At 68.4% G+C, this 110139-nt stretch carries 112 protein-coding genes, 1 tRNA gene and 2 pseudogenes (1 of these 115 running past the window's edge); 62 read left to right on the top strand and 53 right to left on the bottom strand.

Going from position 1 to position 110139, the window contains the following annotated elements:
- The first annotated feature begins 29 nt into the window (after positions 1–29).
- Positions 30–578: a peptidylprolyl isomerase gene (locus AC5Y4Z_RS14815; protein ID WP_499965137.1), complete on the top strand. Its 549-nt coding sequence runs from the start codon at positions 30–32 to the stop codon at positions 576–578.
- Between the two features lie 12 nt (positions 579–590).
- Here AC5Y4Z_RS14815 and AC5Y4Z_RS14820 read toward each other — a convergent pair whose 3' ends face one another.
- On the bottom strand, positions 591–1016 hold the full coding sequence (locus tag AC5Y4Z_RS14820) for a PH domain-containing protein (protein WP_499965139.1): 426 nt from the start codon (positions 1014–1016) through the stop codon (positions 591–593).
- A gap of 155 nt (positions 1017–1171) precedes the next feature.
- Positions 1172–1453 carry a cell division protein CrgA gene (crgA, locus tag AC5Y4Z_RS14825; protein WP_066917062.1) on the bottom strand — a complete coding sequence of 94 codons (282 nt, stop codon included), beginning with the start codon at positions 1451–1453 and terminating at the stop codon, positions 1172–1174.
- Positions 1454–1551: 98 nt separating this feature from the next.
- Between crgA and AC5Y4Z_RS14830 the strand changes: the two genes are divergently transcribed.
- Both AC5Y4Z_RS14830 and AC5Y4Z_RS14835 read left to right on the top strand, forming a co-directional pair.
- Positions 1552–2295 (top strand): DUF881 domain-containing protein, encoded by a 744-nt coding sequence (locus AC5Y4Z_RS14830; protein ID WP_499965141.1) that lies wholly within the window; start codon positions 1552–1554, stop codon positions 2293–2295.
- Between the two features lie 41 nt (positions 2296–2336).
- Entirely contained in the window at positions 2337–3035 is a 699-nt protein-coding gene (locus AC5Y4Z_RS14835; RefSeq protein ID WP_499965142.1) for an aminodeoxychorismate/anthranilate synthase component II, read from the top strand.
- Here the strand turns inward: AC5Y4Z_RS14835 and pknB are convergent.
- The 7 genes from pknB to AC5Y4Z_RS14870 all read right to left on the bottom strand — a co-directional run bounded on the left by pknB (position 3013) and on the right by AC5Y4Z_RS14870 (position 12858).
- Positions 3013–4890: a Stk1 family PASTA domain-containing Ser/Thr kinase gene (gene pknB, locus AC5Y4Z_RS14840; RefSeq protein ID WP_499965144.1), complete on the bottom strand. Its 1878-nt coding sequence runs from the start codon at positions 4888–4890 to the stop codon at positions 3013–3015. The two genes, AC5Y4Z_RS14835 and pknB, sit on opposite strands and share 23 nt — an antisense overlap.
- Positions 4887–6209 carry a serine/threonine-protein kinase gene (locus tag AC5Y4Z_RS14845; RefSeq protein WP_499965146.1) on the bottom strand — a complete coding sequence of 441 codons (1323 nt, stop codon included), beginning with the start codon at positions 6207–6209 and terminating at the stop codon, positions 4887–4889. Before AC5Y4Z_RS14845 ends, pknB begins: the two co-directional genes overlap by 4 nt.
- A complete protein-coding gene (gene pbpA, locus AC5Y4Z_RS14850; RefSeq protein ID WP_499965148.1) occupies positions 6206–7684 on the bottom strand; it encodes a D,D-transpeptidase PbpA in 1479 nt (492 codons plus the stop codon). The genes AC5Y4Z_RS14845 and pbpA overlap by 4 nt, the downstream gene beginning before the upstream one ends.
- A complete protein-coding gene (locus AC5Y4Z_RS14855) occupies positions 7681–9090 on the bottom strand; it encodes an FtsW/RodA/SpoVE family cell cycle protein (protein ID WP_499965150.1) in 1410 nt (469 codons plus the stop codon). Before AC5Y4Z_RS14855 ends, pbpA begins: the two co-directional genes overlap by 4 nt.
- Entirely contained in the window at positions 9087–10553 is a 1467-nt protein-coding gene (locus tag AC5Y4Z_RS14860) for a PP2C family protein-serine/threonine phosphatase (RefSeq protein ID WP_499965152.1), read from the bottom strand. Before AC5Y4Z_RS14860 ends, AC5Y4Z_RS14855 begins: the two co-directional genes overlap by 4 nt.
- The gene (locus AC5Y4Z_RS14865; RefSeq protein WP_499965154.1) at positions 10550–11017 is read right to left on the bottom strand and encodes an FHA domain-containing protein FhaB/FipA; all 468 of its coding nucleotides are present in this window, start codon (positions 11015–11017) and stop codon (positions 10550–10552) included. The genes AC5Y4Z_RS14860 and AC5Y4Z_RS14865 overlap by 4 nt, the downstream gene beginning before the upstream one ends.
- A gap of 128 nt (positions 11018–11145) precedes the next feature.
- On the bottom strand, positions 11146–12858 hold the full coding sequence (locus tag AC5Y4Z_RS14870; protein ID WP_499965156.1) for an FHA domain-containing protein: 1713 nt from the start codon (positions 12856–12858) through the stop codon (positions 11146–11148).
- 232 nt (positions 12859–13090) lie between these two features.
- Here AC5Y4Z_RS14870 and AC5Y4Z_RS14875 point away from each other — a divergent pair.
- The 3 genes from AC5Y4Z_RS14875 (at position 13091) to AC5Y4Z_RS14885 (ending at position 13975) form a co-directional block, all read left to right on the top strand.
- Positions 13091–13173: transfer RNA gene (locus tag AC5Y4Z_RS14875), tRNA-Leu, on the top strand.
- 221 nt (positions 13174–13394) lie between these two features.
- Positions 13395–13595 (top strand): CopG family transcriptional regulator, encoded by a 201-nt coding sequence (locus AC5Y4Z_RS14880; RefSeq protein ID WP_499965158.1) that lies wholly within the window; start codon positions 13395–13397, stop codon positions 13593–13595.
- On the top strand, positions 13592–13975 hold the full coding sequence (locus AC5Y4Z_RS14885; RefSeq protein WP_499965160.1) for a type II toxin-antitoxin system death-on-curing family toxin: 384 nt from the start codon (positions 13592–13594) through the stop codon (positions 13973–13975). The genes AC5Y4Z_RS14880 and AC5Y4Z_RS14885 overlap by 4 nt, the downstream gene beginning before the upstream one ends.
- An 86-nt stretch (positions 13976–14061) precedes the next feature.
- Here the strand turns inward: AC5Y4Z_RS14885 and AC5Y4Z_RS14890 are convergent, their stop codons facing one another.
- The gene (locus AC5Y4Z_RS14890) at positions 14062–14394 is read right to left on the bottom strand and encodes a VOC family protein (protein WP_499965503.1); all 333 of its coding nucleotides are present in this window, start codon (positions 14392–14394) and stop codon (positions 14062–14064) included.
- A gap of 59 nt (positions 14395–14453) precedes the next feature.
- Here AC5Y4Z_RS14890 and AC5Y4Z_RS14895 point away from each other — a divergent pair, with 59 nt between their 5' ends.
- The 3 genes and pseudogenes from AC5Y4Z_RS14895 (at position 14454) to AC5Y4Z_RS14905 (ending at position 17091) form a co-directional block, all read left to right on the top strand.
- Entirely contained in the window at positions 14454–14720 is a 267-nt protein-coding gene (locus tag AC5Y4Z_RS14895) for a YdeI/OmpD-associated family protein (RefSeq protein ID WP_499965162.1), read from the top strand.
- 81 nt (positions 14721–14801) lie between these two features.
- Positions 14802–16662: pseudogene (locus tag AC5Y4Z_RS14900) on the top strand (putative alpha/beta hydrolase).
- 3 nt (positions 16663–16665) lie between these two features.
- Complete coding sequence (locus AC5Y4Z_RS14905) at positions 16666–17091, top strand: hypothetical protein (RefSeq protein WP_499965164.1); 426 nt, start codon at positions 16666–16668, stop codon at positions 17089–17091.
- 50 nt (positions 17092–17141) lie between these two features.
- Here the strand turns inward: AC5Y4Z_RS14905 and AC5Y4Z_RS14910 are convergent, their stop codons facing one another.
- The 4 genes from AC5Y4Z_RS14910 to AC5Y4Z_RS14925 all read right to left on the bottom strand — a co-directional run bounded on the left by AC5Y4Z_RS14910 (position 17142) and on the right by AC5Y4Z_RS14925 (position 20332).
- Positions 17142–17471: a GNAT family N-acetyltransferase gene (locus AC5Y4Z_RS14910; RefSeq protein WP_499965166.1), complete on the bottom strand. Its 330-nt coding sequence runs from the start codon at positions 17469–17471 to the stop codon at positions 17142–17144.
- A 20-nt stretch (positions 17472–17491) separates the two neighbouring features.
- Entirely contained in the window at positions 17492–18436 is a 945-nt protein-coding gene (locus AC5Y4Z_RS14915) for a pirin family protein (protein WP_499965168.1), read from the bottom strand.
- A 12-nt stretch (positions 18437–18448) separates the two neighbouring features.
- Complete coding sequence (locus AC5Y4Z_RS14920; RefSeq protein WP_499965171.1) at positions 18449–19831, bottom strand: acyl-CoA dehydrogenase family protein; 1383 nt, start codon at positions 19829–19831, stop codon at positions 18449–18451.
- A gap of 84 nt (positions 19832–19915) precedes the next feature.
- Positions 19916–20332: a WhiB family transcriptional regulator gene (locus AC5Y4Z_RS14925; protein ID WP_499965173.1), complete on the bottom strand. Its 417-nt coding sequence runs from the start codon at positions 20330–20332 to the stop codon at positions 19916–19918.
- A gap of 143 nt (positions 20333–20475) precedes the next feature.
- On the opposite strand from AC5Y4Z_RS14925, the gene AC5Y4Z_RS14930 reads away from it, so the two are divergent.
- The 6 genes from AC5Y4Z_RS14930 (at position 20476) to AC5Y4Z_RS14955 (ending at position 24660) form a co-directional block, all read left to right on the top strand.
- Entirely contained in the window at positions 20476–21273 is a 798-nt protein-coding gene (locus AC5Y4Z_RS14930) for a helix-turn-helix domain-containing protein (protein WP_499965175.1), read from the top strand.
- Positions 21270–22091 (top strand): C40 family peptidase, encoded by an 822-nt coding sequence (locus tag AC5Y4Z_RS14935; protein ID WP_499965178.1) that lies wholly within the window; start codon positions 21270–21272, stop codon positions 22089–22091. Before AC5Y4Z_RS14930 ends, AC5Y4Z_RS14935 begins: the two co-directional genes overlap by 4 nt.
- A gap of 48 nt (positions 22092–22139) precedes the next feature.
- Positions 22140–22502, top strand: a complete 363-nt coding sequence (locus AC5Y4Z_RS14940; RefSeq protein WP_499965181.1) for a DUF4226 domain-containing protein — start codon at positions 22140–22142, stop codon at positions 22500–22502.
- 91 nt (positions 22503–22593) lie between these two features.
- Positions 22594–23973: a DUF4226 domain-containing protein gene (locus tag AC5Y4Z_RS14945; protein ID WP_499965183.1), complete on the top strand. Its 1380-nt coding sequence runs from the start codon at positions 22594–22596 to the stop codon at positions 23971–23973.
- 61 nt (positions 23974–24034) lie between these two features.
- Complete coding sequence (locus AC5Y4Z_RS14950; protein ID WP_499965185.1) at positions 24035–24352, top strand: ESX-1 secretion-associated protein; 318 nt, start codon at positions 24035–24037, stop codon at positions 24350–24352.
- Positions 24349–24660 carry a DUF2694 family protein gene (locus tag AC5Y4Z_RS14955; protein WP_499965187.1) on the top strand — a complete coding sequence of 104 codons (312 nt, stop codon included), beginning with the start codon at positions 24349–24351 and terminating at the stop codon, positions 24658–24660. The genes AC5Y4Z_RS14950 and AC5Y4Z_RS14955 overlap by 4 nt, the downstream gene beginning before the upstream one ends.
- Positions 24661–24669: 9 nt before the next feature.
- Here the strand turns inward: AC5Y4Z_RS14955 and AC5Y4Z_RS14960 are convergent, their stop codons facing one another.
- Positions 24670–24813, bottom strand: a complete 144-nt coding sequence (locus AC5Y4Z_RS14960) for a hypothetical protein (protein WP_499965189.1) — start codon at positions 24811–24813, stop codon at positions 24670–24672.
- Positions 24814–25138: 325 nt separating this feature from the next.
- On the opposite strand from AC5Y4Z_RS14960, the gene AC5Y4Z_RS14965 reads away from it, so the two are divergent.
- Complete coding sequence (locus AC5Y4Z_RS14965) at positions 25139–26176, top strand: DUF5631 domain-containing protein (protein WP_499965191.1); 1038 nt, start codon at positions 25139–25141, stop codon at positions 26174–26176.
- 110 nt (positions 26177–26286) lie between these two features.
- Here the strand turns inward: AC5Y4Z_RS14965 and AC5Y4Z_RS14970 are convergent, their stop codons facing one another.
- Complete coding sequence (locus AC5Y4Z_RS14970) at positions 26287–27042, bottom strand: TIGR03084 family metal-binding protein (protein ID WP_499965504.1); 756 nt, start codon at positions 27040–27042, stop codon at positions 26287–26289.
- A 36-nt stretch (positions 27043–27078) separates the two neighbouring features.
- Positions 27079–28365 carry an MFS transporter gene (locus tag AC5Y4Z_RS14975; protein ID WP_499965193.1) on the bottom strand — a complete coding sequence of 429 codons (1287 nt, stop codon included), beginning with the start codon at positions 28363–28365 and terminating at the stop codon, positions 27079–27081.
- Positions 28366–28504: 139 nt separating this feature from the next.
- On the opposite strand from AC5Y4Z_RS14975, the gene AC5Y4Z_RS14980 reads away from it, so the two are divergent.
- Positions 28505–29113, top strand: a complete 609-nt coding sequence (locus tag AC5Y4Z_RS14980; protein ID WP_499965505.1) for a YqgE/AlgH family protein — start codon at positions 28505–28507, stop codon at positions 29111–29113.
- Positions 29114–29164: 51 nt separating this feature from the next.
- Here AC5Y4Z_RS14980 and AC5Y4Z_RS14985 read toward each other — a convergent pair whose 3' ends face one another.
- Together AC5Y4Z_RS14985 and AC5Y4Z_RS14990 are read right to left on the bottom strand one after the other, a co-directional pair.
- Positions 29165–29506 (bottom strand): hypothetical protein, encoded by a 342-nt coding sequence (locus AC5Y4Z_RS14985; protein WP_499965195.1) that lies wholly within the window; start codon positions 29504–29506, stop codon positions 29165–29167.
- Between the two features lie 65 nt (positions 29507–29571).
- Positions 29572–30744 (bottom strand): LpqN/LpqT family lipoprotein, encoded by a 1173-nt coding sequence (locus AC5Y4Z_RS14990; protein WP_499965197.1) that lies wholly within the window; start codon positions 30742–30744, stop codon positions 29572–29574.
- 183 nt (positions 30745–30927) lie between these two features.
- On the opposite strand from AC5Y4Z_RS14990, the gene leuS reads away from it, so the two are divergent.
- Entirely contained in the window at positions 30928–33834 is a 2907-nt protein-coding gene (gene leuS / locus AC5Y4Z_RS14995; RefSeq protein ID WP_499965199.1) for a leucine--tRNA ligase, read from the top strand.
- Here the strand turns inward: leuS and AC5Y4Z_RS15000 are convergent.
- From AC5Y4Z_RS15000 to AC5Y4Z_RS15030, 7 genes are all read right to left on the bottom strand, one after another.
- Entirely contained in the window at positions 33818–34513 is a 696-nt protein-coding gene (locus AC5Y4Z_RS15000; protein WP_499965201.1) for an SDR family oxidoreductase, read from the bottom strand. The genes leuS and AC5Y4Z_RS15000 overlap by 17 nt on opposite strands.
- Positions 34514–34570: 57 nt before the next feature.
- A complete protein-coding gene (locus AC5Y4Z_RS15005; RefSeq protein WP_499965203.1) occupies positions 34571–35068 on the bottom strand; it encodes a MarR family winged helix-turn-helix transcriptional regulator in 498 nt (165 codons plus the stop codon).
- 78 nt (positions 35069–35146) lie between these two features.
- Complete coding sequence (locus AC5Y4Z_RS15010) at positions 35147–35893, bottom strand: amino acid ABC transporter ATP-binding protein (RefSeq protein WP_499965205.1); 747 nt, start codon at positions 35891–35893, stop codon at positions 35147–35149.
- Positions 35890–37707 carry an ABC transporter substrate-binding protein/permease gene (locus AC5Y4Z_RS15015; protein ID WP_499965207.1) on the bottom strand — a complete coding sequence of 606 codons (1818 nt, stop codon included), beginning with the start codon at positions 37705–37707 and terminating at the stop codon, positions 35890–35892. Before AC5Y4Z_RS15015 ends, AC5Y4Z_RS15010 begins: the two co-directional genes overlap by 4 nt.
- 49 nt (positions 37708–37756) lie before the next feature.
- Complete coding sequence (locus AC5Y4Z_RS15020; RefSeq protein WP_499965209.1) at positions 37757–38497, bottom strand: GntR family transcriptional regulator; 741 nt, start codon at positions 38495–38497, stop codon at positions 37757–37759.
- Between the two features lie 125 nt (positions 38498–38622).
- Positions 38623–39402 (bottom strand): LLM class F420-dependent oxidoreductase, encoded by a 780-nt coding sequence (locus tag AC5Y4Z_RS15025; protein ID WP_499965211.1) that lies wholly within the window; start codon positions 39400–39402, stop codon positions 38623–38625.
- Between the two features lie 19 nt (positions 39403–39421).
- A complete protein-coding gene (locus AC5Y4Z_RS15030; RefSeq protein ID WP_499965506.1) occupies positions 39422–40612 on the bottom strand; it encodes an NADH:flavin oxidoreductase in 1191 nt (396 codons plus the stop codon).
- 34 nt (positions 40613–40646) lie between these two features.
- Between AC5Y4Z_RS15030 and AC5Y4Z_RS15035 the strand changes: the two genes are divergently transcribed.
- A complete protein-coding gene (locus tag AC5Y4Z_RS15035) occupies positions 40647–41660 on the top strand; it encodes an NAD-dependent epimerase/dehydratase family protein (RefSeq protein WP_499965213.1) in 1014 nt (337 codons plus the stop codon).
- Here AC5Y4Z_RS15035 and AC5Y4Z_RS15040 read toward each other — a convergent pair.
- The 9 genes from AC5Y4Z_RS15040 to AC5Y4Z_RS15080 form a co-directional block, all read right to left on the bottom strand.
- Positions 41601–42197, bottom strand: a complete 597-nt coding sequence (locus AC5Y4Z_RS15040; RefSeq protein WP_499965215.1) for a TetR/AcrR family transcriptional regulator — start codon at positions 42195–42197, stop codon at positions 41601–41603. The two genes, AC5Y4Z_RS15035 and AC5Y4Z_RS15040, sit on opposite strands and share 60 nt — an antisense overlap.
- Positions 42198–42203: 6 nt before the next feature.
- A complete protein-coding gene (locus AC5Y4Z_RS15045) occupies positions 42204–43118 on the bottom strand; it encodes an Rv0045c family esterase (RefSeq protein ID WP_499965217.1) in 915 nt (304 codons plus the stop codon).
- A 22-nt stretch (positions 43119–43140) separates the two neighbouring features.
- Positions 43141–44349 (bottom strand): DUF1214 domain-containing protein, encoded by a 1209-nt coding sequence (locus tag AC5Y4Z_RS15050; RefSeq protein WP_499965507.1) that lies wholly within the window; start codon positions 44347–44349, stop codon positions 43141–43143.
- A 2-nt stretch (positions 44350–44351) separates the two neighbouring features.
- Positions 44352–45152, bottom strand: a complete 801-nt coding sequence (locus AC5Y4Z_RS15055; RefSeq protein WP_499965219.1) for a sugar phosphate isomerase/epimerase family protein — start codon at positions 45150–45152, stop codon at positions 44352–44354.
- Between the two features lies 1 nt (position 45153).
- Complete coding sequence (locus AC5Y4Z_RS15060; protein WP_499965221.1) at positions 45154–46323, bottom strand: sulfotransferase family protein; 1170 nt, start codon at positions 46321–46323, stop codon at positions 45154–45156.
- Positions 46320–47447, bottom strand: coding sequence for an LLM class flavin-dependent oxidoreductase (locus AC5Y4Z_RS15065; RefSeq protein ID WP_499965223.1), 1128 nt, complete (start codon positions 47445–47447; stop codon positions 46320–46322). The genes AC5Y4Z_RS15060 and AC5Y4Z_RS15065 overlap by 4 nt, the downstream gene beginning before the upstream one ends.
- Before the next feature lie 102 nt (positions 47448–47549).
- Positions 47550–48656 carry an inositol-3-phosphate synthase gene (locus AC5Y4Z_RS15070; RefSeq protein WP_499965225.1) on the bottom strand — a complete coding sequence of 369 codons (1107 nt, stop codon included), beginning with the start codon at positions 48654–48656 and terminating at the stop codon, positions 47550–47552.
- 55 nt (positions 48657–48711) lie between these two features.
- Complete coding sequence (locus AC5Y4Z_RS15075; protein ID WP_067878114.1) at positions 48712–49254, bottom strand: PadR family transcriptional regulator; 543 nt, start codon at positions 49252–49254, stop codon at positions 48712–48714.
- A 166-nt stretch (positions 49255–49420) separates the two neighbouring features.
- Positions 49421–50299, bottom strand: coding sequence for a DUF1707 SHOCT-like domain-containing protein (locus AC5Y4Z_RS15080; protein WP_499965227.1), 879 nt, complete (start codon positions 50297–50299; stop codon positions 49421–49423).
- A 76-nt stretch (positions 50300–50375) separates the two neighbouring features.
- Here AC5Y4Z_RS15080 and AC5Y4Z_RS15085 point away from each other — a divergent pair, with 76 nt between their 5' ends.
- The 18 genes and pseudogenes from AC5Y4Z_RS15085 to AC5Y4Z_RS15170 all read left to right on the top strand — a co-directional run bounded on the left by AC5Y4Z_RS15085 (position 50376) and on the right by AC5Y4Z_RS15170 (position 70116).
- Positions 50376–50813: a DUF5318 family protein gene (locus AC5Y4Z_RS15085; RefSeq protein ID WP_499965229.1), complete on the top strand. Its 438-nt coding sequence runs from the start codon at positions 50376–50378 to the stop codon at positions 50811–50813.
- Entirely contained in the window at positions 50806–53418 is a 2613-nt protein-coding gene (locus tag AC5Y4Z_RS15090) for a transglycosylase domain-containing protein (RefSeq protein ID WP_499965231.1), read from the top strand. The genes AC5Y4Z_RS15085 and AC5Y4Z_RS15090 overlap by 8 nt, the downstream gene beginning before the upstream one ends.
- Before the next feature lie 17 nt (positions 53419–53435).
- A pseudogene (locus tag AC5Y4Z_RS15095) lies at positions 53436–55062 on the top strand (glycosyltransferase family 87 protein); the annotation flags it as partial.
- On the top strand, positions 55019–55660 hold the full coding sequence (locus tag AC5Y4Z_RS15100; protein WP_499965233.1) for a DJ-1/PfpI family protein: 642 nt from the start codon (positions 55019–55021) through the stop codon (positions 55658–55660). The pseudogene AC5Y4Z_RS15095 and the gene AC5Y4Z_RS15100, both read left to right, overlap by 44 nt.
- Positions 55661–55781: 121 nt before the next feature.
- Positions 55782–56072: a 30S ribosomal protein S6 gene (gene rpsF / locus AC5Y4Z_RS15105; RefSeq protein WP_068089121.1), complete on the top strand. Its 291-nt coding sequence runs from the start codon at positions 55782–55784 to the stop codon at positions 56070–56072.
- 98 nt (positions 56073–56170) lie between these two features.
- Complete coding sequence (locus tag AC5Y4Z_RS15110; protein WP_499965235.1) at positions 56171–56695, top strand: single-stranded DNA-binding protein; 525 nt, start codon at positions 56171–56173, stop codon at positions 56693–56695.
- Positions 56696–56736: 41 nt separating this feature from the next.
- Positions 56737–56991: a 30S ribosomal protein S18 gene (rpsR, locus tag AC5Y4Z_RS15115; protein WP_068236173.1), complete on the top strand. Its 255-nt coding sequence runs from the start codon at positions 56737–56739 to the stop codon at positions 56989–56991.
- A 32-nt stretch (positions 56992–57023) separates the two neighbouring features.
- Positions 57024–57482: a 50S ribosomal protein L9 gene (gene rplI, locus AC5Y4Z_RS15120; protein WP_499965237.1), complete on the top strand. Its 459-nt coding sequence runs from the start codon at positions 57024–57026 to the stop codon at positions 57480–57482.
- Between the two features lie 538 nt (positions 57483–58020).
- Positions 58021–61101: a replicative DNA helicase gene (locus AC5Y4Z_RS15125; RefSeq protein WP_499965239.1), complete on the top strand. Its 3081-nt coding sequence runs from the start codon at positions 58021–58023 to the stop codon at positions 61099–61101.
- Between the two features lie 443 nt (positions 61102–61544).
- Positions 61545–61709, top strand: coding sequence for a hypothetical protein (locus AC5Y4Z_RS15130; RefSeq protein ID WP_499965241.1), 165 nt, complete (start codon positions 61545–61547; stop codon positions 61707–61709).
- A 238-nt stretch (positions 61710–61947) separates the two neighbouring features.
- Positions 61948–63786, top strand: a complete 1839-nt coding sequence (locus tag AC5Y4Z_RS15135; protein ID WP_499965243.1) for a hypothetical protein — start codon at positions 61948–61950, stop codon at positions 63784–63786.
- A 339-nt stretch (positions 63787–64125) separates the two neighbouring features.
- The gene (locus AC5Y4Z_RS15140; RefSeq protein WP_499965245.1) at positions 64126–65004 is read left to right on the top strand and encodes a hypothetical protein; all 879 of its coding nucleotides are present in this window, start codon (positions 64126–64128) and stop codon (positions 65002–65004) included.
- A complete protein-coding gene (locus AC5Y4Z_RS15145) occupies positions 65001–65138 on the top strand; it encodes a hypothetical protein (protein ID WP_499965247.1) in 138 nt (45 codons plus the stop codon). Before AC5Y4Z_RS15140 ends, AC5Y4Z_RS15145 begins: the two co-directional genes overlap by 4 nt.
- Before the next feature lie 9 nt (positions 65139–65147).
- Positions 65148–65447 (top strand): GNAT family N-acetyltransferase, encoded by a 300-nt coding sequence (locus AC5Y4Z_RS15150; protein ID WP_499965248.1) that lies wholly within the window; start codon positions 65148–65150, stop codon positions 65445–65447.
- A 696-nt stretch (positions 65448–66143) separates the two neighbouring features.
- Positions 66144–66401, top strand: coding sequence for a hypothetical protein (locus AC5Y4Z_RS15155; protein WP_499965250.1), 258 nt, complete (start codon positions 66144–66146; stop codon positions 66399–66401).
- 60 nt (positions 66402–66461) lie between these two features.
- Positions 66462–67694: an acyl-CoA dehydrogenase family protein gene (locus AC5Y4Z_RS15160; protein WP_499965252.1), complete on the top strand. Its 1233-nt coding sequence runs from the start codon at positions 66462–66464 to the stop codon at positions 67692–67694.
- A complete protein-coding gene (locus AC5Y4Z_RS15165; RefSeq protein ID WP_499965254.1) occupies positions 67695–68819 on the top strand; it encodes an acyl-CoA dehydrogenase family protein in 1125 nt (374 codons plus the stop codon). It begins immediately after the preceding gene.
- Positions 68820–68832: 13 nt separating this feature from the next.
- The gene (locus AC5Y4Z_RS15170) at positions 68833–70116 is read left to right on the top strand and encodes an acyl-CoA dehydrogenase family protein (protein ID WP_499965256.1); all 1284 of its coding nucleotides are present in this window, start codon (positions 68833–68835) and stop codon (positions 70114–70116) included.
- 319 nt (positions 70117–70435) lie between these two features.
- Here the strand turns inward: AC5Y4Z_RS15170 and AC5Y4Z_RS15175 are convergent, their stop codons facing one another.
- Positions 70436–71353: an IclR family transcriptional regulator gene (locus AC5Y4Z_RS15175; RefSeq protein ID WP_499965258.1), complete on the bottom strand. Its 918-nt coding sequence runs from the start codon at positions 71351–71353 to the stop codon at positions 70436–70438.
- A 44-nt stretch (positions 71354–71397) separates the two neighbouring features.
- On the opposite strand from AC5Y4Z_RS15175, the gene AC5Y4Z_RS15180 reads away from it, so the two are divergent.
- Positions 71398–72666 carry a phytanoyl-CoA dioxygenase family protein gene (locus tag AC5Y4Z_RS15180; protein ID WP_499965260.1) on the top strand — a complete coding sequence of 423 codons (1269 nt, stop codon included), beginning with the start codon at positions 71398–71400 and terminating at the stop codon, positions 72664–72666.
- Positions 72667–72727: 61 nt separating this feature from the next.
- Entirely contained in the window at positions 72728–72958 is a 231-nt protein-coding gene (locus tag AC5Y4Z_RS15185; protein WP_499965521.1) for a hypothetical protein, read from the top strand.
- A gap of 17 nt (positions 72959–72975) precedes the next feature.
- Here the strand turns inward: AC5Y4Z_RS15185 and AC5Y4Z_RS15190 are convergent, their stop codons facing one another.
- The 3 genes from AC5Y4Z_RS15190 to AC5Y4Z_RS15200 form a co-directional block, all read right to left on the bottom strand.
- Positions 72976–74004, bottom strand: a complete 1029-nt coding sequence (locus AC5Y4Z_RS15190) for a fused (3R)-hydroxyacyl-ACP dehydratase subunits HadA/HadB (protein WP_499965262.1) — start codon at positions 74002–74004, stop codon at positions 72976–72978.
- Positions 74005–74066: 62 nt separating this feature from the next.
- A complete protein-coding gene (locus AC5Y4Z_RS15195) occupies positions 74067–75509 on the bottom strand; it encodes a phospholipase D-like domain-containing protein (RefSeq protein ID WP_499965263.1) in 1443 nt (480 codons plus the stop codon).
- Between the two features lie 20 nt (positions 75510–75529).
- Positions 75530–75697 (bottom strand): hypothetical protein, encoded by a 168-nt coding sequence (locus AC5Y4Z_RS15200; protein ID WP_499965265.1) that lies wholly within the window; start codon positions 75695–75697, stop codon positions 75530–75532.
- Positions 75698–76339: 642 nt separating this feature from the next.
- Here AC5Y4Z_RS15200 and AC5Y4Z_RS15205 point away from each other — a divergent pair.
- Positions 76340–77410, top strand: coding sequence for a GGDEF domain-containing protein (locus tag AC5Y4Z_RS15205; protein WP_499965267.1), 1071 nt, complete (start codon positions 76340–76342; stop codon positions 77408–77410).
- Between the two features lie 3 nt (positions 77411–77413).
- Here AC5Y4Z_RS15205 and AC5Y4Z_RS15210 read toward each other — a convergent pair whose 3' ends face one another.
- Entirely contained in the window at positions 77414–78271 is an 858-nt protein-coding gene (locus AC5Y4Z_RS15210) for an LLM class F420-dependent oxidoreductase (protein WP_499965269.1), read from the bottom strand.
- 219 nt (positions 78272–78490) lie between these two features.
- Here AC5Y4Z_RS15210 and AC5Y4Z_RS15215 point away from each other — a divergent pair, with 219 nt between their 5' ends.
- From AC5Y4Z_RS15215 to AC5Y4Z_RS15240, 6 genes are all read left to right on the top strand, one after another.
- Complete coding sequence (locus AC5Y4Z_RS15215; RefSeq protein ID WP_499965271.1) at positions 78491–79462, top strand: metal-dependent hydrolase; 972 nt, start codon at positions 78491–78493, stop codon at positions 79460–79462.
- Positions 79459–79647 (top strand): ferredoxin, encoded by a 189-nt coding sequence (locus tag AC5Y4Z_RS15220; RefSeq protein ID WP_499965273.1) that lies wholly within the window; start codon positions 79459–79461, stop codon positions 79645–79647. The genes AC5Y4Z_RS15215 and AC5Y4Z_RS15220 overlap by 4 nt, the downstream gene beginning before the upstream one ends.
- 3 nt (positions 79648–79650) lie before the next feature.
- The gene (locus AC5Y4Z_RS15225) at positions 79651–80865 is read left to right on the top strand and encodes an NAD(P)/FAD-dependent oxidoreductase (protein WP_499965275.1); all 1215 of its coding nucleotides are present in this window, start codon (positions 79651–79653) and stop codon (positions 80863–80865) included.
- 47 nt (positions 80866–80912) lie between these two features.
- Positions 80913–81869 carry a 2-hydroxyacid dehydrogenase gene (locus tag AC5Y4Z_RS15230; RefSeq protein WP_499965277.1) on the top strand — a complete coding sequence of 319 codons (957 nt, stop codon included), beginning with the start codon at positions 80913–80915 and terminating at the stop codon, positions 81867–81869.
- A 100-nt stretch (positions 81870–81969) separates the two neighbouring features.
- On the top strand, positions 81970–82392 hold the full coding sequence (locus tag AC5Y4Z_RS15235; protein ID WP_499965279.1) for a nitroreductase family deazaflavin-dependent oxidoreductase: 423 nt from the start codon (positions 81970–81972) through the stop codon (positions 82390–82392).
- A 169-nt stretch (positions 82393–82561) separates the two neighbouring features.
- Positions 82562–83011, top strand: a complete 450-nt coding sequence (locus tag AC5Y4Z_RS15240; protein ID WP_499965281.1) for an ATP-binding protein — start codon at positions 82562–82564, stop codon at positions 83009–83011.
- A gap of 15 nt (positions 83012–83026) precedes the next feature.
- Here AC5Y4Z_RS15240 and AC5Y4Z_RS15245 read toward each other — a convergent pair whose 3' ends face one another.
- Positions 83027–84385: a WS/DGAT/MGAT family O-acyltransferase gene (locus tag AC5Y4Z_RS15245; RefSeq protein ID WP_499965283.1), complete on the bottom strand. Its 1359-nt coding sequence runs from the start codon at positions 84383–84385 to the stop codon at positions 83027–83029.
- A gap of 221 nt (positions 84386–84606) precedes the next feature.
- Here AC5Y4Z_RS15245 and AC5Y4Z_RS15250 point away from each other — a divergent pair, with 221 nt between their 5' ends.
- Both AC5Y4Z_RS15250 and AC5Y4Z_RS15255 read left to right on the top strand, forming a co-directional pair.
- The gene (locus tag AC5Y4Z_RS15250; RefSeq protein ID WP_499965285.1) at positions 84607–85503 is read left to right on the top strand and encodes a cyclopropane mycolic acid synthase family methyltransferase; all 897 of its coding nucleotides are present in this window, start codon (positions 84607–84609) and stop codon (positions 85501–85503) included.
- A 124-nt stretch (positions 85504–85627) separates the two neighbouring features.
- Positions 85628–86134 carry a hypothetical protein gene (locus AC5Y4Z_RS15255; protein ID WP_499965287.1) on the top strand — a complete coding sequence of 169 codons (507 nt, stop codon included), beginning with the start codon at positions 85628–85630 and terminating at the stop codon, positions 86132–86134.
- On the opposite strand, the gene AC5Y4Z_RS15260 is transcribed toward AC5Y4Z_RS15255, so the two are convergent.
- From AC5Y4Z_RS15260 to AC5Y4Z_RS15280, 5 genes are all read right to left on the bottom strand, one after another.
- Positions 86131–87024 carry an SCO6745 family protein gene (locus AC5Y4Z_RS15260; RefSeq protein WP_499965289.1) on the bottom strand — a complete coding sequence of 298 codons (894 nt, stop codon included), beginning with the start codon at positions 87022–87024 and terminating at the stop codon, positions 86131–86133. The two genes, AC5Y4Z_RS15255 and AC5Y4Z_RS15260, sit on opposite strands and share 4 nt — an antisense overlap.
- Positions 87025–87036: 12 nt before the next feature.
- Entirely contained in the window at positions 87037–87612 is a 576-nt protein-coding gene (locus tag AC5Y4Z_RS15265) for a hemerythrin domain-containing protein (RefSeq protein WP_499965291.1), read from the bottom strand.
- Positions 87613–87617: 5 nt separating this feature from the next.
- Entirely contained in the window at positions 87618–87872 is a 255-nt protein-coding gene (locus tag AC5Y4Z_RS15270) for a hypothetical protein (protein WP_499965293.1), read from the bottom strand.
- Positions 87873–87977: 105 nt separating this feature from the next.
- Positions 87978–88196 (bottom strand): acyl carrier protein, encoded by a 219-nt coding sequence (locus AC5Y4Z_RS15275; protein WP_499965295.1) that lies wholly within the window; start codon positions 88194–88196, stop codon positions 87978–87980.
- Positions 88197–88259: 63 nt separating this feature from the next.
- On the bottom strand, positions 88260–88826 hold the full coding sequence (locus tag AC5Y4Z_RS15280) for a PadR family transcriptional regulator (RefSeq protein ID WP_499965296.1): 567 nt from the start codon (positions 88824–88826) through the stop codon (positions 88260–88262).
- 183 nt (positions 88827–89009) lie between these two features.
- Here AC5Y4Z_RS15280 and AC5Y4Z_RS15285 point away from each other — a divergent pair, with 183 nt between their 5' ends.
- From AC5Y4Z_RS15285 to AC5Y4Z_RS15320, 8 genes are all read left to right on the top strand, one after another.
- Positions 89010–89378 (top strand): nuclear transport factor 2 family protein, encoded by a 369-nt coding sequence (locus tag AC5Y4Z_RS15285; RefSeq protein ID WP_499965508.1) that lies wholly within the window; start codon positions 89010–89012, stop codon positions 89376–89378.
- A 1-nt stretch (position 89379) separates the two neighbouring features.
- A complete protein-coding gene (locus tag AC5Y4Z_RS15290) occupies positions 89380–90417 on the top strand; it encodes an LLM class F420-dependent oxidoreductase (protein ID WP_499965297.1) in 1038 nt (345 codons plus the stop codon).
- 82 nt (positions 90418–90499) lie between these two features.
- Positions 90500–90781: a hypothetical protein gene (locus AC5Y4Z_RS15295; RefSeq protein ID WP_499965298.1), complete on the top strand. Its 282-nt coding sequence runs from the start codon at positions 90500–90502 to the stop codon at positions 90779–90781.
- Between the two features lie 231 nt (positions 90782–91012).
- Positions 91013–91882 carry an ABC transporter permease gene (locus AC5Y4Z_RS15300; RefSeq protein WP_499965299.1) on the top strand — a complete coding sequence of 290 codons (870 nt, stop codon included), beginning with the start codon at positions 91013–91015 and terminating at the stop codon, positions 91880–91882.
- Positions 91879–92706, top strand: coding sequence for an ABC transporter ATP-binding protein (locus tag AC5Y4Z_RS15305; protein WP_499965300.1), 828 nt, complete (start codon positions 91879–91881; stop codon positions 92704–92706). The genes AC5Y4Z_RS15300 and AC5Y4Z_RS15305 overlap by 4 nt, the downstream gene beginning before the upstream one ends.
- The gene (locus AC5Y4Z_RS15310) at positions 92703–93527 is read left to right on the top strand and encodes an ABC transporter permease (RefSeq protein ID WP_499965301.1); all 825 of its coding nucleotides are present in this window, start codon (positions 92703–92705) and stop codon (positions 93525–93527) included. Before AC5Y4Z_RS15305 ends, AC5Y4Z_RS15310 begins: the two co-directional genes overlap by 4 nt.
- Entirely contained in the window at positions 93524–94312 is a 789-nt protein-coding gene (locus AC5Y4Z_RS15315; RefSeq protein ID WP_499965302.1) for an ABC transporter ATP-binding protein, read from the top strand. The genes AC5Y4Z_RS15310 and AC5Y4Z_RS15315 overlap by 4 nt, the downstream gene beginning before the upstream one ends.
- Positions 94313–94328: 16 nt before the next feature.
- The gene (locus AC5Y4Z_RS15320; RefSeq protein ID WP_499965303.1) at positions 94329–95444 is read left to right on the top strand and encodes an ABC transporter substrate-binding protein; all 1116 of its coding nucleotides are present in this window, start codon (positions 94329–94331) and stop codon (positions 95442–95444) included.
- A 13-nt stretch (positions 95445–95457) separates the two neighbouring features.
- Here AC5Y4Z_RS15320 and AC5Y4Z_RS15325 read toward each other — a convergent pair whose 3' ends face one another.
- Genes AC5Y4Z_RS15325 through AC5Y4Z_RS15340 form a run of 4 tightly spaced genes read right to left on the bottom strand, consistent with a single transcriptional unit; the run spans position 95458 to position 99514 of the window.
- The gene (locus AC5Y4Z_RS15325) at positions 95458–96411 is read right to left on the bottom strand and encodes an NAD(P)/FAD-dependent oxidoreductase (protein WP_499965304.1); all 954 of its coding nucleotides are present in this window, start codon (positions 96409–96411) and stop codon (positions 95458–95460) included.
- A complete protein-coding gene (locus AC5Y4Z_RS15330; protein WP_499965305.1) occupies positions 96411–97628 on the bottom strand; it encodes a GNAT family N-acetyltransferase in 1218 nt (405 codons plus the stop codon). Before AC5Y4Z_RS15330 ends, AC5Y4Z_RS15325 begins: the two co-directional genes overlap by 1 nt.
- 35 nt (positions 97629–97663) lie before the next feature.
- A complete protein-coding gene (locus AC5Y4Z_RS15335) occupies positions 97664–98875 on the bottom strand; it encodes an acyl-CoA dehydrogenase family protein (protein ID WP_499965306.1) in 1212 nt (403 codons plus the stop codon).
- Positions 98876–98902: 27 nt separating this feature from the next.
- Positions 98903–99514, bottom strand: a complete 612-nt coding sequence (locus AC5Y4Z_RS15340) for a TetR/AcrR family transcriptional regulator (protein ID WP_499965307.1) — start codon at positions 99512–99514, stop codon at positions 98903–98905.
- A gap of 273 nt (positions 99515–99787) precedes the next feature.
- On the opposite strand from AC5Y4Z_RS15340, the gene AC5Y4Z_RS15345 reads away from it, so the two are divergent.
- The gene (locus tag AC5Y4Z_RS15345) at positions 99788–101122 is read left to right on the top strand and encodes a sensor histidine kinase (protein WP_499965509.1); all 1335 of its coding nucleotides are present in this window, start codon (positions 99788–99790) and stop codon (positions 101120–101122) included.
- A gap of 284 nt (positions 101123–101406) precedes the next feature.
- Here the strand turns inward: AC5Y4Z_RS15345 and AC5Y4Z_RS15350 are convergent, their stop codons facing one another.
- On the bottom strand, positions 101407–104259 hold the full coding sequence (locus tag AC5Y4Z_RS15350; protein WP_499965308.1) for an MMPL/RND family transporter: 2853 nt from the start codon (positions 104257–104259) through the stop codon (positions 101407–101409).
- Positions 104252–104632, bottom strand: a complete 381-nt coding sequence (locus AC5Y4Z_RS15355; protein ID WP_499965309.1) for a hypothetical protein — start codon at positions 104630–104632, stop codon at positions 104252–104254. The genes AC5Y4Z_RS15350 and AC5Y4Z_RS15355 overlap by 8 nt, the downstream gene beginning before the upstream one ends.
- A gap of 133 nt (positions 104633–104765) precedes the next feature.
- On the opposite strand from AC5Y4Z_RS15355, the gene AC5Y4Z_RS15360 reads away from it, so the two are divergent.
- Positions 104766–105983 (top strand): sensor histidine kinase, encoded by a 1218-nt coding sequence (locus tag AC5Y4Z_RS15360; RefSeq protein ID WP_499965310.1) that lies wholly within the window; start codon positions 104766–104768, stop codon positions 105981–105983.
- Positions 105980–106645 carry a response regulator transcription factor gene (locus AC5Y4Z_RS15365; protein ID WP_499965510.1) on the top strand — a complete coding sequence of 222 codons (666 nt, stop codon included), beginning with the start codon at positions 105980–105982 and terminating at the stop codon, positions 106643–106645. The genes AC5Y4Z_RS15360 and AC5Y4Z_RS15365 overlap by 4 nt, the downstream gene beginning before the upstream one ends.
- 3 nt (positions 106646–106648) lie before the next feature.
- On the opposite strand, the gene AC5Y4Z_RS15370 is transcribed toward AC5Y4Z_RS15365, so the two are convergent.
- The gene (locus AC5Y4Z_RS15370) at positions 106649–108100 is read right to left on the bottom strand and encodes an aldehyde dehydrogenase (RefSeq protein ID WP_499965311.1); all 1452 of its coding nucleotides are present in this window, start codon (positions 108098–108100) and stop codon (positions 106649–106651) included.
- Positions 108101–108171: 71 nt separating this feature from the next.
- Between AC5Y4Z_RS15370 and AC5Y4Z_RS15375 the strand changes: the two genes are divergently transcribed.
- The 3 genes in view from AC5Y4Z_RS15375 to AC5Y4Z_RS15385 are tightly spaced (at most 2 nt apart) and all read left to right on the top strand, a layout consistent with a single transcriptional unit that may run on beyond the window.
- Positions 108172–109437 carry an aromatic ring-hydroxylating oxygenase subunit alpha gene (locus AC5Y4Z_RS15375; RefSeq protein WP_499965312.1) on the top strand — a complete coding sequence of 422 codons (1266 nt, stop codon included), beginning with the start codon at positions 108172–108174 and terminating at the stop codon, positions 109435–109437.
- Between the two features lie 2 nt (positions 109438–109439).
- A complete protein-coding gene (locus AC5Y4Z_RS15380; RefSeq protein WP_499965313.1) occupies positions 109440–109769 on the top strand; it encodes a hypothetical protein in 330 nt (109 codons plus the stop codon).
- Positions 109766–110139, top strand: partial view of a metal-dependent hydrolase family protein gene (locus tag AC5Y4Z_RS15385; RefSeq protein ID WP_499965314.1) — the start only. 880 nt of this gene lie beyond the right edge of the window; 374 of the gene's 1254 nt are visible here — the first part of the coding sequence; it begins with the start codon at positions 109766–109768; its stop codon lies off the right edge, out of view. Before AC5Y4Z_RS15380 ends, AC5Y4Z_RS15385 begins: the two co-directional genes overlap by 4 nt.

Consider the following 110139-nt stretch of genomic DNA (forward strand, 5'->3'; position numbering starts at 1 on the left):
GGTACCGAGTGCGGGCATGCCCGCGCGTGATGGCAGACTCTAAGCCCGTGACTAACAGCCCCATTCAGACCGCCACCGCAACGCTGCACACCAACCGCGGAGACATCAAGGTTGCCCTCTTCGGAAACCACGCGCCTAAGACCGTCGCCAACTTCGTCGGCCTCGCGCAGGGCACCAAGGAGTACTCGACGCAGAACGCCTCGGGCGGCCCGTCGGGCCCGTTCTACGACGGCGCCGTCTTCCACCGGGTGATCAGGGGCTTCATGATCCAGGGCGGCGACCCGACCGGCACGGGTCGCGGCGGTCCGGGGTACAAGTTCGCCGACGAGTTCCACCCCGAGCTGCAATTCGACAAGCCCTACCTGCTGGCGATGGCCAACGCCGGTCCGGGCACCAACGGGTCGCAGTTCTTCATCACCGTGGCCGACACGCCCCACTTGAACCGGCGCCACACGATCTTCGGTGAGGTGACCGACGCCGACTCGCAGAAGGTCGTCGACGCGATCGCGACGACCGCGACCGACGGCAACGACCGCCCCACCGAGCCGGTCGTCATCGAGTCGATCACGATCTCCTAGAGCGACTTCCGGTCAGCGGGGCTTACCGCCCGCGTAGCCGGCGGCCGTGAGCGCGTCGAGCACCGTCAAAGGGTCCGCCCCGAGGTCCCAACGCGAGAAGACCACCAGCCCACCGTCGACCGATTCGACCTCGAGCAGCCGCATCGTGCGCCCGTGGCGACGGAACTCGGTGATCCGGATGATCTTGATGCCGGAATGCTGCAATACCTGCGTTTTGAACCAGCCGCGCAGCACCAGCCCACCGGGGGTAATTGCCAGTCGGGGGCGCGCGCGCCACGTCATGCCCGCAAACAAGATCAGACCCGCCGCGGCAATGCCCCCCAAAATGCGGGCCGGCGCGTCTGTGACTACGGTCACACTAGCGGTAGCCATCAAAATGCCCGCGACGCCGCAACCAGCGATTCCCGCCGCGGGCGGCGCCCAATGTGTTTGCTGCATGGGCCGGCTAGCCCCTCCCACCACTGCCTATGCGGTTATCCACAAGCGCTATCAACAGTGGGGATAAATCACACGCGTGTGATTGGTTGACCGCAACGTTGCTGAGCCAGTTACAGAGGGACCCCAAGATGAATTCATTACCTCGGCGACCCGGCTCAGTGCCAGCGCATCGTGAGCAACAACCCGGTGATCATGAAGGCGAACGCGATGGCGTAGTTCCACGGGCCGAGTTGGGCCATCCAGTTCAGGGCCGCCGGCGCCTGGCTTCCGACCGCGGCCAATTGGAACACCATCAACCAGACCAGCCCGATCAGCATGAGGCCGACGAACAAACAGACGAACCAGACGCTGGACGGCCCGACCTTCACTTTCACCGGCGTGCGGCTGACCGCGCTGACGGTGAAGTCGTTCTTCTTCCGGACCTTGGATTTGGGCACGATTACCTCGGGGGTGCGACGATAACGGTGGCGGCTGCACGTAAAGCTCGCTACGAGACTAACCCACCTGCAACGCTGAGCAGGAAACGGAGAGTTCGATGACGGACACGCGCCGCTCCCCCTGGCGCTTCGGTGTCCCGTTGGTGTGCTTGTTGGCCGGGTTGCTGCTCGCGGCCACGCACGGGGTGTCCGGTGGCGCCGAGATCCGCCGCAGCGACGCGCCGCGCCTGGTCGATTTGGTCCGTGAGGCGCAGTCGTCGGTCAATCGCCTCCGCGCCGAACGCGACGAGCTGGCCAAGAAGATCGATGCGTCGCACGGCCGGTCCTCGGACGCCGCGCTGGCGGCGATGCTGCGACGCTCCGCCGAGTTGTCAGCCGAGGCGGGCATGGGCCCGGTCCACGGCCCGGGCCTGGTGGTCACCCTCCAGGACGCGCAGCGCGACGCCAACGGCCGCTTCCCCCGCGACGCGTCGCCCGACGATCTGGTGGTGCACCAGCAGGACATCCAGGCCGTCCTCAACGCGCTGTGGAGCGCGGGCGCCGAGGCGATCCAGATGCAGGACCAGCGGATCATCGCGACCTCGGTGCCGCGCTGCGTGGGCAACACGCTGCTGCTCAACGGGCGTACCTACAGCCCGCCCTACACGATCACCGCGATCGGCGACGCGGCGGCCATGCAGGCCGCGCTGGCCGCCGCTCCCCTGGTCGTCCTCTACAAGCAGTACGTGGTGCGGTTCGGCCTGGGCTATCACGAAGAGGTCAAACCCGACGTGCAGGTCGTCGGCCATTCCGAACCCGCCCGGACGCATTTCGCGCAGCCCGCGGGCCCGGTGGGGTACTGAGCGGCGCATCGGTGCCCGGGCGGGGCCGGTACCCTGACACGATGCGGATCCTGGTTGTCGACAACTACGACAGCTTCGTGTTCAACCTCGTGCAGTACCTCGGGCAGCTCGGCGTCGAGGCCGACGTCTGGCGCAACGACGACACCCGCCTGTCCGGTTCACCCGACGACCATGCCGCCGTCGCCGCGCAGTTCGACGGCGTCCTGCTCAGCCCGGGGCCGGGCACCCCGGAGCGCGCGGGCGCGTCGATCGGGCTGGTGCGTGCCTGCGCCGAGCAGCGCACCCCGCTGCTCGGGGTCTGCTTGGGGCACCAGGCCATCGGCGTGGCGTTCGGCGCCACGGTGGACCGCGCACCCGAGTTGCTGCACGGCAAGACCAGCAGTGTCTTCCACACCAATACCGGTGTGCTGCAGGGGCTTCCGGACCCGTTCACCGCGACGCGCTACCACTCGCTGACGATCCTGCCGGAGTCGCTGCCGGCGGCGCTGGAGGTCACGGCGCGCACCCGCAGCGGCGTGATCATGGGCGTGCGGCACACCGAGTTGCCGATCCACGGCGTGCAGTTCCATCCGGAGTCGATCCTGACCGAGGGCGGGCACCGGATGCTGGCCAACTGGCTCGCCCACTGCGGCTGGACGCGCGACGACACCCTGGTGCGCCGCCTGGAGAACGAGGTCCGCGCCGCGGTCCGACCGCATTTCCCGGAGGACGCGACGGCTACTGGCCGAACCTCAGCGTGATGATGCCGTCGCGGTTGCAGCCGGCACCGGCCGGCGGGTTCTGATAGACCACCCGGTGGGACTGGGAGCCGCCGGCGTCGACGTCGGCGCCCTTGTCCAGAACGCCGGTCCAGCCCAGCGCGCGTAGCCGCGGCTCGGCGTCCGTCCAGAACATGCCCGACAGGTCGGGCATCGTGAACTGGTTGCCCTTGGACACCTGGATCTCGATCACCGAGTCCACCGGAACCGTCTGCCCCTTGGGCGGATTGGTGCCGATCACCTCGCCGGCCGGCCTGGAGCTGTCGACCTGTGTCTGGCTGAATTTCGTGAACCCGTAGACGGTCAGGTTCTTTTGTGCGACGTCGACGGTCTGACCGGCGACGTCGGGAACCTGTTTGGTCTCCGGCCCGGAGCCGACGATGACGGTGATCACGTTCGTGATGGCCGACGTCTGGTTGGCCGGCGGGTTGGTCCCGATCACCTTGCCCAGCAACTCCGGGGCCGACGGCGAGTTCGCCGTCTTGAACTTGCTGAAGCCCGCAGCCTTGAGCTTGTTGACCGCGTCGGTGTAGCTGAGCGAGGAGACGTCGGGCACCTCCCGCTGTTCCGGACCGGTGGAGACGTTGATCGTGATCTCGTCGCCGGCGCTCACCGACGCGTTGGCTCCCGGATCGGTGCTGATGACGTGGTCCGGGGGCACCGTCGAGTCCGGCTTCTGCAGCGTGCGCGTCTTGAACCCGTGATTTTGCAGGGTGGCGATCGCGTCGGCGGACACCTGGCCGCGCATGTCGGGCACCTGGACATCGCGGGTGCTGCCGCCGAAGGTGTTGAAGGCGATCACGACCACGATCGTCAGCACCGCCAGCACCGCGACCGCCACAACCCAGCGGCCGATGGACCCGCCGGGCCGATCGCTGTCGGCGTCGTCGAAATTCTGCCGGGGCAGCGGGTCGGTGCGCGGCCCGTGGCTGGGCGCGTTGGACGACAGGTACGAGCTGCGCTCGGCGTCGGTGAGCACCTTGGGCGCCTCGGGCGCCTCGCCGTTGTGCACCCGCACCAGGTCGGCCCGCATTTCGGCTGCGGTCTGATAGCGGTTGTCCGGGTTCTTGGCCAGCGCCTTGAGGACGACGGCGTCCAGGTCGGCGGAGATGCCCTCGTGCCGCTTCGACGGCGGCACCGGATCCTCGCGGACGTGCTGGTAGGCGACCGCGACGGGCGAGTCACCGGTGAAAGGCGGTTCGCCGGTGAGGATTTCGTAGAGGACACAGCCCAACGAGTAGACATCGGACCGGGCGTCGACGGAATCGCCCCGGGCCTGTTCGGGGGACAGGTACTGGGCGGTCCCGATCACCGCCGCAGTCTGCGTGACGCTGTTGCCGCTGTCGGCGATCGCGCGGGCTATGCCAAAGTCCATCACCTTGACCGCGTTGGTGGTGCTGATCATGATGTTGGCCGGCTTGACGTCGCGGTGGATGATGCCGTTTTGGTGGCTGAAGTTCAGCGCCTGGCAGGCGTCGGCGATGATCTCGATGGCCCGCCGGGGCGGGAGCGGGCCGTCGGTGTGCACGATGTCGCGCAGGGTGACGCCGTCGACGTACTCCATGACGATGTAGGGCAGCGGCCCGGTCGGCGTCTCCGCCTCGCCGGTGTCGTACACCGCGACGATCGACGGGTGGTTGAGCGCCGCGGCGTTTTGGGCCTCGCGCCGGAAGCGCAGATAAAAGCTGGGATCGCGGGCCAGGTCGGCGCGCAGCACCTTCACCGCGACGTCGCGGTGCAAACGGACGTCGCGGGCCAGATGAACTTCGGACATGCCCCCGAAACCGAGGATCTCGCCGAGCTCATAGCGGTCGGACAGGTGCTGCGGGGTTGTCATCGCGGTGTCTCATCGCGGGCCGGCGATGCGCCGGGCCCGAGGGGGGCGGCCCAGCCGTGTCCATGCGGCCTGCTCTGAAGTCCAGCATTACCTATGCCGCCGCGATCCGTCCAATCCAGGCGCAGGCGCGGCCCGGCCCCGCCCGGGGTCTTGCTCGCCGGTCCCGGCGCGGTCGCCGGCGGGGGTCCGGTGTCGGTGACCATCGGCGGCTGCTGCTGGTTGTCCCCGCGGGAATTGATGACGATGATGACCGCGATCAAGATCGCCAGCGCCCCCAGCACCCCCGCGGCCCACAGCAGCGCACGCTGGCCCGACGAGAACGTGCGCCGGGCCGGCGGACGCGAACGCCCGGTGGACGGCCCGGATCGGCGGACGGCCGGGCTGCGGGCCGGCCCGACGGCGGTCGCCCGGGCATGCGGACTCGACGGGATGGCCGCCGGCGAGGCGCGGCCGGGGGGCGGCGACTGGCTCGGCCGCGGCGGTCGGCGCCCGGCCCGCACCGCGGCGACGGCGTCGGCGAACGGCCCCCCGCTGCGGTAGCGCATCTGAGGGTTCTTGACGAGGGTGATCTCGATGAGTTCCCGCACGTTGGGCGGCAACTCGGCGGGCAACGGCGGCGGGGGCTCCTTGATGTGTTTCATCGCCACCGTCAACGCGCCGTCGCCGGTGAACGGCCGCTTGCCCGAAACCACTTCGTAGCCAACGACTCCCAGCGAATAGACGTCACTGGCCGGGGTCGCGTCGTGGCCCAGCGCCTGTTCGGGGGCGATGTATTGGGCGGTGCCCATCACCATCCCGGTCTGCGTCACCGGCGCCGCGTCGACGGCCTTGGCGATGCCGAAGTCGGTGATCTTCACCTGGCCGGTCGGGGTGATCAGGATGTTGCCGGGTTTGACGTCGCGGTGGACCAGGCCGGCGGCGTGCGCGACCTGAAGGGCGCGGCCGGTCTGCTCGAGCATGTCCAGCGCGTGCCGCAGCGACAGCCGCCCGGTGCGCTTGAGCACCGAGTTCAGCGGTTCGCCGTTGACCAGCTCCATCACCAGGTAGGCGGTGCGCCCCTCGCCGTCGAGCTGGCTTTCGCCGTAGTCGTGGACGGCGGCGATCCCCGGGTGGTTGAGCATCGCGGTCGTGCGCGCCTCGGCGCGGAACCGTTCGATGAACTCGGGATCCTGGGAGAACTCCTGCTTGAGCACCTTGACCGCGACGCGCCGGCCCAGCCGGCTGTCCACGGCCTCCCAGACCTGGCCCATGCCACCGGTGGCGATCAGGCGCTGCAGGCGGTACCGGCCTGACAGCGTCACCCCAACTCGCGGGCTCATGGTCCTCCCTGTAGCGCGGCCTCGATCACCGCCCGCCCGATCGGCGCGGCGAGCGCGCCGCCGGTCGCGGACAGCTCGTTGGCGCCGTTCTCCACCAGCACCGCCACGGCAACCTTCGGCGTTTGCGCCGGCGCGAACGCGATGTACCAGGCGTGCGGCGGAGTATGGCGTGGGTCGGTGCCATGCTCTGCGGTACCCGTCTTGGATGCAATCTGCACGCCGGGAATCGCCCCTTTCTGCTGTGCGACCTTCTCGGCGCCGACCATCAGCTCTGTTAGCTTAGCGGCGACCTGCGGCGACACCGCGCGGCGCTGTTGGTAGGGCGCCGTGGTGCTGATGTTGGACAGGTCGGGCCCCTTGAGGCTCTCGATCAGGTAGGGCTGCATCGTCACCCCGGCGTTCGCGATGGTCGCGGCGATCTCGGCGTTTTCCAGCGGGGTCAGCGCCACGTCCTTTTGGCCGATGCTCGACATCCCCAGCGCGGCGGCGTCCGGGATGACCCCGACGGTGGACTCGGCGACCTGCAGCGGTATGACGCTGGGCGTGCTGTCCAGACCGAACGAGCGCGCCATGCTGCGCAGTGCGTCGGCCCCGGTCAGCAGCCCCAGCTGAACGAACGCCGTGTTACACGATTGGGCGAACGCCTGGCTGAGCGACACCGTGGGCTCGTTGCCGCACGGCGCGCCGCCGTAGTTCTCCAGGGTGGCGGTGCTGTTCGGCAGCGGGATGGTGGCGGCCGCGGTCAGCTGCTCGGTTTCGGTCGCGCCGGCCTGCAGCGCCGCCGCCGTGGTGATCACCTTGAACGTCGAACCGGGTGGATAGGTCTCGGAGATGGCCCGGTTGGTCAGCGGATTGTTGGGGTCGTCGCGCAGTTCCTGCCACGCTCGCGCCTGCACCTCGGGATCATGCGACGCCAGCAGGTTGGGGTCGTAGGACGGCGACGACACCATGGCCAGAATCTTGCCGGTGGACGGCTCCAGCGCGACCACGGCGCCCTTGCACGGCGGGCCGCCGCAGCCCTGCTGCATCGCATCCCACGCCGCCTGCTGAACCCTGGGAACCAGCGTGGTGTCGACGTTGCCGCCGCGCGGGTCGCGGCCGGTGAAAAAGTCGGCGAGCCGGCGCCCGAACAGCCGCTCGTCGGACCCGTTCAGCAGTGGGTCCTCGGTGCGCTCGAGGCCCGTGCTCGAGTAGCGCAGCGAGTAGAAGCCGGTGACCGGGGCGTACACCGCGGGGTTGGGATAGACGCGCAGGAACCTGAACCGGCTGTCGGTGGCCACCGAGTAGGCCAGCAGCTGACCGCCGGCGATGATCTGGCCGCGCTGGCGCGAGTACTCGTCGAGCAGGACCCGCTGGTTGCGCGGGTCGGCCCGCAGCCCCTCGGCGGCGAAGACCTGGGTCATCGTCGCGTTGAGCAACAGCAGCACCACCAACGCCATCACGGTCACCGAGATCCGGCGGAGAGAGGCGTTCATACCCGCTCAATCACCTCGGTGCCGGCCGCCGCGATCGGCGACGTGTTGCGCGCCCGGGTGCGCAGGGGCCGCCGGGCGCTGTGCGAGATCCGCGCGAGGATGGCCAGCAGGATGTAGTTGGCCAGCAGCGACGACCCGCCGTAGGACATCCACGGGGTGGTCAGCCCGGTCAGCGGGATCACGCGCGTCACGCCGCCGACGACGATGAACAACTGGATGGCCAGCGTCGACGCCAGGCCCGCGGCCAGCAGCTTGCCGAAGCTTTCGCGGGTCGCGATCGCCGTGCGCAGGCCCCGGACGATGACGATCGTGTACAGCATCAGCAGCGCGGCCAACCCCACCAGGCCCAGCTCTTCCCCGAACGCGGCGATGATGAAGTCGGTCGACGCCGCCGGCACGGTGTCGGGCTGGCCGTTGCCCAGGCCGGTGCCGAAGATGCCGCCGGTCGCGAAGCTGAACATCGACTGCACCAGCTGATAACCGTTGCCGTCGGGATCGGAGAACGGGTCCCACCACATCTGCACCCGCACCCGGACGTGGTCGAACAGGAAATACGCGGCGGCGCTCGCCGCGGCGAACAGCACCAGCCCGATGACGACCCAGCTGAAGCGCTGGGTGGCCAGATAGACCACCACCAGGAACGACGCGTAGAGCAACAGCGATGTGCCGAGGTCCTTTTCGAACACCATCACGCCCACCGAAATCACCCACGCGGCCAGCAGCGGCGCGAGGTCTCGGGGACGGGGCAGCGTCATGCCCATGACGTGCTTGCCGACGCTGGTGAACAGCCTGCGTTTGGCGATCAGTACCGCCGAGAAAAAGATCAGCAGCAGGATCTTGGAGAACTCGGCCGGCTGAATTGAGAAGCCCGGCAACCGAATCCAGATCTTGGCGCCGTTCTGCTCGGACAGCGACGCGGGCAGCAGCGCGGGAATCGCCAAAAAAATCAGACCCGCGATGCCGCAGATGTAGCCGTAGCGCGCGAGTTGGCGGTGGTCCTTCAAAAAGGTGACCACCAACGCGAAGGCGGCCACCCCGACCACGGTCCACAGCAGCTGCTGGGTCGCGCTGGGGTGACGACGGCCGCCCAGCTCGTTGTTGACGAGGTCGAGCCGGTGGATCATCACCAGGCCAAGTCCGTTGAGCAGGGCCACAATTGGCAGCAGCAGCGGGTCGGTGTAGGGCGCGAAGCGCCGGACGGCCAAGTGTGCGCTGCCGAACATGGCCGTGAAGATGAGCCCGTAGGTGACCAGGTTCCAGCGCAGATCACGGTCCTGGTTGGCCTGGACGATGAGCAATGCGGCGACGGTGATCAGCGCGGCGAAGCCCAACAACAACAGTTCGGCATTGCGCCGAGTGGGCAGCGGCGGAGTAACCGCCACCGGCGGCTGGACTTGTGTGGTCATGCCACCGCCCGGCAGTCGATGCCCGGCTTAGGTGGGGGTGGCGGGAGTGCAGTCAGCGTCTGGGTGGGGGTGGGCGACGTCGTCGCGGGCGCTGCTGGGGTGGTGCTGCTGGGTGCGGTGGTGCCGCTGGAAGGGGTAGTAGTTGTCGGGGGCGCCGGGGTCGTCGGCGGGGCGGGCGGAGAGGTGGCACGTGGCGGCGGGCACGGTGGCAGAAGGGAATTGGCCGACAACTCGCGCAACTGCGCGATGGCGTTGTCCAGGGTTCCGGCCGGAAGCCCGGCCTGGACCTGGGCGCGTTCGGGCGGGCGCAGGTCCTGCAGTTGCATCAGGTGGCAGTCGAGATGGCCGCCGGTCTGGCTGGAGCCGATCAGGGACAGCTCGTTGCGGGCGTTCAGGCAGCCGATCAGGTACGGCTCGTGCAGGGACATGCCCAGCAGTGACCCTTGAATCCCGCGCAGGATCGACACCATGCCGTTGTATTCGGCGACGTAGTAGTTGCTCCGGATGATCGCCCGGCCGATGCCCAGGCCCGCGAGCACCAGCAGCACCACCAGCGTGCCGACGATCGCCATCCGCCGTCGCGGCCAGCGGGTGCGTTTGGGCGGTTCCTCTTGCGGCGGAACGCGTTTGGCCACCTCGTCGCGGGGCCGGATCGCCGAAGCGCGGCCGGCGGAGGTGTTGGGCAGAGTCAGCTGGTCGTCCTCACCGGACACCGCACCGGCCAGGATCGGCTGCGTCTGGCCGTAGTCGTAGTCGACGACGTCGGCTACCACGACGGTGACGTTGTCGGGACCGCCGCCGCGCAGCGCCAATTCGATGAGCCGGTAAGCGCTCTCGGCCACGTCGGGGATCTGCAGCGCCTCGAGGATGGTCTCGTCGCTGACCGGGTCGGACAACCCGTCGGAGCACAGCAGGTAGCGGTCGCCGGCGCGCGCTTCGCGCATGGTCAGGGTGGGCTCGACCTCGTGGCCCGTCAACGCGCGCATGATCAGCGACCGCTGCGGGTGGCTGTGCGCCTCCTCGCGGGTGATCCGTCCCTCGTCGACCAGGGTTTGGACGAACGTGTCGTCTTTGGTGATCTGGGACAGTTCGCCGTCGCGCAGCATGTAGCCGCGGGAGTCGCCGATGTGCACCAACCCAATCCGGTTGCCGTCGAACAGGATTGCGGTCAGCGTGGTGCCCATGCCCTCGAGGTCGGGCTCCATCTCGACCTGCGCGGCGATGGCTGCGTTGCCGGCGCGCACCGCCGAGTCGAGCTTGGCGAGCAGGTCGCCGCCGGGTTCGTCGTCGTCGAGGTGGGCCAGCGCGGCGATCACCAACTGGGACGCCACCTCGCCGGCGGCGTGGCCGCCCATGCCGTCGGCCAGGGCCAGCAGTCGCGCCCCGGCGTACACGGAGTCTTCGTTGTTGGTGCGTACCAGGCCGCGATCGCTTCGGGCGGCATAGCGCAGGACAAGGCTCACGGGCGCAACTCAATCGACGTTTTGCCGATACGAACCGGCGTGCCAAGGGGAACCCTTACCGCAGTCGTCACCTTCGCCCTGTCAAGGTAAGTGCCGTTGGTCGATCCTAGATCCTCGACATACCATTCCGAGCCGCGCTGGGACAGCCGCGCGTGCCGTGTCGAGGCGTAGTCGTCGGTGAGCACCAGGGTCGAGTCGTCAGCGCGTCCGATCAACACGGGCTGCCCGCTGAGCGTGATGCGCGCACCTGTCAGCGCCCCTTCGGTCACCACGAGATAGCGCGCGGCATGGCGACGCTGGCGCGACGGCAACAGAGTGCCGCGCAAGGCCAGCCCGCGGCGCACCATGACCGCCCCGGTGGGGGCATAGATGTCGGTGCGCAAGATCCGCAACACCGACCAGATGAACACCCACAACAACATCAAAAACCCGGCACGCGTCAGCTGCAGTACCAGTCCCTGCATCTGGCGTCCTTTCCGTCCTGGCGCCGCGCCCCTCGTCGCGCCGGTGACACCGAGCACATCAGCAACGTCACGATACTTGGACGGTCGTCGACGCGGGGCGAAGCACGGCAGCTTTGAGCCCGCTGCGTCTAGTGAATGCGAACGATGATCTCCGAGTGGCCCAAGCGGATCACGTCGCCGTCGGCCAACTGCCACTCCTGTACCGGTGAGTTATTGACGGTGGTGCCATTGGTGGAATTCAGGTCGGACAGCAGCGCGACCTGTCCGTCCCAGCGGATCTCCAGGTGACGCCGCGAGACGCCGGTGTCGGGCAACCGGAATTGGGCGTCCTGCCCGCGTCCGATGATGTTCGAGCCGTCGCGCAACTGGTAGGTCCGGCCGCTGCCGTCGTCGAGCTGCAGCGTCACGGTAGTTCCGGCGGCCCCGTAGCCGCCCTGACCGTAACCGCCGTAGCCCCCGGCCTGCTGGCCGTAGTCGCCCGAACCGTAGTCGGCGGGCTGGCCGTACTCGGGGGACTGGCCGTAGTCGTACTCGCGGTGGGCGGTTTCGCCGTATCCCCCGCCCTGCGGGGCGTACCCGCCGCCGGGGACGCTTTCGGCGTACTGGGTGTAGTCGCCCTGGCCGTACTCCTGCTGGCCGTATCCCCCGCCCTGCTGGTAGCCCTGGTCGTACCCGCCGCCCTGGTCGGGGTATGCCGGCCGCTGCTGCTCGGGCGCGCCCTGCGGGGGCGCGTAGGCACCCTCGTCCTGACGAGCCGGGCCGCGGCCGTATTCCCCGTATCCGCCGTAGGCCTGCTGGGTGGCGCCGGGCTGGCCGCCGCCGGGCGGACCGTAGCCGCCGCCCTGGCGGTACCCCTGGTCTCCGGGGCCGCCAGGCCCATAGCCCTGGCCGCCGTAGCCGCCAGGACGCTGCTCGTAGGACGGCGGATAGCCACCACCCTGCTGCTGGTCGGGGTAGCCGCCCTGCTGCTGGTCGGGGTAGCCGCGGCCCTGCTCCGGGTAGCCGTGCTGCTGGTACCCCCGCTGGTCCGGGTAGCCGCCCTGCTCGGGGTAGCCGCCCCGCTGGCCTTGGTAGCCGCCCTGGTCTTGGTAGCCGCCGCCCTGGGCTTGGTAGCCGCCCTGGTCTTGGTAGCCGCCCTGGTCTTGGTAGCCGCCTTGTTCGGGGTAGCCGCCCTGCTCGGGATGACGGGGTGGCGGGTAGCCGCCCTGCGGCGGGTAGCCGCCCTGCTCGGGCGGATAGCCGCCTCGGGGATCCGGTCCGCCCTGCGGATCCGCGCCGCGCTGATCGTCCTGGGGGCGCCCGTAGCGGTCGTCGTAGTACTCGTCGCCGGGCCGGCCCTGCCCCTGACCCCCGTGGTAGCTCGAATTGTCAGTCATTGGTGCTACTCCTCGTTCTGCGCCGAACGCATCATTTGATTGTGGCCGGAGGGCATGGTTGACGGTCGGGCGGGGTTCGACATCGGGGTTGACAGCACCGCGGGCACGGTACTGACCGGTATGCAAGCTCGACGACTGCTCGAACCGGACGACCACATCACCATACGTTTGCCACCCCTGTTCATAGATATAGTCGGCCACGTACCTGGCGAAGCCGCTGGGCGTGAGATCCGTATCGGCTCCCACCTTCGCAAAGTCGTGCATACCGAGGGTAATGATGTATTCGTTAGGGGCCAAAAGCCGATTTCCCTGAAGCGTGCGGACGCCATCGTCGGCTTCCCGCCGCAAAAGCGTTTCAACCTCTTGCGGGACGATCGATCCGCCGAACACCCTGGCGAATGCGTTGTCCACGGTCGCCTCGAGTCTGCGCTCGATGCGCTGAACGAGCCCCTTTTGGCTACTCATCTTTCAGCGCTGGCCCGCAGCTGTCGTGGTCTGCCGCGGGCGCGAGGCAAACGAACCGCCCGCGTGTTCTCTCACCCCAGCATGGTATCGGGACACGGCGACGCTGCGGCACCGTGGAAATTCTGAGAATCGCGTCGGCGCAGTTCACGGGGCCGGCGACGGCCGCGCAAGCCCGCCGACTCGATTGGGGCGCAGGGCCATTAGAGTGGTATGGTCCATCGGTTGTTTTTCCGGGCGAGTGGCGGAATGGCAGACGCGCTGGCTTCAGGTGCCAGTGTCCTTCGGGACGTGGGGGTTCAAGTCCCCCTTCGCCCACTAGTAAGCGCAGGTCAGGGAGTGTTTTCGCGACGTCGATGACGGACTGCGCCCACATCCCGTCGGCAATGCTCTACAAACGACGCATTTTGTCGGCGAGGGACGCTTCGGTTGCGCTGCAACATCTTTCGGGCAAACATGTCGAAGCCCATCCGTTCGCGGGCATGCCGGCGTGCCGATGTAGCACGGTATCGTCCGGTATCACTTGATACCATCGTCATATGGCGATGACATTGCGTCTGACCGAAGATCAGACCGCACGGCTTCGCGACGCTGCTGCGCGTGAGGGCTTGTCGATGCAGGCTGTTGCTCTTAAGGCCGTCGATCAGTACCTCGAAAACCGCGAGACGCGCCGTGCCGCTCTGCTGGCTCAGATCGTTGAGGAGGATGCCGGACTGCTGCGGCGGCTCGCTGACGCGTGAGCACCGAGTATCTCGACCTCGATGACCTGCTGGCCTCCGCTGACGCCTATCTTGGGCGCCCACCACAGGTTCGCGACTTCGGGCTGCTCGAATCTGCTCTCGCTAGACCGCGTGCCTCGGTGTTTGGACAGGACGCCTATCCGACGATCCACGAGAAGGCCGCGGCGCTATTGGAATCGTTGGTCAAAAACCATGCGCTCATCGACGGCAACAAGCGGCTCGGCTGGGTCGCCATGCGCCTGTTCTACGGCTACAACGGCTACACCATTTCGGCGCCGGAGGATGAGAAGTTCGATCTGGTGATCGCCGTAGCCACCGGCGAGCTGGACACGGTGGGCAAGGTCGCCCACCGATTGGTCGCGATCGCTGAGTCAGCGTAGTCGTGCCGACCTAACCGCGGCGTCCCGCGGCGCAGCGACATGGTTGCGGCCACAACGCTTCCCGACGATGTTCTAGTCCCAGCGTTTCAGCGGGTGAGGGGGCTGTAGAAGACCAGCCCGTTGCCCTTGTTGTCGTAGACGACGGCGCGTCGCTCGTGGGCGTCGTCGTAGGGGCCCTTGACGATGCCGCCGCCACTGGCTTCGATCGCCTTCGCCGAGGCGTCGACGTCGGCGGTCCTAATCCCGACGACGACCTGCCCGGGTATCGGGTGGTCGACCGCGGTCGCCAGCGCGAGGGTGACCGCGCCGCCGTCGAGGGCGGCGAAGTGGGCCCCGTCGCGGAACTTCAGCGGCATTCCGAGGGTCTCGCTGTAGAACCGGATCGACTCGTCCAGGTCGTCGGTCGACAAGACGATCATCCGCACTTCGTCGTCGCTCAATGCTGCCTCCCGAGGCTCGATCGCCTTACCCTAGCCCGGTGAGCAGCAACCGAGTCCCTGGCGGAGTGGTGCATAAGTTGCCGTCAGACCTGCGCGAGGCGTTGACCGCGAACTCCACCGCGCTGGCCGCATGGCAGGACATAACGCCGTTGGCGCGCAACGAATTCATCTGCTGGGTCGAAGACGCCAAGCAAGAGGTGACCCGACAGCGCCGCATCCGGCGAACCCAGGAGGAGCTGGAGGAAGGCAAACGCCGGCCCTGCTGCTGGCCGGGGTGCAAGCACCGGGAGCGGACCGGCCGGTAGGCGATCGCGATGAATTGACCGATGCGCCTGAATTAGTACCGTAACGACCATGCTCGGGCCTGCGTAGCCGGGGACGGTCTCATGGGACTCCCCTATATCGATGTGCACGCTCTGATCGCCGCGGCCGGCGGCGATCCCTGGGCTATCAACGCAAGCCTTCAGTCGGGTAGCCCGTCGCAGATCGCCAACCTGGCCGAGGCCTTTCATCGCGCGGGCCGATGCACCGCGGAGGCCGACAGCGCGTTCCAACAAGCCCGTGCCCGCTTCGAGGCCGCGTGGAACCACGAGGACGGCGGACACCCGATCAACGACTCCGACGAAGTGCAGCGGGTGACGAAATCCCTGGGGGCGCAGTCGTTGCAGCTTCCCAGGATCGGTGCGGACCTGGAGAACATCGCCGCAGCGCTGGCCGACGCGCGAAAAGCGGCGGCCGCACGGATCGCAACCCTAGATTCTCAGTTGAAGACCATCTCGGACCTGGTCGCCGAGGCCGCCGCGATGTTGAACGATAAAAGCTTCAGCGCGGCCGACAGGCAAGCGCTGCATGCCTTTATCGACACGTGCGAGGGCGACGCGCTGCGGGACACCAAGGCCGCCCTGGCCGATCTGCTGTCGATTCGCAACGGCTACTCCGACGGACTTCAGAAAGCGCTTAACAACCTCCACGCCGAGGGCTACGACGGCGTTGCCCTGCACGGCATCGACAGCGACGGCGTGCCCGCACCGTCTGCGGCTCAACAGGATGCGATGGCAGACATCCGCCAAGTCACCAATCAGGCCGTGGTGGACCAAATGGCCAAGGTGCGCGCCGCGCAACAGGCGCTCGACAAGGCGATGGCCGACCTCTATGTCCACGGCCCGGGCTCACCCGAAGGCGACGCCGCCAGCGCCAGACTGCCCAAGCTCAAAGCCGATCTCGCGCATGCGCTCGACGACCTGGGCAAGATTCCCGACTACAACGGCATCGACCCCGCGTCGGTGAGCATCACCCCCGACGGCCATTTCATGTTCACCTACAACGTCAACGGCCAACCCGTCCAAGTTGTCGGCCAACTCAAAAACGGCACGGGCGAGTTCTTCGACCAGGCCACCGGCACGTCCTACACCTTCAACGGCGGCAAGTTGACCGGCATGCGGACACCGGATCCCGGCCAAGTGCAAGCGACCCCCGAACCGCTGTGGAGCGCGATCACCCTGGCGGTCGGTGGTCCTGAACTGAAGGCCGGCGGTGAGGCGGCATGGCGAAGGCTTGAAGACGCTCTTCAGCCGGCAAGCGTTGGAGGGCTTGACATCCGAAAATGTTTTGGCACGGGGGCTCAGCGGAGCCGAGTTACGCGAGGAAATCGCCAAAGCGACGCTGCCGCCCCGTGGCGAACCCGGCATCGGCGGTGACCCTGTGCCCGGAACCCATCCCCTTGAGCCGCCGCCGGTCGAGCACGCGCCGCCGGTTGCGCACGGCGACGTACCGGCTGAGCATCCACCGGCCGGGCCTCACGTACCGGTGGTCCGCGATAGCCCGGTGCCCGCTGTGATTGATCCAGCCCATCCGGAATTCCACCTTGACGACCCGCTCAGCTACCTCACGCCCGACTTACGCGCGCTGTCCGAGCAGCATCTCACCGGAAGCGGCGAAACCGTCCTTGGACCCTATAAAAACCCAGACGGCGGCCCCTCGTACATCGAGCTTGCTCAACAGCGCGGCGCAAGCTACTTCGATATCGGGGAAGCTTGGAACTCGTCTACACCGATTGAGCGGCTCGCCGCCAATCAGCATCTGCTCGACGTGGCTATCATGAACCGCGACAAGATTACTCTATCGGTGCCGGTTTACCGGGTGGACCCAGATTCATACGCGGGTGCGGAACTTCGATATTTAGAAATGCACGGATATCGGTTAGCAGGAGACAATACCCTGCTGCCGCCAGCCGAGGGAGCGCGATAAGTAATGCAGACATTGCTCGAATTCTTCTTACGTTACTTCGATTTTCTGTACTTGGACCCGAAGTATCGAATTACCGATTCGACGACTTCTGGGAACCCATCGATCAACGCCTCGCTGCGCTTGGCCGGGCCGGTTATCAGTTGGGATCTCTCTAACGACCGTGGCCAGGTCCGTTTTGTTATCGCCCCAACTGAATTGGCGGGCGTCGCCGATAACTGGTTTCGGGTACCACTTATTCGACAGTATCTAGATGGCTACGATGAGATGAACTCTGCATCCCCAGAGGAAACCGTAACATGGGTCCGCAATAATTTAGCACGGGTTGAACACCTCTTTAGCGACGAGGAAGCAGACCGCTCATGTCAGGAACTCCTCAACCTCGCGAAATCGCTTGCGGTCAAGTACTTTGGTGCGCCCGAGAAAGAGTAGAAACGCGCTGCTCGGTCGTCGGCCCTAGCTCAGGCTCGAACTCTCTCCCATCATGACCGCAGCCAGCGCGAAATCTCGGGCGTCACCGGATCGGTGATGTCGTCGAACTCGGGGTGCTTCTTGAGCACGGTGACCACCATCGAGCACACGGGAACGACGCGCTTGCCATCGTCGCGAGCTCCGTTGAGCGCCTCCTCGACGAGGATGGTCGCCAGGCCGCGTCCGCCGTAGGCCGGGTCGATCTCGGTGTGGTGGAAGACCCGCTGGTTGTCGCGGTCGGCGAAGTCGGCGAGGCCGACGGTCTTGCCCTCGACGGCAATGGTGTACCGACCCTCCTCCTTGGTGACGACGGCTTCTGCTCCGGTCTTGTCGGTTGTCATTTCCGCTCTCCTTCTTGGTTCTATCGAGGCCGCAGCCGGGTGGTCGGCAGCGGCGGGGCCGGCAGTCGGGCGACCCGGCCGCGGTAGCCCGTGACCGCACCGAAGCGGTCGTCGGCGTCCTCCCACAGTCTGCGGTAGCCGACGATGTCGTCATGACTTCGCCCGACGAAGTTCCACCACATCACCAGTTCTTCGCCGAACGGGGTCCCGCCCAGTAGCAGCACCCGCGCCGGACCGTCACCGAGGTTGCGCAAGTGCAACGCCGAGTGGCTCGGACCTTGGTAGCCGAGGTCACCGACCGCCAGGCTAGTCTCGCCCACCGCGACGGGCCCGGCGTCGCAGAGCACACCGTGCTCGAAGGCGGGGTCGACGTCGATGTCCAGCGCGGCGTTGGGTTCCACGTCGATCTGCGCGCCGAGCAGCGGCGTGAATGTGTGCACCGGCGAACGGCTGCCGCCCAGCTCGCCGAGAAACACGCGCGCTGTGGCGCCCGGAAGCGGTGTCGGCACGGGCGCGTGGTGGGCGAAGTCGCGGCCGGTGTGGCGGTCGGCATCCGGTAACGCGACCCACAGCTGAACCCCATGCAGGACGTCGTTCGATCCCACCGACACCTCGGAGTGGCAGATGCCGGCGCCCGCCGTCATGAGGTTCAGCTCGCCCGGCCGGACCACGGCGTGGACGCTGGCGCTGTCGCGGTGCTCCACTCCCCCGCTGAACAACCAACTGGCGGTTTGCAATCCGGTGTGGGGATGGGGCGGCACGTCCATGCGGGCGCGCACGGGACCGTAATGGTCGATGAAACACCACGCACCCACCAGCGAGCGTTGGCGTTGTGGAAGCGTGCGCCGCACCCGGATCCCCCGGGGGCCGCCCAACGGAACTTCCCGCGGATGCAACAGCTCGGTGCCCGCAACCCGTGAAGCGCTGCAGGCGACTTCGGCCGGGGCCGCTTCGAGGTTGCTCATCGTCCGACCCGCTCACCTGCCCGGCGGCCGGAGCACCTTCATGGCCAGTTTCATGACCGGTTCGGGGACGCGGTCCTGCATCGACAGCGCGGTGTCGGCGACGCGGGAGCGCAGCGGGGTGCCGCGGCCGAAAAGCCGGTTCAACGGTCCCCCGGTCGGCTCGATCACCACGTGCAGCGGCGGTGTGCCCACGGCGGCGCCCAGCGCGTTGGAGATGACCATCCGCTGAATCTCGCTGGTGCCCTCGAAGATGGTGTACAGCTTGGCATCCCGATACCACTTCTCCACCGGGTGGTCGGTGATGTAGCCCCAGCCGCCCATGGTCTGGATGGCGCGTTCGGTGGCCTTCACCGCGACCTCGCTGGCGGCGAGTTTCGACATCGAGCCCTCGCCGCGTTCGAAGGGCACGTTGTTAGCGGCCATCCATGAGGCGCGCCAGGTCAGCAGCCGGGCGGCGTCGATCTGGGTGGCCAGCTCCGCCAGGGGGAACGCGATGCCCTGGTTGTCGATGATCGGGCCGCCGAACGCCTCGCGTTCGGTCGCATACCACGTCGCGTATTCCAGTGCGGCGCGCGCGATCCCGATCGCCTGGGCGGCCACCATCGGGCGGGTCTGTTCGAAGGTGCCCAAGGTGGCCGAGCCCGACCGCTTCGCACCGGCCACCACCTCGCGGGCCTTGGCGAGCTTGTGTTCGAGTTTCTCTTCTCCGCCAAGCAGATTGGCGCCCGGGACGCGCACGCCCTCGAACAGCAGTTCGGCGGTGTGGGACGCGCGGCAACCCAGCTTGTCGAGCTTTCGCACCAGTTTCAGCCCGGGCGTCCCGCCGGGGACCACGAACAGCGCCTGGCCGCGGTGGCCGAGCTCCTCGTCGACCACGGCGTTGACCACGTGCACGTTGGCGATGCCGCCGTTGCCGATCCACATCTTGTGGCCGTCGATGATCCAGTCGTCACCGTCGCGGCGCGCGCGGGTGCGCAGATTCCGCACGTCGCTGCCGCCCTCGGGCTCGGAAATCGCCAGGGCGGCGAGCTTGATATCGCCTGGCGTGCCGAAGCATTCGGGGGCCCACTGCAGCATCTGCTCGGGGGAGGCGGCCTGGCCGATCGCCGAGAGGGCCAGCGCCGGCATGACGATCGCCAAACCGATTCCGGCGCAGCCCCAAAACAGCTCCTCCATGAACATCGGTAGGGAGATGCCGGTGGGGTCGCCGATGAGGTCCCGGTAGAACAGCGGGCTGTAGAAGCCGCGCTGCGCGGCCTCCTCGAGCACCGGCCACGGGAACTCCTGGCGCTGGTCGTAGTGGAGCGCCACCGGCCGGATCACCTCTTCGGCGAACTCGTGGGTGCGCCGGGCCAGATCGTGTTGTGCTGCCGTCGGTGTCAGGTCGAACGTCATGGGAGCGCCTTCGGGTCGACGGACTCGGTCGTGCCAAGCCCGTCTACCCCGTTGGCCGGGGCAGCAAACTGTCTGGAGCGGAGGTCAGGCGGCCGAGCGCGGCCCCACTTGCGCGATCGGCAGGTGCAGCACCACGGCGGCGACGGGAGCCGCCTCGTGCTCGTGGCGCTCCAGCAGGCTCGCGTTCTCGGGCAGCTGCCGCGAATTGATCTCGCCGGCGGCGATGCGGCGCAGGACCTCGTGGGCCCGGGCGAGCTGTTCGCGCTTGCGGTACTGCCCGCCGGGCAGCTTGACGCCCGCCCAGACGCCGTACTCCTCGTGGTGCGCGATGGCGTGCTGGGCGCATCTACGCTGTTGTGCCAGCGGGCAGCGGCGCAGGCATTGGATCCGCGCCTCGGTGGCGGACCGCTCGTACGCGCGCGCCTTCGCCGCGCCGTCACCACCGTCGTCGTCGGGATAGCCGAACCACAGTTCCGGGTTGGCTGCGCAGGGGTGTCCCATGTCGGTCTCCTTGTCCGCGGTGAAACGTAGAACAAAGCGTATACGCATATAGCGAGGCAGCGCGAGAGAAACGTGACAAAAACGTATATCTCCTGGGTCGAGGACCGGCGTGTGTAATATCCGGCCTATGGCCGGAGCCTGCGGTGAGCCGTGAATCGGCCGGCGCGGCCATCCGCGCGCTGCGCGAGTCACGCGATTGGTCGCTGGCCGACCTCGCCGCCGCGACCGGCATCAGCATCATGGGCCTGAGCTTTCTGGAGCGTGGCGCCCGCAAGCCGCACAAAAGCACAGTTCAGAAGGTCGAAAACGGGCTCGGTCTGCCGCCGGGCACCTATTCGCGGCTGCTGGTCGCCGCCGATCCGGACGCCGAGCTGGCCCGGCTGATGGCCGCGCAACCGGTCGAGGCGGGGTCCGCGAGGCCGGCCGGCACGGTGCTCGTCGACCGCCACAGCGACACCGAAGTGCTGGAAGGCTACGCCGAGGCGCAGCTCGACGCCCTCAAATCCGTCATCGATCGACTGCCTGCGACGACATCAAACGAATATGAGACGTATATTCTGTCTGTGATCGCTCAATGCGTGAAGGCCGAGATGCTGGCCGCCAGCTCCTGGCGCGTGGCTGTCAACGCCGGTGCCGACTCGACGGGCCGGCTGATGGAGCACCTACAGGCGCTCGAGGCGACGCGCACCGCCCTGCTGGAGCGGATGCCCACCAGCCTGAGCGCCCGCTTCGACCGCGCCTGCATGCAATCGCCGCTGCCGGAGGCCGTCATCGCGGCCCTCGTCGGTGTCAGCACCGACGACATGTGGGACATCCGCAACCGGGGCGCCATCCCGCCCGGGGCGCTCCCCCGCGTTCGCGCCTTCGCCGAGGCCCTGGAATCCACGACCGCCATGATCGCGGACAGCCCCGACCAGAACGGCGACGAGGGGACACAGTGAGCGACACCGAAGTCGACGTGTTGAGCCGAGCGCACCGCTTGTTCGCCGGCGGCACCGGGCAGCCGACGCTGGATGCCCGCACGGCGCATCACGACGAACTGCTGCGGCGAACCGCCGAACTGAATAACGCTGTGGCGCATGGCGATTACCGGCTGGTTGCCAACGCGGCCCGCGACCGGATGCTGTCGGCCGCCGGCACGGATGCCGAGGCCGCCCGCGTCATCGCCGCCGCACACCGGGATCGGGCCGAGGCCGGCGAGCGCACCAAGTCCGTCGTCGACGAGGCCCGCGCCGACGCCGCGGTCCCCCCGGTCACCCCGCTGGCCCAGCGGGAGGCGCTGCGCCGCCGCGCGGGCCGGCTGCGCGCGCAACGCGCACACGTGCTGTCGGCACGCCTGCAGGCGCGACGGCACTCCGCCGCCCTGCGGGCGCTGCGCTACCGGACGAGCCACCACCGTGCCCGCCGCCCGCTGGCCCCGAATGGCCGCGCCGGGGCCGCGGTGCGGGCCGCCTTGTCGCGCCTGGGACGGCCCTACGTGTGGGGGGCCACCGGGCCCAACCAGTTCGACTGCTCCGGGTTGGTCCAGTGGTCCTACGCGCAGGCGGGTATCCACTTGGGCCGCACCACCTATCAGCAGATCAACGACGGGATCCCGGTGCCCCGTTCGCAGATCCGGCCCGGCGACCTCGTATTCCCCCACGCCGGGCACGTCCAGATGGCCATCGGCAACAACCTGGTCGTCGAGGCGCCGTATTCGGGCGCGTCGGTGCGAATCAGCCGACTGGGCAACAACATCGCGATCCGGCGGCCGTTGTGACAAGCAACGACCGCTCGGCAATCCGGGCACGACGAAAAGGTTGAACCGATGTCGGAACATGCCGGACCTTCGGTGGACGCCATCCAGGCGCGGCAATCGGCGCTGGCCGGCCAACACGGCACCGTCGCCGACGCCGACCGCGTGCTGGCCGAGGTGCTTGCCAGCGCGCACGCTGCGACTCGGGAGAGCATCCGGCGCCTCGACGCCATCGCCGAGGAGATCGACCGCGTCGCCGCTCAGCGCGCGGCCCTAGCCGTCGACACCCCCGTGGGCGCGCGCGAATTGCAACGATTTCTGGTGGACAAACAACGCGAGATTGCCACGGTGGTGTCCGATGCCCGCGAACTCGGTCGCGCGAAAAAGGTTGTGCTGGATGGCCTGCGGGCACAGTACGCCGGCCCTGCGAGCTAGCCCGCTCGTCCGCTCACAGGCTCGCCGGGGTGAGTTGTCGCCACGAGCGTGCCTGCGTACTGTCGCCCGGCATGGAGGGGCCGCGACACCGATGTCGACGCATGACGAGCTGATCGCCGCGATCACGCGCGTCCGGGACCGCACCGGCGATCCGAACGCGTGGCAGACGGGTCTGGCGGCGGACGAGGTCGCTGCGGCGATCACCCCCGTCACACCCCCCGAGCGTCTCGACGCCATCGTGCGCAAGATCCGTCAACAACACCCCGACGTCTTCGGTGCGGGCGCGCCCGGCGGACCGCCACCGGGACAGCCTGAGGGCGACGCCGCCGAAGCCATGGCCGACGCCGAAGCGGCTCTGGCACACCAGAACTCGGCGAGCTCGCAACTCGACATGCAGGTGATCACGGCGATCCTGAACGCGCACCTCAAGGCCGTCGAGGGCCAAGAAGCGCTGAGCAAGCTGCAGCGAGAGATCGAAACCGCGGTCCTGACCCGATCCGATCTCGACACCCCGTCGGGCGCGCGCGATTTCCAGAGATTCCTCATCGGCAAGCTCAAGGACATTCGCGCGGTCGTGCTGAACGCCAGCCTCGACGACACGTCGAAGTCGGCCCTGATGACGGCGTGGACGTCGCTGTACGACGCGTCGAAGAACGCGCCCGACGGCCACCCTGCTGTCGTCGCCGAACCGGCCGACGACGCGGGCCAGCCGCCGGTCGACGATCCCGATTCCGACCCGCTACTCGACCCGATGTTCGCCGACGATCCGAGCCCGCCCGCAGCCGCGGACGCTACAGCCCCCGCCCCCGCCGGCGGCGCCACCGCCCCGGCTCCGCCGGCAATGCCGTCCATTCCCAGCTTTGGCGGCGCGTCGATGCCGGGGCTGGGCGGACCGGGCGGGCTGCCGCTTCCCGACCTGGCCGAGGCCGGGCGTTCGGCGCTTCGCGACGCCGCCGACGACGGATTGCCGGGAGCCCACCACCCGGACCCGGGCGACGACCAAGACGACGCCGAGGCCCGCGAAGAGGACGTTTCGGCGGACGCGCCCGAGGAACCGCCGCCGGGTCCGGCAACGGTGCCGACGGCGGTGACCCTGCCCGACGGCGACACGGTGATGGCCCCCAGCCCCCAGCTGGCGGCGGTGATCAAAGCCGCCGTCGGCGGCGCGGCGATCGCGGACGCGTTCCATCAGCAGGGCATCACCGTCCCCGCCCCGGGGACCGCGGTCGCCAACCCCGTCGATCCGACACAGGTCGGGCCCGGCGATATCGGGCTGTTCACCGACCGCCACGCGCTTGCCCTCGGCCATGAAAAGGCCCTTCTCGACGGCCAGATTCAACGCATCGCCACCGTGACCGGCCCGGGCTTTCTAGGCTGGGAGCATCCGCCGGCGGCGACCGCGCCCGCGACCCCGCCGGCCAAGCCGCACACACCGACACCCACCGGGCCGGCGGGCACGTCGACCGCCTGACAACAGCGATCCGCAGTGATCCCGCCGGAACCCCCGGCGGCGCGTGAGGAGGAGAACGCAGATGGCAGATCCGATCCGTGTGGTGCCGGCGCAATTGCGCGAAGCCGCCGCGCATCACCAGGAGACCTCCGACTACCTGCGCACCGTTCCGTCGTCGCATGCGGCGATTCAGGAAAGCCTCGACTCCCTCGGGCCCGTCTTCGGTGAACTGCGCGACGCCGGACGCGAACTGCTCGAGCTGCGCCGTCGGTGCTACGAGCAGCAAGCCGCCGACCACGCCGACATGGCCGAAAACCTGACGGTGTCGGCGGCGATGTGGGAACAGCACGAGCACGGCGCGGCACGAGATTTCGGCGGCATCGTTGACGGCGGTCGATGACGGACGCCAATCCCGCTTTCGACACCGTCCACCCGAGCGGGCACATCCTGGTCCGCTCCTGCCGCGGCGGCTACATGCACAGCGTCGCGCTGAGCGAAGAGGCGATGGAAACCGACGCCGAGGCGCTGGCGCAAGGCATCCTGTTGACCGCCGACGTGTCCTGCCTCAAGGCGTTATTGGAAGTGCGCAACGAGATCGTGGCCGCCGGGCATACCCCATCGGCGGAGGTGCCCAGCCCGCACGATCTTGACGCCGCGATCGAAAAGCTGCTGGCGCACAAGCTGCGCCGACGGGACAGGGCACGCTGAGCGCGCTACCTACAGCAACCACGTCTTGGCGCTGTCGGGATTTGGCGCGATGTCCGTGGGTGGTTCGATGGGGTTGGGGCCGAACAACTCTCGCGCGCGGGCCAGCAGGGCGCGCACCTCGTCGAGTTGCTGCTGCAGCGCAGAATCAGCCATGTCCCCACGCTACCCAGGCCGTCGCAGCTGCACAATTCACCGATTGAATAGACGACCCGATGGATCCCGGTAGGCTTAGCCAGTGGCGATCTTCGGCCGGATAACGGCGCGACAGCGCCTCCGGAGAGCTGCCCGGGAATCACTGACGATTCCTGCCTTCAGCTCTCCCGTCGACTGCAGCCCCTGGGTGACGGGTGGGCTGTGGCCGGCCGAGTTGTCCACGACGACGCCCGAAACCGCCGCTCTCGCAGAGTATCTGAAGACATCGTTGGGGCGAATCACCAGAGCCGCCAACGACGAGCTCAGGACGATCCGGCTGTCCGAAATGCCCGATTCGGTCCGGACGGCGGAGGAAGCCAGGGTCATCGAGGAGGCCCGGGCGCGCGCGCAGCGGCGTGTCGACTCGACGGTGCGGCAACTGCACGAGGTGAAGGCCCGGCCCCGCGTCGAAACCGAGGGCCCGAACGGCGCCGATCTCGAGAAGACCCAGATCATCCCCGCCATCACCGACGCCGACGCGCCCGCCGATGCGGCGACCGGCCGCGACGAAGCGCCGGAGCAGGGCGCACCGGCCGACGTTGAGGCCACGGCCGAGGAGGCCGTCGAAGAGGCACCGCCCGACGCGTTCGAGGGGCGGCATCGAGCCGCTGGCCAGGATGTCCCCCAAGCCCCGGCAGCCCCGGAATCTTCGGAAACCCCGGCAGCTCCCGCGGCCCCGAAACCCCCGGTCGCGGTCGAATCCGATGCCGAGCGGTTGCGGCGGCTCCTCGCGTTCGTGGTCCACCAAGAGCCACGCCTGAATTGGGCCATCGGCGACCGCCCCGACGGCACCACCGTGCTGGTCACCGACTTCGCCCACGGTTGGGTGCCGCCGGACATCGCGGTTCCGGAGGGCGTGCGGCTGTTGGAACCCGAGCGGCGCACCGGCAAGGTTTCCGTCCTGCTGGGCGAAGCGAGCCGAACCGTCACCTACGCCCCCGGGGACGCTTTGGGGCGGCTGGACGACTTCGCCGAGACGACGGCATCGAAGCAGGCACGTGAGCTGCCCGCGGTCGACGACCTGGGATGGGAGTTGAGCCAGGCCACGCACTGGCGGGACGGCTTGCCGCGCATGGTGCACACGTTGGCCAGGGCCGCGGCCGCCGAAACCGGCGTCGCGGAAGAGGAAATCGATTTGCTGCGAGTGCATCTCGACACCGCCCGCTATCAGCTGCTGATCCAGTACCCGAACATCGACCCCGCGCTGTTTCTCAACTGCCTGTTGCTGGCCGCCACCGAGGGCGCCGTGACCGGGGACGCGGTGTCGGCGAACTATCACCTCGCCTGGTTCCAGAAACTCAACGCGCCCACGGACACCGGGTAGGCGTTCATCGCCCGGGGCGCGGTCTGATGGCCCCGGCTCTCTTCGCGCCGATGGCGTTCATCGCCCGGGGCGCGGTCTGATGGCCCCGGCTCTCTTCGCGCCGGTGGCGCTCATCGCCCGGGGCCGGGCGGCCCCGCGAAAGCCTGCGCAATCCCCAACCACCGCTCGGCGTCGGGGCCATGCGCCGTGATGTCCAGAGCACCCAGCGGGCGGCGCTGCGTGACCAAAAAGCAGAAGTCCTCGGCGGAGCCCGTGACGCGCTGCGCGGCGTCCGGCGGTCCCCACGACCAGGTTTCGCCGCCCGGTCCGCGCAACTCGACCAGGAACGGCTCGGCCGGCGGGGTCAAATCGTTGACGACGAAGGCGTAATCGCGGGTCCGCACGCCGATGTGCGCGATCGACCGCAACCGCGCGGTGGCGGGACGTGTGACGCCGAGGGCGTCGGCGACATCGAGTCCATGGGCCCAGGTCTCCATCAGCCGGGCCGTCGCCATCGACGCCGCACTCATCGGTGGCCCGAACCACGGCAGCTTGCGGCCGGCGGGCACGCCCAGCAGGGCGTCGTGCAAGCGCGCGCGGGTGGCCCGCCAGTCGGCGAGCAGGTCGGCCGGCGCCACGGCCGCCAGCGCCTCGGCGCCGGCGTCGACGAATCCGGTCGGGTCGGCCTGGGCGGCCTTCAGCGCCTCGGCGAACCCCGCCTCGTCAGTGACCGCGGTGAGCGCCACCCGGTCGGTCCACAGCAGGTGCCCGATCTGGTGGGCGATGGTCCAGCCGGGTGCGGGCGTCGCGGCCGACCAGCGCTGAGCGGGAAGCGGCGCCACCAACGCGTCGAGGCCGTCGCTTTCGGCGCGCAGGTCGGCGACCATCGGCTCGGCGGCCGTCGGGGAGATCACATCTGCACCTTAGCGATCGCCCGCCGGCTGGCCGCGGCGGCCGAGAATGGCGTGGACCGCCAGCCCGATCAGGTAGAGCACCGACCCGAACAGCACGAAGACCGGCGCGCGGCCGTCGTCGGGAATCATTGTGGCCGCCACCGTGATCGACACGATGAACGCGACCCAGAACAGCGCGTCCTGGACGGCGAACACGTGTCCGCGCAGCGCGTCGTCGACATCCATCTGCATCGCCGAGTCGGCGCAAAGCTTGACCATCTGGCCGGCCACCCCGAGCAGGAAGCCGCACACGACCATGACCGGAAGGCGCAGCCCCGCGCCGGGGACCTGGACGATCGCGGCCGCCACCAACGCGCCGTTCGCCGTGGCGTAGCGGCCCCAGCGGCGCACGGCCGACGGCGTCAGCACGTTGGACAAAAAGGCGCCGAGACCCGAAACGGCGAAAAACACCAACGCGATACCGAGTCCTCCCCCGGCGGACGCGGGCAGGTGGTGCACCAGCACCAGCATCACCAGCGAGTTGATCCCGACGACCATCCGGTGCGCGGCCAACCCGGACAGGGTGGCGGCGACGGTCGGGCGCTGGGCCACCGTGCGCGCGCCGTGCAACCACCCGGTGATCACCGCGTAGGCGGCCGACCCGTGGATGGCGCGCTTGGTGTCGTCCGGGCCCAGTACCCGCGGGCCGAACCGCAGCGACAGCAACAACGCGAGCCCCACCGGTATCGCCGTCAGGAAGATGATCGCGGAGGCGCCCTCGTCGCCGGCGCCCAGCAGGATGCGCGGCACCAGCATGAAATTGGCACCGACGAAGGCCGCGGCGGCACCGCACGCGGTGGCCACCGAGTTCATCGTCACCACCTGCTCGCGCGGCACGACGTGCGGCAGGGCCGCCGACAGGCCCGACGCGACAAACCGGGCCAGGCCGTTGGCGAACAGCGCCGCGACCAGCAGCAATATGTCCCCGGCCCGCAGCGCCAGGATGGTGCCGATGCCGGCGATGAGAATCAGGCGGCCGACGTTGGCGCCGACGAGCACCAGCCGTCGATCCCAGCGGTCCATCAACGCGCCGGCGAAGGGTCCCAGCAGCGAGTAGGGCAAGAACAGCACCGCGAACGCGCGCGCGATGGCGAGCGGGTCGGCGGCGCGATCCGGGTTGAACAGCAGCGCACCCGCAAGCCCCGCCTGGAAAAGGCCGTCACCGAACTGACTCGCCATGCGCACCTGCAGCAGTCGCCAAAAATCCGGCAGCGCGCGCACCGACCGCCACAGGTGGGCCGGTGCACGCGAGTTCATCCGGGTTGGAATCACAGGACCGACTTCCACGATTGGGGTGGGCACGATCGCCGCGGTCGGCGCCGCTGCACCAACAGTACAAATCTTTGCGGCCCACGCTCGATTGACCCGGCCGACGAGGCGAAGGTGCGATGATGGTGTGGTGCCGCCACCCGAAGATCCAGAGGACTATGTCGCACCCGCCGCGCAGCGGGTGCGCGCGGGAACTTTACTGCTTGCCAACACCGATCTTCTCGAACCGACGTTTCGGCGCAGCGTCATCTACATCGTGGAGCACAACGACGGCGGCACTTTAGGTGTCGTGCTCAACCGGGCCAGCGAGACCGCGGTGTACAACGTGTTGCCGCAGTGGGCCAAGGTGTCGGCCAAACCCAAGACCATGTTCATCGGCGGGCCGGTCAAGCGCGACGCGGCCCTGTGCCTGGCGGCGCTGCGGGTCGGCGCCGATCCCCAAGGCGTGCCGGGCCTTCGGCACGTGGACGGCCGGATCGTGATGGTCGATCTGGACGCCGAGCCCGACCTGATCGCCCCGCTGGTCGAGGGGGTGCGGATCTTCGCCGGATACTCGGGTTGGACCATCGGCCAGCTCGAAGGCGAGATCGAACGCGACGACTGGATTGTCTTGTCCGCGTTGCCATCCGATGTTCTCGTCGGGCCGAGGTCCGATCTGTGGGGGCAGGTGCTGCGCCGCCAGCCGTTGCCGCTTTCGTTGCTTGCGACCCACCCCATCGACATCAGCCGAAATTAAGCCCCTCCCCCACGGCTCGCACCGGGATCGCCTGTGCAGCCTGGGCTTTGACTAGTGGCAGGACTGCGTGCAGACCGCGCAGCTGCCGGCGCAGGCGGGCGCCGCCGCTTCCTGGCGGATCGCGAAGCGTGCGCTTTGCCACGACCCGGTGGCCAACGTCCCCAGGGCGCCGGCGACGCAGACGATCAGCACGACCAGGGCGGTGCCGGGGGAGGCGGCCAGGGCCACCACCCCGCCGGCGGCCAGCATCACCGCGGCCGCCAGCTGGGTCGGCGCCATGGCCCGCAGCGCCAGCGCGGTGGTGTCGACAGCCTGGCTTTGGGAGAGCGACCAGGTCCCGAACCCGGCGGAGGCCACCGCCGCACACATGCACACCACGCCCGCGATCAGCATGGCCTCACAATACGAGGCCGCTTATTGGTGCGCGCGTGCGGCTCCAGCGCGCTGGTCTCGGCTGGTCAGCGTCCCTGCAGGAACGCGAAGTTCGGCAGCGGCGGCAGTCCCGGCACCATCGTCAACAGGTTGGGCACCGGCCGGGGGGCAACCTGGGTGGGCGCGACCGGCTGCGCGGGGAGCCCGACGGGGGCGGCGGGGACCGGCTGCGCGGGGAGCCCGACGGGCGCGGCGGGGACGGTCTGCGCGGGCACGGCGACGGGGGCGGCCGGGGCCGTGGGCGCGGGCACCGCGACGGGAGCGACCGGGGCAACCGGCGCCGTCTGCGCCGGTAGGCCGACCGGCGACGCGCCGGGCGCCGGGGTGGGGGCGGGCGCCGGGGCGGCGGTGCCGGGGGCGGTCACCCGGAAGCCGTTGACGATCGCATCAGTGGCCGGCGCATCCGCGACCGCCACCGAACGGTCGGTGGTCACCGCCAGAGACACCAGGTACTTGTCGTGCCCGGACGTCGCGATGACGTGGCGGTGCGAGGTGTTGAGCATCATGTCGCCGTCGCGGTAGGTGCCCTCGATGACCGACGAAGGGAAGCCGCCGAAGTCCGCCATCGCGGCGTTGGTGGTCTGCCAGGCGGGCAGCTGCTGGCTGTCGACGAAGCCGTGGGTGATGGCTTCCTTCGGATCGAAGTTACCGACCAGCTTGTACACCACGACCTGCGCGTTCGACGTGTAAATGCTGCTTCCGCGCCGGTCGGCGATCACCGCGAACGCGTCGGGAACGTTGGGATCGGGCACCTGGGTCCAGCGCGGCGGCACCGGCAGCGTGATGTCGAGCGCCTTGAATCCCTGGGGCTTCTGCGCCTCGAGTTTGACGCCCTTGGACTGCAGGTAGTCGCGCACCGTGCCCGAAACCGCGGGCGCGACGGCGGCCGGCGCGGGCGCGGCGGGCGCCACGGCGGCGGGGGCGGGCGCGGCGGGGGCGGCCGGGGCGGGGGCGGGCGCGGGATTCGGCGCCACAAACGGGTTGGCGGCCGGGGGAGTGGCCAGCGCCCTGTTGGTGGGGAGCTGGCCGGGGGCCGCAACGACGTTCTGCGGCGCCGTGGCGGGGACGGCGGGGGCGGGAGCCGGTGCGGGAAGCGCGGGATCGGCCGCTGCGGTGGCGCCCGCGAACGCCGTGACACCGATCGCGCCGGCAGCCAGACCCCCTGCGAAGACCCGCAACGTACGGGCGATCCGAATCATCTGCTCGATCCTTCCCACTGCCACGGGCCTGCGCGCCCGTCTTAGAGGCTGACTGTAACCAGAGGTCAAAGGCCCGGACAGGCTCGAAACCGACCTGGGATGAAGCTCTGATCGGTGTGCAACGCAACCGAGACCAACCTGTGGCCGGCGGGCCCCTCGGGGCGGCCCTTATACCCTGTTCGGGTGACCCGATCCCCGACCGCCGCGGCTGGGAGCAGCTCCGGCGCCCCCCAGTCCGACGCCGATGCGCCGCCCTATCGCTACACCGCGGCGCTGGCGGGCCGCATCGAGAGCGCGTGGCAGGAGAACTGGGCGAGGCTGGGGACGTTCAACGTGGCCAACCCGGTCGGTGACCTGGCCCCGGCCGACGGCGCCCCGTTGCCCGCCGACAAGTTGTTCGTGCAGGACATGTTCCCCTACCCCTCCGGCGACGGACTGCACGTCGGCCACCCGCTGGGCTACATCGCCACCGACGTGTACGCCCGGTACTTCCGGATGACCGGACGTAATGTCCTGCACGCGTTGGGGTTTGACTCCTTCGGCCTGCCCGCCGAACAATACGCCGTGCAAACCGGCACGCACCCGCGAACCAGGACCGAGGCCAACATCGTCAACTTCCGGCGCCAGCTGGGCCGCCTGGGCCTGGGCCACGACAGCCGGCGCAGCTTTTCCACCACCGACGTCGAGTTCTACAAGTGGACACAGTGGATCTTCCTGCAGATCTACAACGCCTGGTTCAACCCCGCCGCCGACAGGGCGCGTCCGATCGCCGAGCTGGTCGCCGAGTTCGACTCCGGCGCGCGCCGTCTCGACGACGGCCGCGACTGGGCCACGCTGTCGGCGGGGGAGCGGGCCGACGTGATCGACGGCCACCGACTGGTCTACCGCGCCGACTCGATGGTGAACTGGTGCCCGGGCCTGGGCACGGTGCTGGCCAACGAGGAGGTCACCTCCGACGGGCGCAGCGACCGCGGCAACTTCCCGGTGTTCCGGAAACGGTTGCGGCAGTGGATGATGCGCATCACCGCCTATGCCGACCGGCTGCTCGACGACCTCGACGTGCTGGACTGGCCGGATCAGGTGAAGACCATGCAGCGCAACTGGATTGGTCGCTCCACGGGTGCGCAGGCGCTGTTCTCGGCAAGCACGAGCCACGGCACGAGTGTCGACATCGAGGTGTTCACCACCCGGCCCGACACCCTGTTCGGCGCCACCTACCTGGTGCTGGCCCCCGAGCACGACCTGGTCGACGACCTGGTCGCCGCCGAGTGGCCCGACGGCACGGACCCGCGGTGGACGTACGGCGCGAACACTCCGGCCGAGGCCGTCGCCGCCTACCGCCGCGCGATCGCCGCGAAGTCGGACCTGGAGCGCCAGGAGAGCAAAGAGAAGACCGGGGTGTTCCTGGGCAGCTACGCCACCAACCCGGCCAACGGAAAACCGGTGCCGATCTTCGTCGCCGACTACGTGCTGGCCGGCTACGGCACCGGCGCGATCATGGCGGTCCCCGGCCACGACCAGCGCGACTGGGACTTCGCTCACGCGTTCGGCCTGCCGATCGTGGAAGTCATTGCCGGCGGCGACATTTCGCAGGCCGCGCACACGGGCGACGGCGTGCTGGTCAACTCCGGCTACCTCGACGGCCTGGACGTGGCGGAGGCCAAGGAAACGATCACCGGCCGCCTGCAGGCCGACGGCCGGGGCCGCGCGCGCATCGAGTTCAAGCTGCGCGACTGGCTTTTCGCGCGGCAGCGGTACTGGGGTGAGCCGTTCCCGATCGTCTACGACAGTGACGGGCGCGCGCACGCCCTCGACGAGGCCGCGCTGCCCGTCGAGCTGCCCGACGTGCCGGACTATTCGCCGGTGTTGTTCGACCCCGACGACGCCGACAGCGAACCGTCGCCGCCGCTGGCCAAGGCGACCGACTGGGTGCACGTTGAGCTGGACCTCGGCGACGGCCTGAAGCCCTACACCCGCGACACCAACGTGATGCCGCAATGGGCCGCCAGCTCCTGGTACGAGCTGCGCTACACCGACCCACACAACTCAGAGCGGTTCTGCGCCAAGGAAAACGAGGCCTATTGGATGGGCCCACGCCCGGCCGAGCACGGCCCGGACGATCCGGGCGGGGTCGACCTGTATGTCGGGGGCGCCGAACACGCCGTGCTGCACCTGCTGTACTGCAGGTTTTGGCACAAGGTGCTCTACGACCTGGGTCACGTCAGCTCCCGCGAGCCCTACCGCCGGCTGGTCAACCAGGGCTACATCCAGGCGTTCGCCTACACCGATGCGCGCGGGTCCTACGTGCCGGCGGAGCAGGTGGTCGAACGTGGCGGCGCCTTCCTCTACCCGGGTCCCGACGGCGAGACCGAGGTGTTCCAGGAATTCGGGAAAATCGGTAAGAGCCTGAAGAATTCGATACCACCGGACGAGATCTGCGACGAGTACGGCGCGGACACGCTGCGCGTGTACGAGATGTCGATGGGCCCGCTGGAGGCGTCCCGGCCGTGGGCCACCAAGGACGTCGTCGGCGCGCACCGCTTCCTGCAGCGGGTGTGGCGGCTGGTGATCGACGAGGAGACGGGCCAAACCCGGATACGCGACACCGCCGACACGTTGGACGCCGACACCCTGCGGGCGTTGCACCGCACCATCGCCGGGGTCGCCGAAGACTACGCGGCGCTGCGCAACAACACCGCGACGGCCAAGCTGATCGAGTACACCAACCACCTCACCAAGGCGCACCGCGACGCGGTGCCCCGCGCGGCTGTGGAGCCGCTGGTGCTCATGCTGGCGCCGCTGGCCCCGCACATGGCCGAGGAGCTGTGGTCGCGGCTGGGCCATACCACCCCGCTGGCGCACGGCCCCTTCCCGCAGGCGGATCCGGCCTACCTCGTCGAGGACTCCGTGGAATACCCGGTGCAGGTGAACGGCAAGGTCCGTGGCCGGGTGGTGGTGGCCGCCGACGCCGACGACGACGCGCTGAAATCCGCGGCCATGGCCGACGAAAAGGTCCAGGCCTTCCTGGCCGGAGCCACCCCGCGCAAGGTAATCGTGGTGCCCGGCCGGCTGGTCAACCTGGTCGTGTAGCGGCCGGCGAGCGCCGACCGGGCCGAAGCACCACCTCGTGCACGTGACCGTCGCGCGGCGTGGCCACCACGTAGGCGACGGCGTCGGCCACGGTTTCCGGCCGCAGGAAGTTCGCGGCGTCGTACTGGCCGCCTTCGAACGCGACGAGTTCGCGTTGCATGGCGGTGTCGGTCCGGCCGGGGTAGATCGTCGTCACGCGCAGGTCCGGTTCGTCGTCGCGCAGCGAGTCCGCGAAGGCCCGCACCGCGAACTTGCTCGCCGAGTACGACGCCATGCCCGGTGAAACCTTGCGCCCCGAACCGGAGTTGATGAACACCACCTGACCGCGGGCCTGCCGCAGCGCCGGCAACAACGCCAACGTAAGCTCCACCGCCCCAAAGACATTCACGGCGAACGTAGCACGCCACTCGTCGACGTTCGAGTCGGCGACGTGACCGGGGATGAACGCCCCGGCGTTGTGCACCAACACGTCGAGTTCGTCGACGATTTCGCAGCTGGCCTCGATGTCGCCGGGGTCGGTCAGGTCCAGCGGGAAGGTGGTGGCACCGAGCCGCCGCGCGACGCCGTCGAGCCGGTCGGAGGGCCGCCCCGCCAGCAGCAGGGTGTGCGTCGCCGACAGCGCGGCGGCGATGGCGGAACCGATACCGCCGCTCGCCCCGGTGATGAGTGCGGTGGGCATGCCTCGAGTCTACGGAAGCTTACGGAAGCCGCCAGATCCCTTGCGGATCAGCGACTTTCACGCCTGCTTGCGCGCCGCCGGCTCTCCCGCGGGTCCCGACTCGCCGCAGGCCAGGCGCTGCAGCGGCGCCAGCGCCTTGGTCAGGGTGTCCAGGTCGGACGCCGGGAGCTGACCGAGCATCGCGGCCAGGGCCGCGTGCCGGTTGGCCAGCGACTCGGCGTGCACCGCCCGTCCGCGCGGGGTGATGTCGACCAGCACCGCCCGCAGGTCGGACGGGTCGCGCGAGCGCTTCACCAGCCCGACTTTCTCCAGCCGGCGGATCGCCACGGTCGTGGTCGGGGTCCGCACCCGTTCGTGCGCGGCCAGGTCGGTCATCCGGATGGGGCCCTGGTCGAGCAGGGTAACCAGGATCGACAGCTGTGCCAGGGTTAGCTCGCCTGCCACCACCCCGCTGGGGTCGCCACGGCGCAGGATCGAAAACAGCTTGGACAGCGCGCGGTGCAAACCTTCCGCAAGCTCGGATACCTCCGGCGCGGTGGATTCGCTGTCCGCCATAAGTCGGCAGTCTAACCCGATCTGCGTGGCGTACAAGGGAGCTATCCGGCACAAAGCCGGAACTAAGTTAAGAACGGTTCAGAGCACCTGGGACAGAAAGCGCTGGAGCCGCTCGGTTTGAGCGGCTTCGAATATCTGCTCGGGGGGCCCGGATTCCACGACTTTGCCGTGATCCATGAAAACGACGGCGTCGGATGCCGACCGGGCAAAACCCATTTCGTGCGTGACCACGAGCATCGTCATACCGTCGGCGCCGAGGTCGGCGATCAGTTGCAGAATGCCTTTGACCATTTCGGGATCCAGCGCCGAGGTCGCCTCGTCGAAGAACATCACCTGCGGGGCCATCGCCAGGGCACGGGCGATCGCGACCCGTTGCTGTTGACCCCCGGACAGCGTGCCGGGACGGGCACCGGCCTTGTGCTTCAAACCAACTCGATCCAGCTGGGCCAGCGCGAGCTCGCGGGCCGCGTCCGCCGACAGCCGACGCAGCTTGCGCGGTGCCAGCGCGACGTTGTCCAGCACGCTGCGATGGGGGAAGAGGTTGAAATGCTGGAAGACCATGCCGATGCGTTGGCGAAGCTGGTCGGCGTCGTCGCGCAGCACCGACCGGCCATCCAGCAGAATGTCGCCGCTGTCGGGCTCGTGCAACCGGTTCAGGGTGCGCAGCAGCGTGGACTTGCCCGAGCCCGACGGTCCGACCACGGCCACCGTGCTGCCCGCCGGGGCGGCCAGATCGACGCCGCGTAGCACCGCCGTCCCGCCGAGGGTCTGATGAATTGCCTTGGCTTCCAACGAGACTGAGGGGCGCTCCGGGGCGGCGGTCACGTCATCTCCTGGCCGAACGTCGCGCCGAGCGCGTCGAGATCGACCTCGGGCTCCACCGTCGCGCGGCCGCGGCGTAGCCGCGTGTCGATGTAGTTGACCAGATGCGTCAACGGGACGGTCAGCATCAGGTAGAAGACGCCGGCGGCCACCAGCGGCGACAGGTTGCCGGTCTGCGCGTTGAGGTCTCGTCCCACTTGAAACAGCTCGCGCTGTTGGGCGATCAGCCCGAGGAAGTACACCAACGCCGAGGCCTTAAGCAGCGCGATGAACTGATTGACCAGCGCGGGCAACACCCGGCGCACACCCTGAGGCACCACCACCAGGCGCATGGCTTGCGAGTAGCTGAACCCGAGCGCGCGGGAGGCCTCCAGCTGCCCGGCGTCCACGCTCTGGATTCCGGCGCGCAGTATTTCGCCGATGTACGCGGCGGCCATCAACCCGAGCGCCGCAATGCCCAGCGGGTAGGGGTTGCCGTTGGTCAGCCCGCCGACCAAGGGTCCGACACCCAGCCCGATGATGAGGATGATCACCACCTCGGGAAGTCCGCGGAAGATATCGGTGTACACCCGGGCCGGCCAGCGCAGCCAGCGCGTGCGCGAGATTCCCGCGATGGCCAGCACCATGCCCACCGCCAGCCCGATGACGCCGGCGCTGCTGGTCAGGATCAACGTGTTGGGCAACCCCGTGGTGAACAACGTGGGGATGGCCTGCCGGTACATGTCCCAGTCGAAGAACGAATCGCGCAGCTGCGCCAGGGTCGACCTCGGCGCGGCCGGGCCGACCGGTTTGCGGTGGTGGCTCGCGGCGATCTTGGCGAAGTCCGGCAGCGTCGGGGCGGGCGCGGCCCGAGACCCCGGTTTCCATCCCGGCGGCAGGGACCGCGGCACCCACTGGGTGTACAGGCTCGCCCAGGTGCCGTCGGCGATCACGGCGTCGAGCCCCGCGTTCAGCGCGTCGACGAGCGGCTGGTTGTCCTGCGCGACGGCGAAGGCCACGAAGTCGCCCGCGCTGAAGGTGTTGGCGACGACGACGGCGGGGTCGCCCGGTCGCATCGCGTTGGCCGCCTGGCCCGCCGGGGCCACCCACGCGTCGATCTGGCGGGTCTTGAGGCTGGCGTACACGGTGGCGAAGTCGGGATATTTCACCGGCTGCAGGTGCAGGGTGTCGACGACGTACGACTCCTCCACGGTGCCCTGGACCACGCCGATGCGCTGGCCGGCGGCAAGATCAGCGAACTTGTGGATCGCCGAGCCGGGCGGCACCACGAGCGAGTAGTAGCCGAAGTCATAGCCGTTGGTGAACGCGACGGTGTGCCGGCGCGCGTCGGTGGCCTTCACCGATGCCGAGCCGACGTCGAAGCGCCTGGCCGCCACCTGCGCGAGCAGCCCGGAGAAGTCGGTGCCGACGAAGCGGACCTGCAGGCCCAGCTTGTCGGCGATCGCGCGCAACAGCTGGTTGTCGAAGCCGCTGAACCGGCCGGTCGGATTGATGCAGACGTTGGGTGGGGCGTCCGAAAGCGTGCCGACGGTCAACACACCCGGCGTGCCCAGGCCCAGGGCGCCGACGTCGACCGCGCTCAGCGGCTCGACGGTGGGTGTCGTGTGCCGATCGTCCTGGCCGACACCGCTGTCTGCGGTCAGGCCGCTCGGCAACGCGTAGGCGCTGTCCAATCCCGCTGGCGCGCACTGGTTCCGGTCGGCACGCGCCGGCGCGGCCAGCGACGCGGACACCGCGCCGCACCCCAGGAGCACCGCCACGGACACTCCGAGCACCCCAACCCGGCGCCTGGCGCGCCAGCCCACGTGCAACCTCATCACCGCCACCGTATCGACCGGACAGCGGCGCGGCCCGGTTAGCGCCTCGTCACAGGGCGACCGACGGCTCGCCGCGGGCCGCCTCCGCGTCGGCGACCACCCGGAGCGGGCCGGGGACGACCTGGCCGATGTCGTCGGGCGCGGTGAACACCCGGCGCCGAAACAGCTCAGCCAGCATGGTCTGGGCCATGAGGTGAGACCGGCCGACGCACGCGGCCCGCGCCGCCTCGGGGTCGCGCCGGTGGATCGCGGAGGTCTCGTCTTCGTAAAACGGCAGGATGTCCTCGCGGCTGCCCTGGTAGGTCGTCCAGAACACCCTAGGGATGAGGTTTTGCGACGCGCGAATTGTGGCGTGCAGCCGCGGCCCCGCGTATTCGTCGTTGATCGTGCGCCGGTATTCGCCGGCTATTTCCGAAAACGCCCGCGTCTCCTTCGCGGAACGCAACGAACGCATCAGGGCATCGAGCTGCCCCAGGATCCGCGGCGTGGGGTTGCTGGCCGCGCGGGCCGAGGCGATGCCGTTGAGCAGGCCGTCGACCTCGTGATGTTCGAGGACGGTGTCCTCGTCGAACCGCTCGACAAACGCGCCCCGGTGGTAGCGGGTGGACACGATCCCATCGTGCTCGAGTTGGACCAGTGCCTCTTGGATCGGGACGCGGCTGACCCCGAGACCGACCGCGATCTCATTGCGGTCCACCCGGTCACCGCTGCGCAATTTCCCCGTCAAAACCAGGTTGAGGATGTGCGAAACAACCTGGTCCTTTTCTTTGACCCCGTATTTCTTTGGCATCCGTTTCTTGAGTGCCTTTCAAACGTTAGGGCAAATCCGGCGCTGAGAGTTTCTCACGAGTTGGCCCCCGCGTCGCCATGTTTGGCCCATGAATCGCGCGAATCACGGGCAAACGTCAGCGGCCCTCAGCGACCATCGCGCCATTTGCACAGCGCTTCGGCGTCGGCCAGGTCGTAGTCCGGGCCGTCGCACCCGACGGTCAACAGCGTGGCGCCGAGGCCCACCAGGGTTTCGGCATTGGCGATCAGGGCGCCACCGTTTTGCACCGCGGCCGAGCATTCGATGCCGGCCCGGTCCCGCCCGACGTCGGCGCAGTGCCGATCCAGGACGGCGGACTTCGCCGGAAACTCCTCGGCGGAGGTGAAGCTGTGCCAGATGTCGGCGTATTCGGCCACCAGCCGCAGGGTCTTGCGTTCGCCCCCGCCGCCGATCAGTACGGGGATGTCGCGGGTCGGCGGCGGGTTCAGCTTGGCCAGCCGCGCCTTGATGCGCGGCATCGCGGCCGCCAGGTCGTCGAGGCGGCTACCGACGGTGCCGAATTCGTAGCCGTACTCGTCGTAATCCTTGTATTTCCAGCCGGACCCGATCCCGAGCACCAGGCGGCCGCCGGACATGTGGTCGACGGTGCGGGCCATGTCGGCCAGCAGTTCCGGGTTGCGGTAGGAGTTGCACGTCACCAGCGCGCCGATCTCGATGCGCGACGTCTGCTCGGCCCAGGCCCCGAGCATGGTCCAGCATTCGAAATGCGCGCCGTCGGGGTCGCCGTAGAGCGGGAAGAAGTGGTCCCAGTTGAAGGCGATGTCGACGCCGATGTCCTCACAGCGGCGAACGGCATCGCGGATCTGGTCGTACTGCGGGGCGTGCTGCGGCTGCAGCTGCACGCCGATGCGGATGGGGTGAGTCATAGGCCCACCGTAGGCCCCGTCAGCGCGCCGGCGTCGCCTCGATCTGCGTGCGCACGACGCACTGCGTCCCGGTGTAGACGGTCGGCATGCATTTCATGCAGTGGATGCACAGGCCTTCGGTCGCCGCGTCGTCGCGAAAACGGTTGACCAGGTTGGGCTCTCGAAGCAGCGCGCGGGCCATCGCGACGAACTCGAAACCCTCGCCCAGCGCCGCCTCGACCGTGTCGAGGCGGTTCAGCCCGCCGAGCAACATCAGCGGCATTGACAGCGCCGCGCGGAATTGGCGGGCAAGCGGCAGGAAGAAGGCTTCCGCGAAGGGGTAGGCGCGGAACATGCGCCGCCCCAGGACGCGCAGGCCCAGGCCGACCGGCCGCGGCTGGGAGGCGATGAACTCGTCCAGCGGAACGTCGCCGCGGAAGTAGTACATCGGGTTGAGCAGCGAGCTCCCGCCGGTCAGCTGCAACGCGTCGAGGTGGCCGTCGGACTCGAGCAGGCGCGCGGTGGGAAGGCTGTCGGTCAACCAGAACCCGCCGCGCACCCCGTCGTCCATGTTGAATTTCGCTGTCACGGCGACGGATTGGCCCACGGCGTGCCGGACCCGTTCGGCGACGCGGCGGGCCAGTTCGGCGCGGCGCGCGGTGTCGCCGCCGTAGCGGTCGGTGCGCTTGTTCAGGTTCGGGCTGAAAAACGAGCTGAGCAGGTAGCCGTGGCCCATATGGATCTCGACCGCATCGAAGCCGGCTTCGACCGCGTTGGCGGCCGCGGCGCCGAACTCGTCGACCACCGCGTCGAGTTGTTCGGCGGTGGCGGCGCGGACCAGGCCCATGGCCGGCGGGCTGAGCCGGGTCGACGGCGCCAGTGTGGGGGTCTTGTTGGACACGGTGTTGGCGACCAGCCCCGCATGCCCGATCTGCGCGCAGGCCAGGGCGCCTTCGGCGTGCACCGCGTCGGTCAGGCGGCGCAACTGCGGGACGCGGTCGCGGTCCAGCACGATGGTGTCGCGGTGCACGCGCCCGCCGGGGGAGATGGCGCAGTAGGCGACCGTAGTCATGGCCGCGCCGCCGCGCGCGACCTCGGCGTGGAAGTCGACGAGGGCGTCGCTGACCTGGCCGCGGGGCATCACGCCCTCAAAAGTCGCCGCCTTGACGAAGCGGTTCTTCAGGGTCAGTGGACCCAGCTCGACCGGCGTGAAAGCCTGTTTCGATACCATTGGCATCGGAATATAGCACCAAGGAGGCCGGCCAGTGCAGATCGCGGTGACGGGCGGAACGGGTTACCTGGGCGCCCACGTCGTGCGGGAGCTGCTGCAAGCGGGTCATCGTGTGCGGCTGCTGGTGGCGCCGAACGATCCCGCGACCGTGATCGAGCGCTTCGCTGCGCTCGGTCCCGTGGAGGTGCTCGCCGGCGACGTGCGCGCCGCGCCGAGCATCGCGGAGCTCCTCGACGGCGCCGACGCGGTGGTGCATGCGGCGGGCATCGTCGGCACGGACGAGCGACGGGCGCAGGCCATGTGGGACGTCAACGCCTATGCGACGGAAGCGATTCTGACCCGCGCGGTCGATCGCGGGCTCGACCCGATCGTCTTGGTGAGCAGCTACAGCGCGCTGTTCCCGCCACCGAACGGGATCATCTCGCCGGACTCCCCGACCGCGTCCGGCCGCAGCGCGTACGCGAAGACCAAGGGCTACGCCGACCGCGTCGCCCGGCGGCTGCAGGCGGACGGCGCGCCCGTCGTGGTGACCTATCCCTCCAGCGTCGTGGGCCCGGCGTTCGGCACCGCGGCGGGCGTCACCGAGCGGGGCTGGGCGCCGATCGTCCGTTGGGCGGTGGCCCCCAGCGTGCGCGGCGGCATGCAGATGGTCGACGTGCGCGACGTCGCCGAGGTGCACGCGCGCCTCATGGAGGCCGGTCGCGGCCCGCGCCGCTACGTGTGCGGCGGGCAGTTGCTCACCTTCGATGACATGATCGACGCGCTCGAGGACGGTCTGGGGCGGCGGATTCGACGGATCCCGCTGTCGCCGAAGGCGTTGCGGGCCATGGGCCGCCTCGCCGATGTCGCCGGCCGGTACGTCCCGCTCGGCGACGGGCTCAGCTACGAGGCGGCCATGCTGCTGACCGCGGCCACCCCGACCGACGACAGCACGACGTTGCGCGACTTCGACATGACCTGGCGCTGCCCGAAGGCCGCGGTCGCCGCGTCATTGCGGATGGGACGCGGCGACGGCGGTGGTCAGCAACTGCGCGATCCGGCCCCGTAGCTTTTCGGAGTCGTCCTCGGCGGCGACCGTGGTGACGAACAGCGCGGCGCCCGCCGCCATCGCCAGCGTGGCCCGGGCGTCGACGTCGGCGCGCCGGCGCTGGGCGGGCGTGGTCGCGCGCACGTCCTCGGCGAACAGCTGCACCGCCGGTCCGCTGAACCTGGCCCACAGATCCCTGCGGAGGCCGTCGTTCTCGCTCAGGGCCAGCAGCAGTCCCGGCACCGCGGCCCGCACGTCGGGCCTGCTGAACAGTTCGTGGCTGCCCCGCACCACCCACTCGATCCAGCCGGTCAGGTCGGTGCCGGAAAACGGTGCCAGATCGGGGGTTTCGCCGAGGATCGCGGCCAGCACCAGCTCCGCCTTGGACGCCCAGCGGCGGTTCAGGCTGGAGCGGCCGACGCCCGCCCGCGCGGCGACGAGCCGCACGCTCAGCTCGTCCCAGCCCACCTCGACCAGCAGCTCGCGCGTGACCGACAGCACCCGCTCGTCGATGGACGTGTCACGCGGCCGCCCGGCAGGCCTAGTGCGATCGGTCATGCCGGCTCAGCGCGCGCCGAGCACCCCGCGCAGCAGGTCGATCAGCGCGAGGGGTTGGTCGCTCTGCACGGAATGCCCCGAGTTCTCGACGACGTGCGCGGAGCGGAAATGGCTTGCGCGACGGGCGAGTTCGTCGGCGTCGTCGTCGGTGACGAAGCCCGACGAGCCGCCGCGGATCAACGTGATCGGCGCGGCCAGCCCGTCGACGTCGTCCCACAAGCCGGCGAAATCGGGGAACTTGCGGATTGCGTCATAGCGCCACGTCCAGCTGCCGTTGTCCAGGCGGCGGGAATTGTGGAAGACGCCGCGGCGCAGCGCCTTCGGGTCGCGATGGGGGGCCGCGGCGGTGGTCAGGTCCAGCATGGCCTGGAAACTGGGGAACTCGCGTTCGCCGTGCATCAGCGCCACCGTGCCCTGCTGCTCCTTGGTCAGCTCGGAATGCCGCTGCAGCGCCGACGGGGTGACGTCGATGAGGACGAGTTCGCGCACCAGTTCGGGGGCGACGGCGGCCAGACGGATGGCGGTCAACCCGCCCAGTGACATGCCCACGACGAGGTCGGCGTCGGGCGCCAGGTCGCGCAGCGCCGGCGCCAGAGCGTCGGCGTTGTGGTGTGGCGAGTAGTCGCCGTCTTCGCGCCAGCCCGAATGCCCGTGGCCGGGCAGGTCGACGGCCAGCGCGGGCTGACCGAGGCCGACGATCACGGTGTCCCAGGTGTGGGCGTTCTGCCCGCCGCCGTGGAAGAACACGACCCGCGGGGGAGTGCGGCCCCAGCGCAGCGCGCTGATCCTGGCCTCCCCGGCGCCGCGCTCGACCCGCTCGACGTCGGGCGGCGGACCCGCGACGCCGGCCTGCTCGGCGTTCTCGGATAGCAGCGCGAACTCGGACAGCCCCGCCAATTCGCCTTCGGAAATCTCGGTCACGATCTTCGACACTAGAGGACCCCTACAAGACGTAGCGACGCCGAATCGCGCGGAACCGCTCCCACATCGCGGCGGTGCGCTCTTGGGGGCCGACCATCGCGGTGTCCGCGGGCAGCGCGCCGGGCAGATCGTCGTGCTTGACCACCCGGGTCTCGAGCACCGCGGGCTCGCCTTCGAGCATGTGGCGGTAGGTCAGGTTGCCGCGGGTGAAGCCCTGGGTGTCGAGCCAGTTGTGCACGTTCGGATCACGATGCGCCATGACGAGCCGCACCCGACCATCGCTATCAATTTTGGTGCGGCTCGGCGTGGAGCTCACGGGGCGGTAGAGGTAGTCCATGCTGTTGAAGAAGACGCCCATGTTGGTGAACATCCACAGCCCGTCGTGGGCGTCGAACTCCACGATCAGCGCCTCGTCGGGCGCCAGTTCCCAATACATGTTGGCGGCGGCGCGGCCGCGCTTGCTGTCGGCGTCGGTCGCGGCGGCGCTGGGGAAGGAGTTGGGGTGCTCGGCGTCGACGCCCCCATGGGTGAATGGAAACTCGGGCCAGTCCGACATCAGTCCGGTGACGAAGTCCCCGGCCCAGCCCATTGCCTCGACCATCGTCTGCGTGGTGGGCAGCGGCTTGGGGGAGGCCATGTCGACCCGCTCGATCCGCATGTGTGCGGGGCTTTCGTCCCAGCGGTCAAACCCCTGGCGGATGAACAGCTTTCGTGACTCGGCGGTGGTGGGTAGCCAGTTCGGTCCGCGTTCGGGGCCGCCGATGAAGATCTCGAAGTGCCCATCGTCGTCGACTTCGAGTTGGTGTCCGAGCAGGTTGGCCTGCGGCGTGTCACCGAAGGGCTCGTGCAGCACGCCCGGGCCGGGGTTGCGCGCGCCCTGGACGGTGATGTTGAAGAACCGGGCGGTGCCGCGATTGCCGCTCAGCCGGTATGTCGACCGCCCGTCGATCCACGCCTGCTGATAGGTGAAGTCGGCGCAGTCCCCGCCGAGCTTGCGGGTGGGGCCGCAGAAGGTGTGCAGCGCCGGGTAGCGGGTGTCGCGCGTCTCGAGCGCCAGATCGAAGGCCTGGCCGAGGTTTTGGGTTAGGAACCGGAAGGCGTCGACGCGCTGCGCGCCCGAGGCGGCGTTGGCCTCCTTGAAGACCCGGTCGCCCGCGCGTTGTAGCCGCGCGCAGAACTCGTTCCACGCCGATTGCAGTTCCGCGTCGTCGGCGCCGTCACCGAAAGCCATTGTCACACACCCAGTCTGGTCAGCATCTCCCCGACGGCGTCACACGCGCGCCGGGCGGATTCGAGGCGGCCCTCGGCGTCGATTCTAGGTCCGATGAGCTCGAGGTCGAAGCCGTGCGCGTACCCGCCGGCGAGGGCCTGCGCGACGAACGCCTCTATCGGGATGGCGCCGTCGCCGGGAACAGCGCGGCCGGGCAGCGCGCGGTCGCCCAGGACGTAGTCGCTCAACTGGATGAGCGCCGTACGGGGCAGGGCGCGTTGCACCATCGCCTCGAAATCGCCTTCGGCCCAGCAGTGGAACACGTCGATGCAGACGTCCAGCCCGCACATCTCGGCGAGGGTGACGGTGTCGCGCAGCGTGTGGGCCAGATGCATGTCGGCGTACAGGCTGGAGGCGTTCTCGACCGCCAGCGCAACGCCCGTGCGTCCGGCCCGTTCCACGCAGGGGGCGACCATATCGCGGAACCGGGCGGCGGCGTGGCCCCAGGTCAGGTCGCCACGACCGCCGGTGAGCAGGTAGACGGCACGCGCGCCCACCCCGGCCGCGGCGTCGATCACCCGGCACAGCGCGTCCCCCGCTGCGTGCGGGTTGGTGGACAACCGGCCGTCGGCGAAGAGATGGTAGACCGCCTCGACGGTGTAGTCGCTGCGCCGCAGGAACTTTGGGAACTCGGGGTCGAGCAGCTGGCCGTCCAGGATGCTCAACCGGGACACGCCGAGGTCCGCCCAGTGGGCCTGCAGGTCGGCCGGCGAGTCGCCGTAGAAGGTGACGTTGTGCACCGACAACCGGGGGTGAGCCACCATTTCAGCCGCGGTTCTCGATGGGGACGCCGAATCGCTCACGGAAGGGCCGGAATTCGGCGTGCAGGGCGTCGAGGTCTTCGCCGATGTCGACCAGCAGCTGGGTGGAGTAGTGGAACTTGCCGTAGCGGTCGCCGCGGTTGTCGGACAGGTAGGCGCGCATCGCCGACTCGGCCTCCGGCGTCAGCCGACGGCCGGCGAACGCATAGTAGCGCCGCACCGTGGCCACCTGATCGGCGATGAAGTCGGCGTAGCGCACGTGCAGGATGCGCGGGTCGTCGACCAGCGGGTTGCTCATGGTGTTGGCGACGCCCGCGCGCGTCAGCTCGAGATGCATCTTCGCCAGGGCGTGCAGGTCGACGGCACCGACCATGCCTTCGGCGATGTCGGCCATCATCATGGTGCGCGACGCGGCGACCTGCACCGGGTCGCGGTGCAGCCAGACCATCGTGGCGTCGGGGTATGCGTCGAACATCTCCTTGAGCCGAAAGCCGTGAAACCCCTTCAGCACCCAGTACTTTCGCGGTCGGTGGTACTGCAGTTGCTGCAGCATGGCCCTGTGCAGCCGGTACTGCGCGGCCGCGTCGGTGGCCAGGCCGCCGACGAGCGACTGCATGGGCACCCGCCACCAGGCCGTCGGCGTCATGACGCGGAAATCGAACGCCCAGGTGCGTTCGTCCTCGGGCAGGCCGTCGCCGAGCATGTCGTTGTAGGGGTGGCTGTGCAGCCACTTGGGCATCTTGGCGTTGATCTCGCGCCAGTCCGCGTCGGCCCGCTGGCGGCGGTCGTCGTCGGGCGTGGCGAGGCCCGGCGGCGGCGACGGATACATCACCTCCCAGAAGCGCAGCGCCCGCGCGTGCGGATCCACCGACATCAGCGCGTGCATGAGCGTTGTGCCGGAACGTGGTTCGCCGGTGACGAACATCGGCGCATCGATCACCTCGTCGCCGATCGGGTACCTGTTGCGGTCCTCGATGAACTCCAGGCGCGAGGTCAGGAGCCACCGGCACACCCGCTCGGCTTGCGCGTTGCCGTCGGCGCCCATGCCGAGGCCGTTGAGGTGCTCGACGGCGACGGCGAAGCGGTCGGCCAGGGTGGGGTCGCCGTAGTCGTGCAACCCGGTCTCGGCCTCGGCGGCGCGCAGCATCGCGTCGGCGTCGAGCCGGGCGCTCATGCCGGGTCCCCGCACAGCCGCAGCAATTCGTCTTCGGCGGCACGCACATTCGCCGCCGACGCGGCGGCGTAGTCCAGTCCGGCCATCGCGCCATAATCGAGGATCTTCGGCACCCGCAGGCCCGCGTCCACAAACGTCTTGACGATCTTGGCGACCTCTCTCGGAGTCCCGTGCGGCACCACCGCGAGCAGCATCTCGGGACGCACGTTGTCCAGGAACGCGATGATGCGCTCGCGGGTGAGCACGGCGGGATCGATGTCCTGAAACCCGCGCCACCCGTCGCCCATCGGATGTTCGAACCCCAAGCCGCGCAACGTCTCCGCGGACACCTGCAGCAGGAACGCCTTGACCAGCGGCGCGCTCAGGATCTCGGCCAGGGCCGCTTCGTGCTCGCCGAGCAGGCACACCTGGATGAAGCACGGCGTGATCGCCATCGGGTCCCGGCCGGCGCGCTCGGCCGAAGCCCTTACCGCCGAGAGCATCTCGGCGTAATGCTCGGGAGACCAGGCCCCGGCGGGCCACCACCCGTCGGCGTGGCGGCCGGTGATGTCGAGCATCCGCGGGCCGCTGGCGCCGATCCAGATCTGCGGCGGGGAGCCGTCGAACGGCTCGGTGTCGAGCCGGGCGTGGTGCAGCGAATAGAACCGGCCGTCGAAGTCGACGGGCCCGTCGCTGTCCCACAGCAGCCGGATCACCGCCAGCGCTTCCTCGAATCGGCCGACCGGCCGCGAGAAGTCGAACCCGTACGGCAGGGTGTTCTCGCTCTCGCCGCTGCCCAGGCCGAGAATGAAGCGCCCCTTGGCCAGGTGGTCGATGGTCAGCGCCGTCTGCGCGAGCATGACGGGGTGGCGGCGGACGGTGTCGACCACGGCGCTGACGAGCGGAACCTTCTCGGTGAGGACGGCCGCCGCCGCGGCGACCGCCAGGCCGTCGAGGTGACGATGCGGCGACGGCGACGCGGTCGCAAGGTCGGTGAACTCGGGGGTCCAGATCGAGTCCGGCCAGAAGCTGACCATGTGGTCCGGCAGCCAGATCGAGTGGTAGCGGCCGCCGTCGAGCTCTGCCAGTTGGGAGAGGTCGAGGGGGAGGGTCGTTCGTAGGAACGCGGCGGGCTGAACTCTCATCGAGAGTGATGCTAAGCACCCGCACAGCCGAACGTCGAGTTGTTGGGCGCCTCCGGGGGGACTCGCCGCAACAACTCGACGTTCGTCGAGCGAAAAGGGCTCCTAGCCCGAGATGATGAACTCTTCGAGCTGGGTGCGCGCGACGTCGTCGGGCAGCTGCTGCGGCGGGCTCTTCATCAGGTAGGCCGACGCGGGCACCACCGGGCCGCCGATGCCGCGGTCCTTGGCGATCTTCGCGGCGCGCACCGCGTCGATGATGACGCCGGCCGAGTTCGGCGAGTCCCACACCTCGAGCTTGTACTCCAGGTTCAGCGGCACGTCACCGAAGGCGCGGCCCTCGAGGCGGACGTAGGCCCACTTGCGGTCGTCGAGCCAGCCGACGTGGTCGGACGGGCCGATGTGCACGTCCTTGGTCTTGAACTCGCGCTGCAGGTTGGAGGTGACGGCCTGCGTCTTGGAGATCTTCTTCGACTCCAGCCGTTCACGCTCGAGCATGTTGAGGAAGTCCATGTTGCCGCCGACATTGAGCTGCATGGTGCGGTCCAGCTGCACGCCACGGTCCTCGAACAGCTTGGCCATCACGCGGTGGGTGATGGTGGCGCCGACCTGGCTCTTGATGTCGTCGCCGACGATCGGGACGCCGGCGTCGGCGAACTTCTTGGCCCACACCGGGTCCGAGGCGATGAATACCGGCAGCGCGTTGACGAACGCCACGCCCGCGTCGATGGCGCACTGGGCGTAGAACTTGTCGGCCTCCTCGGAGCCCACCGGCAGGTAGGACACCAGCACGTCGACGTTGTTCTCCCGGAGGACCTTGACCACGTCGACCGGCTCGGCGTCGGACACCTCGATGGTGTCGGCGTAGTACTTGCCGATGCCGTCGAGCGTCGGGCCGCGCTGCACGGTGACGTTGGTGGGCGGCACGTCGGCGATCTTGATGGTGTTGTTCTCCGACGCGAAGATCGCCTCCGACAGGTCGAAGCCGACCTTCTTGGCGTCCACGTCGAACGCGGCCACGAACTTCACGTCGCGGACGTGGTACTGGCCGAACTTCACGTGCATCAGGCCGGGCACCGTGCTGTTCTCGTCGGCGTCGAGGTAGTACTGCACGCCCTGAACCAGCGAGGACGCGCAGTTACCGACGCCGACAATGGCGACTCGTACCTCCGACTGCGCCTCCGGCGCCCCTAACGGCTGGTGGTCACTCATAGGGCGTTCTCCTAACTTCATAACTTCTGGGCTCGGGTGTTTTCGTGCAGGGGTTTCACGTTTGTTCGGAAAGGCCGGGCATCGCGCGCTCCGCGGCGATGAGCTCGTTGAGCCACTTGACCTCGCGCTCGCTGGACTCGAGCCCGAGCTGATGCAGTTGGCGGGTGTAGCGGTCGAACGAGCTGCTGGCCCGCGCCACCGCCTCGCGCAGGCCTTCGCGGCGCTCCTCGACCTGACGCCGGCGGCCTTCCAGGATGCGCATCCGCGCCTCGGCCGGCGTGCGGTTGAAGAAGGCCAGGTGGACGCCGAAGCCGTCGTCGGTGTAGTTGTGCGGGCCGGTGTCGGCGACCAGTTCCCCGAAGCGCCGGCGGCCGGCGTCGGTCAGCTGGTAGACCCGGCGCGCCCGCCGCACGGGGGTGCCGGCCGGCGCGGCGTTTTCGGCGATCAGCCCCTCGGCCTGCATGCGCCGCAGGGCCGGGTACAGCGACCCGTACGAGAACGCCCGGAACGCGCCGAGCAGCCCGGTCAACCGTTTGCGCAGCTCGTAGCCGTGCATGGGTGACTCGATCAGGAGGCCCAGGATGGCGAGCTCCAGCAATCGATACACCCCCTTGAAATGGCTAAATGCGGCAGCTGATTGGCTGATTAGCGGTTCGACGCCTCGCGTCATCGTATCGTTTCGATATATTCGCCACAACACCACCCGGCGTTGGCGCACAATTCGTCACGAGCGCTGCCTGGGGCAATGGGTTCCCGACCAGGCGCTACGGCAGATTGATCCGTTTGATGGTGCCGTCGCCGGCGAAGACGATGTAGCCGCCGCCGTAGTCACTGGACACGTACACCGACAGCGACAGCGCGCCCGGGGTGGTGGGGTCGGTCGCGGGCTCGATCACCAGGTAGGTGCTTTTCACGTCGGACGGTTTAATGCGGAGGCTTTGGGGGGCGCCGCGCATGATGCCCACGGTGGCCGCGACGTCGAATTTGCCGAGGTTAACGGTGACAGGGCCGTCGGCCGAGCTCTTGGCAGAGCTGGTCGGGTCGCCCCAGCCGCCGCGGTAGGTGTAGGCCAGGACGCGGCGGTCGTCGGACGGGTCGGGACGGTCCAGGACCGCGTAGTCCGGGTAGATCACCAGCCGAAAGCCCATGGTGTCGCCGAACCGTTTGCGTGCCTGCTCGAGCAAACCGGTCAGCCCGCCGACCGAATGCAGCTGCGTGGGCGGGGTCAGCACCACCGGGGCGACGCCGTCGGGCTTGGCGCCGGGGTCGGTGGTGAAATCCAGCGGCGAGCGGGTGTTGCCGTAGAGGCCCCAACCGATGACGACGCCCAGCAGCATCGCCACGAGCAGGGCGACGACCACGCCGCGCCACCCACCCACCTTCGGCAACCTCGGCGGCCAAGCACCGGCCGGCGCCGGCGCGGGCGCGCCGCCGCCCTGCAGGTCGTCCATCAGGCCCTGCAGATCGCCCAGGGTGACCGCGTTGGTCGCGGCGCTGACCCGTTCCCGGTGCTCCTGCTCGGAGAGCTCACCGTCGCTCAGCGCGCCGTCGAGAATCCTGCAGGTGTCCTGCCGGTCGCTGTCCTTGGCGCGGGTCGTCGGCGTCGCCCCGATGCGCAACGCTGTCCCGAGCAATTTCGCCACGCCGATGATCGTAGGTGCGTGCGCAACGGTCTCGGTTGCATATCGGTGGTGCCGTCAGCCACGTACTCTGGTCTGCGTGCGACTGCAGCGACAAGTGGTGGACTTCGCGCTTCGGCGGCGCTCCCTGCTCGCCGAGGTGTACTCGGGGCGCACCGGTGTGTCCGAGGTGTGTGACGCCAACCCGTATCTGCTGCGCGCCGCGAAGTTTCATGGGAAACAGAGCCAGGTGATGTGCCCGATCTGCCGCAAGGAGCAGCTGACCCTGGTGTCGTGGGTGTTCGGCGATCACCTGGGCGCGGTGTCGGGCTCGGCGCGCACCGCCGAGGAGCTGGTGATGCTGGCGACCCGCTTCGAGGAGTTCTCCGTGCACGTGGTCGAGGTGTGCCGGACCTGCAGCTGGAACCACCTGGTGAAGTCGTATGTGATGGGTGCCGCGCGGACGGCACCTCCTCCCCGAGGCAGGCGGACGACGACGCGGACGGCGCGCGACGGCGCCCGCACGGCCATTGAGTAACGAAGGGCGCCACGACCAGTCGCCTGCTGACCTCAACGAATCGGCGACTGAGCGCGTGGGGAAGCACACGAGCGCCGACCGGCCGGACGGACCCGGCCGCCCCGGCGCGCGGGGCCCGCACCGCCGCCCGGTTCCTCCCCCGGATGACCGGCTGACGACGATCCTGCCGCCCGTCGTTGACGACCGCGCGCCGCGGCGGGCCGATCCCATCGACGAGGTCAAGGCCGCGCTGGACGCGCCCGCGCAACGCGACGCGCTCGACGAGGTCAAGGCGGCGATGGACGGCCGGGCGGCTTCGGCGTCGTCGCGCGGCGACGGTCCCCTTCGCGGTCGCCGCCCACCGGACGGGCCGCCGCCCCCGCCGCCAGGGCCGGGTGGGGGAGGCGGGCCGGGTGACCGAGGCCCGCGGCGGGGCGTCGACTGGAGCTGGACCCAGCAGATCAACTGGCTGTGGGTGCGCCGCGCGGCCTATCTGACCGCGGCGGCGCTGGTGCTGTTGCCGATCGTCACCTTCGCCATGGCGTACTTCATCGTCGACGTCCCCAAGCCGGGCAACATCCGCACCAACCAGGTGTCGACGATCCTGGCCAGCGACGGCTCGGAAATCGCCAAAATCGTTCCGCCCGAAGGCAATCGGGTCGACGTCAACCTCAACCAGGTGCCCGTGCACGTGCGCCAGGCGGTGATCGCCGCCGAAGACCGCAACTTCTATTCCAACCCGGGCTTCTCGTTCAGCGGGTTCGCGCGCGCGGTGAACAACAACCTGTTCGGCGGCGGCGACCTGCAGGGTGGTTCGACGATCACCCAGCAGTACGTGAAGAACGCGTTGGTTGGTTCGGCGCAACACGGGTTCAGCGGGCTGATGCGCAAGGCCAAGGAGTTGGTGATCGCCACCAAGATGTCGGGGGAGTGGTCCAAAGACGATGTCTTGCAGGCCTATCTGAACATCATCTACTTCGGCCGGGGCGCCTACGGGATTTCGGCGGCGGCCAAGGCGTACTTCGACAAGCCGGTCGAGCAGCTGACGGTGTCGGAGGGCGCGCTGCTGGCGGCGCTGATACGGCGCCCGTCCACGCTGGACCCGGCCGTCGATCCCAAGGGCGCCGCGGAGCGGTGGAACTGGGTGCTCGACGGCATGGTGGAAACCAAGGCGCTGTCGCCGAGCGACCGTGCGGGACAGGTCTTTCCGGTGACCGTGCCGCCCGATCAGGCCCGCGCGCAGACCCAGACGACCGGCCCCAACGGGCTGATCGAGCGCCAGGTGACCAAAGAGCTCATGGACCTGTTCAACATCGACGAGCAGACGCTGAACACCCAGGGGCTGCAGGTCACCACGACGATCGACCCGAAGGCCCAGCAGGCCGCGGAGAAGGCGATATCGAAATACCTCGACGGGCAGGACCCCGACATGCGGTCCGCGGTGGTGTCCATCGATCCGCACAACGGCGCGATCCGCGCCTACTACGGCGGCGCCGACGCCAACGGTTTCGACTTCGCTCAGGCCGGGCTGCAGACCGGGTCGTCGTTCAAGGTGTTCGCGTTGGTCGCGGCGCTGGAACAGGGCATCGGGCTGGGCTACCAGGTGGACAGCTCCCCGCTCACGGTCGACGGCATCAAGATCACCAATGTCGACGGCGAGAGCTGCGGGACCTGCAATATCGCCGAGGCGCTGAAGCTTTCGCTCAACACCGCCTACTACCGGCTGATGCTCAAGCTCAAGGGCGGCCCGCAGGCCGTCGCGGACGCCGCGCACCAGGCCGGGGTCGCGACCAGCTTCCCCGGCGTCGCCCACACCCTGTCCGAGGACGGCAAGGGTGGGCCGCCCAACAACGGGATTGTGCTGGGTCAGTACCAAACCCGGCCGGTCGACATGGCCTCGGCGTACGCCACGCTGGCCGCGTCCGGCGTGTACCACCGCCCGCATCTGGTGCAGCGGGTCGTCAACGCCGAGGGCCAGGTCCTGTTCGACGCCGGCAATTCGGACAACAACGGCAACAACGGCGAACAGCGCATCGACAAGGGCGTCGCCGACAACGTCACCGCCGCGATGCAGCCGATCGCCGGCTATTCGCGCGGCCACAACCTGGCCGGCGGGCGCGCGTCGGCGGCCAAGACCGGGACGGTGCAACTCGGGGACACCAAGGCAAACAAGGACGCTTGGATGGTCGGATACACGCCGTCGCTGTCGACGGCGGTGTGGGTGGGCACCGTGCAGGACAACGTGCCGCTGGTAACCGCCTCGGGCGCCGAGGTTTACGGGTCCGGGCTGCCGTCGGACATCTGGAAGTCGACCATGGACGGCGCGCTGAAGGGCACCTCCAACGAGAGCTTCCCCAAGCCGAGCGAGATCGGCGGTTACGCCGGCGTGCCCGCCGCGCCGCCCCCGCCGCCGGCGCCGCCGGCGGTGACCGTCATCCAGCCCACCATCGAGGTGGCGCCGGGCATCACGATCCCGGTCGGTCCGCCCACCACGGTGACCAACGCGCCGCCGTCACCCGGCGGCCTGCAACCGGGCGGTGGTCAGCCGGGCGGCACCGAGCCGGGCGCGCCGCAGCCGCCCGGTGTCCCGCCGGGCGGCCCGCAAGCTCCCCCACCGCCGCCGTGACCGGCGCCGGACAGCAGATCTCTCCGGCGCCCTTGGCGCACGATCGGCGCAGCGCCGACAACCGCGATTGCCCCAGCCGCACAGACACTTTGGGCGCCGCGCTGGCGGATGGCGCCGGCGGACCGGTGGGCCGGCACGCGCTCATCGGCCGAACCCGGGTGATGACGCCGGTGCGCGTCATGTTCGTGCTCGCGCTGGTGTTTCTGGCGCTCGGCTGGTCGACCAAGGCGGCCTGCCTGCAGAGCGGCGGCACCGGCCCGGGCGATCAGCGCGTTGCCAACTGGGAAAACCAGCGCGCCTACTACGAGTTGTGCTACTCCGACACGGTGCCGCTCTACGGCGCGGAGTTGTTGAGCCAGGGGAAGTTTCCGTACAAGTCGAGCTGGATCGAGACCGACGGTGGCGGCGCGCCGCAGACCCGCTACGACGGGCAGCCCGCGGTGCGATACATGGAGTATCCGGTGCTCACCGGCCTGTATCAGTACGCGTCGATGGCGCTGGCCAAGACCTACACCGCGCTGAGCAAGGTAGCCCCGCTGCCGGTGGTCGCCGAGGTGGTGATGTTCTTCGACGTCGCGGCATTCGGGCTGGCGCTGGCCTGGCTGGCGACCGTCTGGGCCACGGCGGGCCTGTCGGGCCGCCGCATCTGGGACGCGGCCCTGGTGGCCGCCTCGCCCGTGGTGATCTTCCAGATCTTCACCAACTTCGACGCGCTGGCAACGGCATTCGCGATGGGCGGGCTGTTGGCGTGGGCGCGGCGCAAACCGGTGCTGGCCGGCGTGCTGATCGGGTTGGGCGCCGCGGCGAAGCTGTACCCGCTGCTGTTTTTGGGCCCGATGCTGGTGTTGGGCATCCGGACCGGTCGCCTGCGCGCCCTGGCGCGCACCGCGGCGACGGCCGCGGTGACCTGGCTGGTGGTGAACCTGCCGGTGCTGGTGCTCTTCCCGCGCGGCTGGTCGGAATTCTTCCGGCTCAACGCCCGCCGCGGCGACGACATGGACTCGATCTACAACGTGGTGAAGTCGTTCACCGGCTGGCGCGGTTTCGATCCCCGGCTGGGTTTCTGGGAGCCGCCGACGGTGCTGAACGCGGTGGTCGCGGTCTCGTTCGCGCTCTGTTGTGCGGCGATCGCCTACGTCGCGCTCACCGCCCCGCGCCGCCCGCGGGTGGCGCAGGTGGTGTTCTTGGTCGTGGCCGCCTTCCTGTTGACCAACAAGGTCTGGAGCCCCCAGTTCTCGTTGTGGCTGGTGCCGCTGGCCGTACTGGCGTTGCCGCATCGCCGAATCCTGTTGGCCTGGATGACGATTGACGCGCTTGTCTGGGTGCCGCGCATGTATTTCCTGTACGGCAACCCCAACCGCGGGCTCCCGGAGCAGTTCTTCACCACGACGGTGCTGCTCCGCGACATCGCGGTGGCGGCGCTGTGCGCGCTGGTGCTGCGGCAGATCTACCGGCCCGAGGAGGACCTGGTGCGCTGGGACGGGCGGGTGGACGACCCGGTGGGCGGTCCCTTCGACCGCGCCTCCGACGCCCCGCCCGGCTGGCTGCCCGACCGACTGCGCCCGCCCGGGCTGCGACCAACGACGGTACCGTCACCACCATGACGCAGGTCGCCATCCCGCTGTTTCCGCGGTTCACCGCGCTGGACGCCGTGGGTCCTTACGAAGTGCTGCAACGCATTCCGTCGATCGACGTCGTGTTCGTGGGCGGCCACCGGGGGGAGGTGCGCACCGAGAACGGGATGCTGGGCCTCACCTGCGACGCCACCTTCGACGAGGTCGGCGCGCCCGACGTGGTGGTGGTTCCCGGTGGCATCGGCACTCGCGAGCTGATCCACGATGACGTCATCCGTGCTTGGCTGCGGGCGGTGCACCCGGGCACCACGTTTACCACCTCGGTCTGCACCGGGGCGCTGTTGTTGGCCGGCGCCGGCCTGCTCGACGGGCTCACCGCGACGACCCATTGGCGGGCCGCGGGCCTGCTCAACGATCTCGGCGCGCGCTACGTCCCCGAACGCGTCGTCGAGCACCTGCCGCGGCGCATCATCACCGCGGCGGGCGTGTCCAGTGGCATCGACATGGCGTTGCGGCTGGTCGAGCTGCTCGTCGATCGGCGGGCCGCGCAGGCCGCCCAGTTACTCATCGAGTACGACCCGCAGCCGCCGTTCGAGGCGGGCGCGCTCGCCAAGGCCGACGAGCCCACCGTGGCCCGGGCCAACGAGTACCTGCAGGGACGGCAGTAAGCGCTCGGATTTCTCGGCCCGGCGCCGTGTCCGGTACCCTGATGCGGTTGCCGACGCAGGCGACCCTCCTGCCACGGATCGACCGTGGCCGCTCGAGACCAGAGGAGGTGGTGAGGTTTCCATGCGTCCATACGAAATCATGGTCATTCTTGACCCCACGCTCGACGAACGCACCGTTGCTCCGTCGCTGGAGACGTTCCTCAACGTCGTCCGCAAGGACGGCGGGAGCGTCGAGAAGGTCGACATCTGGGGCAAGCGCCGGCTGGCCTACGAGATCGCCAAGCACGCCGAGGGCATCTACGTCGTCGTCGACCTGAAGGCCGAACCGGCCACGGTGTCCGAGCTCGACCGCCAGCTGAGCCTCAACGAGTCGGTGCTGCGCACCAAGGTGATGCGCACCGACAAGCACTGACTGCCGAGTGTCGTGGGACCTGCGTAGGCTCAGCGAGGACATGCCCATGACGAGCCCGCTTCCCGCGGCGCCGCACCGGCAGAAACGAGGAGGAAACTGTGGCTGGTGACACCACTATCACCGTCGTCGGCAACCTGACCGCCGACCCCGAACTGCGGTTCACTCCCTCGGGTGCCGCCGTGGCGAACTTCACCGTCGCCTCCACGCCGCGGATCTATGACCGCCAGAGCGGGGAATGGAAGGACGGCGAGGCGCTGTTCCTGCGGTGCAACATCTGGCGGGAGGCCGCCGAGAACGTCGCCGAAAGCCTCACGCGCGGCGCCCGGGTGATCGTGACCGGGCGGCTCAAGCAGCGTTCCTTCGAGACCCGTGAAGGCGAGAAGCGCACCGTGGTCGAGGTCGAGGTCGACGAGATCGGGCCCTCGCTGCGGTACGCCACCGCCAAGGTCAACAAGGCCAGCCGCAGCGGCGGCGGGGGCGGCGGCTTCGGCTCGGGCGGCGGTGGCGGCGGCGCTCGCCAGGCGCCGGCCGCGCAGCCCAGCGGCGGATCCGGGGACGACCCGTGGGGCAGCGCCCCGGCCTCGGGATCCTTCGGCGGCGGCGACGACGAACCCCCGTTCTGACCCCGACTTCAGACCAGTAGTAAACGAAAAGAAAGACAGACATGGCCAAGTCCAACAAGCGGCGCCCGGCTCCGGAAAAGCCGGTCAAGGCGCGCAAGTGCGTCTTCTGCGCGAAGAAAGAGCAAGCGATCGACTACAAGGACACCGCGTTGCTGCGCACCTACATCAGCGAGCGCGGCAAGATCCGGGCGCGCCGGGTCACCGGCAACTGCGTGCAGCACCAGCGCGACATCGCGACCGCGGTGAAGAACGCCCGCGAGGTGGCCTTGCTGCCCTTCACCTCCTCGGCCCGGTAGACGCCGAAGCTCAAACGGAAAGTACTAAAACGATGAAGCTGATCCTGACGGCTGACGTCGACCACCTCGGGAGCGTCGGCGACGCGGTCGAAGTGAAGGACGGGTACGGCCGCAACTTCCTGCTGCCGCGCGGGCTGGCAATCCTCGCCTCGCGCGGGGCGCAGAAACAGGCCGACGAGATTCGGCGCGCCCGCGAAACCAAGACGGTGCGCGACCTCGAGCACGCCAACGAAATCAAGTCGGCGATCGACGCGCTGGGCCCCGTCACGCTGCCGGTGAACGCCGCCGGCGACACGGGCAAGCTGTTCGGCTCGGTGACCGCCGGGGACATCGTGGCGGCCATCAAGAAGGCCGGGGGACCCAACCTCGACAAGCGGATCGTCCGGCTGCCCAAGGCCCACATCAAGGCGCTCGGCGCGCACCGGGTCTCGGTGCATCTGCACCCGGAGGTCGACGTCGAGGTCGCGCTCGACGTCGTCGCGGGCAGCTAAGCACGTAGCGTTTGCTCCCTTCCGGCGGCGGCCGCGGTTCGGTCGCTGCCGGCGTTCGCAGCGCTCGCGCCCGCCCGCCGGGGTTCCGATGATGGTTGCCGGCGGGGGTCGCTGGCGAACTATTTCCGCGGTGCCGCCGGGCGATGCTCTTAACCGTCCCTTAACGCGGCCAAAACGTGGCCGAAAGCCAACACGCCCGGCGCGGTAACCTCGCGCGACACGCCGAACGATTTCCTGTCCACACCGAGATCGGCGAGTTGTACTGCTCGTATCAGCAGTGATGTCGCAGTGTCTCGAAATAATCCACAGGTTCTCCACACCCGCTTTAACACATGTGTCGAAGGATATGCACACGCGATGCACAACGTTATGAACAGCGGCCCCTTTAAGTACTTGCCAGCAACGTTTACCGTCGTCCCGGCGCGACGCGAAAGGGATGCGATGAGGCGTGGGTGTCGGTGCCTTGACTTACGCTCCGGATAGCTGTTATCGAATGTATGTTCGGTTGTTCGTGAAGTGACAGGGGAGGTGAGAATCCATGGCCGTCGTCGATGACCTCGCGCCGGAAATGGGTTCCACGCCGCCCAACGAAGAATTCGGTCGCCAGCCCCCGCAGGATCTCGCCGCGGAGCAGTCGGTGCTGGGCGGGATGCTGCTGAGCAAGGACGCGATCGCCGACGTGCTGGAGCGGCTGCGGCCGGGCGACTTCTACCGGCCGGCGCACCAGAACGTCTACGACGCGATCCTGGACCTCTACGGCCGCGGTGAGCCCGCCGACGCGGTGACGGTGGCCGCGGAACTGGACCGCCGCGGGCTGCTGCGCCGGATCGGCGGGGCGCCGTACCTGCACACCCTGATCTCGACGGTGCCGACGGCCGCCAATGCCGGCTACTACGCGGGCATCGTGGCCGAGAAGGCGCTGCTGCGCCGGCTGGTGGAGGCCGGGACCCGCGTCGTGCAGTACGGCTACGCGGGCGCCGAGGGCGCCGACGTGGCCGAGATCGTCGACCGCGCGCAGGCCGAGATCTACGACGTCGCCGACCGCCGACTCTCCGAGGACTTCGTTCCGCTCGAGGATCTCCTGCAGCCGACGATGGACGAGATCGACGCCATCGCGTCGAGCGGTGGCGTATCGCGCGGGGTGCCGACCGGGTTCACCGAACTCGACGAGGTGACCAACGGACTACACCCCGGGCAGATGATCATCGTGGCGGCCCGGCCGGGCGTGGGGAAGGCACTGGCGTTGGATACGCCGCTGCCGACCCCGGCCGGCTGGACGACGATGGGCGACGTCGCGGTGGGTGACGAGCTGCTCGATGCCGATGGGTTGCCGACACGAGTGGTTGCCGCGACCGAGGTCATGCTGGGACGGCCCTGCTACGAGATCGAATTCTCCGATGGGACAGTGATCGTCGCCGACGGCGCGCACCAGTGGCCCACGACCCGCGGCATCCGGACGTCGGCTCAGCTGCGTTGTGGCTGGGACACCATCGCCGCGGCGGGGTCGGCGCCGCGCTACGGTGCGCGTACGACGGCCTTGCTGACGCCGGTGGTGCAGATCGAGGCGGTGCGCCGGGTGGGCAGTGTGCCGGTGCGCTGCGTCCAGGTCGACAATGGTGCGCGTTTGTACCTCGCCGGCTCCGGGATGGTGCCGACGCACAACTCCACGCTGGGGCTGGACTTCATGCGGTCGTGCTCGATCAAGCACCGGCTGGCCAGCGTCATCTTCTCCCTGGAGATGAGCAAGTCCGAGATCGTGATGCGGCTGCTGTCGGCGGAGGCGAAAATCAAGCTCGCCGATATGCGTTCGGGCCGGATGACCGACGACGACTGGACGCGGCTCGCACGGCGGATGAGCGAAATCAGCGAAGCGCCACTGTATATCGACGACTCGCCCAACCTGACCATGATGGAGATCCGCGCCAAGGCGCGCCGGTTGCGACAGAAGTCCGACTTGAGGCTAGTCGTCGTCGACTACCTGCAGTTGATGACCTCTGGCAAGAAGCACGAGTCGCGCCAGGTGGAAGTCTCCGAATTCTCCCGTCACCTCAAGCTTTTGGCGAAGGAGCTCGAGGTTCCGGTGGTCGCGATCAGCCAGCTCAACCGCGGTCCGGAGCAGCGCACCGACAAGCGGCCGATGTTGGCCGACCTTCGTGAATCGGGATGCCTTACTGCCTCGACGCGGATCCTGCGCGCCGACACGGGTGCCGAGGTGACCTTCGGTGAGCTGATGCGCACCGGCGAGCGCCCATTGGTGTGGTCGCTGGATGAGCGTCTGCGCATGGTCGCCCGGCCGATGACCAACGTGTTCCCCAGCGGACGCAAAGAGGTGTTCCGGCTGCGGCTGGCCTCGGGCCGCGAGGTCGAGGCCACTGGCAACCATCCCTTCATGAAACTGGACGGCTGGACTCCAATGGAGGAGCTCAAGGTTGGCGATCGCATCGCTGCCCCGCGGCACGTTCCGGAACCCGTCGAAACCCAGCGGATGGCCGACTCGGAAATTGTTCTGCTTGCCCACATGATTGGCGACGGGTCGTGCGTCAAGAACCAACCGATTCGCTACGCATCGGTGGATGAGGCGAGCCTGGCCGCGGTGACGATTTCGGCCGCCTACTTCGGCGTGACCGCCGTTCGTGACGAGTACCCGGCTGCTCGGGTCACCACGCTGCGGCTACCGGCGCCGGAGCGGGTGGCGCGCGGCCGGCGCAATCCGATCGCGGCCTGGCTCGACGGCCTGGGACTGTTCGGCAAGCGCAGCTACGAAAAGTTCGTGCCGGAACCCATCTTTCGCTTGCCTTACGACCAGGTGGCGTTATTCCTGCGGCACCTCTGGGCCACCGACGGCTCCGTTCGGTGGGACGCCAAGGTGGGTCAGGGACGCATCTACTATGCGTCGACGAGCCGACGGCTCATCGACGACGTGGCTCAACTGCTGCTCCGGGCCGGCGTGTATGGGCGGATCAAGCACGTCCAGAAGGTCGGGTACCGCGACTCGTGGCACCTGCACATCTACGGGGCGGAGAATCAGCTCAGGTTCCTTCGGCATGTCGGAGTGCACGGTGCGAAAGCGGTCGCGGTGCAGCAAGTCATAGATCAGCTGGAGGGATTGGTGCGCAATCCCAACCTGGACACCGTGCCCGTTGAGGTCTGGGCTCGGGTTCGAAGCGTATTGTCCACCAAGCAGATAACCCATCGTCAGTTCGCCGCCGCCATGGGTACCCAGTTTTGCGGGTCGACGATGTGGAAGCACTCGCCGAGCCGGTCCAGGCTCCATCGCGCGGCAATGGTGCTCGGTGATCCCGACATCCACGCGCTGGCAACCACTGACGTTTATTGGGACACGATTGTCGAGATCACGAGTCTGGGTGAGCAAGACGTCTATGACGGAACCGTAAGTGGCACACACAATTTCGTCGCCAATGGCATCTCAGTTCATAACAGCCTCGAACAAGATAGCGACATGGTAATCCTGCTGCACCGCCCGGACGCGTTCGAACGTGACGACCCGCGTGGGGGAGAGGCCGACTTCATTCTCGCCAAGCACCGCAACGGTCCGACCAAGACGGTGACCGTCGCGCACCAGCTGCACTTGTCGCGGTTCGCCAACATGGCGCGCTGAGTTGTCGAGGTTGTTGTAGGTTCTCAAAAAACCATGTCACCATCTCAGTTCCGATGTCATCTGATGTAAAAAGATCTCATTCGATGTCATTTAGCTACCGATCCAAGCGCACGATGCGTCGGCGCAGCGGTCGAAGAATTGGTATACAACGGCGGTTAGCCATCGTGGGCATGCGGAATCTTTTGTACACCAACAGTATTGGCGCTTCCGTCAAGCGCAAACAACATAGCGACATAACCTTGCGGGGGTGAGCAGGGATAGCAGGTTTAATCCCAGTATCGCGCACCAGAGGCTATGCAGCTCAGAGGTTTTTGGACTTCCGATCAGGCCTCGTCCCCAATACGTACCCAACTGGCTAGTAAGCGGCTCGGCTTCGGGTTGGCGAACCGAAGGAGCAAGCCTGGCCATGTCCACCGAAAGCCCAACCACCACAACGCTCCTCGATGCCTTCGACGTCGCCCGCACCGCCTGACACCACCTACGTCCACCACTGGACCAAGCGCGCGGGCGTGCCGACGCGGCTGTTCGACGGCAATGTGCGCAAGTCTTTCGGTTTCGCGTTCCGCATTGGCAGCCTCCAACGCGACGACGGCACCTGCAATCGTTAGCTGACGCCGAAACTGATTTCCGCCTTGGCGCGCATGTAGCCCGAGGCCGCCCGGCAGCTTGCCGCCGCATTGACCGCGGCGGCCGACGAGATCGATATCCGGCGATGATCACCACACCTCACAACATCGCGACCGCCTGACGAGATGCCGCCTTCGGCGAGATCATTCGCCTAATACGCCTGAAGCGCGCGTAGCCTCGAACCCTGGACACCAACAATGGCCGGGAGGATGAGCAGCGATGCCTGCTGCGGAAAATCGGGGGCCAGGAGGACCTCCGAAGAAAGCGCCACCATGGTTCGCCTCGCAGGAACAGTACGAGGCTTTCCTCGAGCTGGTCGCGAAAGATCTTGGAGCCAGCAGCATCACTGCGGCGGGCATCGAGCTCGAGCATCTTGACGAGGGGCGTCGCAAGGAAATTCTGCGCGGATACGCGTTGCGGCCTTCATTGCGGTTCGTCTGCTCGGCCTACGCCGTCCTCGACAAAGCGGCGTTGTACTCGCGGGAGCCTGCGCTCGAGAAAAGTTTCGTCGGCCGTCTGAGCAGCGGCGATCTCGCCGATAAGGTCACCCAAGCACTCAGCAAGGGCCATCGGCTGATGCCGCCGCCGGCCCTCAACCAGCTGATCCGCGAAGTGATCGAGTGGTGCACCGACGCCGATGAGGGGCTGCCCGCCCTCCGCCGAGCTGATTTCGTCCGTCTCCTGTTGTCCATCAACGGCGAGCAGGAGGCCCAGGACCGCCCGGACTTTTTCACATCCTGGCCGCCCAGCGAGGAGGAATCCGCGGCCTACTACGAGGCCATGACCAAAGACGACAACATGGTCTTCCAGGAGAACCAGCGGATGATGCTCATGGAGTTCGCCCGGATGCAGACTGCAGCTACGCCGGTGCCCGTTCGCATCCTCGGCGACACCACCGACACATGGTTCAAGCCATGGCCCCCAGCAGCGCCGCACGACCTCATCGGCGACACTCCCGAGCAGGCGTTCCTGAACGCCACCAACGCGCCTCTGCGCGAGGTTATCCGGATGGGTCTGCTGCTGTGGGACCGCACGAAATCCGGTGACGTGATCATCAGCGCCAGCTCCCTGCAAGACATCGACCCCGCGGCGCTCGGCCTGCTGCAGTCCTCGGCCGTGCTGCCGGTCAAGGAATACCGCAAGCGGCTGGCCAAGGAACGGGCGAAGGGTTATCTCGCCCACCGGAGATACACGTTCACCGAACTACCGTTGATCGAGATCGCCGACGGCGAATACATTGCATTGCGACCCGCATGGGTGCTGGACCGGTTCTGCGGTTCGCAGCTGTATTGGCAGGCCTCCTTCGAGTTCGGCACGGAGAAGACGAAGCCCGGCGAGCAATTCAGCTTGGCGATGAACTACGTCTTCGAAGGCAGCGTTGGCTACCTGTTCCGGCGGGTGATGAAGCGCTCCCGCGGGGCAATAACGCTCATCACCGAACCAGAAATGTGGGAGTCCTGGTCCAACGGCGGTGACAAACCGTCGGTCTGCGACTGGGTGCTGGTGTGGGACAACACGTGCTTACTGGTGGATGCGACCAACCACTGGCTCGACGAGAAGGCGGCACAAGGTTTCGCCGAGCCCTCCGCCTATCAGGCCGATCTCGAGGACACGTTCGTCAACAAGAAGTTCGGACAGCTGACGTCGACGATGGGTCTACTGATCGAACACGGCTGGGCAGGCCGCACATTCGACCAAAATACGGTGTTTGTGCCGATAGTAGTGGTTCCCAACGCCGGCATCCCGGCAACGGTGTCCGCGGATGTAGACCTCAAATTGCGGACGGCTGCCGCCGGCAACCTCAGCAATAATGTGCGTTCGCCGGGCATCCTCGTCTACCACGAACTGCAGGTATTCGAGGGGGTCTGCGAGCACCGAGCGCCTGCCGCGTTCGTCGAACTTCTTGAGAAGTGGCGGGGCATGTGCACTATGTCGATGCCGGTGCGCCCGCAGACGTTTCTTGACTTGGCGCGACTCGACCGTCCGATGAGCGGCTACGTCAGTACGGCGAAGCGAGTTCTGCTCGACAAGCTCGGGCCACCTGTCCCAGAGGTTTAATCACGAAAATTGGCTGAAGTACCCGTTTCCGACGCGAAACCGAGACGATCGACCGCCCGCCATCTCTCCCAAGAATCGTTGCACACCAACATCTTTCACCATTCGGCCGCCCGATTGACGCGAAGAATCCTGGCGGGCTGACACTCTGCGCTTCGGTGGCGAGCCGCCTTTCGATGTCGGCACGCGGCCGTAGGCTCTAGTGTCATGAAGCAGCCCGATGGCCCCGCCATGAATCGCGCCGCCCGCCGACGGGCAGCGAGGGAGGCACGCACCGCAGGCGAGCCTTCGCCACGGCCCCCGGTGCCGCAGAAGGCGAACAGAGCCGGCGAACCTACCTACATGACGATCAACCACGGCCCGGAACGCCGAAACGTGTCGTGCAGAAAAATCACCGAGACGATCGTGAATCCGCTGACGAAGGCGGTCACGCTCAACTCGATGGCGCTCGAGGACACGATCCACCCCGTCTCCCTGGCCTTCGCGCCGCCGTACCGGGACCTGGCCGCAGCAGGCGGCGACAAGGGGTTCCAGCACATCTGGGAGAAGCTCACCTACGCCTTCGCCCTGCCTGATCCAGCACAGTTTCCGATGCTCCCCTGGCTCGCCGCCGAGGATCGGGACGCCCTGGAAAGGTATGTGGCCGCCTGCCGGAAACTGGCCGGCTACAGCGCGATCGCGCACGGCAGCGGCTTCAAGATGCAAACTACGAACGGGAACTGGACGGTCACGCCGGACTTTCCGGATGACGAGCTGATCGTGGCCGCCGCCGCACGGTTTCGGCAGCTGAATAACCAGGGCGAGCCGACCGCGTTCACCACGGCGTCGGACCGGATCATCAAAACGGCAAAGGTTCAGGACCCCGACCTGATCCTGGTGGTATCGAAGTGGCGGAAGGCCCGCGCCGCGTTGCTGAACCGGACCATCGCCACGATCATCTGTGACACACTGCTGCCCGAGGGACCGCGGCCCGACGACTTCGTCAGTTTCGGAAACCTTCGCCCCGAAGACCTATTCAACACGTACTTCTATGGCGACTTCCTCCACGTCGGCGACAACGCCGGGCAGCTGATCGACATCAACTCCGAGGACGGGAACGCGGCCTATCACATGTTCGGGTTCCTCACTTCGATGTCGACGCTGGCGCACCTGTACTTCGGGTTCTCCGTGCTCGTGGAGCATGCGCTCGGCGCTGTCTCTAGCCCAAACGATGAGGAGTGACCGTGGCCCTCAGCTTCGTGGACTACCGCGAGGTTCAGCGGACAAGTACTCCTGGCTCCCGCCTCGATTGGGCCGTCGTCTACGAGAACGAGCAGTGGTGGGACGAGGTTCGGTATTACATCGGCGACCCGTAGTTCGTCCGGGTGGTCGAGGACGGTGTCGAGGTTGCGCGTGTCGAACTGGACGATGGAGGGTTCAACCCGACTTACGCGGGCGTGCCGTCGATCGGGCCGGAGCGCCTGGAGATCCAGTACATCGAAGTGGCCACCGCGGCACGCGAACGCGGTGTCGGCACGGGTGTGGTGCAGGCACTCGCCGAGCGCCACCCGGACCGGCGAATGCTGGCCAATAGCGAAGGCGCCGACGGGTTCTGGGCTTCCCTCCGTTGGGATCGGTTCGACCACCCGGAAGGGCAGCAATTCCACCGGCCGCTGTTTATTTAGCCGACCGCGCGGCCTGCCCGCACGGCGACGGATTAGTGTCGCGACGCCGAGCTGCGCCGGCGACACTACGAATAACGGACGGCACAAGCTCTGTGGCAAGTCGCGGCCCCTGCACGGGTTGAGGTCCCATTTAGGGCTGCGACAGCCTCCACAATTGCTCCCCGCACCTGCTAACCGCTGCAATCACGTATCGGACGTCTGAGCTCGGCCACGACACCTTCTTGTAGACGATGAACACCCCTCCGGGCAGATCTCTGGCCATGTATCCCTTGGCTATCGGTACAGGAGCGTCTTCGGCGAAGTTGTCCGACTCCATTTCCTCGACGAAATCCAGGACGGCTTGTCGGCCAGCGTCGGTCAGCCTTGCGTGGAAGGTGCGGGAGGCGGGGCCACCGAACGATACGTGCGACCGCTGTTACTGAACTTCCTGCTCGAACTCGGCTTCCTTGCTCACCTTTGTCTCCTGCGCTCCGCGTTGACTATCAGATGTGCGGGTCACAAGGCTACGCCTGTCCGCACTGGTCAATGCCATGGCCACCTTTGTACCACGCAACGTCCAGAATCGTTGCAAACTAACACAATTACGATCGATCACCGACAGAACCCGTTGCGCCGCAACACTCACTAATGAATTGAGCGGAGGGGGTCGTCGCATTCCAGCATTGAGCGCAACAACCGCAGCCAGTAGTGAAAGCCATGACCTCGACGGGGGTCGTCACCGACAACGCGCGCAGCGTTAGGACCAGCGCATCGGTCACCGCAGAGGCCAAGCGGGACGGTCGACTCCTGCCCGTGCTGGCGGCCAACAGTCGGGCGGCCGATGAGCTCACCGATCGACTGTTCCCGTCGATGGTCCGGCGCTCGGTATCAGCGTCCGATGCCGCCGGATGGGGTGCAGGGCGCGCGGCCGCGGACATGGCCGTGCTCGACGCGCGGGACGCGATCGCGGGTTAGGACACCGCGATAGGCTCGGGCGGAAACTGCGCTCGTCCGCCGGCACGGCAGGGGAAATGTATGGATCTGCGGTGGTCGGAGGCCGACCGTGCCTTCCAGGAAGAGGTCCGGGCGTTCCTCGACCAGAAGCTGACCCCCGAGCTGCGCCGGGCGGGGCGGTTGATGACCAGCGTCTACGCCGACCACGAGGCGAGCATGGCGTGGCAGGCGATCCTGCACGAACGCGGCTGGGCGGCGCCGGGCTGGCCGGTCGAGTACGGCGGCTGCGACTGGAGCCTCACCCAGCACTACATCTTCAGCCGCGAAACCATTCTGGCCGGCGCGCCGGCGTTGTCGCCCATGGGGATTCGGATGGTCGCGCACGCGATCATCAAGTACGGCACCGCCGCGCAGAAGGACTACTTCCTGCCCCGGATCCTGACCGGCGAGGTGTTCTTCTGCCAGGGATACTCCGAGCCGGAGGCCGGGTCGGATCTGGCCGCGCTGTCGATGGCCGCCGTGGCCGACGGCGACGACCTGGTGTGCACCGGCAGCAAGATCTGGACCACCCACGCCGCCGAGGCGAACTGGATGTTCGCGCTGGTCCGCACGTCCCGTGGCGAGAAAAAGCAGCAGGGCATCACGTTCGTGCTGATCGACATGACGACACCCGGTATCGCGATCCGACCGCTGGTGATGACCTCGGGCGAGCAGATCCAGAACCAGGTGTTCTTCGACGAGGTGCGGGTGCCCAAGGCCAACGTCATCGGCGAGATCGACAGCGGCTGGACGGTCGCGAAGTACCTGCTGGAGTTCGAGCGCGGCGGTGGCGCGGTGTCGCCGGGCCTGCAGGTGATGGCCGAGGAGATCGGCCAGGCGGCCGAAAACCAGCCCGCGCCCGGCGGCGGGCGGCTGGCCGACGACCCCGCCTTCATGCACAAGCTGGCCGGCGCGCGCATCCGCGCCGAGGTGTTGGAGGTCCTGGAATACCGGGTGCTCGCCGCGGTGGCCGAGGGACGCAACCCCGGCGCGGCGTCGTCGATGCTCAAGATCCTGGGCACCGAGCTCAGCCAGGCGCTCACCGAGCTCGCGCTGGAGGCGGCCGGCCCGCGCGGCCGGGCCTACCAACCACACGCAACCGCACCCGGCGGCCCGATCGCCGAGTTCGAACCACCCGCCGACGGATACCTGAGCGGCGAGCCGTGGCAGGCGGTCGCGCCGTTGCGGTATTTCAACGACCGGGCCGGCTCAATCTACGCCGGCAGCAACGAAATTCAGCGAAACATCCTCGCCAAGGCCGCGCTGGGACTGTAGATGGACTTCAACCTGACCAACGAGCAGCAACTGCTGCGCGACGAGCTCGCGAAGTTCCTCGCCGCCCGCTACCGCCTCGACGCAAGCCGCGCCGCCGCGAAGACCGGCGCCGGCTGGCAACCGGACATCTGGAGAGCCTTTGCCACCGAGCTGGGCATCCTGGGCGCCACCCTGCCCGAGGAAGTCGGCGGAATCGGCGGTGGCCCAGTCGAACTCATGGTGATCGCCGAGGCGCTCGGCCACGCGCTGGTGATCGAACCCTACGTCGACACCGTCGTCGTCGCCGGTGGGCTGCTGCACCGCGCCGGCGGCCCGGCGGCGACCGCGGTGCTGAGCGACATCATCGCCGGCACCGCGGTGGTGGCGCTGGCGGCCACCGAACCGGCCTCGGACCAGCAGTGGCAAGACGCAACAACTGTGGCCCGACCCGACGGCGACAACTGGGTGCTGGACGGCGCGAAGACGATGGCGGTGGCCGCACCGTTGGCGACGCACCTGCTGGTCACCGCCCGCACCCCGGGTACAGACGGAATCTCGTTCTTTCTCACCGAGATCGACGCGCCCGGCATCGAGGTCCACCCGTATCGCACCATCGACGACCGGCGCGCCGCGGACATCGTCCTCAATGATGTGCGGCTGCCCGCCCAAAACCTGATCGGCGAACAGGGACGGGCCGGGCCGTCGTTGAGCAAGGCGCGTGACGAGGGCGCCGCGGCGATCTGCGCCGAGGCGGTGGGCTGCATGCGAAAAGTGTTGGCGGACACCGTCGAATACTGCAAACAGCGCAAGCAGTTCGGGCAGCCGATCGGCGGCTTTCAGGTGCTGCAGCACCGCATGGTCGACATGTACATGGAACTCGAACAGTCCGTCGCGGCCGTCTATCTGGCGATCCTCAACCTGGAGTCAGACGAAAAAATCCGCGCCCGTGCGGTTTCGGCCGGCAAGGCGACCATCGGCCGCGCGGCACGCTTCATCGGCCAGCAAGCCGTGCAGCTGCACGGCGGGATGGGCATGACCGAGGAGCTCGCGATCGGCCACTACTTCAAGCGGCTCACCGCCATTCAGTACGAGTTCGGCACCACCGACCACCACATCGCGCGATACGCCGAGCTGACCAAGGCCTAGAACGGAGACCACCATGGCATGGGACTTTTCGACTGACCCCGAATTCCAAGAGAAGCTCGACTGGGTCGACACATTCTGCAAGGAGGAGATCGAGCCGCTCGACTTCGTGTTCCCCTACGCGGTCCGCTCGCCCGACCCCCGGGTGAAGGCCTACGTGCGCGGCCTGCAGCAGCAGATCAAGGACCAGGGGCTGTGGGCGATCTTCCTCGACGAGGAGCTGGGCGGTCCCGGTTTCGGTCAGCTCAAGCTGGCGCTGCTGAACGAGGTCATCGGGCGCTACTCGCAGGCCCCGCAGATGTTCGGCGCCGCCGCCCCCGACACCGGCAACATGGAGATGCTCGCCGCCTTCGGCACCGAGGAGCAGAAGAAGCGGTGGCTGCAGCCGCTGCTCAACCAGGACATGTTCTCGGCGTATTCGATGACCGAGCCGCAGGGCGGATCCGACCCCAGCCTGTTCAAGACCCACGCCGTGCGCGACGGCGACGAGTGGGTCATCAACGGCGAGAAGTGGTTCACCTCGGCGGGGCGCGTGGCCGACATCCTCTTCGTGATGTGCACCAACGGCATGTTCGTCGTGCCGCGCCAGACCCCAGGCGTCGAGATCCAGCCCGAGCCCCGCAATCACAACCACATCATCTACCGCGACGTGCGCGTTCCCCTCGACCACCTGCTCGGCCCCGAGGACGGCGCCAAGACGCTCGCGCAGCGCCGCCTCGGCGGCGGCCGCATCCACCACGCGATGCGCACCATCGCCCAGTGCCGGCTCGCGTTCGACATGATGTGCGAGCGCGCGCTGTCGCGCGAGTCGCACGGCAAGGTCATCGCCGAGCACCAGATGGTGCAGGAGAAGATCGCCGACTCCTACGCCGCCATCCGCATGCTGCGGCTGCTGGTGCTCGAAACCGCTTGGAAGATCGACAATTCCAGCACCAAGGAGGCCCGCACCGACATCGCCACGGTGAAGTTCACCATGGCCAAGGTGCTGCGCGACGTGTCGTACAACGCCCTGCACATCCTGGGGTCGCTCGGAACGACGGACCTGACGCCGCTGCAGGCGATGTACGCGGGCGCGCCGACGATGGGGCTCGCCGACGGCGCCGACGAGGTGCACAAGGCCACCGTCGCCCGCCGGGTCCTGCGCGACTACCGCCCGCAGCAGCATCCGTACTGGCCCACGGAGTACTTCCCCGCCAAGCGCGAGGCGGCGTGGGAAAAATTCGAGCCCAAGTTCGAAGCCGACCCGGAACTGCGCGCCGCCGCCGAGGACTACAAGAAGTACTTCGCGCGCCGGCGCTGACGCGCCCCGTCGGTCGCCAGGCCGCCAGGTCAGCGGAATCGGCCGTCCAATGTAGGTGAAGGTATTGGTCAGGTCGTCGACCACGATCTACTGCATCAAAGAGTCGGCTATGCCGGGGTGCAGATGCGGAACTGACCAGTTGTTGGTCAGGGCGGTAGAGGTCTTGTTCCCTCGAGGTGACTGTCGGGCGTGATGCCGTCGTTGGCGCCCAGGACCGCACGGGCACCATCGTTCAACGGGTCCTGTTCAGAGGATGTTTATGCGGACAATCTGTTGGCGGCCAGCGGGGGCCCTCGGAGCCGGCTTGGCGCAGATGATTTCACCGGGCGGGAATTGAGTTGGCCCAGTTTCCTCCGCCGACTTTGGTCAGAGTCATGGCGGTCTGCAAGAGCGCATCGATGTAGTGGTCGAGGTCATCTGGCGACACGGCGTCACGCATGACGTGCAGCGATACTAGGTAGCGGGGCTGCCGATCGGGTCCGAATACCGGCGCGATCACATAGCTGACCGGGCGACGGCGGTGGTCGGCGAGTTCGGCGGTGCTGTAGATCCCTATTCCCGCGACGGCGCTGAGTAGCAGTCGGCGCAGCACCTCGGTAGGCGCGTGGTCACCGGCCTGGCCGAGGAGCCGACGGATTTGGTGCACCATCGTTTGTACATCGCGCTTGACGTTGTAGACGGCGTAGCCGCGTGCGGCGATTTCGGTCAACGTCGAACGCACCGTGGCGATCTCGTCGGGGCCCAGCGGATCGGGGGCATCGGAGAGCCACGCATCGATGCCCTGCGGCGATCGCCACGCAACCGCGATGCTGCCGTGCGGAGGGTGCAGTGGCATGCGCTGGCCGACCCGGGTTTCAAATTCGTCGACGGTCCCGGCGGTAAGGACGACCTCAAGATCGTCGGCGTTGATGCGCGCGAGGGTGCACCCGCGGCCGACCAGGGTCGAAAGCCGGGACAGCTCCTCGTCGGCCGCGCCCAGGAGCGGGTATCGGCTCCGCAGTCCGGCAATGAGTCTCAGGAGACCGGGCCCGAGGCGGTATGCCCGGTTGGGCAGGCGTTCGACGTATGCGGCCTCGTCCATGGTGGCGAGGATCGATGCCGTCGTAGAGGTGCTCAGGCCGAGCTTGTGAGCGACTTGAGACAGCGTCAGTCCGCCGCTCGACGCTTCGGCCAGGGCCTCCAGCACCGCGAACACCCTTGCCGTCGGCGGCGAGGGCGTTCTATGCTTTTCCGGCATACAGGAACTATATCACGAATATTCGGAAAACTGGGAGGCCGAACGTGACGGAACAGATCGGGCGCAATACGGACGTCGGCAGCCTGGAAGCCTGGGAGCTGCATCGGTGGGACTTCGACCACTTCCATCGGACCGAGCTGCCTCGCCGCCTTCGCGAGGGTCTAAGCGATCAGGTCGCTTGGGATGTGGAAGGGGTGACGCCCATCGCCATCCAGCTGCCGGACGGGCGCGCGTACAGCTACGTGTGCGAAAACGGGGCGGTCCGAGTGGAACCCGGTGTTGTCCTTGACGCCACGGGTGTCGTCGAGATCCTCGAGCGCGCATGGCAGGACTACGTCCACGAGTTCCGCACCCCGGCGGGGCTGGTGCTCGCCGATAGCGTGCGCTTCGTGCGCGGCGGCTACAACGAGTGGGACGTTTGGGCGCCGGCGATTCGTTGCATGTATTCCGGACGGCCGATCTATGACCCGGCGATGACCTTCACCGATCGCAACGGGCAACCTCTCGATCTGCGTCGGTCCTTCACTCTCGGTGACGATCATGAAGACATGTCACACTTCCTGCGCACCGCGGGTTACCTGATCATTCGCGGGGCGATGGCCGATCGTCGCGACGAGATCGCCGGCGAGGTAGAGCGGCTGACGGCCGCAGCGAAGGAGGGCGAAATCTTCTCGTGGTGGGTCGACAACTCTGCGACCGGAAAGCGGTTTCCCTATCGGCTGTTGTACATGTCGGAGCATTCCTCGGTGATCCGCTCGCTCATGGACGACGACGCGACGATCGCCGCTCTTGTTCGGCTGGCCAAGACGGACTTGGTGCCGTTGCACGACCGGGGGCAGGGCCCGCTCACCGTGCTCAAGCCATTCGGTGCCGGGGCCGAGCTCGGCGACAGCATCGCGGCGAACCTGGGCTGGCACACGGACTGCGGCCTGGGTGGTTGCCCCATCATGTGCCCGTCGATCAACATCGGGATCCATTTGGACAGCGCCGGGCCCACCGGATCGCAGCTGTGGGCATTGGCGGGCTCCAACGGCAAGGTCACCCACAACCCCGGGAAGCTTCGACTCGATGAGCCCAATGCCATTCCGATGGACACCAATCCCGGTGACGTCACCATCCACTACTCGTGCACGACGCACGCCGGCCCGCCGCCGGTGGGCGACGGCACGCGCCGCACCGTCTACCTGCCCTTCTACGGGCCCGACACTCTCCGACTCCTGGGCCGATTCGAAGCCTTCGAACAAATCCTGCCCGGCTACGGCACCGGAAACCAACCCAGCTTCGCCGAAATGGCCCATAAGGCCGCCGGCTAAAACCACATCCATTGGGGCGGAAACGCTTCTGCTTTGCGGAGTCTGGTCCGAGTCAGTGAGGGTGGGCCAGCCGGCCATGGTCGGTTCGCCGCTGGCGCTGAGGACTTGGCCGGTGATGAAGTTGGCGTGCTCGGAGCGAAAAACAGTGCGGCGTCTGCGGCTTCGTCGGGTGTGGCGGCGCGGCGAAACGGGATGCGAGAAGATCGCCGGCTCCTACGCCGCCATGCGGATGCTGCGGCTGATGGTGCTGGAAACCGCCTGGAAGATCGACAATTCCAGCACCAGGCGCTGACGCGGCAAGCAGCGACGTCAGCGGAAGCGGACGTTCAACGTCGCCAGGCCGAAGATCTTCCGGCCGCCGGACTTCGCCGTGACGATGACGACGCCGCTGCGCGTCGCCGGATCCAGCGATTTGATCTTGCCGCTGAACTCGATGTCCGCGCCTTCGGCGGCCGGCACGATCGCCGGCGCCGACAGCCGCACCGCATAGCGCGTCACCGCGCCGGGATCGCCCGACCATGCGGAGGCGAATCCGGCACCCAGGCCCATGGTGAGCATCCCGTGGGCGATCACGTCGGGCAGCCCGGCCAGCTTGGCGATTCCCTCGTCCCAGTGGATCGGGTTGGCGTCGCCGGCCACGCCGGCGTAGTTCACCAGATCGCCGCGGGACAGTCGGGCGTGACGAACCGGTAGCGCGTCGCCGACCTTGACGTCGTCGAAGGACGGCGTACCGGGCATCCGGGTCGTGCCCTCGGCGATCCGAACCGAGCCTTCGGGGCGCACCGTCTTCTGGTAGTCGGCATCGGATCCGCCGATTTCGGCGAGGTTCACGTCGTGCATCATCGCGTTTTGGGCGGCCGCGTGGATCGCCGGGTCGACATCCTCGGCGGTGACGCCGACGACGGTCGTGTGCAGGGTGTGCACCCGCTCACCGGCGGTGTCGGTGAAGGTGTTGGTCACCGTGATCAGGTCCCGGCCGGCGACCCGTCGCACCGACGACAGCTCGACGTCCACCAGCAGCTCGTCGCCGGCGACGATCGGACGGTGCTGCTCGAAGACCTCTTCGGTCTGCACATAGGTGTGATAGCCGACGACCACCGATTCGAACATGCGGCGGTTGCAGGCCATGCCGGGGACCGACGTGAACGTCAGCGGCGCCACCAGGTCCGGGAAGCCCAGGTCGGCGGCCGCGGTGACGTCCCAGTGCGCGGGGTGGTAGTCCTGCACCGCTCGGGCGTACTCGCGGAGCTTCTCGCGGCCGACCACGTAGGTGCCGTCCATCTGGTAGTAGTGGCCGACCCGCGATTCCATCGCCGACGCCTCAGGTGCTGCGGTCATGAATTTGGCAACCGTTCTATCGGCCTGTTCGCTGAGTCCGACGTAAGCACACTAGCGCGAGGTCACTGGGACAGTTTTGTCACCAGTCGCCGCGCGCTGCGGGCCAGCGACCGCGGCACGTGATCGGGATCCATCAGGTCGTTCTCGGCCAGCGGGCTGTCCTCGCCGGCCACGGTCCGGCTGGTGAACCGCCGCAACGTCTTTCCCTGTCCCCGCAGCGCCTCGACGGCCGCCAAAAACGACTTGCCCTGCTCCGTCGCCCGCTCGAACTCGTCGATCGACACGCCCAGGTGTTCGCACACCAGGCGCTGTCGCACCGACGCGATCGCCCGCCGGATGTGTTCGTCCGCTTCGGCATTCGGGTCGGCCTCGACGGCGAGGTCGCATTCGCTGTCGAATCCCATCGACCTGTTGTTGAAGTTCGACGAGCCGACGCGCAAGAGCCGGTCGTCGACGACCAACACCTTCGAGTGAATGTAGATCGATGAGCCGCCGTCGGTCTCGGCCCAGTAGACGCCCAGGCGACGGTGATCGTCGGCCGCCCACAGTTCCTGGATCAGGCGGTGGCGCGCACCGTCCATGGTCTCCCGCTCCAGGCGGTTCAGCCCCCGGCGGGGAAGGACGATGACGATCTCGGGACCGCCGGGCTCCCTGAGCCGGGCCGCCAGCGCTTCGACCACCTGCCGGGCCGCCAGGTATTGGTTCTCCATATAGATGGTGTGGCGCGCCGCCGCGATCGCCGCGAGGTTGAGGGCCTCGACCTCGCGGACCTCTTGACGGCCGTCGAAGCCGGGCAACGTGCGCGCGATGCCGACGTCGACGTCCCGCAAAATCGGCCGCATCCCGGTCGGCCAGACGGCGTCGGCGCCGTCGATTTGCGCCAGCGCCCGGCCCGTCGCGCTCCGCCATCTGTCGCGGGCACTCTCGGCCAGGGCCGTCGCCGCGGCACCGTCGACCGCGGCCGCGACCTCGTGCCGGGGGCCGTACCTGCGGCCGAGCGCCCGGCGAAACCGGTTGTCGTGCTCGTGTTCCGGCGTGTCCCAGCGGTCCAGGGTCAGGTCGATGCCACCGCAGAACGCCAGCACATCGTCGACGATCGCGATCTTCTGGTGATGCACGGAGCCGGTGGGGCGGGCCCCGTCGATGGCGAAACGCAGCCGCCTGCTGCTGATGCGATTCATCACCGAAACCGGGGTGATGCCGTACCAGATGCCGTCGAAGATCGGCAGCAGGCGCAGGTTGGACTTCAACACATAGATCTCGAGCGTCGGCCGCTGCCACAGTAGCCAGTAGAGAAACGCACCCAGCTGGTTGGGCCCGGGCAGCGTCTTGCCGCCACGCTCGAATGTCGTCCTGGTGTCGAAGTCCCAACCCACCAGCATGATTCGGTGCTCGGCGCGCAGCATCGCCGCCTTCACGTGCCGAAAGTAGTCGGCGGCGTCGACGATGCAGGACAACTGGCCGGCGCGCTCGACGCGCCAGCAGGTCTGGTCGGTGATCAGCAACGGATCGCGGTGTCGCGGCCCTACCGGGTGCTCTCGTCGGGGAGGTCACGCCGGGACTGATGCAAACCCGGGCCGTCGGGATCCTCGTCCTGGTGCTCGAGTTTCTCCTGCAGTTCGCGTTGCTCCGCCGTCGCCTTGGTGGCGTCTTCCGGCGCCGGCGGCGGGTCGATGTTGACTTGCTGATCCACGCGAGAATCTCCTCCGAGCTTCGACGAATGCTTCTCAGCAGGGTCGCCCAAATCGCGGATTCCGAAACCGCTCGGCGGCGGACCGCCAGCTCACCGCCAAAAAGAATCCCGCAGCGCCTTCGATTTGCGGCGGACCGCGGCAGCCTCCCCGCGGGCTGCCCGGGCCCGCTCGCGCAGTTGCCGGGTGTACTGCACCACATCGACGGGCTGACGCTCATCGGGACCACCGCGTGCGCGGCCGACCCGGGCGCGGTAGGCCTTCTGCCGGCACGCCCCGCTGCAGTAACTCGCGTCGGACCGACCGTAGAACCCCGCTCCGCACTCGCTGCACCGCAACTTCGTGGCCGGCATCGCGCAAACGTTACGGTTATTCGTAACGTTCAAGCAAGAGCGCAGCACCGCGAGGGCCGACCCGAAGTGCAACGGCCGCAAGGGAGTAGCATGCGCACTCGCAGATTGTCGGTGCCGCGGCGGCTCGAAAAGACGGGTGAAAGACGGGGCCGAGGTGGGTCGCGAAGGGGTGCCGATCCGGTGGCCGGTAAGCGCAGTAAATCGACGTTTGCCCAAGTACGCGAGCTGAACTGGCGACGCGCCGCGCCCGCTGGCCCACCGACCGACACCGCACCGGAGGTTCGCTGACTGATGTCGCGGCTGAGGGCGTGGCTGAGCCAAGCCGACCAGTACGAGTGGATCACGACGTTCCTGCGCCAGCGCGGGATGCTGCTTTCGGCCCAGATCGTCATGGCGATCGTCGCGGGATCGTCGGCGCTGGTACCGCTGGCCGTGCTGCCGAGCCAGAGCGGGGCGGACACGGTGGTAGCGGTCACCGGTGTCGTCACCGCGACGTTCATCCTCGGGGTGACGGTGTTGTGGCTGATGCGCTGGCCCACCCGGCGGCAGTCGCAGGTGATCGTGCTGATCGGCGCGCTGTGCGTCGGCGCCTGGAGCCTGGTGCAGCCAACCGCCGCCCTCGCCGCCCTGGCCGCCACGGCCCTGGCCGTCACCGGCGGCTACATCGCGTTTTTCCACAGCCCCAAGCTGCTGCTCTGCAACGCCGTGTGGGCCTTCGCGGTCACCGCCGCGGCGGTGCTGCGACTGGTCGGCGAGGTCAACATCGCCACCGCGGCCTCCGCGTTCTGGTTGGTGAACTTTCTCAATCTGTCCGTACCGCTTGGCATCTGGGGCATTTCCCGCGCGATGGGCGTGTACGCGCTGCGCGCCGAAGAGGATGCCCTCACGGGGTTGCTGAACCGGCGGGCGTTCACCGACGCGGTCAGTAACCGGCTGGCCAACCCACCGCCGTCGCACACGCATCTGGCGGTGGTGATGCTCGATCTCGACAACTTCAAACGCATCAACGACACCCACGGCCACCCGGTCGGAGATCGCGCCCTGCAGGCCGTGGCCGAGCTGCTACGCGAGCACGCTCCCGACGACGCGGTCATCTGCCGCGCCGGCGGCGAGGAGTTCTTGGTCGCATTGACCTCGGTGACACCGGACGTGAGGCCGCTGACGGCGCGATTTTGCGCCGCCCTCGCCGGGGTGTTCCCGAAGATCACCGCCAGTATCGGTACGGCGAGCGCCGAGCTGCACCTGTTGGCCGGGGCCGTCGTCGCGGGTGCCGTCGAGGAGCTCATCATGATCGCCGACAGCGCCATGTATGCGGCCAAGCGCCGCGGCGGAAACCAGGTCCATCACGGCGTGCGGGCGTAGCCGCTACCTCATGTCCGCGGCGACGCGCCGCAACGCGCCCAGGTGCTCGTCGACGGTCGCCAACCCGGCCTTCATGGTGTTCACCGAAAGGTGGGTGGCCCCGGCGGCCCGCCACGCGGCGATGTCGGCGGCGGCCTTGTCGGGGTCGCCGCTCCACGGGACCCGGCCTTCCATCCCGAGGCCGTCGGCGTCGCGACCCGCGGCAGTCGCCGCGCGCCGCACCTGCGCACGCGCATCGTCGAGGCCGGGGCCCGGGCCCATCATCGGGAACCAGCCGTCGCCGAGCCGTCCGGCGCGCTCGTAGGCGCGATCGGAAGCCGCCCCGAACCACACCGGGATCGGTCGCTGGGTCGGCAGCGGCGCCAGCCCCGCCGCGGTCAGCGTGTGGTAGCGGCCGGCAAAGGTGACCGACCGTTCCGTCCAGAGTTTGCGCATCACCTCGACCTGCTCTTCGGAGCGCCGGCCGCGGTTGGTGAACTCCTCGCCCAGCGCCTCGTACTCGACGGCGTTCCAGCCCAGCCCGACACCGAGCCGAAAGCGCCCGCCGGTGAGCAGGTCGACCTCCGCGGCCTGCTTGGCCACCAGCACCGACTGGCGTTGCGGCAGGATGATGACGCCCGTGACGAGTTCCAGCGAGGTGACCGCGGCGAGATAGCCGAACATGACGAACGGCTCGTGAAACGTCGAGTCGATGTCGTAGGGCCCCTGCCAGCCGCGGTGCACCGTCGTATCGGCGCCGACGACATGGTCGTAGGCCAGGATGTGGGTGAAGCCGAGTTCTTCGACGCCCTGGCCGTAGGCACGCACGGCCCCGGGGTCGCCACCCAGCTCGGTCTGCGGGAACACCACACCAATGCGCATTGACCGTTCAACCGAATGGCGGCGCGTTTGCTTCCACCGCGGATTACGTGAGTAAACAATCGTTCACAGGGAACTGTCAGCGAACCCGGTACCGCCGGTACGCATGACTCCGCGAGCACGTGGGTACCCGTGCGTTCGGACGGTCGCCAAGCGGCGCCCCGATGTCCCGATCTTGGAACGACCGTTCCCTCAAAAGACACAGGGGAGGGGAGCGTTCTGATGCCCGAAGTGCAACTTCACCACGACGGATATCCGAGATATCGCCGGATGGTTCGATTCGACTGGTCGGAAACCCCCCTGCACTGGGTGCCCGGCGACCCGTTCTCGACGCACATGATCAACGTCTTGCACCTTTTGCTGCCCGAGGGCGAGCGGCACTTCATCAAGGCGGTCCTCGAGGCGTCGTCGCTCGTCGACGACCCCGAACTGGAGGCGGCGATCAAGCCGTTCATCCAGCAGGAGTCGTGGCACGCCTGGGCGCATCAGGTGGTGCTGGACCATTTGGCCGGGCAGGGCATCGATACCGCGCCGTATACGGATCGGCTCGGGAGAGTGTTGTCGATAACGCTGGGTGATGCCCCCAAGTGGTTTCCGCCGCCGCTGAAACGGTGGTGGCTGTACCGCCGGCTGGCCGATGTCGCCGCGCTGGAGCATTACACCGCGATGCTGGGCCAGTGGGTGCTGACGAACCGGGGCCTGGACTACGCGAAGGCCGACCCCATGATGCTCGACCTGCTGCGCTGGCACGGCGCCGAGGAGGTCGAGCACCGCTCGCTGGTGTTCGACGTGTTCCAGCACGTCAGCGGCAACTACTGGATCAGGGCGTTCTCGATGTTCTTCACTACCCCATTGTTCATCGCCTGGTGGGTCGCGGGGGCCCGCTACCTGATGGCCCACGACCCGACCATCGACCAAAAGTGGCGCTGGCGCGACTGGCTGTGGGCCGCCCGCGAGTACCGGTTGCCGGGCCCGTGGAAGCTCATGGTGACGACGCCGGTCCGGTATCTGCGGCCCAGCCATCATCCCAACGACGAGGCGTCCACCCAGATGGCGGTCGACTACCTGAACTACTCGCCGGTGGCGAAAGCCGCCAGAGAGCGAGCGCGCGTTCAGGGAAAGCCCTCCGGTGGACCCGACAGTTCCCGGGGGACCACATCTGTCGAGGAAGCGGGAAAGGCCCAGGCGCGATGAAGGTTTCGGTGGATCTCGATACCTGCGATGGAAACGGTGTGTGCATGAGCATCTGCCACGAGGTGTTCGACGTGCAAGAAGACGGCCTGCATCTGCTCCAGGAGGAGCCGTCGGAGGAGCTGCGCCAGAAGTTGATCGGCGCCGAAGTGTCCTGCCCCACCCGCGCGATCACGGTGAAGGACTGACCGATGCCGCGTCGTCAACTCAAAGAGGTGGTGGTCGTCGGCGCCGGCGTCGCGGGCACGCGCGCGGCGGAGGCGCTGCGGCAGGACGGCTACGACGGTGCCCTGACGATCGTGGGCGCCGAGCGGCAGGCCCCCTACCATCGCCCGCCGCTGTCGAAGAAGCTGCTGACCGGCGAGGTACACCGGGCCGGGGTCGACCTGGCGCCACAGTTCGACATGGAGGCGCGCGTACTGCGGGGCGCTGCGGCGACCAAGCTGGACCTGGCCTCGCGCATCGTCCACCTGCGCGACGAAAACCGAGAGCTGTCAATGCCTTTCGACGGGCTGGTGATCGCCAGCGGCGCGGTCCCGCGGGAATGGCCGGGCGGGCCCGTTCCGGACGGGGTGCTGCTGCTGCGCACCGTCGAGGATTGCCTGGCCATCAGAAAACGGCTCGGCTCACGGCCGCGGGTGGTCGTGGTCGGGGGCGGATTCATCGGCGCCGAGGTGGCCGCGAGCTGCCGATCGATGGGGCTGGATGTGGTGCTGGTGGAGAAGGCCACCAGCCCGCTGCTGGCCGCGCTGGGCAAGGAGCTGGCGCCGCGCTGGGCCGACCTGCACCGCCGGCACGGCGTGGACCTGCGCGTCGGCGTGGGCGTCGACACTTTCGTCGGCAACGGCCGGGTGGAGGCGGTGCGGCTCACCGACGGTTCGCAGGTGCCCGCCGACCTCGTGGTCGTCGGCCTGGGCGTGACGCCCGCGACCGACTGGCTCGACGGCTCGGGTTTGCGCATCGACGACGGGGTGGTCTGCGACGCCACGGGCACGGCCGAGGGGGCGGCCGAGGACGTCGGCGTGGTCGCCGCCGGTGACGTCGCGCGCTGGTGGCACCCGCTGTACGAGCGGCACCTGCGCACCGAGCACTGGGACGACGCCGGACGTCAGGGCGCGGCCGCCGCCCGGACGCTGCTCGCGGGACCCGACGCGGCCGAGACCTACGACCAGGTGCCGTACTTCTGGTCCGATCAGTACGACGTCAAGGTGCAGATGCTCGGTGTCCCAACCGAGTACGACGCGCTCGAGGTCGTCGAGGGCGATCCCGACGGATGGGAATTCGTCGCCGCCTACGGACGAGACGGGCGCACCGTCGCCGTGCTGGGGACGATCCCGAACCGGGTGTACGCCTACCGCGACGCCATCGCCAAGCGCGCCGCGTTTCCACCCGCCCGCGCGAATTGACGCGGATCCACACCGCGGGGTTCCGGGCCCGCCGGGATGATGGACGCGTGACGGTGACGAAGACCAACGCCGTGCTGCGGGTCGGCGAGTTCGAACCGACGTTCGCCGACGAGCTGGCCACGCGATACGACATCCCCACGCTGCCCGACGGCGCGCGACGCGCCCGGTTCCTGGCCGAGCACGCGGCCGGCATCCGCGTCGTGGTGACCTCGGGCCACCCCGGCATGGACGCCGCCACCATCGCGGCGCTGCCCAACCTGGAGGCGATCGTCAACAACGGCGCCGGGGTGGACGCGATCGACCTCGAGGCGGCGCGGCGCCGCGGCATCGCCGTGAGTAACACGCCGGACGTGTTGTCCGACACCGTCGCCGATACGGCGCTGGGCTTGATCCTGATGACGCTGCGCCGCTTCGGCGCGGCCGACCGATACGTGCGGGCGGGGCGATGGGCGCGCGACGGCCAGTTCCCGTACGCCCGGGACGTCAGCGGCCTGCAGGTCGGGATCCTCGGCCTGGGGCGCATCGGTTCGGCCATCGCGACCAGGCTGCTCGGATTCGACTGTGCCATCGCCTATCACAACCGCCGCCGGGTCGAGGGGTCGCCGTACCGGTACGCGGAGTCGCCGGCGAGGTTGGCCGAGTCGGTCGACGTTCTGGTGGTCGCCACGACGGGTGATCACGGGGCGCGGAAGCTGGTCGACCGCGCCGTCCTCGAGGCGCTGGGCCCCGAGGGCTACCTGATCAACATCGCGCGCGGCAGCGTCGTGGACCAGGAGGCGCTGGTGGAGTTGCTTGCCGGCGGCGCGCTGGCCGGGGCGGGGCTGGACGTCTTCGCCGACGAACCCCACGTGCCGGCCGAGCTGCTGGAGCTGGACAACGTGGTGCTGTTTCCGCACATCGGCAGCGCCACGGCCCGGACCCGCAAGGCGATGGCGCAGCTCGCGATCCGCAACCTCGACAGTTACCTCGCCACCGGGAAACTGGTGACGCCGGTGTTGCTTTAATTCTTCACGTGACAAATCCACCGTGGGTCCGTCACCGGTGAAGCAACCGAGATAACCGGCGACGGGAATGGACTGGCCGGGCCCCGGCGTTGAGACGGCCATGACCGACCGCGTTGAGCTGAGCCCCACCGACTGGGTGCGTGAGCAGACCGAACGAATCCTGCAGCAGGGCACGACCGACGGCGTCGAAATCCTCGACCGGCCGATCGTCCTGATTACGACGACGGGGGCCAAGTCCGGAAAGCGGCGGTACGTGCCGTTGATGCGGGTCGAGAAGGACGGTCGCTACGCGATGGTGGCGTCGAAGGGCGGCGCCCCCGAGCATCCCTCGTGGTACTTCAACGTGCGGGCAAACCCGGCGGTGACGGTGCAGGACGGCGACAAAGTGGTCGCCCTCACCGCACGCGAGCTGGACGGCGCCGAGCGAGAGCGGTGGTGGGAGCTGGCCGTGGCGGCCTACCCGCCATACGCCGAATACCAGACCAAGACGGCGCGGCAGATCCCGGTATTCGTGCTGGAATAACCGATCCCGTTGGCATATGGCGGACGTCACACGCCGCCGACGCGTGGCGCGCAAATTATTGGGTAGTCAGCGCTTCTCGTGATGATTCCGACAACCGCTCCGGATCAGTGACCGAAGCGAGACGCGCACGGGGTTATCGCCAGGACCGGAACTGGGTATGCCATCCACCATGACGGCAGACGCGCACCTGACGCCGGCGCGATTCACGCGCGCCGGGGCGGCCGATGCCGTCACTGCGGCGGAGCTGCGCCGCGCCCTGCGACGCTGGCTGCAGGAGTCGACCGAAGTATCCGCGGACGTTCGCGACGACATCGTGTTGGGCGCCAGTGAGGCGCTTGCCAATTGCGTCGAGCATGCGTACCGAACCCACCGCACCGTCGGGACCATGGAGCTTCACGTTCGCCACGATCCCGCCGCGCGGTCGATCAGCGTGTGCGTCAGCGACCGGGGCAGCTGGCATCGGCACCTGCCGAAGAAGCCGAGCGACCCCGAGGCGTCGCGCGGGATCATGTTGATGCATGCCCTCGCCGATCACTGCACGATCAACGCCCGGCCCAGCGGCACCACGGTCTGCCTGGCCTACACGACCACGGCGCCGAAGGAACACGCGAACGTTTAACGCGCGCAGGCGTTTTCACGCGCCGACGGCGCGCTCCAAGTCCTTCAGCGACGTCTCCAAGTGGCCGAGCAGCCGCTGCAGGTGCGGGACGCTGCGCCGGCAGCCCACGAGGCCGAAGTCGAGGTTGTCGGCGTTGTTGGTGACGGTGATGTTGACGGCCTGGCCGTCGAGCGGGATCGACAGCGGATAGTTGCCGTCCAGGCGGGCACCACGCCAGTACACCGGGTCCGACGGGCCGGCCGAGACGTTCGAGATGACGATGTTGAACGGCGGCGAGGCGGCCGAGAGATACCCGGGGATGAGCCCGAAGAACAACCCGCCGATGTTGAACGCGGACAGGGCCAGCTGCTGGACCGGGGGCAGCTGCTGGAACACCCCCTTGGTGTCGCGGATCGACGAGCTGATGATCTCCAGCCGCTGCGCCGGGTCGTCGAGGTGGGTCGCCAGGTTGCACAGGAAGGTGCCGACCAGGTTGCCGCCGCGGTCGTCGTCGTCCTTGCGGAGGTTGACCGGCACCATCGCGGTCAGCGACTCGTCCGGCAGCGCGTTCTGGTCGAGCAGGTACGCGCGCAGGGCCCCCGCGGACATGGCGAGCACCACGTCGTTGACCGTCACGCCGGCGGCCGACTTGACCGCCTTGATGCGCTCCAGCGACCAGGACTGCGCGGCCACCCGTCGGGCGCCGCCGATCCGGACGTTGAACATGCTGCGGGGCGCCCGGAACGGCAGCGTCAGTTGCTGCTCGAGCAGCGCGGCCCGCGCGAGCTTGAGCGTGGACGGCGCCAACGCGAGCGCCGATCCCGCGGTGCGGCCGGCCCGATCCAGCAGCGACGGGCGCTCGCGCCCCTCCCGGCGCTTGCGCGGCGCCAGGCCCCACGGCACCCGAACCTCGTCGTCGGCCGGATCGGGGGTGAAGGCGCGTTGCATCAGCCGCATCGCGGAGACACCGTCCATCAGGGAGTGGTGGTACTTCGTATAGACCGCATACCGCCCGTCCTCGAGGCCCTCGACGAGGTGCGCTTCCCACAGCGGTCGGTGCCGGTCGAGCAGGCTGCCGTGCAGCCGGGAAGCCAATTCCAGCAGGTCCCGGACGCGGCCGGGCTCCGGCAAGGCCGAGCGGCGCAGGTGGTAGTCGAGCTCGACGTCCTTGTCCAACGACCACGCGACGTTGGTGAGGCCGCCGAAGAAGGCGGGGTGCTTGCGGAACGTCGGCTGCACGTCCGTGCACTCCAGCATCGCCTGGTAGGACTCGCGGACGAAGTGCGGCCCGGCGTCCTCGGGCGGCTCGAACAGCTGCAGCGACCCCACGTGCATGGGGTGCTCACGTGACTCGCCGATGAGGAACAGCGCATCCGTCGGCGATATCGGTTCCATGGCGTCGACCTCATTTCGTCCGGCTGTACCGCCCATTCGAAACAGCCCCTATGTCCCTTTAGCCACCGCGGGGGGAGCCCACACCCGAATGGGCGCACGAATCGCGATTTCGGGGCACGCCACCCGGCCGGTAGACTGGCCGCCCAGACAGTCGAGCGGCTTCGAGCAGCGCAGCTGAGTCCACGAAAAGACCCCCGAAAATCCACATCGAAGGTTGTGCCTTGCAAGTTCGAAAGCCCGAAAATCACAGCGAAGCCGTCAGCTTGCAGCCGCACTTCGAGGACGTCCAGGCGCACTACGACCTGTCCGACGAATTCTTCGCGCTATTCCTGGACCCGACGCGCACCTACAGCTGCGCCTATTTCGAGCGCGACGACATGACGCTCGAGGAGGCGCAGCTCGCCAAGGTCGATCTCTCGCTGGGCAAGCTCGGTCTGGAGCCGGGCATGACGCTGCTCGACATCGGGTGCGGCTGGGGCACGACGGTCGTTCGCGCGCTGGAGCGCTACGACGTCAACGTCGTCGGGCTGACGCTGAGCCGCAACCAGCAGGCGCACGTGCAGCGCCGCCTCGACGCGCACCCGAGCGGACGAAGCAAGCGGGTACTGCTGCAGGGCTGGGAGCAGTTCGGCGCCGAGGTGGATCGCATCGTGTCGATCGGCGCCTTCGAGCATTTCGGGCGCGACCGCTACACCGACTTCTTCAAAATGGCCTACCAGGCGCTGCCGGCCGACGGCGTGATGCTGCTGCACAGCATCATCAAGCCGAGCGACGAGGAGTTCGCCGAACGCGGCCTGCCCATCACCATGACCAAGCTGCGGTTCATGAAATTCATCATGGACGAGATCTTCCCGGGCGGGGACCTGCCCAACGCCAAGACCGTCGTCGAGCACGCCGAGCGCGCCGGCTTCGAAGTCCGGCGCGTCCAGCCGTTGCGGCTGCACTACGCCCGCACGCTGGACACCTGGGCCGCCGCCCTCCAGGAGCGGCGGGACGACGCCATCGCGATTCAGTCCCAGGAGGTCTACGACCGGTACATGAAGTACCTGACCGGTTGCGCCGAGCTGTTCCGCGAGGGCTACACCGACGTCGCGCAATTCACGCTCGCCAAGGGCTGAGCGGCGCGCTGTTTACCCGGCCGGTGCCGGGGGTAACACCACGAGCAACCACCTGATGCGGTAGGTGCCGGGTCGCTTCGGCGCGAAACCGCCGGAAGGAACGACCGTGGGCGCCAAGCACCGCATGACCGAACCGGCTGAGCAAAGACGGCCGCCGACCGATCGGGGTGCGCATCGCGCGGTGGCCGCTGCCGCGGCGGCATGTGACATCGTCGTCGCCGCGTTGCTGTGCGCGGCGACCCTAACGGCGTTGCTCTTCACCGCGGCCCCCGAAAAGCCAACGGTAGTGGGGACTTTGGAACCGGCGCCGGTCTCCCAGCCGGTGCGGCAGCAGGGGACGATCGTCGCCGTGTCGGCGGACTCGGTCACCGCGCGCAGCGCCAACGGGTACACCCAGACCTATCTGTTCACCCCGAACACCGCGCTGATCACTCGTGGCGGCAGCCAACACGCCGCGGCCACTTCACATTTCGCGGTCAACGACCGGGTCGACATCGTCGGTACGATCCGCAACGGCACCGCGCTGGCCACCGCGGTGGCCGACCGTGACATGTCCAACGGCTCCGGGCCGCCGATGGATTACCCTGCCACACAACCGGTTACCGCCGAGCCCGCCGGCGCGCAGCGCTAGCCGCCGATCAGATGCGCGCTGCCGTCGGCTAAGTCGTCGCGACGCAAGCCCATCGGCGTGGCGGCGGGTACATCGCCGCTGGCGACCACGGCCCGGGTGATCGGGGTGAGCGCCTGGAACAGCGCCTCCACCTCGTCGTCGCCGAGCGCGTCGAGCGCCGACAGGGCGAGCGCATCGGTGCGCGACTCGATGTCGTCCTTAAGCTCCCGGCCTCGCGCGGTCAGCGATCCGTCGTCGTCGAGCAGCCCGCGCTCGGCCAGGCGTTGTTCGTGGTGACGCCACGCCGCTTCGTCGTAGTCGCGGGTGCGGGCGATGTAGTCGCGCCCGATTCGGCCGGCCGCGGCGTGCAGCAAGTTGGATTCCCGCCCCGAGATGCCGGCGGCGGCCAGGGCGGCCACGTGCGCGTCGCCGCGCTGCTCGCGCAGCAGCGTGGTCGCGTGCCACAGCGCGGCCAGCGGATCCTCCGGCCAGGGCAGCGCCAGGTTCGCGGCGAACAGCGGTCGTCCGTCCAGCGGCGCTCGCCGCGCCGCCTTGCCCGCCAATTCGGCTGCGACGGCGACGTTGTCGTCCGCGGTGATGCCGTAGCGGCGCAGCGCCGCCACCGCGGATTCCTGCCGGGCGCGCAGCGCGGCGTCGGGACCGGCGATCTCCCACGCCGCGGGCAGCGCCTTGGCGACTCGCTCGGGGGCGAAGTTATAGAAGACCGCGGTCACCAGCTCGCGCGGCACGGTGCCCAGGGGCGCCGACCGCGCGGCGAAGTAGCCCATCCAGAAGCCTCGATAACCCAGGGCGTCCAGCGCCGCCCGCGCTTCCGGCGCGAAGTACGTGACGGCGTGCACCGGCTCGTACCGATCGAAAAACCGCCGCGCCAATTCCGGTTCTCTGCGCACGCTCGCCACGGCTCACTGGCCTTTCAGGCTGCCGATGCGAAGCGAAAAATCGGTGCGCCGGGGCGGCGGGGCGTCCTCCACGCTTTCGACGTAGCCCTCCGGGTCGCGGTCGACGATCGGCAACCCCTCGGTGGTGGGATGCTCGGCCATGAACTCGCTGTATTGGCGCCCGAGCGCCTCACGAAGGCCGATCGGGGCGCTGCGGCGAAAGTCCGGCAACCCGTCGCGTTCCTCCTCGCTCATATGCTCGTCGTTGGCGGAACGGGTTCGGTCGACCGCCGCCCACCACTCGTCGGCGCCGACCGGGGCCGCGTCGGCGTCGCGCACCCCGTCGCGAATGTCGTTGTGGTCACCGATTGCATCGAGCGTCTCGCCCTCGGGATCGTCGGTGCCGCGCTTGAGCAGTTGTGGGTAGAAGATCTTCTCCTCGATGTAGGCGTGTACGTCGAGCTTCTCGGCGAGCGGGCGCCATACGCGCTCGAGCGCGGCGTCGTCGACCGGTGGCTTGGCCCGCAGCGAGTCCAGGCGGGCGAACTGCTCGCGAAACCAGTCATGGTCGGCCCGGATCAGGACGGTGATGTCAGCCATGCGCGTCAGTGTTCTCGGTGCGGTGTGGGGCTTTGCGCGGACCCCCATTTCGACGCGAGCGATCTCGTGACCGTGGTGCCGGGCGCCAGGTCGAGCTGGAAGGTTTCGCCCCCGTCGGCTTCGAGGGTGACCAGGTATCGGTCGTCGGTGCGGTCCTTGAACACCACCTTGCACGGCTGTGCGCCGGCGCCGCGGTCGACGGCGATGATGTCGCCGGGCGTGACGTCGTCGATTCGGTCGTTGCCGGAGATTTCAGTCATGCCTCGACGGTAGCCGATGCCCGACGGCACCGGCGGCAAACCCGGGCCCGCCCGGGCGGGCGGTCAATCCCCTTGCCGCGCCGCCTGATCCGGGATGAACTGAGGTTATTTGGTCGTCAGCTGTGCCAGTAGCTCGTGGCACCGGTGCGCCCGCTTGGAATCCTCGGCCATGACGTCCTCGAAGAACGAGGCGACGTCGTCGAGGCCCGCGTTCTTCGCGTCGCGCACGTACTGTCCGTAGTCGTGTCCGGCCTTCAGCGAGTGGTACTGCACCGAAACAAGGTCGTATGCCACGTCGTCGAAGCCGGTTTCCCCCGTCGCCATTGCAATCCTCCCTCTACTCCATACCGATGTACGTCCGGGGAGGCCTACCCGCACGCACCGCGGCTAAACGGGCGGCGGCGGCACGCGGCGTTCGAGGATCGCCAGCGCGCGCTTGGCCCACCGAATGTTCTCTTCCTCGAACGAAATTCCGCGCAGCAGCGTCAGGTAGGGACCCACGCGCTCGGTCTGGGCCAGGTAGTCGTCTTCACCGCGGCCGTCGAGCATGCGAGCCCGCATCCTCTCGTAGCGTTGCAGCTTGGCCTTCGCCCATTGCAGGCGCTCGACCATGAACTCGCGGACGGCTCGGGCGTCGCCCGCGTCGGCGGCCAGCACCTTGACCGCAAGCTCGTCGCGGATCACCGACGGTTTGGGCGCCGTCGCGGTGAACCGCCGGATCGCCGCGTAGCCGGCATCGGTCAGCGAGAACATGCGTTTGTTCGGCCGGCGTTCCTGATGCACGACCCGCGCCTGGATGAGGCCCTCGTCGGCGAGCCGGTCGAGTTCGCGATACAGCTGCTGCGGGGTGGCCATCCAGAAGTTCGCTACCGAGGCGTCGAAGCCCTTGGCCAGGTCATACCCGGAGGCCTCGCCCTCGAGCAGGGCGGCCAGCACGGCGTCACGCAGCGACACCGCGCCAGTATAACTATGCGAATAGACAACAAAGTGACTAATCGCACATCGACATATCACCCGGGCAGGCCCTAGCGTCAATCAGACCTACTCAACAAGTTGGCTATTGCGAGGTGTCCGGTGAGTACAAAGCATCCTTTCCGCCAAGCGGTCGAGGCCCGCGACGAGGCCGCTATCCAGGCGATGCTGGCCGACACCGTGGTGTTCACCAGCCCGGTGGCGTTCAAGCCCTACGTCGGCAAGCCGATCACCGCGGCGATCCTGCGCGGTGTGATGCGGGTGTTCGAGGACTTTCGCTACGTCCGTGAGATCGCCAACCCCGGCGGGCGCGACCACGCGCTGGTATTCGAGACCTGCATATCCGGGGTGCCGGGCGTGACGCTCACCGGGTGCGACTTCCTGCACTTCGACGACGACGGCCTGATCGACGACTTCATGGTGATGGTGCGGCCGTTGTCGGGGGCCAAGGCCCTGGCGGAGGCGATGGGCGCCCAGTTCGACCGCATCCAACAAGAGGCCGTCGAGCTCGCCGGCCAGTTCGCGGGCGCCTGAGATGCGGATCGGGTTGGGCATCAACTACGCCGGCGGGTTCAAGGAGGTCGCCGCCGAAGTGGCCGACCTGGAACGCGCGGGGCTCGACATTGTCTTTGTCCCCGAGGCGTATTCGTTCGACGCGGTGAGCGCCCTGGGCTACCTGGCCGCGAGCACGGAGCGGGTCGAGCTGGCCTCGGGCATCCTGCAGCTCTACACCCGCACGCCGACCCTGACCGCGATGACCGCCGCCGGACTCGACTACGTCTCCGACGGCCGGTTCACGCTGGGACTGGGCGCCTCCGGGCCCCAGGTCATCGAGGGTTTCCACGGGGTGCCCTACGACGCGCCGATCGGGCGCACCCGCGAAGTCATCGACATCTGCCGTGCGGTGTGGCGACGCGAGACGCTGCAACATCAGGGCAAGCACTACACGATCCCGTCGCCCGCCGAGCGGGGCACCGGGCTGGGCAAGCCGCTCAAACTGATCAATCGGCCGGTGCGGGAACGCATCCCGATACTGGTGGCCGCCCTGGGACCCAAGAATGTCGAGCTGGCCGCCGAGGTCGCCGAGGGCTGGCAGCCGATCTTCTATCTGCCGGAGAAGGCGCGCGACGTCTGGGGGCAGGCGCTGGCGGCCGGCCAGGCAAAGCGCGACCCCGCGCTGGGAAAGCTCGAAGTGTATGCTGGCCCGGTCCTGGCCATCGGCGAAAACGTCGAGCCCCTACGCGAATTCGTCAAACCGCACCTGGCGCTCTACATCGGCGGGATGGGCGCCAAGGGCAAGAACTTCTATCACACGCTGGCCACCAAGTACGGCTACGGCCCTCAAGCCGACCGGATTCAGGAGCTCTACCTGGCCGGCGACAAGGACGGCGCGGCCAAGGTCGTGCCCGACGAACTCGTGCGCGACGTCAACTTGATCGGCTCCCGCGAGTTCGTCAGGGAACGCTTGGCGGCGTTCCGGGAGGCGGGCGTCACCACCCTGAACGTGGCACCCATCGCGGGCACGCCCGCCGAGCGCATCAAGTTGATCGAGGCGCTGCGCCAGCTGCTTTGACCGCACCGCCGCAAACCGCGTCGAGGTTTGAAATGGGCCCGATTGGGTGAACTGATACCACTACCGCGACCCAGGAGGGCAAATGATGAAGCGAATCGCCGTGGCCACGATCGCGACCGCCGCGCTGCTGTCCGGCGCGTGTTCGGCCTCACAGGTGATCAACACCGGTGGCGACACCAAGTGCAAGGACTTCACCACGCAGGACGAGAAGAAGCAGAACGACGAGATCAGCAAGATGCTCAAGGACAAGAGCGGCTCCGACCCGACCAACGTCGAGATCACGGCCACCCGGCTGTCGGCGATGACGTACTGCCAGACGGTGGGCAAGCCGGACACCAAGATCTCCGAGGCACCCCACGGCTGACCCCGCTTCGCCGAGCGTGCAGTCAGGGCGAGAATCTAGCGGCGGATTCAAGGTTTTGTCGCCCTGGTTGCACGTTCGGCGAGGCGCCAGGCGCGATCGCCGAGACGACTCGCGGTGAAGCGGGTTTCGGGTCAACGCGATCAATATTCTTGCGCCGCGATACCCGCGCGGAAATGATGACAGCGAATTTCCCGCGCCGGACTTCAGGGGTTGCTCCCAGAAAGGTAGCTCGTGAGCGCCCTTTCTACCGAGACGATTCCGTTGACCGCTGCCCGGACCGCGGAAATCGAGCCGAGACCGAAACGCGGCCGAATCCTGTTGCCGGCCATACCGTTGGCGCTGCTCGGCTTCGCCCTGTTCGTCGGTAGCTGGTATCTGACCGTCGATGTGCTGCAGCTGCCGAGGTTTCGGGGCATCCCCGGCCCGACCGAGGTGATCCGCGAATGGCTCAGCCCGAATCCGTCCTACGGCACGTCGCTGTTCACCGCGTCCTACTACGAGCACATCTGGGCAAGCGTTAGGCGGGTGGCCATCGCCTTCACCGCGGCGCTGTGCACCGGGATCCCGCTCGGCCTGCTGCTGGGCTGGGCGCCGCGATTTCGCCAGTATGCGTTTCCGGTCTTCGAGCTGATACGCCCCATCCCCATCCTGGCGTGGGTCCCGTTGGCAATGCTGATGTTTCACACCCGGGAAGGGTCCGTCATCTTCCTGACGTACCTCGCCGCGTTCTACGCGGTCACGTTGAACACGTTGCTCGGGGTCCATTCCATCGACAAGAACCTGATCCGGGCGGCGCAGTGCCTGGGCGCCGGCCCCACGGTGGTGCTGCGCACCGTGGTGATTCCGGGCGCGTTGCCGTACATCTTCACCGGCCTGCAGATCGGCATGGGGGTCGCGTGGTTCTCACTGGTCGCCGGCGAGATGATCGCCGGTCAGTTCGGCCTCGGGTATCTGATCAACGCCTCGTACACGACGACCCGTTACCCGACGATCGTGATCGCGATGATCACGCTCGGCCTGGTCGGCTTCGCCAGCAGCGCGCTGATCCGCGTGGTCGGCAATCGCCTGATGGCGTACCGGGCGCGGAGCATTCGATCATGAGCGGCGGCAACGTCATCCTGGATGCCGTCGGCAAGGCGTACCGGACCAGGGGCACCCCGGTCGTCGCGGTGCAGGATTTCAGCCTCGACATCGCGGCCGGTGAACTTCACGTCATCGTCGGGCCGTCGGGATGCGGCAAGAGCACCCTTCTCGCGGCGATCGCCGGATTCACCGACATCACCTCGGGACGCATCGACCTGGACGGTCACTTGCTCTGCGACCGAGGCCGGCCCACCGCGGGGATAGGTCCCGACCGGGTCGTCGCGTTCCAGGACAGCACACTGTTTCCGTGGTTCACCGTCGCCGAGAATGTCGGCTACGGCCTCGCGGCGCAGGGGCGGGTAAACCGCCGTGACGCCGCGGGCATCGCGCTGCAGCGCCTCCGGGGGGCCGGGCTGGGCGACATCGCGGACAGCTACCCGGGCGAGCTGTCCAGCGGCGTGCAGCGCCGCGTCGAGATCCTGCGCGCGCTGGTGATGGAGCCGGCTGTCCTGCTGCTCGACGAGCCGTTCCGCGGAATGGACGCCATCTCGCGGTCCTCGATGCACGACGCGCTGCTGCAGCTCTACGACAACTCCACCGTCACAGTGCTTTTCATCACCCACGATATCGAGGAGGCCGTCTATCTCGGCAGTCGCGTCACCGTCATGACCACCCGGCCCGGTCGAGTCAAGACCACGATCGACATCGACCTCGCGCGCCCCAGGGTTCGTCGGTTGGTCACCGCGCCACGGTTCCGCGAACTCGTCGGCCAGGTGTCCGAGTCCGTCCGCGACGAGGCCAAGCGCGCTTTCGACGCGGGTGAGCGGGAACTGGTGCGATGACGACGCTGCGCAGACGAACCGACGAGGTGGACACGACCCCGCTCAAGCGCGGCGCGATCGGCATTGTCCTGTTCGCGGCGGCCTGGCAAATCGCCACCCGGCTGGACGACTGGACCGGCATCGCCGTCCCGCTGATCGGGCAGCTGCCGCCCCCGTCGGCCGTCGTCGTCGACTTCCTGAAACTTGCTGGCAGCCCCGGATATTGGAGCAGCTGGTCGCTGTCCTTCCAACGGGTACTGGCCGGCTTCGCGGTGGCGCTATTGGTGGGCGGCGCGCTGGGACTGTTGATGGCCACCCGCCCCTGGTTCAAACGCGTGGTCTTCCCGGTGTTCGAATCCCTGCGGCCGATCCCGCCACTTGCCTGGGTGCCGATCGCGATCATCTTCTGGCCGACCCAGGAGCTGTCGATCACGTTCGTCACCTTTCTCGGCGCGCTGTTTCCCATCGTGCTGAACACCGTCGACGGTGTGCGGGAGATCGACCACCGCCACGTGCTGGCCGCGCGATCGATGGGTGCGAGCCGATCGTGTATCTTCCGGCGCGTCCTGTTGCCCGCGCTGCTGCCTTCGCTGGTGACCGGGGCGGCGGTCGGAATGGGCATCACCTGGGAGGTCGTCGTCGCCGCCGAACTGATCTCCGGCGGCGGCCAGCAGTCGGGCGGCGGCGGCCTGGGGTTCCTCGTCTGGAATGCCTACCAGGGCAACAACTTACCGCGGGTCGTCGTGGCGATGGTCAGCCTCGGCATCGCCGGCTACCTCTCCAGCGGGTTGGTGCGGTGGCTGGGAAATCGGCTGATGCCGTGGCGGCGCGTGGCATCATGAGCGACAGTCGCGCCGGAACGGTCCTCTTTGACCGCGTCTCCCTCGAGGTCCGCACGGGCCGGGAGATCGTGCAGGTCGTCGACGACTGTTCGTTCGGCCTGGCGCCCGGTGAGATCGTCGCGATGATCGGCCCGTCGGGCGGCGGCAAGACCACCATCGGCTACCTGCTGGCCGGCTACCACCGGCCCTCGAGCGGTCTCGTCGCGGTCGACGGCCGGGAGGTGAATGGTCCTTCGGCCGAACGCCTGCTGCTCTTTCAAGAGAACGCGTTGATGCCGTGGCTGACGACCGTCGAGAACGTCATGTTCGGGCCGCGCGCCCGCAGCGAGGGCGGCGCGGCAGCGCGCCGGCGCGCGGACGCCATCTTGTTCCGGGTGGGACTGGCGGACTTCGCCGACCGGTATCCGGGCGAGCTCTCGGGGGGCATGCGCCGGCGCGCCGAACTGGCCCGCGCCCTGATCAACGAGCCGTCGGTGCTGGTGCTCGACGAGCCATTTCGGGGTTTGGATGCGATGACCCGCGAACTGATGCAGGAGTACACGGCCGAACTTCTCGCCGAACAGCGGCGGACCGTCCTGTTCATCACCACGGATGTCGACGAGGCCCTGCTGCTCGCCGACCGCTTGCTGGTGATGACCGGACGGCCCGCCCGGGTGCGCGACGAGTTCGCCATCACGCTGCCCCGCCCGCGGCGGCGCCTCGACGTGCTCAATGACGAACGCCTGCAACGCATCAAGGAGCGCGCGGTGGAACTGCTGCGCGCCCCGACACCCCAACACCGCTGACGACAGAAAGACGCCGATGCGACTGAAAAACACGCTCGCCGTTGCCGTGACGACGATGCTGGCCGCCGTGGGCTGCGCCGCGGTCGGCCACATCGGGGGCAACGACATCGTCTCGAGCGGCGGAGCCGTGCACCTCACCGTCGGCTACCAGCCGTACTACACGGAGGCCTGGTCCGGAGTGGTCATGCGGGCCAAGGAATTCTGGAAGAAATACCTGCCCAGCGGCTCGACGGTGGACTTCCAGGTCGGGCTCCAGGGGTCGATCGTGGTGAGCCAGCTGCTGGCCGGCAAGCAACAGATCGGGTACGTCGGCGACATGCCCTCGATCGTCGGGGTGAGCAAACGAAGCGCGCGCGACCTGCGGATCGTGGCGACGCTCGGGCTCTCCGAAGACCAGTGCGGCGTCTTCCTGGTGCGACCGGACGCGCCGAACTTCGCGAATCAACGCGACGCCCTGGCCTGGTTCAACGGCAAGACCGTCGCCACCCCGCAAGGCAGCTGCACCGATCGCATCGCGCAGGCGACGTTCGATGCGCTGGGCGTCAAACCCGCGGCCTACCTCAACCAGAGCATCGAAGTGATCACCTCCAGTTTCCAGAACCACACCATCGATGCCGCCATCGTGTGGGAACCCGTGCCGTCCAAGCTGATCAACTCCGGGTTGGCGAAACGCGTTGCGAGCGGCGCGATCACCGGCCAGCACGACGGAGGATTCCTGGTGATGGACAAGGAGTTCACCGACAAGCACCCGGACATCGCCAAGAGCTGGCTGAAAGCGGAGCTGGATGCGCAGCGTTTTCTCGCCGACCCGGCGAACGCCGACGAGATCACGCGGATCGCGCAGAGCCAGACCGAGGGCTACTCGCCGGCCGACCTGCGGGACTCGCTCTACCGCAGGTGGCCCGTCAAGCAGGGCGGCAGCCCCGACGGGATCCGGCTGCGGCTGCCGTTCGCGCCGATCGGTGAAAGCGCCGACCTGATCAAGGCGGCCACCGACTTTCTCTACCGCATCAAGGCCATCCCGACCGCCACGTTGCCCGACGGCGCGGTCCAACCGGATGCGGCCGGCGCGGTGCTGCGCGAGGCGGGAGCCAGCGCGGCGGTCGGCGTCGGATTCGTCAAGGCGCAATAGGGCGCGACCGCACCTAGATTCGCGTCAGCTCGTCCGGTGGCTCGCCGCTCAGCGCGGCGTCGGCGAGCAACTCGCCCAGCAGGGGCCCGAACTTCATCAGGTTGCTGCCCACGAACGCGACGACGCGGCCGCGCCGCGCCACCGTCCAGCCGTCGCCGCCGGAGTCCAGCCACGGGGCGCGAACCGAGAAGCAGTCCACCCGGTCCACCGGCGAAAGCGACGGGAACAGCGCGCGCACCGCCGCGGGGTCGGGCACCTCCTGCCCGAACGCCCAGCGGCCCGTGCTGCCGAGCGGCAACCCGTAGCCCTCGGGCGCGGCGAGGCACGCGGCGCCGGCCGCGGTGTCTGCGGCGCCCTCGTAGGTGAAGCGGGTGTGCGGGACGAACTCGACGCCGAGCGGCCCGAACAGGGCCGGCGTCCGGACACCCGCGCAGATCAGCACGCGGTCCGCGCGCACGATCGTGCCGCCCGCGAGCGTGGTCGCGCCGTCGTCGGCGACCGAAACGACCTCGCCCGCAACGATATCGACCCGGCGTGCCAGGGCGTCGAGCGCGCGGCGGATGCGCAGGCTGCCGCCCAGCGGATCGAACACCGCGGTTTCCCATGGCGCGACGACGAAGGGAATGCGGGCGGTGATCCCCGAGCGGTCGAGCCACGAGAAGTCGGCGCCGGCGGCCGACATTGCCGCGGCGGTGCTTTCGGGGTCACCCGCGGCGACGAAGCCCTCGGTGCCGAGCAGGCGCCCGGCCCCCAGTTCGGCCTCCCAGCGCAGCCAGCCGTCGCGGGCCCGCGTCGCCAGCCGGCACAGCGCCGGGCGCCGGTGCGCGATGCGGAAGATGCGTGCCAGCCCGGCGGACAGCTCGCCGAACGGCCGGCCGCGCTCGAGCACCATCGCACGCTCGCCCCGGCGCGACAGCTCGTAGGCGGCCGCAAGGCCGCAGATACCCGCCCCGACGATCAAGATCATCAGAAGAAGAACCCCGCGTGCGGCGCCTCGGGCACCGCGAAAAGGCGATCGGCGACGGCGAGCGCCGCGGCGTCGTCGGCCCGGGCCAGCCCGCCGACTGCGAGGTTGTGCCACGTCGTGCCGCCGAGCAGGACCGCGCCCAGCCCCTCGACGCCGGTGTGCAACCGGGCGGGCCGGTCCGTCGGTTCGGCGCCGTCGGCGCCGATGGTGAAGGTGCCCGAATTGTCCGGCAGGAGTGGGTCATCGACGGCGATCGTCACCGCGCCGTCGCCGGCATATCCGCGCGCCGCCAACGCTTTTCGCGCGTCGACGACGCGGAGCCACGTTTCGTCGTGCACCGCGGTGACCCGCGCGGCCCGCCGATCGACGAGCAGCCAGGGCAGCGGGTCGTCGAGGGGCAGCATCCAGAACACCACGCGGTCGATGAGATCGAGACCGAGCAAGAAACGCAGCAGCCCCAGGTAGGCGTCCGCGGTGGGGGCGAAGAAGTCCTCGACCGCGATGGCGCGCTGGTCGCTGACGAACCACGCGTCGGTGTCGACGGGGCGGTAACGGACGAATCCGGACTCGGCTCCGGGCTCGCCGTGCACCGCGACATACGCAGGGCCCGGGGAGGATTCGGCGCGCATCCGCACGGCCTGCCACCACGCCTGCGGGCGGTCGATGGTTCCCGGGCGGGACGGACGATTGTCGGCGTAGACGCGCGGCAGGACGTCCCACGCCTCGCCCACGTCGAGCAGGCGCACCGGACCGCCGGCGCCGACCCCGGGGCGCAGCGTCGCCCGCGCCGTCCGGACCTCCACGGTCTGCGACGAGCTCGCCACGCCGTAGCCGTAGCGCTCGTAGATGGTCGCCTCCGAGGCGCGCAGCGTCGCGACCACCTCGCCGCGGGCGCTGAAGTCGCGCAACTGGTGGCGGATCAACTCGGTGGCGATGCCTTTCCGGGTGAACGACGGCAGCACCCCGATGTGCGTCACGGCCGCGTGGCCGACGATGGCGCCGCCGGGCAGCGTCAGCCCGCTCGTCACGGCGTCGGCGGTGCCCACGAGTTGTTCCCCGACGAACGCCCCGATGGTGCGGCCCGGTTCGAGCAGCGTGCTGATCCGGCCCGGCGCCAGGTTCGACAGCGGCGGGAACCCCACCATCGCGGCGCGAAACACGTTGGCCGCGGCGACGAGCTCGTCCTCGCCGTCGAGAACGCGAATGTCGGTGCTCATGCCGCCCATCATGTCGCGTGCGGCGCGCCCGGGCTCTACCGGATCGGCAGCCCGGTCAGCGCCCGCGAAATCACCAGGCGCTGAATCTCGCTCGTGCCCTCGAAGATGGTGAAGATCTTCGCGTCGCGGTGCATCCGCTCCACGGGGTAGTCGCGGGTGTAGCCGTTGCCGCCCAGGATCTGGATGGCCTCGTCGGTGACGTAGACGGCGGTCTCGCTGGCAACGAGCTTGGCCATCGAGCCCTCGGCCGAGTCGAAGTTCTGGTTGTTGCGCGCCATCCAGCCGGCCCGCCACACCAGCATGCGGGCCGCGTCGATGCGGCTCTTCATGTCGGCCAGCTTGAACGCGATCGCCTGGAATTCGCCGATCTTGCGCCCGAATTGCTCGCGCTGGCAGGCATAGTCGAGGGCGTACTCATAGGCGGCGCGCGCCACCCCGACGGCCATCGCGCCGACCGTGGGCCTGGTGCGCTCAAAGGTTTTCATCGCGGCCTGTCCCCGCGACGAGGCGCCGGACTTGACCCGGGCGATGCGTTCCTCGAACTTCTCTCGGCCGCCCAGGATCGTGTCCTCGGGCAGCCGGACGTTGTCGAGCACCACCTCGGCGGTGTGCGACGCACGGATCCCGTGCTTTTTGAACTTCTGTCCCTGAGACAGCCCGTGGGTGTCCGGAGGGATGACGAACGTGGCCTGGCCGCGGGCGCCGAGTTCGGGATAGACCGATGCCACCACGATGTGCACGTTGGCGATGCCGCCGTTGGTCGCCCAGGTCTTGGTGCCGTTGAGGACCCATTCGCCGGCCGCCTCGTCGTAGCGGGCCCGCGTGCGGATGGCGCCGACGTCAGAACCCGCGTCCGGCTCCGACGAGCAGAACGCGCCGAGCTTGGGCTCGTCGGCCGTGCCGAACATCTCGGGAAGCCAGCGGCCCAGCTGCTCGGGAGTCCCGTTGCCCGCCAACGCCGCCGCGGCCAGCCCGGTGCCCAGGATGGACAGCGCGATGCCGGCGTCGCCCCAGAACATCTCCTCGAACGTGGTAAGGAAGCCCAAACCGCTCGGCTCGGCCGCCTGCTGCGCGAAGAAGTCAGGCGAGTACAGGCCCACCTTGGCGGCCTCCTGGATGACGGGCCACGGAGTTTCCTCGCGCTCATCCCATTCCGACGCCGCGGGGCGGATCACCTCGGCCGCAAACTTGTGCACCCAATCGCGCACCTCGATCACATCGTCGCTGAGTTGCAGTGAAAACGACACGAAAATTCTCCTGAAATAGGTTGGGAATCAATGGCTTCTGGCGTTGGTGTGCCGTGCGAGGGCACCGAGCGTCTGCTGGACCCACGCCTCGAAGTAGCGCTGGTCGTCGATGTTGCCGGGCAGGCGGCCGGTCAGGGCCTGCAGCGTCGCGGCGTAGGACAGGGACCCGATCGCGACGGCCGCGGCCGCCTCGGGATCCGGGATGCTGGTGCGACCGGAGCGATTGGACGCGGCCAGTTCGTCGGCGAACCGCTGATAGGCGTTGTCGGTGATGACCTGCCAGGTCTTCTCGTCGAGGTCGCCGAGCTCGTCGGGTTCGCGCAGCATGACCTTGAGCAGATCCTCGCTCTGGGTCAGGTTGTTCCAGATCAGCTGGCCGGCGGTGCGCACCGCCTGCTCCACGCTGCCCGGCGCCCCGGCGTCGTACTGCTCGCGGGCGGCCACGATGCTGTCGGTGCGGTGCGCGACGGCGGCCTCCAGCAGCTCCCGCTTGGACCCGAAGTGCTTGTACAGCGCGCCGGAACCCGGCGCGAGCCCGGATGCCCGCTGGATGTCCGCCACCGACGTGGCCGCGTACCCCTTGTCGGCAAACAGCTTCAACGCCGCTGCCAGGAGCCGGTCACGTCCCGAGGGCTGCATAGGTGAGAGAGTACTCACTCACCACGGCCGTGGCCAAGGGAGTGTCGCGCAGTTCACAGCCACCGGCAGCGCATGCGCGATCGACGCCGAGTGTGAACCTGCTGCGAAAAATCGCGCCGGAATTCGCCGTAATTTCACGCTCGGCGCGACGAGGCGCTCCGACATCGCGCCGATATTCGTTCGGCGCATAGCGCCTATATATCCTGAGTCCGATGTTCAAGCCGGTGACCCGTGGCGCTCGATAACCCCCTGTCCCGCCACGTGCAGCTGCCCATGCGGGTGCTGTCGTTGCGCACCATCGTCATCGTCGCCGCGCTCTCGGTGATCACCCTCGTTGTCCTGCTGGGCGCTTGGGTGTGGATCGGCGTCACCAACGACCAGTACAGCCAGCTCGACCGCCGGCTGGATTCGGTGAGCAGCCTGGGCGACATCAACACGCTGATCAACAGCGCGCAGCTGACCAACCCCGATCGCCCAATGCCGGACGGCAATTTGGTGCGCACCGCCCGCATCGGCGATGTGACCGTCTCCGTTCCCCGCAACCTCGTGCTGCCCAAACTTCCCAACGGGTATGCCAACACCACCATCGATGGTGTGCAGTACCGCGTCCGGACCTTCACCGCGGGGCCGGCCTCGATCGCGCTCGCGGCGCCGTTGGCCGAGGCGCAACACCGCATCAACCAGCTGCACCTGCGGGTGTTGCTGATCTGCGGCAGCGTCATCGGCGGCACCGTGATCGTCGGGTGGTTCATCTCGCTGATCATGGTCAACCCGTTCCTGCTGCTGGCCCAGCAGGCCCGCGCCATCAACGCGCAGTCCAGCCCCGACGAGGTCCAGGTCCGCGGCGTGCGTGAGGCCGTCGAAATCGCCGAGGCGGTCGAGGGCATGCTGGCCCGCATCGGCAACGAGCAGCAGCGCACCAAGGCGGCCCTCGAGTCGGCGCGCGATTTCGCCGCCGTCGCCTCGCATGAGCTGCGCACCCCGTTGACCGCCATGCGCACCAACCTGGAAGTGTTGTCCACCTTGGAGATTCCCGCGGAGCAACGCAAGGAGGTCATCGGCGATGTCATCCGCACCCAGAGCCGCATCGAGGCGACGCTCACGGCGCTCGAACGGCTGGCGCAGGGCGAGCTGACCACGGTCGACGACTTCGTCCCGTTCGACATCACCGAACTGCTGGATCGCGCCGCCCACGACGCGCTGCGCATCTATCCGGGGGTGGAGGTGTCGCTGGTGCCGTCGCCCACGGTGCTGATGGTCGGGCTGCCCACCGGGCTACGGCTGGTGATCGACAACGCCATCGCCAACGCGGTCAAGCATGGCAGCGCCACCGAAATCCGCCTCGCCGTGGGAAGTTCCGGCGAAGGCGTGGAAATCACGATCGACGACGACGGCACCGGGGTCCCCGAAGCCGAACGCGCGGCGGTCTTCGAACGCTTTTCGCGCGGGTCCACCGCCTCGCGCTCGGGGTCTGGGCTGGGCCTGGCGCTCGTGGCCCAGCAGGCCGAATTGCACGGCGGGACGGCGTCCCTGCACTCCAGTCCGCTCGGGGGCACGCGCCTGCTGCTGCGGCTGGCCGGCGACGGCCGCGGCCCGGCGGCCGCCTAACCTCGGCCACGGATTCGAGTGTGCGCCTACGGCTTTGAGTGTGAGCGCAGGGCGGGATCCGAGCGACTTCGCCGCCGGGGATTCACACCGGAAGCCCAGCATTCACGCCGGATCCGAATTAGCGACGCGGGCGGGACTAGGCCCTTTGTGCGTCTGGCGCTTCTAGTGTGAGCCTGCGGTTTTGAGTGTGAGCGGAGGGCGGGATCTCGGCGATTTCTCCGCCCAGGATTCACACCGAAAGCCCAGGATTCACACTGCAATCCAATCTGGCGACGGCCTGACAACTACACCGATCTCATCGAAACAAGTTGACGTTCGGAAGCTTTCGTCGGTGCGACAACACGCCGGGGACGCCCACCTGGCCAGAAGAACCAGTGCCCCAGCAGCGCCACGATGGACGGGACGACGAAGGCCCGCACCACCAGTGTGTCGATCAACAGCCCGACCGCGATGGTGGTGCCGATCTGGGCGATGCTGAGCACGCTGCTGCCCAGCAACGCCAGCATGGTGAGCCCGAACACGATGCCGGCGGTGGTGACCACGCCACCGGTGCCGCCGAACGCGCGGACGATCCCGGTCTTGATCCCCGCGGTCGCCTCGTGCTTGATCCGCAGCGCCAGCAGCAGGTTGTAGTCCGCGCCGACGGCGATGAGCGCGATGAACGCGATGGGCGCGACGGCCCAGTGCAGGTTGTGATGCAGCAGGTGCTGCCAGATCAGCACGCTCGCCCCCAGCGCCGACGCGAAGGATGCGACGACGGTCCCCACGACGACCAGCCCGGCCACCGGGCTGCGCAGCATCCCCGCGACGATCAAGAAGATCAGGACCAGCGCGGCGCCCACCAGCAACGAGGTGTCGCGCGCGACGAACCGCTGCAGGTCGGCCGTGACGGGCCCGACGCCGGCCAGATCGACGCCGGTCGGCGTCAGCGTGCCCTCCTTGGTGGCTTCCTTGACCGCCGCCCGCACCTGCGCGGCCCGCGCGGCGCCGTCGCCGCCCCACTCCTGCCCGTCGCCGTACACCAGCAGGTAGGTGGCGCGCCCGTCCGCCGACATCAGCTGCTGCAGCACCGCGTTGTACCGGGGGTCGGCGAACGCCCGCTGCGGCAGGTAGAAGCCGGCCGCGGCGCTGCCCTGGAACTGCGTGGCGATCTCGTTCAGGTAGTCGGTCAGCTGGTGCAGTCGCGGCCCGAGCGAATCGCTCAGGCCCAGCAGGTCGCGGGTGGCCGACCGCGCCTGTCCCAGCGCGTCTTTCATCGTCGCCACGGTAGCCGGTAGGCCGGCCATCGCGTTGGCGGCCGCGCTGGACCCGGTGGTCAGCTTCGCGGCGCCGTCACCGAGCCGCGTCGAGGTCTGCACGAGGGTGTCGACGGGTTGCAGCACGCGGTCGACCGTCGAACACACCGGGTTGGCGGCGCAGTCCGGGGTTCGCGCGACGAAGCCGCGCAGCGGGTCGAGGTAGCCCGACACCGTCGTGACTGTGCGTTGCACGCCGTCCATGCCGGCGCGCATGTCGTCGGCGGCCGCGGACATGTCCGCCAATCCCGAACTGCCGCCGCGCAATCCGCCGCCCAGCGCGTCCACCGCGGTTTGCGCCTGGGCGAGGGCCCCGTCGAGTTCGGCGATCCGCCCCAGCCGTTGGGCCAGCGTGTCGATGGTGTCGCCGACCTGACGGCCGAGCACGCCGGTCTGATACGTCAGCGTCGCCTGGTCGGGGACCGTGCCGTCGGGGCGGCTGGCGGACTGCACCCTGCGCACACCCGGTATCGCCATGACTCTGCGGGTGATTCGCTCGACGGCGATCAGGCCGGCCGGGTTGCGCAGGTCGTGGTCGGCCTGGACGGTGACGACGTCGGGCAGCAGCGAATTGGGCGCGAAGTGCCGGTCGCCGGCCGCGTAGCCGCGACTGGACTCCGCGGCCGACGGCGTGGCGGCGGGTTCGTTCCAGCCCACCCGCATGCCGGCCAGGGGCAACGCCACCAGCAGGGTCAACCCGCCGGCGGTGACGAGGACGGGTGCGGGCCAACGCGACACCGTGGCCCCGACGCGCCGCCAGCGCCGCGACGTCGTCGACGACCGCGGCTCGAGATACCCGCGGCCCAGCGCCAGGGCCATCAGCGCCGGCGTCAGCGTCAGCGCGGCGATCATCGTCACCAGAATCGCGATGGCACAGGGAATCCCGGCGCTGCGAAACATCCCGACCTCGGCGAAGCCCAGGCACGCCAGCGCGGCCGACACCGTCAGCGCCGAACCGATCACCACCGGCGCGACGGCACGGTAGGCCTCGAGCAGCGCCCGGTTCGGTGCCACGCCGCGGCGCCGGCCCTCGTGGTAGCGGCCGATGAGGAAGATCGCGTAGTCGGTGCTTGCGCCCAGCGTCATCGCCGCCATGAGCGCGACCGAGAACAGCGACACCTCAACCACATTGGCCTGGCCGAGCGCCGCGGTCACCGACCGGCCCAGAGCCAGGGCGATGCCCACCGACGTCAACGGGATCGCCGCGGCGACCGCGGATCGGTACACCAACAGCAGCAACACCAGGATGAGGCCGACGGTGACGGCGGTGATCGTGAGCATCTGCCGATCGATGGCGGCGAACTCGTCGACAATCGTGGCGCCGGGCCCCGTGACGAGGACGCGCAGCCCCGGGGGCGGCGCCAGTTTGGCCACGGTGGCGCGCAGCGAGTTCACCGAATCGCGGGCCTGTGAGGTGCCGAGCATTCCGGCGAGCCGCACCATCACGCTCACCGCCCGCCCGTCGGCGCTCTGGGCGCCCGCGGCGGTGGCCGGCTGCGACCACAGGTCGGTCACCGCGTACACGTGCCGACCATCCGAGCGCAGCGATGCGGTCAACGCGTCGTAGAACCGGCGGTCGGCCGGCGCGAGCCGCTGATCGCGTTCCAGCACTACGTAAACGAAGTTGTTGCTGGGCTTTTGGGCGAACAGCTCCGCGGCGCGCGCGGCGGCTACCGAACTCGCGGCGTCGGCGGGCATGAACGTGCGGGCGTGGGAGTCCACGACCCGCTCCAGTTGCGGCACCGCCACATTGGCGACGGCGGCCGCCAGGATCCACAGGCCCGCGATCAGGGCCGCATAGCGGCCGCTCAGGCGCGCGATGGCGCCCAGCCGGTCACGCAACGGTCTGCCGACCGCCGGTGGGCCCGCCGAAGAGGCCCACCGCGACGTGCTCACCGCGGATCAGCGACCGCACCCGCAGCGACCGGCGTGAGCCCAGCTGCACCAGCGCGTGCAGCCCGGGCTCGGCGGCCACGAGGTCGGCGTGCACCTGCTCGGCCGGCGCACCCTCGTGGGCCGCCTGATCCAGCTTGGCCACCAGCATGGTGATCCAGCGCTGCCCGAGCGACAGCAGCAATCCCTCCTCGTCGCCGAACAGCCGCAACACCTCGGCGGAGTTGTCGATCAACGCAAGGGCCGCCTCGGGATCGCTGTCGGCGACCTTGATGACTTCGGCCATGAAGGCCATGCGGTCGTGCAGCAGTGTCCATGTCATGACTCGACGGTAGGAAAGCGGGCGCCTCCCGCGCGTCGTGCCGAAGTGCAGTCTTTTCCTCCTACCACGGGCGGAGACCGGTGCCGCCCTTGGCATGATGTGACCGGAAGCCGGGCTCTTCTACGATTGGACGATGCCGGGTGGCGCACTGAGCTTCGTGCGGAAGCGGCTTCGCCAACGGGGTGAGCTGATTCCGCTCGAGATGCCGTGGTCGTTCGTGATCACGACCGATCTCCTCGTGGTGATCGGCGGGGTGATCTCGACTCTGCAGCGGCCCGCCGCCGATCTGCCCGCCGCACTGGTGGCGTCCTTGATCGCCGTCTTGCCGCTGCTGATGTTCTTTTTCTTCAACATGAAATTCAGCCCCACATTGATCTGGGGCTGCTGGTCGGCGGCCACCGCGACGATGTTGTTCGCGACGTCGACGCCCATACCCGCCGACTGCGCGCCGTTGCTGCTCGTGCTGATGGTCGGGGTGGTGGGCGCACAAACCAACGCCGTCGCCGGATTTCTGGCCACCGTGTCGGCGGCCGCGCTCATGCTTGCCGCCGCCGGGCTGCACCGCCTGGATGCGGTCGCGCTGTATGTCAGCATGGCCGCGGTCGGCTGGCTGGTCGGCTACCTGCTCAACACCCAGCAGGTATTGCTGGTCGAGCAGCGGCGGACGCAGGAGGCGCTGGCCGAACACGCCGCGGCCGACGAGCGGCGGCGCATCGCCCGCGAAGTTCACGACGTCATCGCCCACTCGCTGAGCATCACGCTGCTGCACGTGACCGGCGCCCGGCGGGCGCTGCAGCAGGACCGCGACGTCGACGACGCGGTCGAGGCGCTCGAACAGGCCGAGCGACTGGGCCGGCAGGCGATGGCCGACATCCGCCGCACCGTCGGCCTGCTCGACAGCTCACCGTCCAGATCGGCGCACACCACGCCCGAACCCGGCGTCGACGACATCGGCGTCCTGGTCACGGATTTCGCGCGGGCCGGCCTCGACGTCACCCTGCGTGGCGACGGACCCACCGAACGCGTCTCCGCCGCGGTCGGCCTGGCGCTATATCGCATCACCCAGGAATCGCTGACCAACATCGCCAAACACGCGCCGCATTCGAAATCCACCGTGACACTCGATGTTTCGGCGACAATGGCGAGCCTCGTCGTCGACAATCGCATGCCGGTCGTGGTGGCTGCCGCGCCTTCCGCGGAGGGGCGCGGCCTGCGCGGCATGCGCCAGCGGGTGGAGTTGCTGGGTGGGGTCATCGATGCCGGCCCCACCCGCGACGGCTGGTCGGTGCGCGCCGACATCCCGCTCGACGAGGGTGAGTCGGGATGGCGGCCGGCCTGGTGCAAGCTGTGATCGACCCATCGGCCGAGATCGCAGTGCTGCTGGTCGATGACCAGGACCTGGTTCGGTCCGGGCTGCGCCGAATCCTGCGCCGCAAGGACGGTTTCGTCGTCGTCGCCGAATGCGCCGACGGCGACGAGGTGCCCGCGGCGGTGGCCGAGCACCGGCCCGATGTCGTGGTGATGGACCTGCGGATGCGACGCGTCGACGGTATCGAGGCCACCCGCAGGCTGGCCGGTGGGCCGCCGGTGCTGGCGCTGACGACGTTCAACGAGGACGAGTTGCTGTCCGGTGCGCTGCGGGCCGGCGCGGCCGGATTCGTGCTCAAGGACTCCTCGGCCGAGGAGCTGATCCGCGCCGTGCGGGCGGTCGCCAGGGGCGACAGCTACCTGGATCCCGCGGTCACCTCGCGCGTGCTGACCACCTACCGCAAGTCCGCCCCCGGCCCCGTCGAACAACGGGGCAACGAGATCGCGCAGCTCACCGCCCGCGAGCTCGACGTGTTGACACTGATCGGAAAAGGCTTGTCCAACACCGAGATCGCCGACGAGCTGTGCATCTCGGGCGTCACGGTCAAAAGCCACATCGGCCGCATCTTCGGAAAGCTCGGCCTGCGCGACCGCGCCGCGGCGATCGTCTACGCCTACGACAACGGGGTCGTCGCCCCGCGCTGATCGCTACTGCGGCGCCGCCACGGAGATCGACTTGAGGACCGTGTAGCCGTCGATCCCCTCGGCGCCGAGCTCGCGCCCGTATCCGCTGCCCTTGACGCCGCCGAAGGGCGCGAACGGATCCATGGTGTAGCCCTGATTGACCCCGAAGGTTCCGGTGCGAACGCGCCCGGCGATGCCGACCCCACGCCCGTGATCGGCGGTGAACACCGATCCGGCCAGCCCGAAGTCGGAATCGTTGGCGATCGCGACGGCCTCGTCCTCGTCGCGGTAGGCGATGGCGGTCAGCACCGGGCCGAAGATCTCCTCGCGGGCGATGCGCATGGCGTTGTCGGCGTCGGCGAACAACGTCGGCCGCACATACCAGCCGCTGTCGATGCCGTCGGGCAGGTCGGCGCCGCCAGTGACGACGCGGGCCCCCTCGCGCCGGCCCTCGGCGATGTAGCCGCGGACGCGCTCTTGCTGGCGCCGGGCGACCAGCGGCCCGAGCTGCGTCGCCGGATCGGCCGGGTCGCCGATGCGCAGCGACTCCATCTCGGTGGCCAGCGCGTCGACGAACTCGGCGCTTCGGCTGGCGGGCAGCAGGATTCGCGTCAGCGCGTTGCAGATCTGGCCGCAGTTGGACAGGCTCGCCGACCGGATGGCGGTGGCGACCCCCGCGGGGTCGGCGTCGTCGAGCACGATCGCCGCGGACTTGCCGCCGAGTTCCAGGCTGACCCGCTTGAGGTCGGCCGCACACGCCGCCGCGACCGCCTTGCCCGCGGTGGTCGAGCCGGTGAACGACACCTTGTCCACGCCGGGGTGGCGGATCAGCCGCTCGCCGACGGCCGCGTCGCCGGGCAGCACGCTGACCACGCCGGCCGGAAGTTCGGCCTCGTGCAGCAGCTCGGCGAGCAGCAGCGCGTCGAGGGGAGACTCCGGGGCCGGCTTCACGACGACGCAGCATCCGGCCAGCAGCGCCGGGATCAGCTTGGTGACGATGAGGAACTGCGGCATGTTCCAGGGGACGATCGCGGCGACCACGCCGACCGGTTCGCGGCGGATGTCGAGGTCGGCTCCGTAGAAACCGGGGCGCGTCTCCCGCCACGGGAAGCGTTCGGCAAGATCGCAGAACGCGGACATCATCATCGCCGGCAGCCCGACCTGGGCGCGCTGGGCGAAGCTGATGGGCGCACCGATTTCGGCGGTGATGAGCTCGGCCATCTGGGAGCGTTGTGCCCCATAGAGTTTCGCGAGCCGCCGCACGGCTTCGATGCGGTGGGCGGGGTCCAGGCGGGGCCAGGGTCCCTCGTCGAAGGCCGTGCGCGCGCTCGCGACAGCGGCGTCCACGTCGGCGGGGCCCGCCGCGGCTACCTCGGCGATGGGCGACTCGGTGTGCGGCGAAATCACCTCGATGGTGTCGCCGCTGCCGGGTGAGGACCACGTCCCACCGATGAATAGGGCGTCATGTCGGCGCACTTCGGATCCTCCTCAGGACAGCAATATCAACTACTTGCGATTGTGGTGTAGAGCATATACGGTCGGCAGATATGCCCCGCTTCCCCAAGCCGCCCGAAGGCAGCTGGACCCAGCACTATCCCGATCTCGGCACCGGGCCGGTGTCCTATCAGGATTCGATCAGCCCCGAGGTCTACGAGCTGGAGCGCGCGGCGATCTTCAAGCGCGCATGGCTGAATGTTGGCCGCGTGGAAAGCCTTCCACGCAAGGGCAGCTATTTCACCAAGGAACTCAAGGTCGCCAACACGTCGATCATCGTGGTGCGCAACACCCAGGGTGAGGTCAAGGCGTTCCACAACATCTGCCGGCACCGCGGCAACAAGCTGGTGTGGAACGACATGCCGCTCGAGGAGACGAGCGGCGTGTGCCGGCAGTTCACCTGCAAATACCACGCCTGGCGCTACGACCTGGACGGCAAGCTGACCTTCGTGCAGCAGGAGAACGAGTTCTTCGACCTCGACAAGGACCGCTACGGGCTGGTGCCGGTGCACTGCGACGTGTGGGAGGGGTTCATCTTCGTCAACTTCGCGCCGCAGCCCGAGCAGTCGCTGCGCGAATTCCTCGGGCCGATGATCACCGACCTGGAGGGTTATCCGTTCGGCCAGATGACATCCCGGTGGCTGTACCGCTCGGAGGTGAACGCCAACTGGAAGCTCTACATGGACGCGTTCCAGGAGTTCTACCACGCGCCGGTGTTGCACGCGAACCAGTCACCGACCACCTACTCCAAGGCCGCGGCCGAAGCGGGTTTCGAGGCGCCGCACTACCGCATCGAGGGCCCGCACCGCCTGGTCAGCACGTCCGGAATCCGGGCCTGGGAAATGGACGCCGAGATGCGCAAGCCCATGGAGGACATCTGCCAAAGCGGACTGTTCGGGCCATGGGACAAACCGGATCTCGGCGAGCTGCCCCCGGGGATCAACCCGGCCAAGTGCGACCCCTGGGGCCTGGACTCGTTCCAGCTGTTTCCGAACTTCGTCGTCCTGTTCTGGGGCCAGGGCTGGTATTTGACCTACCACTACTGGCCGACGTCGTACAACACCCACGTCTTCGAGGGGACGCTGTATTTCCCCCAGCCCCGCACGCCGCGTGAGCGGATCGCCCAGGAACTCGCCGCGGTGACGTTCAAGGAATACGGGTTGCAGGACGCCAACACGCTGGAGGCCACTCAGGGCATGATCGAGTCCGGCGTGGTGCGCGAATTCCTGCTCAACGACCAGGAGATACTGATCCGCCACCTGCACAAGGAGACCGCCGGCTGGATCGCCGACTACCAGAGCCAGACGGCGGGGGTGTAGCCGTGACCGCCAAACTGCCAAGCGAATTCGCCGACCTGGAGCCGTTCTCCGCCTGGTGCCTGGACAGCGAGCCGCAGCGCTACCAGAAGCGGCTGGACAGTTCCATGCCCGAGATGCAGGCCTTCTACGACGCCATCACCCCGCGGGCCGAGGAAGCCATTGCCTACTGCGACAAGTTCCCGCTGGACGACCTGCCCGAGGACGTCACCAACCTGATGCACCTGCTGTATTCGATGATCATGGTGTCCTTCCCGGTGGAATGCTGGAAACAGCCGCGGGTGCCGGACTCGGGCGCCTCCAGCCTCGACTGCGTCTCCGAACCCGTCCCGTGACCATCGTGCTGCGGGCCTCGCGCTGGGCCGACGTCGACGCCGGCGAGGTCCGCTCGCCGGCCGTGCTGGTGATCGAGGGCGACCGGATCAGCGCCGTCAATCCCGTTGAGCCGCCGCCGGATTCGGCGACGGAGATCGACCTCGGCGACGTGACGCTGCTGCCGGGCCTGATGGACATGGAGCTCAACCTGCTGATCGGCGGCCCCGGCGGGCCGGAGGGCCTGCCGAACCCGATGCACGGCGTGCAGGACGACCCGGCGTACCGCACGCTGCGCGGCGCCGTCAACGCCCGCACCACCCTCGACGCGGGCTTCACCACGGTGCGCAACCTCGGTCTGATGGTCAAGACCGGCGGGTACCTGCTGGACGT

It is taken from the genome of Mycobacterium sp. NGS63 (assembly GCF_059812295.1).

Excerpts from the sequence above, each read along its gene's own strand:
- AC5Y4Z_RS15055 (WP_499965219.1), bottom strand. The coding sequence starts at position 45,152 with ATGGTGGCTCACCCCCGGTTGTCGGTGCACAACGTCACCTTCTACGGC.
- AC5Y4Z_RS14865 (WP_499965154.1), bottom strand. The coding sequence starts at position 11,017 with ATGCAGGGACTGGTACTGCAGCTGACGCGTGCCGGGTTTTTGATGTTG.
- AC5Y4Z_RS14855 (WP_499965150.1), bottom strand. The coding sequence starts at position 9,090 with ATGACCACACAAGTCCAGCCGCCGGTGGCGGTTACTCCGCCGCTGCCC.
- AC5Y4Z_RS14835 (WP_499965142.1), top strand. The coding sequence starts at position 2,337 with ATGCGGATCCTGGTTGTCGACAACTACGACAGCTTCGTGTTCAACCTC.
- AC5Y4Z_RS15270 (WP_499965293.1), bottom strand. The coding sequence starts at position 87,872 with ATGACTGAAATCTCCGGCAACGACCGAATCGACGACGTCACGCCCGGC.
- AC5Y4Z_RS15325 (WP_499965304.1), bottom strand. The coding sequence starts at position 96,411 with ATGATCTTGATCGTCGGGGCGGGTATCTGCGGCCTTGCGGCCGCCTAC.
- AC5Y4Z_RS14830 (WP_499965141.1), top strand. The coding sequence starts at position 1,552 with ATGACGGACACGCGCCGCTCCCCCTGGCGCTTCGGTGTCCCGTTGGTG.
- pbpA (WP_499965148.1), bottom strand. The coding sequence starts at position 7,684 with ATGAACGCCTCTCTCCGCCGGATCTCGGTGACCGTGATGGCGTTGGTG.
- AC5Y4Z_RS14920 (WP_499965171.1), bottom strand. The coding sequence starts at position 19,831 with ATGACGTTCGACCTGACACCGACGGCAGCACAACACGATCTGGCCCGG.
- AC5Y4Z_RS15160 (WP_499965252.1), top strand. The coding sequence starts at position 66,462 with ATGGATCTGCGGTGGTCGGAGGCCGACCGTGCCTTCCAGGAAGAGGTC.
- AC5Y4Z_RS15275 (WP_499965295.1), bottom strand. The coding sequence starts at position 88,196 with ATGGCGACGGGGGAAACCGGCTTCGACGACGTGGCATACGACCTTGTT.
- AC5Y4Z_RS15005 (WP_499965203.1), bottom strand. The coding sequence starts at position 35,068 with ATGGCGGACAGCGAATCCACCGCGCCGGAGGTATCCGAGCTTGCGGAA.
- AC5Y4Z_RS14945 (WP_499965183.1), top strand. The coding sequence starts at position 22,594 with ATGTCGACGCATGACGAGCTGATCGCCGCGATCACGCGCGTCCGGGAC.
- AC5Y4Z_RS15295 (WP_499965298.1), top strand. The coding sequence starts at position 90,500 with ATGATGAAGCGAATCGCCGTGGCCACGATCGCGACCGCCGCGCTGCTG.
- AC5Y4Z_RS15320 (WP_499965303.1), top strand. The coding sequence starts at position 94,329 with ATGCGACTGAAAAACACGCTCGCCGTTGCCGTGACGACGATGCTGGCC.
- AC5Y4Z_RS15225 (WP_499965275.1), top strand. The coding sequence starts at position 79,651 with ATGCCGCGTCGTCAACTCAAAGAGGTGGTGGTCGTCGGCGCCGGCGTC.
- AC5Y4Z_RS15030 (WP_499965506.1), bottom strand. The coding sequence starts at position 40,612 with ATGGTATCGAAACAGGCTTTCACGCCGGTCGAGCTGGGTCCACTGACC.
- AC5Y4Z_RS15245 (WP_499965283.1), bottom strand. The coding sequence starts at position 84,385 with ATGGAACCGATATCGCCGACGGATGCGCTGTTCCTCATCGGCGAGTCA.
- rplI (WP_499965237.1), top strand. The coding sequence starts at position 57,024 with ATGAAGCTGATCCTGACGGCTGACGTCGACCACCTCGGGAGCGTCGGC.
- AC5Y4Z_RS14950 (WP_499965185.1), top strand. The coding sequence starts at position 24,035 with ATGGCAGATCCGATCCGTGTGGTGCCGGCGCAATTGCGCGAAGCCGCC.
- AC5Y4Z_RS15210 (WP_499965269.1), bottom strand. The coding sequence starts at position 78,271 with ATGCGCATTGGTGTGGTGTTCCCGCAGACCGAGCTGGGTGGCGACCCC.
- AC5Y4Z_RS15060 (WP_499965221.1), bottom strand. The coding sequence starts at position 46,323 with ATGAGCGCCCGGCTCGACGCCGACGCGATGCTGCGCGCCGCCGAGGCC.
- AC5Y4Z_RS15065 (WP_499965223.1), bottom strand. The coding sequence starts at position 47,447 with ATGAGAGTTCAGCCCGCCGCGTTCCTACGAACGACCCTCCCCCTCGAC.
- AC5Y4Z_RS15100 (WP_499965233.1), top strand. The coding sequence starts at position 55,019 with ATGACGCAGGTCGCCATCCCGCTGTTTCCGCGGTTCACCGCGCTGGAC.
- AC5Y4Z_RS15290 (WP_499965297.1), top strand. The coding sequence starts at position 89,380 with ATGCGGATCGGGTTGGGCATCAACTACGCCGGCGGGTTCAAGGAGGTC.
- AC5Y4Z_RS15125 (WP_499965239.1), top strand. The coding sequence starts at position 58,021 with ATGGCCGTCGTCGATGACCTCGCGCCGGAAATGGGTTCCACGCCGCCC.
- pknB (WP_499965144.1), bottom strand. The coding sequence starts at position 4,890 with ATGACAACCCCGCAGCACCTGTCCGACCGCTATGAGCTCGGCGAGATC.
- AC5Y4Z_RS14820 (WP_499965139.1), bottom strand. The coding sequence starts at position 1,016 with ATGCAGCAAACACATTGGGCGCCGCCCGCGGCGGGAATCGCTGGTTGC.
- AC5Y4Z_RS15345 (WP_499965509.1), top strand. The coding sequence starts at position 99,788 with ATGCGGGTGCTGTCGTTGCGCACCATCGTCATCGTCGCCGCGCTCTCG.
- AC5Y4Z_RS15020 (WP_499965209.1), bottom strand. The coding sequence starts at position 38,497 with ATGCCAAAGAAATACGGGGTCAAAGAAAAGGACCAGGTTGTTTCGCAC.
- AC5Y4Z_RS15040 (WP_499965215.1), bottom strand. The coding sequence starts at position 42,197 with ATGACCGATCGCACTAGGCCTGCCGGGCGGCCGCGTGACACGTCCATC.
- AC5Y4Z_RS15130 (WP_499965241.1), top strand. The coding sequence starts at position 61,545 with ATGCCTTCGACGTCGCCCGCACCGCCTGACACCACCTACGTCCACCAC.
- AC5Y4Z_RS15235 (WP_499965279.1), top strand. The coding sequence starts at position 81,970 with ATGACCGACCGCGTTGAGCTGAGCCCCACCGACTGGGTGCGTGAGCAG.
- AC5Y4Z_RS15355 (WP_499965309.1), bottom strand. The coding sequence starts at position 104,632 with ATGACATGGACACTGCTGCACGACCGCATGGCCTTCATGGCCGAAGTC.
- AC5Y4Z_RS15340 (WP_499965307.1), bottom strand. The coding sequence starts at position 99,514 with ATGCAGCCCTCGGGACGTGACCGGCTCCTGGCAGCGGCGTTGAAGCTG.
- AC5Y4Z_RS15255 (WP_499965287.1), top strand. The coding sequence starts at position 85,628 with ATGACCGAACCGGCTGAGCAAAGACGGCCGCCGACCGATCGGGGTGCG.
- rpsF (WP_068089121.1), top strand. The coding sequence starts at position 55,782 with ATGCGTCCATACGAAATCATGGTCATTCTTGACCCCACGCTCGACGAA.
- AC5Y4Z_RS15050 (WP_499965507.1), bottom strand. The coding sequence starts at position 44,349 with ATGGCTTTCGGTGACGGCGCCGACGACGCGGAACTGCAATCGGCGTGG.
- AC5Y4Z_RS15175 (WP_499965258.1), bottom strand. The coding sequence starts at position 71,353 with ATGCCGGAAAAGCATAGAACGCCCTCGCCGCCGACGGCAAGGGTGTTC.
- AC5Y4Z_RS15360 (WP_499965310.1), top strand. The coding sequence starts at position 104,766 with ATGCCGGGTGGCGCACTGAGCTTCGTGCGGAAGCGGCTTCGCCAACGG.
- AC5Y4Z_RS15240 (WP_499965281.1), top strand. The coding sequence starts at position 82,562 with ATGACGGCAGACGCGCACCTGACGCCGGCGCGATTCACGCGCGCCGGG.
- AC5Y4Z_RS15330 (WP_499965305.1), bottom strand. The coding sequence starts at position 97,628 with ATGAGCACCGACATTCGCGTTCTCGACGGCGAGGACGAGCTCGTCGCC.
- AC5Y4Z_RS15305 (WP_499965300.1), top strand. The coding sequence starts at position 91,879 with ATGAGCGGCGGCAACGTCATCCTGGATGCCGTCGGCAAGGCGTACCGG.
- AC5Y4Z_RS15310 (WP_499965301.1), top strand. The coding sequence starts at position 92,703 with ATGACGACGCTGCGCAGACGAACCGACGAGGTGGACACGACCCCGCTC.
- AC5Y4Z_RS15220 (WP_499965273.1), top strand. The coding sequence starts at position 79,459 with ATGAAGGTTTCGGTGGATCTCGATACCTGCGATGGAAACGGTGTGTGC.
- AC5Y4Z_RS15375 (WP_499965312.1), top strand. The coding sequence starts at position 108,172 with ATGCCCCGCTTCCCCAAGCCGCCCGAAGGCAGCTGGACCCAGCACTAT.
- AC5Y4Z_RS15135 (WP_499965243.1), top strand. The coding sequence starts at position 61,948 with ATGCCTGCTGCGGAAAATCGGGGGCCAGGAGGACCTCCGAAGAAAGCG.
- AC5Y4Z_RS15165 (WP_499965254.1), top strand. The coding sequence starts at position 67,695 with ATGGACTTCAACCTGACCAACGAGCAGCAACTGCTGCGCGACGAGCTC.
- AC5Y4Z_RS15215 (WP_499965271.1), top strand. The coding sequence starts at position 78,491 with ATGCCCGAAGTGCAACTTCACCACGACGGATATCCGAGATATCGCCGG.
- AC5Y4Z_RS14925 (WP_499965173.1), bottom strand. The coding sequence starts at position 20,332 with ATGGGACACCCCTGCGCAGCCAACCCGGAACTGTGGTTCGGCTATCCC.
- AC5Y4Z_RS14975 (WP_499965193.1), bottom strand. The coding sequence starts at position 28,365 with ATGAACTCGCGTGCACCGGCCCACCTGTGGCGGTCGGTGCGCGCGCTG.
- AC5Y4Z_RS14965 (WP_499965191.1), top strand. The coding sequence starts at position 25,139 with ATGCCCGATTCGGTCCGGACGGCGGAGGAAGCCAGGGTCATCGAGGAG.
- AC5Y4Z_RS14910 (WP_499965166.1), bottom strand. The coding sequence starts at position 17,471 with ATGACAACCGACAAGACCGGAGCAGAAGCCGTCGTCACCAAGGAGGAG.
- AC5Y4Z_RS15015 (WP_499965207.1), bottom strand. The coding sequence starts at position 37,707 with ATGAGGTTGCACGTGGGCTGGCGCGCCAGGCGCCGGGTTGGGGTGCTC.
- AC5Y4Z_RS15025 (WP_499965211.1), bottom strand. The coding sequence starts at position 39,402 with ATGACTCACCCCATCCGCATCGGCGTGCAGCTGCAGCCGCAGCACGCC.
- AC5Y4Z_RS14815 (WP_499965137.1), top strand. The coding sequence starts at position 30 with ATGGCAGACTCTAAGCCCGTGACTAACAGCCCCATTCAGACCGCCACC.
- AC5Y4Z_RS15070 (WP_499965225.1), bottom strand. The coding sequence starts at position 48,656 with ATGAGTGACCACCAGCCGTTAGGGGCGCCGGAGGCGCAGTCGGAGGTA.
- AC5Y4Z_RS15315 (WP_499965302.1), top strand. The coding sequence starts at position 93,524 with ATGAGCGACAGTCGCGCCGGAACGGTCCTCTTTGACCGCGTCTCCCTC.
- AC5Y4Z_RS14985 (WP_499965195.1), bottom strand. The coding sequence starts at position 29,506 with ATGCTGATCGCGGGCGTGGTGTGCATGTGTGCGGCGGTGGCCTCCGCC.
- AC5Y4Z_RS14915 (WP_499965168.1), bottom strand. The coding sequence starts at position 18,436 with ATGAGCAACCTCGAAGCGGCCCCGGCCGAAGTCGCCTGCAGCGCTTCA.
- AC5Y4Z_RS14870 (WP_499965156.1), bottom strand. The coding sequence starts at position 12,858 with ATGAGTAGCCAAAAGGGGCTCGTTCAGCGCATCGAGCGCAGACTCGAG.
- AC5Y4Z_RS15140 (WP_499965245.1), top strand. The coding sequence starts at position 64,126 with ATGACGATCAACCACGGCCCGGAACGCCGAAACGTGTCGTGCAGAAAA.
- AC5Y4Z_RS15265 (WP_499965291.1), bottom strand. The coding sequence starts at position 87,612 with ATGGCTGACATCACCGTCCTGATCCGGGCCGACCATGACTGGTTTCGC.
- AC5Y4Z_RS14955 (WP_499965187.1), top strand. The coding sequence starts at position 24,349 with ATGACGGACGCCAATCCCGCTTTCGACACCGTCCACCCGAGCGGGCAC.
- rpsR (WP_068236173.1), top strand. The coding sequence starts at position 56,737 with ATGGCCAAGTCCAACAAGCGGCGCCCGGCTCCGGAAAAGCCGGTCAAG.
- AC5Y4Z_RS15170 (WP_499965256.1), top strand. The coding sequence starts at position 68,833 with ATGGCATGGGACTTTTCGACTGACCCCGAATTCCAAGAGAAGCTCGAC.
- AC5Y4Z_RS14940 (WP_499965181.1), top strand. The coding sequence starts at position 22,140 with ATGTCGGAACATGCCGGACCTTCGGTGGACGCCATCCAGGCGCGGCAA.
- AC5Y4Z_RS15155 (WP_499965250.1), top strand. The coding sequence starts at position 66,144 with ATGACCTCGACGGGGGTCGTCACCGACAACGCGCGCAGCGTTAGGACC.
- AC5Y4Z_RS15000 (WP_499965201.1), bottom strand. The coding sequence starts at position 34,513 with ATGCCCACCGCACTCATCACCGGGGCGAGCGGCGGTATCGGTTCCGCC.
- AC5Y4Z_RS14880 (WP_499965158.1), top strand. The coding sequence starts at position 13,395 with ATGGCGATGACATTGCGTCTGACCGAAGATCAGACCGCACGGCTTCGC.
- AC5Y4Z_RS15285 (WP_499965508.1), top strand. The coding sequence starts at position 89,010 with ATGCTGGCCGACACCGTGGTGTTCACCAGCCCGGTGGCGTTCAAGCCC.
- AC5Y4Z_RS14845 (WP_499965146.1), bottom strand. The coding sequence starts at position 6,209 with ATGAGCCCGCGAGTTGGGGTGACGCTGTCAGGCCGGTACCGCCTGCAG.
- AC5Y4Z_RS14905 (WP_499965164.1), top strand. The coding sequence starts at position 16,666 with ATGCAGACATTGCTCGAATTCTTCTTACGTTACTTCGATTTTCTGTAC.
- AC5Y4Z_RS14970 (WP_499965504.1), bottom strand. The coding sequence starts at position 27,042 with ATGGTCGCCGACCTGCGCGCCGAAAGCGACGGCCTCGACGCGTTGGTG.
- AC5Y4Z_RS14890 (WP_499965503.1), bottom strand. The coding sequence starts at position 14,394 with ATGATCGTCTTGTCGACCGACGACCTGGACGAGTCGATCCGGTTCTAC.
- AC5Y4Z_RS14960 (WP_499965189.1), bottom strand. The coding sequence starts at position 24,813 with ATGGCTGATTCTGCGCTGCAGCAGCAACTCGACGAGGTGCGCGCCCTG.
- AC5Y4Z_RS14990 (WP_499965197.1), bottom strand. The coding sequence starts at position 30,744 with ATGATTCGGATCGCCCGTACGTTGCGGGTCTTCGCAGGGGGTCTGGCT.
- AC5Y4Z_RS15205 (WP_499965267.1), top strand. The coding sequence starts at position 76,340 with ATGTCGCGGCTGAGGGCGTGGCTGAGCCAAGCCGACCAGTACGAGTGG.
- AC5Y4Z_RS15190 (WP_499965262.1), bottom strand. The coding sequence starts at position 74,004 with ATGACCGCAGCACCTGAGGCGTCGGCGATGGAATCGCGGGTCGGCCAC.